The organism is Arthrobacter sp. UYCu511 (genome assembly GCF_040547105.1).
In the GTDB taxonomy this organism is placed as follows: domain Bacteria; phylum Actinomycetota; class Actinomycetes; order Actinomycetales; family Micrococcaceae; genus Specibacter; species Specibacter psychrochitiniphilus.
The window spans coordinates 1-115,343 of sequence record NZ_JBEPPB010000010.1; the positions used below are offsets into that span (position 1 = coordinate 1).

The 115,343-nt window shown below is 61.3% G+C and carries 99 protein-coding genes, 2 tRNA genes and 2 pseudogenes (1 of these 103 running past the window's edge); 63 read left to right on the forward strand and 40 right to left on the reverse strand.

All coding sequences use genetic code 11. From position 1 onward, the window contains the following. The first annotated feature begins 77 nt into the window (after positions 1-77). Positions 78-947: an oxidoreductase gene (locus ABIB48_RS13375; protein WP_354213299.1), complete on the forward strand. Its 870-nt coding sequence runs from the start codon at positions 78-80 to the stop codon at positions 945-947. Between the two features lie 14 nt (positions 948-961). On the opposite strand, the gene ABIB48_RS13380 is transcribed toward ABIB48_RS13375, so the two are convergent. Further along, positions 962-2,344 (reverse strand): glutamyl-tRNA reductase, encoded by a 1,383-nt coding sequence (locus ABIB48_RS13380; protein ID WP_354213300.1) that lies wholly within the window; start codon positions 2,342-2,344, stop codon positions 962-964. A gap of 164 nt (positions 2,345-2,508) precedes the next feature. Here ABIB48_RS13380 and hemE point away from each other — a divergent pair, with 164 nt between their 5' ends. From hemE to ABIB48_RS13430, 10 genes are all read left to right on the forward strand, one after another. After that, entirely contained in the window at positions 2,509-3,564 is a 1,056-nt protein-coding gene (hemE, locus tag ABIB48_RS13385; protein WP_110107023.1) for a uroporphyrinogen decarboxylase, read from the forward strand. A 30-nt stretch (positions 3,565-3,594) separates the two neighbouring features. After that, on the forward strand, positions 3,595-5,130 hold the full coding sequence (gene hemG / locus ABIB48_RS13390) for a protoporphyrinogen oxidase (protein ID WP_354213301.1): 1,536 nt from the start codon (positions 3,595-3,597) through the stop codon (positions 5,128-5,130). A gap of 73 nt (positions 5,131-5,203) precedes the next feature. Next, complete coding sequence (hemQ, locus tag ABIB48_RS13395) at positions 5,204-5,902, forward strand: hydrogen peroxide-dependent heme synthase (protein WP_110107025.1); 699 nt, start codon at positions 5,204-5,206, stop codon at positions 5,900-5,902. Further along, the gene (locus ABIB48_RS13400) at positions 5,899-7,083 is read left to right on the forward strand and encodes a ferrochelatase (protein ID WP_110107026.1); all 1,185 of its coding nucleotides are present in this window, start codon (positions 5,899-5,901) and stop codon (positions 7,081-7,083) included. Before hemQ ends, ABIB48_RS13400 begins: the two co-directional genes overlap by 4 nt. Before the next feature lie 5 nt (positions 7,084-7,088). Next, entirely contained in the window at positions 7,089-8,081 is a 993-nt protein-coding gene (gene hemC, locus ABIB48_RS13405; RefSeq protein WP_354213302.1) for a hydroxymethylbilane synthase, read from the forward strand. Next, on the forward strand, positions 8,081-9,067 hold the full coding sequence (locus tag ABIB48_RS13410; protein WP_354213303.1) for a uroporphyrinogen-III synthase: 987 nt from the start codon (positions 8,081-8,083) through the stop codon (positions 9,065-9,067). Before hemC ends, ABIB48_RS13410 begins: the two co-directional genes overlap by 1 nt. Further along, entirely contained in the window at positions 9,064-10,044 is a 981-nt protein-coding gene (gene hemB / locus ABIB48_RS13415) for a porphobilinogen synthase (RefSeq protein WP_110107029.1), read from the forward strand. The genes ABIB48_RS13410 and hemB overlap by 4 nt, the downstream gene beginning before the upstream one ends. 38 nt (positions 10,045-10,082) lie before the next feature. Continuing rightward, positions 10,083-11,390, forward strand: coding sequence for a glutamate-1-semialdehyde 2,1-aminomutase (hemL, locus tag ABIB48_RS13420; RefSeq protein WP_354213304.1), 1,308 nt, complete (start codon positions 10,083-10,085; stop codon positions 11,388-11,390). Positions 11,391-11,770: 380 nt separating this feature from the next. After that, positions 11,771-12,721 carry a hypothetical protein gene (locus ABIB48_RS13425; RefSeq protein WP_354213305.1) on the forward strand — a complete coding sequence of 317 codons (951 nt, stop codon included), beginning with the start codon at positions 11,771-11,773 and terminating at the stop codon, positions 12,719-12,721. 30 nt (positions 12,722-12,751) lie between these two features. Continuing rightward, on the forward strand, positions 12,752-13,513 hold the full coding sequence (locus ABIB48_RS13430; protein WP_354213306.1) for a glycosyltransferase family A protein: 762 nt from the start codon (positions 12,752-12,754) through the stop codon (positions 13,511-13,513). A gap of 226 nt (positions 13,514-13,739) precedes the next feature. Here the strand turns inward: ABIB48_RS13430 and ABIB48_RS13435 are convergent, their stop codons facing one another. The 6 genes from ABIB48_RS13435 to ABIB48_RS13460 form a co-directional block, all read right to left on the reverse strand. After that, positions 13,740-14,708 (reverse strand): alpha/beta fold hydrolase, encoded by a 969-nt coding sequence (locus ABIB48_RS13435; RefSeq protein WP_354213307.1) that lies wholly within the window; start codon positions 14,706-14,708, stop codon positions 13,740-13,742. Between the two features lie 39 nt (positions 14,709-14,747). Then, positions 14,748-15,782: an alpha/beta hydrolase gene (locus ABIB48_RS13440; RefSeq protein WP_354213308.1), complete on the reverse strand. Its 1,035-nt coding sequence runs from the start codon at positions 15,780-15,782 to the stop codon at positions 14,748-14,750. Positions 15,783-15,990: 208 nt separating this feature from the next. Further along, positions 15,991-16,728, reverse strand: coding sequence for an amino acid ABC transporter ATP-binding protein (locus ABIB48_RS13445; RefSeq protein WP_110107031.1), 738 nt, complete (start codon positions 16,726-16,728; stop codon positions 15,991-15,993). Between the two features lie 3 nt (positions 16,729-16,731). After that, positions 16,732-17,490, reverse strand: a complete 759-nt coding sequence (locus ABIB48_RS13450) for an amino acid ABC transporter permease (RefSeq protein ID WP_179442460.1) — start codon at positions 17,488-17,490, stop codon at positions 16,732-16,734. Between the two features lie 3 nt (positions 17,491-17,493). Further along, entirely contained in the window at positions 17,494-18,429 is a 936-nt protein-coding gene (locus tag ABIB48_RS13455) for an ABC transporter substrate-binding protein (RefSeq protein WP_354213309.1), read from the reverse strand. Positions 18,430-18,774: 345 nt separating this feature from the next. Further along, on the reverse strand, positions 18,775-19,461 hold the full coding sequence (locus ABIB48_RS13460; protein WP_110107032.1) for a 3'-5' exonuclease: 687 nt from the start codon (positions 19,459-19,461) through the stop codon (positions 18,775-18,777). Positions 19,462-19,529: 68 nt separating this feature from the next. Between ABIB48_RS13460 and ABIB48_RS13465 the strand changes: the two genes are divergently transcribed. The 3 genes from ABIB48_RS13465 to ABIB48_RS13475 all read left to right on the forward strand — a co-directional run bounded on the left by ABIB48_RS13465 (position 19,530) and on the right by ABIB48_RS13475 (position 26,875). After that, positions 19,530-19,925, forward strand: coding sequence for an MGMT family protein (locus tag ABIB48_RS13465; protein ID WP_110107033.1), 396 nt, complete (start codon positions 19,530-19,532; stop codon positions 19,923-19,925). Between the two features lie 81 nt (positions 19,926-20,006). Next, entirely contained in the window at positions 20,007-23,369 is a 3,363-nt protein-coding gene (locus ABIB48_RS13470) for an ATP-dependent helicase (RefSeq protein WP_354213310.1), read from the forward strand. Further along, positions 23,366-26,875 carry an ATP-dependent helicase gene (locus ABIB48_RS13475; protein ID WP_354213311.1) on the forward strand — a complete coding sequence of 1,170 codons (3,510 nt, stop codon included), beginning with the start codon at positions 23,366-23,368 and terminating at the stop codon, positions 26,873-26,875. The genes ABIB48_RS13470 and ABIB48_RS13475 overlap by 4 nt, the downstream gene beginning before the upstream one ends. Before the next feature lie 24 nt (positions 26,876-26,899). On the opposite strand, the gene ABIB48_RS13480 is transcribed toward ABIB48_RS13475, so the two are convergent. Further along, positions 26,900-28,195 (reverse strand): phosphotransferase, encoded by a 1,296-nt coding sequence (locus ABIB48_RS13480; protein ID WP_354213312.1) that lies wholly within the window; start codon positions 28,193-28,195, stop codon positions 26,900-26,902. A gap of 174 nt (positions 28,196-28,369) precedes the next feature. Between ABIB48_RS13480 and nudC the strand changes: the two genes are divergently transcribed. Together nudC and ABIB48_RS13490 are read left to right on the forward strand one after the other, a co-directional pair. Next, the gene (gene nudC, locus ABIB48_RS13485) at positions 28,370-29,350 is read left to right on the forward strand and encodes an NAD(+) diphosphatase (protein WP_315912941.1); all 981 of its coding nucleotides are present in this window, start codon (positions 28,370-28,372) and stop codon (positions 29,348-29,350) included. A 32-nt stretch (positions 29,351-29,382) separates the two neighbouring features. Next, positions 29,383-31,494, forward strand: a complete 2,112-nt coding sequence (locus ABIB48_RS13490; RefSeq protein ID WP_354213388.1) for an ATP-dependent DNA helicase UvrD2 — start codon at positions 29,383-29,385, stop codon at positions 31,492-31,494. Here the strand turns inward: ABIB48_RS13490 and ABIB48_RS13495 are convergent. Next, the gene (locus ABIB48_RS13495; RefSeq protein WP_354213313.1) at positions 31,455-32,597 is read right to left on the reverse strand and encodes a ThiF family adenylyltransferase; all 1,143 of its coding nucleotides are present in this window, start codon (positions 32,595-32,597) and stop codon (positions 31,455-31,457) included. The two genes, ABIB48_RS13490 and ABIB48_RS13495, sit on opposite strands and share 40 nt — an antisense overlap. Positions 32,598-32,714: 117 nt before the next feature. Between ABIB48_RS13495 and ABIB48_RS13500 the strand changes: the two genes are divergently transcribed. Beyond that, the gene (locus ABIB48_RS13500) at positions 32,715-33,449 is read left to right on the forward strand and encodes a M48 metallopeptidase family protein (RefSeq protein ID WP_354213314.1); all 735 of its coding nucleotides are present in this window, start codon (positions 32,715-32,717) and stop codon (positions 33,447-33,449) included. Between the two features lie 44 nt (positions 33,450-33,493). On the opposite strand, the gene ABIB48_RS13505 is transcribed toward ABIB48_RS13500, so the two are convergent. Further along, positions 33,494-34,936 (reverse strand): zinc-dependent metalloprotease, encoded by a 1,443-nt coding sequence (locus ABIB48_RS13505; protein ID WP_354213315.1) that lies wholly within the window; start codon positions 34,934-34,936, stop codon positions 33,494-33,496. Positions 34,937-35,261: 325 nt separating this feature from the next. Here ABIB48_RS13505 and ABIB48_RS13510 point away from each other — a divergent pair, with 325 nt between their 5' ends. The 5 genes and pseudogenes from ABIB48_RS13510 (at position 35,262) to cls (ending at position 42,082) form a co-directional block, all read left to right on the forward strand. Beyond that, positions 35,262-36,290 carry a YlbL family protein gene (locus tag ABIB48_RS13510; RefSeq protein ID WP_354213316.1) on the forward strand — a complete coding sequence of 343 codons (1,029 nt, stop codon included), beginning with the start codon at positions 35,262-35,264 and terminating at the stop codon, positions 36,288-36,290. Positions 36,291-36,474: 184 nt separating this feature from the next. After that, positions 36,475-39,402: a UPF0182 family membrane protein gene (locus tag ABIB48_RS13515; RefSeq protein ID WP_110107041.1), complete on the forward strand. Its 2,928-nt coding sequence runs from the start codon at positions 36,475-36,477 to the stop codon at positions 39,400-39,402. Positions 39,403-39,545: 143 nt separating this feature from the next. Beyond that, positions 39,546-39,619, forward strand: a tRNA-Met gene (locus ABIB48_RS13520). A 364-nt stretch (positions 39,620-39,983) separates the two neighbouring features. Then, a pseudogene (locus tag ABIB48_RS13525) lies at positions 39,984-40,283 on the forward strand (transposase); the annotation flags it as partial. A gap of 341 nt (positions 40,284-40,624) precedes the next feature. Next, a complete protein-coding gene (cls, locus tag ABIB48_RS13530) occupies positions 40,625-42,082 on the forward strand; it encodes a cardiolipin synthase (RefSeq protein ID WP_354213317.1) in 1,458 nt (485 codons plus the stop codon). A 68-nt stretch (positions 42,083-42,150) separates the two neighbouring features. On the opposite strand, the gene ABIB48_RS13535 is transcribed toward cls, so the two are convergent. Beyond that, complete coding sequence (locus tag ABIB48_RS13535; protein ID WP_354213318.1) at positions 42,151-42,867, reverse strand: AI-2E family transporter; 717 nt, start codon at positions 42,865-42,867, stop codon at positions 42,151-42,153. A gap of 510 nt (positions 42,868-43,377) precedes the next feature. On the opposite strand from ABIB48_RS13535, the gene ABIB48_RS13540 reads away from it, so the two are divergent. The 3 genes from ABIB48_RS13540 to ABIB48_RS13550 all read left to right on the forward strand — a co-directional run bounded on the left by ABIB48_RS13540 (position 43,378) and on the right by ABIB48_RS13550 (position 45,113). Further along, the gene (locus ABIB48_RS13540) at positions 43,378-43,902 is read left to right on the forward strand and encodes an AMP-binding protein (RefSeq protein ID WP_354213319.1); all 525 of its coding nucleotides are present in this window, start codon (positions 43,378-43,380) and stop codon (positions 43,900-43,902) included. Next, complete coding sequence (locus ABIB48_RS13545) at positions 43,868-44,089, forward strand: AMP-binding enzyme (protein ID WP_354213320.1); 222 nt, start codon at positions 43,868-43,870, stop codon at positions 44,087-44,089. Before ABIB48_RS13540 ends, ABIB48_RS13545 begins: the two co-directional genes overlap by 35 nt. Positions 44,090-44,207: 118 nt before the next feature. Continuing rightward, positions 44,208-45,113 carry an SDR family oxidoreductase gene (locus ABIB48_RS13550; RefSeq protein ID WP_354213321.1) on the forward strand — a complete coding sequence of 302 codons (906 nt, stop codon included), beginning with the start codon at positions 44,208-44,210 and terminating at the stop codon, positions 45,111-45,113. 31 nt (positions 45,114-45,144) lie between these two features. Here ABIB48_RS13550 and ABIB48_RS13555 read toward each other — a convergent pair whose 3' ends face one another. Together ABIB48_RS13555 and ABIB48_RS13560 are read right to left on the reverse strand one after the other, a co-directional pair. After that, on the reverse strand, positions 45,145-45,792 hold the full coding sequence (locus tag ABIB48_RS13555) for a TetR/AcrR family transcriptional regulator (RefSeq protein ID WP_110107046.1): 648 nt from the start codon (positions 45,790-45,792) through the stop codon (positions 45,145-45,147). Beyond that, positions 45,756-46,634 carry an enoyl-CoA hydratase-related protein gene (locus tag ABIB48_RS13560; RefSeq protein WP_354213322.1) on the reverse strand — a complete coding sequence of 293 codons (879 nt, stop codon included), beginning with the start codon at positions 46,632-46,634 and terminating at the stop codon, positions 45,756-45,758. Before ABIB48_RS13560 ends, ABIB48_RS13555 begins: the two co-directional genes overlap by 37 nt. Positions 46,635-46,949: 315 nt before the next feature. On the opposite strand from ABIB48_RS13560, the gene ABIB48_RS13565 reads away from it, so the two are divergent. From ABIB48_RS13565 to ABIB48_RS13585, 5 genes are all read left to right on the forward strand, one after another. After that, on the forward strand, positions 46,950-48,173 hold the full coding sequence (locus ABIB48_RS13565; RefSeq protein WP_354213323.1) for an acetyl-CoA C-acetyltransferase: 1,224 nt from the start codon (positions 46,950-46,952) through the stop codon (positions 48,171-48,173). A gap of 4 nt (positions 48,174-48,177) precedes the next feature. Next, positions 48,178-50,358 carry a 3-hydroxyacyl-CoA dehydrogenase NAD-binding domain-containing protein gene (locus ABIB48_RS13570; RefSeq protein WP_354213324.1) on the forward strand — a complete coding sequence of 727 codons (2,181 nt, stop codon included), beginning with the start codon at positions 48,178-48,180 and terminating at the stop codon, positions 50,356-50,358. Further along, positions 50,358-51,224, forward strand: coding sequence for a crotonase/enoyl-CoA hydratase family protein (locus ABIB48_RS13575; protein WP_354213325.1), 867 nt, complete (start codon positions 50,358-50,360; stop codon positions 51,222-51,224). Before ABIB48_RS13570 ends, ABIB48_RS13575 begins: the two co-directional genes overlap by 1 nt. A 98-nt stretch (positions 51,225-51,322) precedes the next feature. Then, positions 51,323-51,718 carry an AMP-binding enzyme gene (locus tag ABIB48_RS13580; protein WP_354213326.1) on the forward strand — a complete coding sequence of 132 codons (396 nt, stop codon included), beginning with the start codon at positions 51,323-51,325 and terminating at the stop codon, positions 51,716-51,718. After that, the gene (locus ABIB48_RS13585) at positions 51,715-52,776 is read left to right on the forward strand and encodes an MBL fold metallo-hydrolase (RefSeq protein WP_354213327.1); all 1,062 of its coding nucleotides are present in this window, start codon (positions 51,715-51,717) and stop codon (positions 52,774-52,776) included. Before ABIB48_RS13580 ends, ABIB48_RS13585 begins: the two co-directional genes overlap by 4 nt. 149 nt (positions 52,777-52,925) lie before the next feature. Here ABIB48_RS13585 and ABIB48_RS13590 read toward each other — a convergent pair whose 3' ends face one another. Then, positions 52,926-53,462: a MarR family winged helix-turn-helix transcriptional regulator gene (locus tag ABIB48_RS13590; RefSeq protein WP_354213328.1), complete on the reverse strand. Its 537-nt coding sequence runs from the start codon at positions 53,460-53,462 to the stop codon at positions 52,926-52,928. Between the two features lie 402 nt (positions 53,463-53,864). Here ABIB48_RS13590 and ABIB48_RS13595 point away from each other — a divergent pair, with 402 nt between their 5' ends. Further along, positions 53,865-54,818, forward strand: coding sequence for a cytochrome b/b6 domain-containing protein (locus tag ABIB48_RS13595; RefSeq protein WP_354213329.1), 954 nt, complete (start codon positions 53,865-53,867; stop codon positions 54,816-54,818). A gap of 4 nt (positions 54,819-54,822) precedes the next feature. Here ABIB48_RS13595 and ABIB48_RS13600 read toward each other — a convergent pair whose 3' ends face one another. Then, entirely contained in the window at positions 54,823-54,987 is a 165-nt protein-coding gene (locus ABIB48_RS13600) for a hypothetical protein (RefSeq protein ID WP_170120998.1), read from the reverse strand. Between ABIB48_RS13600 and ABIB48_RS13605 the strand changes: the two genes are divergently transcribed. The 6 genes from ABIB48_RS13605 (at position 54,986) to ABIB48_RS13630 (ending at position 59,738) form a co-directional block, all read left to right on the forward strand. Next, positions 54,986-56,122, forward strand: coding sequence for an acyl-CoA dehydrogenase family protein (locus ABIB48_RS13605; RefSeq protein WP_110107052.1), 1,137 nt, complete (start codon positions 54,986-54,988; stop codon positions 56,120-56,122). The genes ABIB48_RS13600 and ABIB48_RS13605 overlap by 2 nt on opposite strands. Before the next feature lie 18 nt (positions 56,123-56,140). After that, positions 56,141-57,202, forward strand: a complete 1,062-nt coding sequence (locus tag ABIB48_RS13610) for an enoyl-CoA hydratase/isomerase family protein (RefSeq protein ID WP_354213330.1) — start codon at positions 56,141-56,143, stop codon at positions 57,200-57,202. Positions 57,203-57,223: 21 nt separating this feature from the next. After that, positions 57,224-58,186 carry a 3-hydroxyisobutyrate dehydrogenase gene (gene mmsB / locus ABIB48_RS13615; RefSeq protein WP_354213331.1) on the forward strand — a complete coding sequence of 321 codons (963 nt, stop codon included), beginning with the start codon at positions 57,224-57,226 and terminating at the stop codon, positions 58,184-58,186. Between the two features lie 53 nt (positions 58,187-58,239). Further along, a complete protein-coding gene (locus ABIB48_RS13620; protein ID WP_354213332.1) occupies positions 58,240-59,016 on the forward strand; it encodes an enoyl-CoA hydratase in 777 nt (258 codons plus the stop codon). Positions 59,017-59,218: 202 nt separating this feature from the next. Beyond that, positions 59,219-59,295, forward strand: a tRNA-Met gene (locus ABIB48_RS13625). Between the two features lie 107 nt (positions 59,296-59,402). Further along, entirely contained in the window at positions 59,403-59,738 is a 336-nt protein-coding gene (locus tag ABIB48_RS13630) for a hypothetical protein (protein WP_354213333.1), read from the forward strand. A gap of 13 nt (positions 59,739-59,751) precedes the next feature. On the opposite strand, the gene ABIB48_RS13635 is transcribed toward ABIB48_RS13630, so the two are convergent. The 4 genes from ABIB48_RS13635 to ABIB48_RS13650 form a co-directional block, all read right to left on the reverse strand. Further along, positions 59,752-60,882 (reverse strand): sulfate/molybdate ABC transporter ATP-binding protein, encoded by a 1,131-nt coding sequence (locus ABIB48_RS13635; protein WP_354213334.1) that lies wholly within the window; start codon positions 60,880-60,882, stop codon positions 59,752-59,754. After that, positions 60,879-61,667 carry an ABC transporter permease gene (locus tag ABIB48_RS13640; protein WP_354213389.1) on the reverse strand — a complete coding sequence of 263 codons (789 nt, stop codon included), beginning with the start codon at positions 61,665-61,667 and terminating at the stop codon, positions 60,879-60,881. Before ABIB48_RS13640 ends, ABIB48_RS13635 begins: the two co-directional genes overlap by 4 nt. A gap of 103 nt (positions 61,668-61,770) precedes the next feature. Continuing rightward, a complete protein-coding gene (gene modA / locus ABIB48_RS13645) occupies positions 61,771-62,601 on the reverse strand; it encodes a molybdate ABC transporter substrate-binding protein (protein ID WP_354213335.1) in 831 nt (276 codons plus the stop codon). 44 nt (positions 62,602-62,645) lie between these two features. Next, positions 62,646-63,056, reverse strand: coding sequence for a TOBE domain-containing protein (locus ABIB48_RS13650; RefSeq protein WP_110107057.1), 411 nt, complete (start codon positions 63,054-63,056; stop codon positions 62,646-62,648). Between the two features lie 151 nt (positions 63,057-63,207). Here ABIB48_RS13650 and ABIB48_RS13655 point away from each other — a divergent pair, with 151 nt between their 5' ends. Then, complete coding sequence (locus ABIB48_RS13655) at positions 63,208-64,065, forward strand: aldo/keto reductase (RefSeq protein WP_354213336.1); 858 nt, start codon at positions 63,208-63,210, stop codon at positions 64,063-64,065. A gap of 117 nt (positions 64,066-64,182) precedes the next feature. On the opposite strand, the gene ABIB48_RS13660 is transcribed toward ABIB48_RS13655, so the two are convergent. Both ABIB48_RS13660 and ABIB48_RS13665 read right to left on the reverse strand, forming a co-directional pair. Then, a complete protein-coding gene (locus ABIB48_RS13660) occupies positions 64,183-64,959 on the reverse strand; it encodes a PspA/IM30 family protein (RefSeq protein ID WP_110107059.1) in 777 nt (258 codons plus the stop codon). 232 nt (positions 64,960-65,191) lie between these two features. Further along, a complete protein-coding gene (locus ABIB48_RS13665) occupies positions 65,192-67,219 on the reverse strand; it encodes a TPM domain-containing protein (protein ID WP_354213337.1) in 2,028 nt (675 codons plus the stop codon). Between the two features lie 276 nt (positions 67,220-67,495). Here ABIB48_RS13665 and ABIB48_RS13670 point away from each other — a divergent pair, with 276 nt between their 5' ends. Continuing rightward, a complete protein-coding gene (locus tag ABIB48_RS13670) occupies positions 67,496-69,301 on the forward strand; it encodes a trypsin-like peptidase domain-containing protein (RefSeq protein WP_110107061.1) in 1,806 nt (601 codons plus the stop codon). 247 nt (positions 69,302-69,548) lie between these two features. Here the strand turns inward: ABIB48_RS13670 and ABIB48_RS13675 are convergent, their stop codons facing one another. Beyond that, the gene (locus tag ABIB48_RS13675; protein ID WP_354213390.1) at positions 69,549-70,886 is read right to left on the reverse strand and encodes a permease; all 1,338 of its coding nucleotides are present in this window, start codon (positions 70,884-70,886) and stop codon (positions 69,549-69,551) included. Positions 70,887-70,891: 5 nt separating this feature from the next. After that, positions 70,892-71,662: an ABC transporter ATP-binding protein gene (locus ABIB48_RS13680; RefSeq protein WP_110107062.1), complete on the reverse strand. Its 771-nt coding sequence runs from the start codon at positions 71,660-71,662 to the stop codon at positions 70,892-70,894. A 258-nt stretch (positions 71,663-71,920) separates the two neighbouring features. Here ABIB48_RS13680 and ABIB48_RS13685 point away from each other — a divergent pair, with 258 nt between their 5' ends. From ABIB48_RS13685 to ABIB48_RS13695, 3 genes are all read left to right on the forward strand, one after another. Then, a complete protein-coding gene (locus ABIB48_RS13685; RefSeq protein ID WP_354213338.1) occupies positions 71,921-72,745 on the forward strand; it encodes an electron transfer flavoprotein subunit beta/FixA family protein in 825 nt (274 codons plus the stop codon). A 12-nt stretch (positions 72,746-72,757) separates the two neighbouring features. After that, entirely contained in the window at positions 72,758-73,726 is a 969-nt protein-coding gene (locus ABIB48_RS13690) for an electron transfer flavoprotein subunit alpha/FixB family protein (RefSeq protein WP_315912971.1), read from the forward strand. Between the two features lie 492 nt (positions 73,727-74,218). Next, positions 74,219-74,695 carry a hypothetical protein gene (locus ABIB48_RS13695; protein ID WP_354213339.1) on the forward strand — a complete coding sequence of 159 codons (477 nt, stop codon included), beginning with the start codon at positions 74,219-74,221 and terminating at the stop codon, positions 74,693-74,695. 13 nt (positions 74,696-74,708) lie between these two features. On the opposite strand, the gene ABIB48_RS13700 is transcribed toward ABIB48_RS13695, so the two are convergent. From ABIB48_RS13700 to ABIB48_RS13710, 3 genes are all read right to left on the reverse strand, one after another. Continuing rightward, positions 74,709-75,515, reverse strand: coding sequence for a class I SAM-dependent methyltransferase (locus tag ABIB48_RS13700; RefSeq protein ID WP_110107065.1), 807 nt, complete (start codon positions 75,513-75,515; stop codon positions 74,709-74,711). Between the two features lie 77 nt (positions 75,516-75,592). Further along, entirely contained in the window at positions 75,593-76,066 is a 474-nt protein-coding gene (locus tag ABIB48_RS13705) for a tRNA (cytidine(34)-2'-O)-methyltransferase (RefSeq protein WP_110107066.1), read from the reverse strand. An 86-nt stretch (positions 76,067-76,152) separates the two neighbouring features. Continuing rightward, on the reverse strand, positions 76,153-77,133 hold the full coding sequence (locus ABIB48_RS13710; RefSeq protein ID WP_354213340.1) for a J domain-containing protein: 981 nt from the start codon (positions 77,131-77,133) through the stop codon (positions 76,153-76,155). 104 nt (positions 77,134-77,237) lie between these two features. Here ABIB48_RS13710 and ABIB48_RS13715 point away from each other — a divergent pair, with 104 nt between their 5' ends. Together ABIB48_RS13715 and ABIB48_RS13720 are read left to right on the forward strand one after the other, a co-directional pair. Continuing rightward, positions 77,238-77,945, forward strand: coding sequence for a hypothetical protein (locus ABIB48_RS13715; RefSeq protein WP_354213341.1), 708 nt, complete (start codon positions 77,238-77,240; stop codon positions 77,943-77,945). A 55-nt stretch (positions 77,946-78,000) separates the two neighbouring features. Next, positions 78,001-79,119, forward strand: coding sequence for a DUF2855 family protein (locus tag ABIB48_RS13720; RefSeq protein WP_354213342.1), 1,119 nt, complete (start codon positions 78,001-78,003; stop codon positions 79,117-79,119). A 51-nt stretch (positions 79,120-79,170) separates the two neighbouring features. On the opposite strand, the gene ABIB48_RS13725 is transcribed toward ABIB48_RS13720, so the two are convergent. From ABIB48_RS13725 to folE, 4 genes are read right to left on the reverse strand one after another with little or no spacing between them, the layout of a single operon-like run. Then, positions 79,171-79,926: a pyrimidine reductase family protein gene (locus tag ABIB48_RS13725; protein WP_354213343.1), complete on the reverse strand. Its 756-nt coding sequence runs from the start codon at positions 79,924-79,926 to the stop codon at positions 79,171-79,173. 59 nt (positions 79,927-79,985) lie between these two features. Beyond that, the gene (gene folP, locus ABIB48_RS13730; RefSeq protein ID WP_354213344.1) at positions 79,986-80,957 is read right to left on the reverse strand and encodes a dihydropteroate synthase; all 972 of its coding nucleotides are present in this window, start codon (positions 80,955-80,957) and stop codon (positions 79,986-79,988) included. A gap of 8 nt (positions 80,958-80,965) precedes the next feature. Then, on the reverse strand, positions 80,966-82,237 hold the full coding sequence (locus ABIB48_RS13735; protein WP_354213345.1) for an NAD(P)/FAD-dependent oxidoreductase: 1,272 nt from the start codon (positions 82,235-82,237) through the stop codon (positions 80,966-80,968). A 57-nt stretch (positions 82,238-82,294) separates the two neighbouring features. After that, positions 82,295-82,900, reverse strand: a complete 606-nt coding sequence (gene folE / locus ABIB48_RS13740; RefSeq protein WP_354213346.1) for a GTP cyclohydrolase I — start codon at positions 82,898-82,900, stop codon at positions 82,295-82,297. A gap of 118 nt (positions 82,901-83,018) precedes the next feature. Between folE and ABIB48_RS13745 the strand changes: the two genes are divergently transcribed. The 11 genes from ABIB48_RS13745 (at position 83,019) to ABIB48_RS13795 (ending at position 95,320) form a co-directional block, all read left to right on the forward strand. Next, the gene (locus tag ABIB48_RS13745; protein WP_354213347.1) at positions 83,019-83,756 is read left to right on the forward strand and encodes a helix-turn-helix transcriptional regulator; all 738 of its coding nucleotides are present in this window, start codon (positions 83,019-83,021) and stop codon (positions 83,754-83,756) included. A gap of 64 nt (positions 83,757-83,820) precedes the next feature. After that, the gene (locus tag ABIB48_RS13750) at positions 83,821-84,573 is read left to right on the forward strand and encodes a hypothetical protein (RefSeq protein WP_354213348.1); all 753 of its coding nucleotides are present in this window, start codon (positions 83,821-83,823) and stop codon (positions 84,571-84,573) included. A 26-nt stretch (positions 84,574-84,599) separates the two neighbouring features. After that, on the forward strand, positions 84,600-85,820 hold the full coding sequence (locus tag ABIB48_RS13755) for a cysteine desulfurase family protein (RefSeq protein WP_354213349.1): 1,221 nt from the start codon (positions 84,600-84,602) through the stop codon (positions 85,818-85,820). A 51-nt stretch (positions 85,821-85,871) separates the two neighbouring features. Next, positions 85,872-87,011, forward strand: coding sequence for a tRNA 2-thiouridine(34) synthase MnmA (gene mnmA / locus ABIB48_RS13760; protein ID WP_354213350.1), 1,140 nt, complete (start codon positions 85,872-85,874; stop codon positions 87,009-87,011). A 180-nt stretch (positions 87,012-87,191) separates the two neighbouring features. Then, complete coding sequence (locus ABIB48_RS13765; RefSeq protein ID WP_110107077.1) at positions 87,192-87,815, forward strand: TIGR03086 family metal-binding protein; 624 nt, start codon at positions 87,192-87,194, stop codon at positions 87,813-87,815. 182 nt (positions 87,816-87,997) lie between these two features. Continuing rightward, positions 87,998-89,632, forward strand: a complete 1,635-nt coding sequence (locus ABIB48_RS13770) for an ABC transporter substrate-binding protein (RefSeq protein ID WP_110107078.1) — start codon at positions 87,998-88,000, stop codon at positions 89,630-89,632. Positions 89,633-89,766: 134 nt separating this feature from the next. Then, positions 89,767-90,858, forward strand: coding sequence for an ABC transporter permease (locus ABIB48_RS13775; protein WP_315912983.1), 1,092 nt, complete (start codon positions 89,767-89,769; stop codon positions 90,856-90,858). 3 nt (positions 90,859-90,861) lie between these two features. Next, the gene (locus tag ABIB48_RS13780) at positions 90,862-91,812 is read left to right on the forward strand and encodes an ABC transporter permease (RefSeq protein WP_110107080.1); all 951 of its coding nucleotides are present in this window, start codon (positions 90,862-90,864) and stop codon (positions 91,810-91,812) included. Further along, on the forward strand, positions 91,809-93,533 hold the full coding sequence (locus tag ABIB48_RS13785) for an ABC transporter ATP-binding protein (protein WP_354213351.1): 1,725 nt from the start codon (positions 91,809-91,811) through the stop codon (positions 93,531-93,533). Before ABIB48_RS13780 ends, ABIB48_RS13785 begins: the two co-directional genes overlap by 4 nt. 78 nt (positions 93,534-93,611) lie before the next feature. After that, on the forward strand, positions 93,612-94,091 hold the full coding sequence (locus ABIB48_RS13790; RefSeq protein WP_110107082.1) for a chorismate mutase: 480 nt from the start codon (positions 93,612-93,614) through the stop codon (positions 94,089-94,091). Continuing rightward, positions 94,088-95,320: a uroporphyrinogen decarboxylase/cobalamine-independent methonine synthase family protein gene (locus ABIB48_RS13795; protein WP_308467747.1), complete on the forward strand. Its 1,233-nt coding sequence runs from the start codon at positions 94,088-94,090 to the stop codon at positions 95,318-95,320. The genes ABIB48_RS13790 and ABIB48_RS13795 overlap by 4 nt, the downstream gene beginning before the upstream one ends. A gap of 28 nt (positions 95,321-95,348) precedes the next feature. Here ABIB48_RS13795 and ABIB48_RS13800 read toward each other — a convergent pair whose 3' ends face one another. Genes ABIB48_RS13800 through ABIB48_RS13820 form a run of 5 tightly spaced genes read right to left on the reverse strand, consistent with a single transcriptional unit; the run spans position 95,349 to position 100,867 of the window. Further along, positions 95,349-96,641 carry a DUF58 domain-containing protein gene (locus ABIB48_RS13800; RefSeq protein WP_110107083.1) on the reverse strand — a complete coding sequence of 431 codons (1,293 nt, stop codon included), beginning with the start codon at positions 96,639-96,641 and terminating at the stop codon, positions 95,349-95,351. A gap of 12 nt (positions 96,642-96,653) precedes the next feature. Next, positions 96,654-97,784, reverse strand: a complete 1,131-nt coding sequence (locus tag ABIB48_RS13805) for an AAA family ATPase (RefSeq protein ID WP_245932259.1) — start codon at positions 97,782-97,784, stop codon at positions 96,654-96,656. Further along, a complete protein-coding gene (locus tag ABIB48_RS13810; protein WP_110107084.1) occupies positions 97,781-99,088 on the reverse strand; it encodes a DUF4350 domain-containing protein in 1,308 nt (435 codons plus the stop codon). Before ABIB48_RS13810 ends, ABIB48_RS13805 begins: the two co-directional genes overlap by 4 nt. Next, a complete protein-coding gene (locus tag ABIB48_RS13815) occupies positions 99,085-99,738 on the reverse strand; it encodes a DUF4129 domain-containing protein (protein WP_354213352.1) in 654 nt (217 codons plus the stop codon). The genes ABIB48_RS13810 and ABIB48_RS13815 overlap by 4 nt, the downstream gene beginning before the upstream one ends. Before the next feature lie 37 nt (positions 99,739-99,775). Further along, entirely contained in the window at positions 99,776-100,867 is a 1,092-nt protein-coding gene (locus tag ABIB48_RS13820) for a DUF7847 domain-containing protein (protein WP_110107086.1), read from the reverse strand. Positions 100,868-100,903: 36 nt separating this feature from the next. Here ABIB48_RS13820 and ABIB48_RS13825 point away from each other — a divergent pair, with 36 nt between their 5' ends. From ABIB48_RS13825 to hpf, 6 genes are all read left to right on the forward strand, one after another. Further along, positions 100,904-101,371 carry a hypothetical protein gene (locus ABIB48_RS13825; RefSeq protein ID WP_354213353.1) on the forward strand — a complete coding sequence of 156 codons (468 nt, stop codon included), beginning with the start codon at positions 100,904-100,906 and terminating at the stop codon, positions 101,369-101,371. 287 nt (positions 101,372-101,658) lie between these two features. After that, positions 101,659-102,333: an MtrAB system response regulator MtrA gene (gene mtrA / locus ABIB48_RS13830; protein WP_110107088.1), complete on the forward strand. Its 675-nt coding sequence runs from the start codon at positions 101,659-101,661 to the stop codon at positions 102,331-102,333. 34 nt (positions 102,334-102,367) lie between these two features. Then, entirely contained in the window at positions 102,368-104,272 is a 1,905-nt protein-coding gene (mtrB, locus tag ABIB48_RS13835) for an MtrAB system histidine kinase MtrB (RefSeq protein ID WP_110107089.1), read from the forward strand. After that, positions 104,272-106,023 (forward strand): LpqB family beta-propeller domain-containing protein, encoded by a 1,752-nt coding sequence (locus tag ABIB48_RS13840; protein ID WP_354213354.1) that lies wholly within the window; start codon positions 104,272-104,274, stop codon positions 106,021-106,023. The genes mtrB and ABIB48_RS13840 overlap by 1 nt, the downstream gene beginning before the upstream one ends. Before the next feature lie 149 nt (positions 106,024-106,172). After that, positions 106,173-107,096 (forward strand): ComF family protein, encoded by a 924-nt coding sequence (locus ABIB48_RS13845; protein ID WP_354213355.1) that lies wholly within the window; start codon positions 106,173-106,175, stop codon positions 107,094-107,096. A 142-nt stretch (positions 107,097-107,238) separates the two neighbouring features. Then, the gene (gene hpf / locus ABIB48_RS13850) at positions 107,239-107,934 is read left to right on the forward strand and encodes a ribosome hibernation-promoting factor, HPF/YfiA family (protein WP_110106530.1); all 696 of its coding nucleotides are present in this window, start codon (positions 107,239-107,241) and stop codon (positions 107,932-107,934) included. A 128-nt stretch (positions 107,935-108,062) separates the two neighbouring features. On the opposite strand, the pseudogene ABIB48_RS13855 reads toward hpf, so the two are convergent. After that, positions 108,063-109,280: pseudogene (locus ABIB48_RS13855) on the reverse strand (MFS transporter). Between the two features lie 122 nt (positions 109,281-109,402). After that, positions 109,403-109,909: a MarR family winged helix-turn-helix transcriptional regulator gene (locus ABIB48_RS13860; RefSeq protein ID WP_354213356.1), complete on the reverse strand. Its 507-nt coding sequence runs from the start codon at positions 109,907-109,909 to the stop codon at positions 109,403-109,405. A 111-nt stretch (positions 109,910-110,020) separates the two neighbouring features. On the opposite strand from ABIB48_RS13860, the gene secA reads away from it, so the two are divergent. After that, positions 110,021-112,795, forward strand: coding sequence for a preprotein translocase subunit SecA (secA, locus tag ABIB48_RS13865; protein WP_110106533.1), 2,775 nt, complete (start codon positions 110,021-110,023; stop codon positions 112,793-112,795). 112 nt (positions 112,796-112,907) lie between these two features. On the opposite strand, the gene ABIB48_RS13870 is transcribed toward secA, so the two are convergent. Beyond that, positions 112,908-113,570, reverse strand: a complete 663-nt coding sequence (locus ABIB48_RS13870) for an Rv3235 family protein (RefSeq protein WP_354213357.1) — start codon at positions 113,568-113,570, stop codon at positions 112,908-112,910. A gap of 28 nt (positions 113,571-113,598) precedes the next feature. Then, positions 113,599-114,369, reverse strand: coding sequence for a LysM peptidoglycan-binding domain-containing protein (locus tag ABIB48_RS13875; protein WP_354213358.1), 771 nt, complete (start codon positions 114,367-114,369; stop codon positions 113,599-113,601). A gap of 155 nt (positions 114,370-114,524) precedes the next feature. Here ABIB48_RS13875 and ABIB48_RS13880 point away from each other — a divergent pair, with 155 nt between their 5' ends. Beyond that, entirely contained in the window at positions 114,525-115,100 is a 576-nt protein-coding gene (locus ABIB48_RS13880) for a hypothetical protein (RefSeq protein ID WP_354213359.1), read from the forward strand. A 68-nt stretch (positions 115,101-115,168) separates the two neighbouring features. Here ABIB48_RS13880 and ABIB48_RS13885 read toward each other — a convergent pair whose 3' ends face one another. After that, on the reverse strand, positions 115,169-115,343 hold the 3' portion of the coding sequence (locus ABIB48_RS13885; RefSeq protein WP_354213360.1) for a helix-turn-helix transcriptional regulator. The gene runs 44 nt beyond the window's last position; the window shows 175 of its 219 coding nt (coding positions 45-219); its start codon lies beyond the right edge, outside the window; the stop codon is at positions 115,169-115,171.

Here is a 115,343-nt window from a genome sequence, read left to right on the forward strand (position 1 = left end):
AAACCCGCTACCCCGGCACCAGCCTGATCCTCAAATACGCAATCAAAACCAAGCCGCCGGCTCTCATCAATTAAATCGTGATATCAGGAGCCCTGGGACTGGGGCTGGAGACCGTCCGGGCCCTAGCCGGGGCAGGGGTTAGCGTGAGTGTTCCGGCCCGCCGCCCCGATCACGCTCGCGGCGTGTTTGCCGCATCTGATCTTGGCGGTGTGGAGGTGTTCGAGCTGGATTTGGGTGACCTCAGCAGTGTCCAGAACTTCACCAACACATACCTGAAATCGGGCGCCGGGTTGGACATCCTCATCAATAACGCGGCTATCATGGCGTGCCCGGAAACACGCGTGGGGCCCGGGTGGGAGGCGCAATTCGCCACGAATCATCTGGGTCACTTTGCCCTTGTCAATGGGCTCTGGCCGCTGCTATCCGATGGTGGGGCGCGGGTGGTGGCGCTGTCCTCCACCGGGCACAAACGCTCCGGCATTCACTTTGAAGATCCCCAATTTACACAGGGGTACGAGAAATGGGAGGCCTACGGAGCGTCCAAAACAGCCAATAGCCTTTTTGCCGTGCAGCTTGACGCGTTCGGGGCGGACCATGGCGTGCGGGCGTTTGCCGTCAATCCCGGAGGGATCATGACGGGGCTCCAACGTCACCTGCGCCAGGAAGAAATGGTGGCGGCCGGGTGGATGGATGAGGCTGGCAAGGTCCGTGCAGGCTTCAAAACTCCTGAGCAGGGCGCCGCAACCTCGGTATGGGCAGCCACGGCGCCAATGCTGGATGGCAAGGGCGGGGTGTACTGCGAGGATTGTGACGTGGCCAGCCCCACCGATCCGCAGTCAGAGTTTGCACGCTTTGCCGGTGTGGACGCTTATGCGGTTGACCCGGAGCAGGCCCGGAGGCTGTGGGAGCTCTCGGCGGAGCTGACAGGCATCAACGCATTCCGGTAAGAGGTGGGGCTACCTTAGGCCGTTTCTTCGCGCAGCGGGAGGACCGGAAAGGACTCTTGTGCCGGGGCAGCTGTTTCCACGGCCTGACCAATATCCTGCGCTGACGGACGCAAACCGTAGAGGGCATCCAATGCTGCCAAATAGCTTTCAGCATCCCCCGCTGCGGCCAATTCCTTGGCGCGGACCGTAGGCACATGCAAGAGCTGCTTGACCATGCGGCGCATGGCAAATTCAACCTCGGCTGTTGCTGCGGTGCAGCCGTGCTGTTTGCGGACCTTGGCCAGCTCGTCATCGAGCACGCCCAAGGTATGCCGGCGCAGCGCAACAATGGCGTGGTCCAGGGATCGCGAATTTTGGGCCTGCGCAAACTTGGTGGTGGCCTCCGCCACCAACGCCGAGGCTTGGGTCAGGGTTGATTCCTGTTCCGCCGGGGCCGCTTGGCGCACTGTTTCAAGAGTGAGCAAGTCCACACCCGGCAGATCAGCCACATCCGGGGTGAAATCGTGACTCAAGGCCAGGTCTATGACGGTCAGCTGCGGGGAATCCGCGGTGCGAAGCTGTGCCAACTCCGCCGTGCTGATTTGCTCCCCGGATCCGCTGCAACCTACCAAGAGGGAAGCGTGCATCAGTGCGTGGGGTAGGGACTGGCTGTCAAGGGCCGTGCCGCCGCGTGAGGCGGTGAATGTCTCGGCCCGGCCGGAGGAGGAGTACACGGAAATGTCAGTGCAGCCACGCTCCAGCAACTGGGCCATGGCGGCTCCGGCATAGGCGCCTGTGCCAAAAAGTACCGCTGAGGAACCGGCAAGGGACCCTGAAGCTGAGGGAGCGTTGGCCAACACGCCGGCCGAAGGTGAGGGAGCGTCTTGTAGTTCGGCGGCCAGATCTAACGCAACAGAAACTACTGACATGCCTCGGCGCCCCAGTGCCGTCTGCGCGCCCACGTCCTTGGCAGTTTTGGCAGCAGCTTGAAAAAGCCTGACTAGCGGCGGCGTGGTGAGCCCCAGATCCTGGGCGGTGCCCAGAGCGCGGCGCACTTGACCGGCAATCTCACGTTCGCCCACTACAGCGGATTCCAGACCCGTACTCACGGCAAAGAGGTGCCGGACCACAGCATCACCTTGCAAGGTGGCCAAAGCCCCCGAGACGTGCACTATTGACAGGCCGCTATGGCGGCTAATAGTTTCAATGGCTGTTCTGCGGGCCGCGTCTACGGCGTCGGAACTGCTTGCCTGAACGTAAAGCTCATACCGGTTGCAGGTGGCCAAAGTGATGAGCCCGGCCACGGCATTGTTGGCTGCGCAGAGCTCAGCGCTGGCCGCCGCGGCCCCGGCGCTGAGGCGGGCAACGGTTTCCAAATCGATGTCTGTGTGCGAAGCAACTAATGAAAAGAGAACCACAATTTCACAATGGTAGACCCCTAAGCTGAGTTTTTATGCACAAGATGCACATAAGCGTCACTAAGAATATGTGAGCCTTGCCACCGGCGGGTCGAGGGGCGGAAACCTCTACGGTGACAGTTTGTGCACAAACTACGCCCAGAATGGCTCGGTAGGGTGGTGCCATGACACTGAGCCCAAGCCACCCCCTGATGGATGGCCGCACCGCAAATTCCCCCTTGATCACGGCTTACCGGGGTGGCACACCTAGCCGCCGTCCCGTTTGGTTTATGCGCCAGGCCGGGCGCTCACTGCCCGAGTACCGGGAGTTGCGGGTGGGTACCACCATGCTGGAATCCTGTCTCAAGCCAGCCATGGCAGCTGAAATTACGTTGCAGCCGGTCCGGCGCCATGACGTGGACGCCGCCATCTTTTTCTCCGACATTGTCATTCCGCTCAAACTGGCCGGAGTGGGTGTTGATATTGTTCCCGGCGTAGGCCCAGTGCTGGAAAAGCCCATCCGCACCGCGGCGGACATTGCGGCACTGCCCGAGCTCACGGATGCGGCGCTGGACCCCATTCGCGAAGCCGTTGCTTTGACGGTGGCAGAGCTGGGTAGCACCCCGCTCATTGGTTTCGCCGGCGCCCCGTTCACTGTGGCCGCCTACATGGTGGAAGGCCGCCCTTCACGGGATCATCTGGGCCCGCGCACCATGATGCACGCCGAGCCCCACCTGTGGGCCGAACTTATGAATTGGGCTGCCGACGCCTCAGGCAAATTCCTGCGTGCGCAAATCGAGGCCGGTGCCAGCGCAGGCCAGCTTTTCGATTCCTGGGCGGGGTCGCTGGGACTGGCCGATTACACCGAACACGTGGCACCGGCGTCGTCCCGGGCCCTGGATCATGTCCGGGACCTAGGTGTGCCGCTGATTCACTTTGGCACAGGAACCAGTGAACTTCTCGGCGCCATGCATGATGTGGGCGTGGATGTCATGGGTGTGGACTACCGGCTGCCACTGGATGAGGCCAACCGCAGACTCGGCGGAAAGGTGCCACTGCAAGGCAACATTGACCCGGCGTTGCTCAGTGCCCCGTGGGAGGTCCTCGAGGCACACGTGCGCGAAGTTGTTGCCGCTGGCGCCCATGCGCCCTCGCATGTGGTGAACTTGGGTCATGGCGTGCCGCCTGAGACGGATCCGGCTGTTCTGAGCCGTCTCGTGGAACTTGTGCACTCTATTTAGCACTGACGTACCAGCAAAAAAGGGGAATCCATGGAAAACCGCAGAATCGCAGCCAAGGCGCATAGGCCCCAGAGCCACCCGGCACCCAATAGGGCTGTGGTGGTAGGTGGCGGTATCTCCGGCTTGTTGGCCGCGAAAGATCTCCAGGCTGCGGGTTTCCAGGTGAGCATTTACGAGGCCGCCACCACATGGGGCGGCTGCGTTGCCTCCCATGAGGTGGCAGGTGTGGTGCTGGATGCGGGGGCGGAATCCTTCGCCACCCGCAACACCGCTGTTGCTGATCTAGCCACCGAATTGGGGCTGGCAGCGCAACTGACCACCCCCAATCCCGCCGGTGCTTGGGTGTGGCTGGCGGAGGGCCCGGTGCCCCTGCCTCGTACGGGCATTCTGGGTATCCCCTCGGATTTGAGCGCCCCGGAGGTGCGTGCTGCCCTGGGCGCCTCCGGTGTTTTACGTGCTGCCTTGGACGCCAAAATGCCCGTCAGCATCGGCACCACGGAAGCGGTCTCCAGTGTGGCCGAGCTGGTGCGGGCGCGCATGGGTAAGCGCGTGCTGGAACGCCTTGTGGCTCCCGTGGTGGCAGGGGTTCACTCCGCCGATCCGGAAGTGCTTGACATTGATGTGGTGGCGCCGGGGCTGCGCGCGGGCATTCGCGAGCACGGCTCCCTCGCGGCGGCCGTGGCGGCCCAGCGCGCTGTTGGAAGCAAGCCCGGCTCCGCCGTGGGCGGGTTGGTGGGCGGCATGCACTCCCTCGTCACCGCGCTTGTGGCGGATTTGCGCAGCTCCGGCGTGTCCATGCATGCCGGGCATCGGATCAACGCCGTCTACCGTGGTGACACCGATCCGGAGCAGACGCCCCCCCAGCGGAAATACGACGGCGGTGCACCCCCGCCCTGGATTGTTGACTGGCAGCATGGCACCGACAGTGGGTTCGAATCGGCGGGGCTGCTAGTCCTCGCCACGGACGGGCCCACCGCCGTGAAGATGCTGGGCGTGGAACTGCCGCACATCTTGGACTTTATGCCAGCCACCGGCCCAGACATCCGCCTGGTCACCCTTGTGGTGGACGTGCCTGAGCTCGACTCGGAGCCGCGCGGTACCGGCGTGCTGGTGGCCCCCGAGGTTGAGGGTATCAAGGCCAAGGCGCTGACCCATGCAACGGCCAAGTGGGACTGGCTGGCTGACTCCACAGGCCCGGGAACGCATGTGTTGCGGCTTTCCTATGGCCGTGCAGGTGTCAAAGCTTCCGATGCTGTTCGCCTCACGCCAAGCACGCCCAAGGAAGAAGATTTGCTGCCCACGGCCCTCGCCGATGCCTCCACCCTGCTCGGTATTGAAATAAGTGAGGCCGATCTGCTGGGCTCAGACGTGGTCCGTTGGCGGGGCGCCTTGCCGTTTGCCGCCGTGGGACATCAGGCAAAGATGGCCCGGATCCATGCCCTGGCCAATGAGGTTCCGGGATTAGTTTTGACGGGTGGATGGATGCACGGGAACGGCTTGGCCGCGGTTGTCAGTGGCACCAGACGCCAGATCCGGGCCGCGGTAGACGCCTCGCGCCGACTGTGATCTTGCACACTTTCTACGCAATGTAGAGAACGCCGTTTTTTGTTTCACGGGAACTAGGTGCAAACTAGAAACCATGACGATAGACACTTACACACAATCTGTCACTAAAACTCCTGCTGAAACGCCGTTTACGCTGTGGACAGTCTTCAAGAGGAGCGGATCTTTCACTGGCGGCGAGGACGCGGTGGCGCAATTTGATGCGTTGATTGCATCCCTCGCCACTGAGAGCATCACCGTGCGAGGCTCCTATGACGTCTCAGCCATGCGCAATGATGCCGACATCATGATCTGGCTGGTGGGGGCTGATGCACAGGGGCTGCAGCGCGCCGTGCGCAGCATTCGCCGGACCGCTTTGTTCCAGGCCACTGAGATTGCCTGGTCGGCCATGGGCGTGCACCGTGAAGCCGAGTTCGCCAAGTCCCACGCACCGAGCTACATGGGCCCGAATGAGCCGAAGGGCTGGGTCTGCGTGTACCCGTTCGTCCGCTCCTACGATTGGTACATCCTGCCCGCCGAAGAGCGCAGCCGCATGCTGCGTGAACACGGCATGCTGGGCCGGGAATTCCCTCAGGTCCTGGCCAACACGGTTTCCGCCTTCGCCTTGGGTGACTGGGAATGGCTGCTGGGTCTGGAAGCTGACGAGCTGACCGATCTCGTGGATATGATGCGCAGCTTGCGTTACTCCGATGCACGCCTGCACGTGCGCGAAGAAGTCCCTTTTTACACCGGACGCCGGATTGAATCCGCCGAGATTGCCGAGGTCCTGCGATGAGCGTTGCACCTAAAACTGAGAATGCCGTGATGGCTCCCGCCGAGTACGACGCCGTCTTGCTGGCCTCCTTCGGTGGGCCTGAGGGCCAAGACGATGTGATCCCGTTCCTGCGCAACGTCACGCGCGGGCGCGGCATCCCTGACGAGCGCCTCGAAGAGGTGAGCCACCACTACCGTGCCAATGGTGGCATCAGTCCCATCAACGCCCAGAACCGCGCACTGAAGGCCGCCCTTGAGGCTGAGCTGGCCGCGCGCAACATTTCTCTGCCGGTACTCTGGGGCAACCGCAATTGGGACCCGTACATCCCCGCAGTTCTGCAGGATGCGTACGATTCCGGTCACCGCCGGATCTTGATGCTCACCACCAGCGTCTACTCCTCCTACTCCAGCTGCCGCCAGTACCGCGAGGACATTGGCATGGCACTGACCGAGACCGGCCTGGACGGGAAACTGGCAGTGGATAAGGTACGCCAGTACTTTGACCACCCGGGCTTTGTTGAGCCCTTCATTGAAGGCACAGCCGCATCACTGGCCACCGTGAAGGCCGCCTTGGCTGCAGCGGGCAAGGACCCGCAGTCCGTCCACGTCATGTTCGCCACACACTCCATCCCCACCAGGGATGCGCAGGCTTCTGGCCGTTCGGAACTGCAAACAATGATCTTTGAACAGGACTCGGCTTACGTGGCCCAGCACCTTGCCAACGCCGAGGCCATCATGGCCAGGGTTGACCCCGCGCAGGAATTCTCGCTGGTGTACCAGTCCCGTTCAGGTGCACCTCACGTGCCGTGGCTGGAACCTGACATCAATGATGCCTTGGCTGACATTGCCGCGGCAGGGACACAGGGCGTTGTGGTGGTTCCGCTGGGTTTCATCAGCGACCACATGGAAGTCCTCTGGGATCTGGACACCGAGGCGAAGGAGACTTGCGCTGAACTTGGCCTGGCCTTTGACCGCGCACCCACCCCGAGCACTCACCAAAAGTTTGTCGAGGGACTGGTGGATTTGATCTGTGAGCGGACCGTGCAGAACAACATTGCAGACCGCCCGGCCATGACCAAGCTGGGGCCCTGGTATGACGTGTGCAATCCAGGGTGCTGCGCCAATTTCCGCGGTGAGAAGCCAGCTATTGCCGAAGTGGGCAGCACAGTGGGACTTCCTGCCGCCGCACAAGGTGGTTCTTAATCTCCATGGCACAAACAGTGGAAAGCGTGAAAATTGGAACCCGCGGAAGCAAACTGGCCCTGAGCCAGACTGGGCAGATCACCGAACAGCTTAGTGTTGTGGGTGGCTTTGACGCCGAGATTATCCCCATCAAGACTGACGGCGATGTCCTGACCGGACCACTGTCCCAAATGGGTGGCACGGGCGTATTCGCCGCAGAACTGCGCTCCGCTGTGCTTGACGGACGGGTGGACGTGGCCGTTCATTCACTCAAGGACCTGCCCACGGCCGCCGTGCCCGGCCTGGCTCTTGCAGCTGTGCCGGCGCGCGCGGATGCACGGGATGCGCTATGCGCCCGCGACGGGCTGAAACTGAGCGAACTTCCGCTGGGGGCCACAGTAGGTACGGGATCCCCGCGCCGGGCAGCACAATTGCTCGCCGCACGGGCCGATCTTCTCATTGTGGACATCCGCGGCAACGTGGAAACCCGGCTGGGCAGGGTGCCTGGTTTGCCGGGAAACCCCGAGGCCGCAGTGGTTCCCGGAAAAGTTGCTGACCTTGACGCCGTGGTGCTTGCCGCGGCCGGACTGGGACGCATTGGCCGGCTCGAAGCCGTCACGGAATTCTTGGAAGCCGATGTGATGCTCCCTGCGCCCGGCCAGGGTGCACTCGCCCTGGAATGCCGCGCCTCTGACACGGATCTGAGCGCCGTTCTGGGCCAGTCACTGGCCGCCATTGATGACACGGATACGCGTTTGGCAATCACGGCAGAACGGGCGCTTTTGGCCCGGTTGGAAGCAGGATGTGCTGCACCGGTGGGAGCCCTCGCACACCGTAAAGGCTCCATGCTGTACCTGGAGACAGTGGTTGTTTCACTGGATGGAAGGCGTTCCTTGCGGCTGAAGAAGGCCACGGACGGGCTCAGTGTTGTGGGGGCCACGCTCCTTGGCATTGAACTGGCCGAGGAACTACTCGCCGGCGGTGCGGCCGATCTGGCGGATTTGGGCGCCAAAGCGTAATGACCGAGTCCGCCCCGCTGGTCCAGCCTGTTGGTGCCGAACCGCTGGCCGGGTTGCGCGTTGCCGTCACCCGGAGTGTGGACAGGGCTGGCGCGCTGCTGGCCGCACTTGCTGCGGCAGGGGCAGAACCGGTTTTGGTGCCGCTCATTGACTTCGAGGTCGCCGAGCAGAACGCGTTGGGTGCTGCAATGCGCAGGCTGGCCGCGGGAGAGTTCCAGTGGGTGGTCATCAGTTCCATCACCACCGTGCGGGCACTAAAGCAATGGTGTGAAGGGGCCGGGACGTCCCTGGCCGCGCTCATTCCGGCAGGCACGTCCGTGGCCACGATCGGCCCAACCTCAGTAGACATCCTCGCCGCCGAAGGCATCTTGGCCGATCTAGCACCCACGGACGTGCAATCGGCCGCCGGGCTTGTTGCCTTGTGGCCCCCATTGGAGAATGACGCGGGCTCCGGCTGCAACCGTGTCCTGCTGCCGTCATCGAACCTGGCCGCACCCACCCTGCGCGACGGGCTCGCGGCCAAGGGCTGGGATGTTGAGGCCGTCACCGCATACAAAACCGTTGACTACCCGGCGTGCACTGAACTAAGACTGACCGCAACGCTGGAATCTAGATCCCCGGAGCCAGGATGGCGTGATTCCCTTCCCTCTCTTCGCAAGCTCAGCGGGGAACCCTTAGTGCTCGCGAGGGAACCTAGATTCCAGCAGCTTTCCCCGGCCCAAGCCGCCGGGGAGATCCAGGCGGGGGCGATCAACGCCGTCGTACTTGCTTCGGGAAGCGCAGCCCGGCGGGTAGCTACAACCCTGACACCGCTACCCAAAGGCTGCCTGGTCGTTGCGATTGGGGAGCCCACACGGGCGGAGTCGGAGCGGTTGGGGATGCCCGTCGCGGCAACCGCGGAGCATCCCACGCCGGAAGGGATCGTGGCCGCATTGGCACGGGCCCGCACAAATTTTCAGAACCACACAGCTATGGAGTCATCATGAGTTTCCCCCAGCACCGCCCACGCCGTCTACGCACCACCGCTGCCATGCGCAAGCTGGTGCGCGAATACGCCGTGGCACCATCGGATCTGATCCTGCCCGTTTTCATCCGCGAGGATCTTAGCGAACCCAAGCCCATCACTTCCATGCCGGGCGTGGTGCAACACAGCACTTCCTCGCTCGTGGCGGCTGCGCGTGAAGCACTGGCCCTGGGGCTCGGCGGCATCATGTTGTTCGGGATTCCTGCGGAACGCGACGCCACGGGAAGTGCCGGGCTGGACCCCTTTGGCGTGCTGAACAAAGCCATCCGCGATGTCCGTGCCGTGGTGGGCGATGAGCTCGTGGTCATGAGTGATCTGTGCCTGGATGAATTCACTGACCACGGACACTGTGGCGTGCTCGATGCCTCCGGGCAGGTGGATAATGACGCCACCCTAGAAATTTACGCCAAGATGGCTGTGGCGCAGGCTGCTGCCGGCGCGCACGTTGTGGCGCCCTCCGGAATGATGGACGGCCAGGTCGCGGTGATTCGGGAGGCCCTGGACGCCGCCGGTTACGCCGATGTTTCCGTACTGGCCTACGCAGCCAAGTACGCCTCAGCGTTCTACGGCCCGTTCCGTGAAGCCGTGGATTCCCAGCTCGACGGCGACCGCCGCACCTACCAAATGGACCCCGGCAACCGTCGCGAAGCCCTTCACGAGGTGGAGCTGGATCTGGCTGAGGGTGCCGACATTGTGATGGTCAAACCGGCCATGAGCTACCTGGACATCCTGGCCGACGTTGCCGCCATGAGCCCCGTCCCCGTTGCCGCATACCAAATCTCGGGGGAGTACGCCATGATCGAGGCCGCAGCCGCCAACGGTTGGATCAACCGCCGCGCCGCCATTGAGGAATCCGTGCTGAGCATTAAACGTGCCGGAGCCACCATGATCCTGACGTACTGGGCGGCCGAATTGGCCGGCTGGCTGCGCGAGAACTAATTCACCCCCTCTCCTAATAACTACGCCAAGGATTTTTCATGACCAGCTCACAAGAACTTTTTGACCGCGCCAAGACCCTCATGCCCGGCGGGGTGAACTCACCCGTGCGTGCCTTCGGCTCCGTGGGCGGAACACCGCGCTTCATGGTCAACGCCAAGGGTGCCTACCTCACCGATGCTGACGGCCGCGACTACGTGGACCTGGTCTGCTCCTGGGGTCCGGCGCTCCTGGGCCACGCCCACCCTGCTGTTCTGGCCGCCGTCCACACAGCCGTTGACCACGGCCTGAGCTTTGGCGCCTCCACCCCGGCCGAAAGTGAACTGGCCGCTCTTGTGCAGGGCCGGGTGTCCGGCGTGGAACGCCTGCGTATGGTCTCCACCGGCACCGAGGCCACCATGACGGCCGTGCGCCTAGCCCGCGGTTTCACGGGCCGCGATCTCATCATCAAGTTTGCCGGCTGCTACCACGGTCACCTCGATTCCCTGCTGGCCGCTGCTGGCTCCGGCCTGGCCACCCTGGCACTGCCCGGATCAGCCGGTGTCACGGCCGCAACTGCAGCCGAAACGCTCGTGTTGCCGTACAACGATCTTGCTGCCGTCGAGGCCGCGTTCACTGAGTACGGGGACCGGATTGCCGCCGTCATCACCGAGGCCGCGCCCGCCAACATGGGTGTTGTCACGCCGGGGGAGGGCTTCAACGCGGGGCTCTCCCGCATCACCGCCGCCCACGGCGCGCTGCTCATTCTGGATGAGGTGCTGACAGGATTCCGTGTTGGCGCCTCCGGATACTGGGGCCTGACCGGCGCTTCAGAGGGGTGGACACCTGACCTGTTCACCTTTGGCAAGGTCATTGGCGGCGGACTTCCCACGGCGGCCTTGGGCGGCCGCGCGGAGGTCATGGACTACCTGGCCCCACTGGGACCGGTGTACCAGGCAGGCACGCTGTCCGGAAACCCGGTAGCTATGGCCGCCGGTGTTGCCACACTGACCGCCGCAACGTCAGCCGTGTATGCCACCGTGGATGCACGCTCGCTGGAACTCTCAACTGCGTTGACCTCTGCCTTGTCCGACGAGGGCGTTGACCACTCCATCCAGCGGGCCGGGAACTTGTTCTCCGTAGCGTTTGGCACCTCCGTTTCCGGCGTGCGCAACTATGCAGATGCGCAGGGCCAGGAAGTGTTCCGCTACGCCCCGTTCTTCCACTCCATGCTCGATTCCGGGGTGTACCTGCCGCCGAGTGTGTTTGAGGCCTGGTTCCTCTCCGCCGCCCATGACGACAACGCCATGAACCGCATCTTTGACGCGCTGCCAGCAGCAGCGAAGGCAGCAGCCGCCGCCTCTGCCTAAGCCGCCGCGACTGACGAGCAGCTTCGGAACAGCTACTGAGCGGCCGCGGGGTTAGCAAACTATGTCACCACTGCGCCCCCGGCCGTTCGCATTGCACTCTTGAGAGCGTGAATCCTCCCTGGGTAGGACGCAATTTTTCTCAGCGCTTGGCAGTCTTGGAGGATGACATCAACATGGGGGATCTCCGTCTCTGGCGTTAGCACCACGATGAGTCGGACGGAGTCAGCTGTTCGCTCCGATGGTGATGTGGCAGCAATCCTGTGATGCGGGCGGTTCGCGTCCTGTGTATGGCCGTGGGTGTGATGTTGGTGGCCACAGGCTGCTCCAAGCCTTTTGTACCAGCGCACCCGTTTGACCATGATCTGAAGGGAGAGAGCTCGGTGGCAGTCCCCGTGCCTGACCGTGGGGATGTTGCACTTGTGGTCTCGACGTTGGAAGACGCGGGGTTCTTTTGTGCCCAAGTACGGGCCAATGATGTGGCTGCCCAAATTTGGTGCCGAGCCTCCGTGGCCCCGGTTGATGATGAGATCGAGAGTTCGGTGACTGTGGTGAACATGGTCTCGAGCCGGGCCGGCGCCATCCAGTATGCGGATATTTCAGCTAGAGGAAGCGGAAGCCAGAGTGACTGGGACAGACTCAGTGACGTGCTGAATGAGTCATTTCTGGCAGTGTGGCCCAGCGACTCATCGAAGGTCCAGGTAGTGATCGCAGGGCTCGAAAGGGGTCCGGGGTTTTTCCCTGACGACCCCCATCCACCCAGAACAAAAACTTTCAGCACCAAAAATGCCGGCTATCTCATTGCTGAAGGCGGCCTTGTCCCCAAGTTTCGTCTCATCACCTCTGCGGTGCAGGATTACAGCTGGCCCTATGACGCCAGCGACTATGCCACCACAATGACGGCGGCGGGTCCAGATCTTGCAGAGGCTGGATATGAGTGTTTTCCCAACTGGACATCACCATGCCGGAGGGGAGTGGAGCAGGGCTCCAACCAAGAGATTAGATATACAACACCGAACCCCAACGTGAGTCTGGACAATCCAGATCAAATACTTTCCCTGGAAATGCTCAATCCTGGAACCAGACGTGACGCCGATCGTGAGAGCTTGCCGTCCCTTGGATTCCCCCGAGGCCTGCCATTTCTTGTCTCTGCTGCCCGTGCACCCGTCGAGGCGCAGATCGTGCAGACGCAACGCACCGGTGAATCCTTCATAGGCATCATTGCAGGGACCATCCTTATTGTTGAGGCACCACACAACAAACCGAAGATCCGGAGTGGACCCCTCCCCGTCAACGTGACTATCGGGGTGCCGCCGATCCGGATCGTCCAATAGTCTCCAGCCGTCCTGTTGTAGTCTGTGCCCATGGGCAGCAAACGCCAATCCAGCGCCAGCATCGCCGTCGTGATTCCCTCCAGGAACGACGCCGAGATGCTGGCCGTGTGTTTGTCCCACCTTGCACTACAGTCACGTCAGGCGGACGAGATTATCGTGGTGGACAACGGAAGCACGGACAACACTGCCGCGGTGTGTGCCACAGCTGGAGTACGGCGGATTTACTGGCCACCACCCGGTGTGGCAGGGGCGTCCGCCCGGGGTTTTGATGCGGCAAGTTCAAGCATTTTGGCTCGGATTGACGCCGATTCTCGTCCCGCACCGGACTGGCTGGTCAGGATCGAGACGGACTTGGCCCACGCCGGGCCTCTGGCCCTGGTTACGGGTCCAGGCGATTTCTACGGTGGCCCCAAGCTGGTGTGCTGGCTGGGCAAGACTTTTTATCTGGGCGGGTATCTCCATGTGGTGGGCTACCTTCTGGGCCACCCGCCGGTGTTCGGCTCCAACTATGCCATGACCGCGGGGGTGTGGGAGCGGATTGGTAAGTCCGTGACCCGTGATGTTCCCGATGTGCACGACGACCTGGAAGTGTCCTACCTGCTGCGACCTGACATGGCCGTGCGGTACGACCCCGAACTTCGCATGCCAGTCTCGGCCCGCCCCTTTGAAACGTGGGGTTCGCTGGGCCGCCGGCTCGTCATGGCGTGGCGAACTTTCGGGCACCTCTTCGCCTCTGAGCGACCCCTGCAACGGCGCCGGAGCCGGATCAAGTGGGTGCGTGCCCAAGAATAGTAGCTCCACCGCCCCGCAGTGTAACCCCACACTACGAAGGTCCCTCTTTCCAAACGCTATCCCACCTATGACGGGTTTTTCGGGAACCCTCTCCGACCCGATGGGATAGCGTTCCCGTTTTGAGCGTCATAGGTGGGATAGGGATGAAAAGGGGAAGGATGGACGTTGGTCCCGCCGTGGGACAGTGGAGTGGAGGGCAGTGCGAGGCAGTGCAGGGCAGTGCGGGCTAGGGCGCGGCTTGATTGAACAGCTTCAACAGGTCCCGGCATAGCTGGTTGGGGGAGGTTTCGCAGGGGCTGTGCCCGGACGGGTAAACCGCCAGTTCAGCACCTAGGGATTGGGCGAAAGCGGCGTGCAGAGGTGTTGGCCAGAGATCGTGCTCGCCCACGGCCACCAACTTAGGAAGCGTTGACAGGGAGAGATCCGGTGCCAGGTCCGGGGTGTGTTTCATCAACGTAACTATGTCCCGGACCGATTGCTTGCAGGTGAGCTTGAACCTGTTCCGGACAAAATGCAGCCGGCCAGCAGGAACCGGGATGGCGTTGCTTCTGATGCCCCACATCATCAAGGAAGCACCCACCCTTCCTGACGCCAGATCCGTGACGGGGCCGATCCTGCTGACACCGTGGAAGCTCTGCCCTGCCAGTGGCGGGGTGCTGAGCAGTGTCAAACTCGCAAAAAGCTCCGGGGCTTTGGTAACGGCAAGCCCCGCGACGGTCCCGGCAAAGGAGTAGCCCACCACATGGGCTGGTGGGTTGAGGGAGTGCAGTATGGACAGGAGGTCCGCGACGAACAAGTCGTAACCGTAGTGTGTTTGCGCAGGGTTGAGATTTTCGGGTCCTGCCCCTGCCGACTCATATTGTCCGGCCATGTCGAAACTGAGGGTGTAGTAGCCGGCAGCGGCCAAGATTGGCATCATCAGCACAAAATCCTCCTTGGAGCCGGTAGCGCCCGGCACCAAAACTACTGGCGCGCCCTGTGGATCGCCGAGGCTGATGACTGAGAGTGGGCCGCTCGGCGCAGAAAACTTGGAGCTGGAAAAATTGGCGGGAACTACGGACCAATCGAAGTCCTGCAGCCGTGCATCGGCAAGCTCCGCAGCGTCAGGGGTGCCAGCCTTCGCGGCACCCGGGTGGGCTTGGGCACCCGGCCAGCTCACGCCGTCGTCCTTCCCCTGATCGGCTACAAACCCCACAACCAACCCTCCGGTTCAGCTCGGAACGGGCCGCAAAGGCTATGCCGGCACGGTCACCCTTGTTATGAATGATTCTAGGCGCCGGTAGACCTCCTGGGACTCGGGATAGCGGAAGTTCTGCTGCCATGTGTGCTCAGTGTTGGAACTGCCCCAGCTGTAGACCATGGAGTCAACCGGGACGCCTTGCTCGCTGAGGGTTTTGATGAAGTTCATGTTGGAGTCATAGAAGAAATCCCGCTCCGAGGTGGTCACGAAAACGGGTGGGCAACGTGAATCGAGCCACTCGATGGGGGACATGTAGTGGGCGGCCTCGCGCAAAAGGTGATGCCGGACGTGGAGGTGCTTGTTTTTACGACGGCTGGCCGCGTCATCGCCCTGGGGCAGGAGCATTCGGATGAAATTCAGGCTCATGACAAAGCCCTTGTCGAAGAACACCGAAAAGTCCACGATGCTGCAGTGCTGCACCAACCCACGCAATTGGTTCGGTTGCAGGGCCGAGTGCAGGTGATAGTGTTCGGCAAGCTCCGAACGGATGGTGGCTGCAGCCATGAGCGCAGAGATTTGTCCACCAGCGGAGTCACCGCCGAGTACGATCCGCTCGCGATCGCCGTTGAAATGGTCAATGTGGTCCTCAACCCAGACCAACGCGGCGTTGGCGTCCTCCAGTACGTGTCCCAGATGGAAATTTGGGGCCATCCGGTAGTTCACGTTGACCACCACCACGCCACTGGCGGCCTGACCTGCACAGTATTTGGTCAGGGACGCCTTGTCCCCGGACGTCCAGCCGCCACCATGGAAATACACGTACACGGGGAGGGGATGCAGGGCTTCTTCGCCGCTGGTGTTGGGAGGGGCCATGACATCGAGCAGGTGCCAATGGATGTGGTCGCCAACAAAGTCAATGTCATGCCAGTACCGCACATCGGTGATGGGCTCAGAATTCAGGGTCCGCACTTCCACTTTGCTGATGGTGTGCATGAACATCCTCCACATCCACACCGGCACACGTGTCAGCATGCTCCTGGCCCTGCGGGCGGGGGCAAACGCGCCTTGGTGCGGCTGCGGTTCGGCCATGCTTCCAGATTACGCCCGCCGTGCTGGGCGGAAGCTGTGAATCCCCCTGTCCTCCCGCTGCTCGTGCCTCGCAGTGGGTCCCTCGGACATGTGGGCCCACCCTGTCCTCCCGCTGCTCGTGCCTCCCGCTGCTCGTCAAACAACGACGGCGGCACTTGCCCAACGCAACAAGCGTGGGGCAAGTGCCGCCGGCGTTAGTTAAAAAGCGTTACAGCACGTCGGAGAGGAAGCCCTTCAGGCGGTCCGTCTTGGGGGCGCTGAACAGTTCCTCGGGGGGACCAGTCTCCACCACAACGCCGGCATCCATGAAAGTGACGGTGTCGGAGACATTGCGGGAAAAACCCATCTCATGCGTGACAACAACCATGGTCATGCCGCCCTTGGACAGGTCGGTCATGAGCGCCAAAACACCCTTGACCAGTTCCGGGTCCAAGGCTGAGGTGGCCTCGTCAAAAAACATGACTTCCGGTTCCATCGCCAAGGCGCGGGCAATGGCCACACGCTGCTGCTGGCCACCGGAAAGGTTACCCGGCCGCGCGTCGGCCTTGTGCTTGAGACCCACAAGATCCAGCTGCTCCAGAGCCTTGGCCCGGGCCTGGTCCCTGGGCATCTTGCGGATCTTGATGAGCGCCAGTGCCACGTTGTCCAACACCGTTTTGTGGGGGAACAAATTGAACTGCTGGAAGACCATGCCAATACGGCGCCGGAGCTCGTCCGGGTTGTCCTTGAGAACGGATCGGCCATCGAGCAGGATGTCGCCCTGTTCCGGCTCGATCAGCCGGTTCATGACGCGCAGCAGCGTGGACTTTCCTGAACCGGAAGGTCCGATCACGGATGCCGTGGTGCCCTGCGGAACGTGCAGGTCAATACCGCGTAGCACCTTGTTGGAGCCGAACGCCAAATGGATGTTAGTGGCGCTCAGGGAGCCTGACTTAAAATCGCTCATGCTCTACGCACCCTTTCCAATAGCTGCGGCCGCTTCATCGGGCTCAATTTTCTGGGCCTTGCCCTCACGCATGCGCTTGTCCATGTAATTCACCAAATGCGTGAGCGGGATAGTCAGGCACAGGTACAGCAATCCGGCGGCAATCAAGGGTGAGAGGTTGCCGGTGTTGGCGGCCGAATCGTTACCGACGCGAAAGATTTCCCGCTGAGAAGGCAGAAGTCCGAGCATGTAGATCAAGGAGGAGTCCTTGATCAGGGAAATTAGTTGGTTCACCAGTGCCGGGAGGACCCGGCGGATGCCCTGAGGAATAACAACTAGGACCATTGCTGATCCGTAGCTGAACCCCAGGGCTCGGGATGCCTCGAGCTGACCCTTTTCAACGCTTTGAATGCCCGAACGGAAAATCTCGCCAATGTAGGCAGCGGCCATGAGGGAGAGCGCCAAAATACCCAAGGGGTAGGGGTTGGTGCTCCCTGTCAAGATCCGGTACACCGGGCCCAGCCCGAGACCAATCAGAAGAATGGTCAAAATGGCTGGCAGTCCGCGGAAAATATCCGTGTAAATCCTGGCGATCCAGCGCGGGAAAGGATTGCGGGAAATTCCCATCACGGCCAAGATCATGCCCAGGACACACCCGAAGAAGGCCGAGGAGACTGCCAAGATGAGGGTGTTGGGCAAACCGACTGTGAGCATTTCGGGGACTACTGCCCCCATGGCCTCCCAGTCAAAAAACGTTTTTGCGAGCTGCTCAAGTACATCCATAAATTAGGCCTTCGGAACCGTTACTGCCTTGGAACCGGGTGTCCAGTCCGCGGGCATGGGGCGGGTGGGGTACCACTCCTTGGTCAGCTTGGACCAGGTGCCATCGGCAATGACCGCATCCAGGGCGGAGTTCAGGGCATCCGTCAGCGCCTTGTTCTGTGAGTTCACAGCGTAGGCGGTGAAGTTTTGGGTGTTGACGATCTCCTCGGCAATGGCGGTGCCGTCGCCGTCCTTGACCTGGCCGGTGGCCTGCTGGGAAGGAGCAACCCAAGCGTCAACCTGGCCGTTCTTCAAGTTCGCGTAGGCCGTGTTGTAATCCGCGAAGCGGACAGCCTGCAAGCCCAAGGTGTTGGTGACGTAGTCATCCTGGACGGTGCCTTGAACAACAGCGATGCGGGTTTTGTCGGTCAGATCCGCAAAGCCCTTGATGGGCGAATCAGTCTTGGCAACAACGGCCATGTAACCGAAATCGTAACCGTTGGTGAAGCCAACATTCTTGCGGCGGGCGTCCGTCGTGGAGATGGAGGAGGAGCCGACGTCGAACTGCTTGTTCTCCACCTGTGCGAGCAAGGCGCTGAAGTCAGTGGACTTGAATTCGACCTTCAGATCCAGTTTGGCAGCCATGGCGCGCAGCAGCTCGTTATCGTAGCCGGTGAAAACACCGTCCTTGAGGAAGATGTTCGGCGGGGCGTCAGAGAGTGTACCCACCGAGATGATGCCGGGGGTGGTCAAGCCAAGCTCGTCCTTCTTGACGGTGTCAAGGGGGATGACATCGGCAGTGGTGTACTTATCCAGCGAAACCTGATCGCTGCCAGCCAAAGCGTCCGTGGACTTTGCGGAGCTGGTGTCACCGGCACCGCCGCCGCAGGCAGCGAGGGAGAAGGCCAGCGTCAAGGCAACCGGGACGGTTGTGAGCCACTTTAGGGCAGATTTCTTCATCAATCGTTCACTTTCTTTACAGGTGCCCAGGCCGAAAAAAGGATCGGAAAGGGGGCGTAAGCATGGTGCGGGGAGTAAAAGAAGAACTCACAGGAGCTTCTTAGCAGGACTCAACCAACAAAACTAAATTATGTCATTCACTCCGAGAATATGGCGGATGTGAACTTATGCGCAGTCAAGTGTGGGAAGAAGGAAAGAATCTTCCGATCATTGGGCTATTTGTGCGGGCAGTGAACTGTGACCGGGGCAACGCAACGCACTACTGACGCGTAAAAAAGTTCCCGCCTTGGTGAATCGCGCCTGTGATTTATGCCATAGCTGGGCGGGATCTTGCTAGCTGGTGGTTCAGGGCAGGACCGGCCAATCACCTTCGATGACTGCGGCAGGATCCTTGACCCGGCGCAAATAGGCCTGGAAATCGGCAGCTTGCTCTCTGGCCCACCCCTCTTGTGCTTTGTGCAGCTCGGTGGTGTCAAGGCGCAACGCGCTGTACTTGGCGGCGAGGGCATCAGCCAGCTTCAGCGTGGCCTCGGCGTCGGCAGCGGAGGTGTGGGCGTCCTCGAGCGTGATGCCGTATTCCTCGCACAAGGCCACCAAGGTTCTGCTGCCTTTGCGGAACCTGTCTAGATGTTTGTTGCAAATAAAGGGGTCAATGACGGGGGTTGCCGTGATTTGGGCCAGTCCATGGCGGTGTGCCTCACGGGCTAGCACCGTGAAGTCATAACTGGCGTTGAAGGCGATCACGGGAATGTTGTTGGCAAACAGGGTGGACAGGACGGCGCCTATCTCGGCCGTGACCACATCCGAGGGCCGCCCGTGTTCCCGGGCATGCTCGGAGGTGATGCCGTGGATGGCGGCGGCTTCCTCTGGAATGTCCATGCCGGGATCGGCCAACCATTCGTGCGTGTCCGCCACGGCTCCGGCCTCATCAAACACCACGATCGAGGCGGTGACGATCCGGGCCGTGCGGGGATCCTTGCCTGTGGTTTCCAAGTCAAAGGCGGCACGGGGATGCATATTCCAGCTAGTCATTCCATAACGCTACCGCCTGCCATGGACATTGAAGCAACGGCAGGCCCGCGGCGAACTAGGCTTGAGCCATGCGTGAGCAGTATATGGAAGCGGTTTTGGCGGTGGCGGCGCTAATCCCGTCGGCCCGGGTCCTCTCTTATGGGGATATTGCATCCCTTCTGGATTGTGGCGGGCCGCGGCAGGTTGGCGCCGTCATGTCAGCTCAAGGCAGCGATGCGCCCTGGTGGCGGGTGATCCGCGCCAGCGGTGCCGCGCCGCTGTGCCACGAAGGCCGAGCCCTGAGGCATTACCGCGAGGAAGGCACCGCTCTGCGCGGGGATGTCGGGGCGGTTGTCCCGGCCGGGAAGGCAGTCCCTTGGCGGGTGGACATGCGGGTTGCCCGCTGGAACCCTGCCGAGGCCGATTTTGACGCCATTGACGCAATTGCCGCCCTCCTGAAAGAAGCCGATGCAGGCACTGATTAAGGACACGTTCGCCTGTCTCACTCACCAGCCTGCCAGCCACCTGAGAACAACAATGTCAGTGCCTCGTGATGGACTGAAAGCATGAGTACGCAAGCACAAGCTTTCTCCCCGGCGCTGACCTTGGTGCCGCCGGCCCACAATGACCGCAGCGCCCCGGCGCTGAGCCCGGATCAGGCGCTTGTGGTTGAGCTGAAGCAGGGCTCTGGCCCCGTGCTCGTTTGGGGTGCGCCCGGAACGGGGAAGTCCACCGTCCTCATTGAATCAGCTGTGCAACGGATGGAGCACTACGGTGTTGATCCCGGCGCTGCCCTCCTGCTGGCCCCGTCCCGGTTGGCTGCCGCTAAGCTTCGCGACGGCTTTAGCGCCCGGCTCACCAAAAGCTTGAGCACCTCCCCGGCCAGGACCTGGTCCTCCTATGCCTTTGACCTGCTGCGCCGTGCCAAGGTTGCCGGCCGCATGCCCCACCTGGACGGTCCGCCACGGCTCATGAGCGGTCCCGAGCAGGACCTCATCATCAGGGACCTGCTCACCGGCCACAAACTAGGCTTGGGCACGGCTCCAAAGTGGCCCGTGGAATTGGCTGATGCGCAAGAAACCCGGGGGTTTCGTCAGGAGATCAGGCAACTCTTTGACCGTGTCATTGAGTACGGACTGATCCCGGAGGAACTTGCTCAACTCGGGACGGCGAACAACCGCCCGGACTGGGTTGCTGCGGCGTCGCTCTACCGCGAATACCGGGACGTGGTGGATTGGGGCAAGTCAGGTTCCTTTGACCCCGCCGGGATTATCACGGCGGCCACTACACTGCTGCAAGTTGATCCGGAATTCTTGGCCCAGGAACGCAACCGGCTGCAGCTGATTGTGGTTGATGACATTCAGGAAGCCAACAATTCCGTCCATGAACTGTTGGCACTGGTGGGCCGAGGCAAGGACATCCTCGTGGCAGCTTCGCCGGACACCGTGGTCCAGGGATTTCGTGGGGCGCGCCCGGACCTGGTTGCCACCTTGGCGGACCGCTTGGCCACAGCCGAGCATCCCCTGCAGCATTTTTCGCTGACCACCTCGCACCGCATGAGCAAGCCGCTGGCCGCGGCGTGGTCGGGGGTGGCGGAGCGCATCTTCCAGATTCGCGGCGGCCGCAAGGCCCGCGAGTTCGCTTGGCCTGAAGCAGCCCAACCCGAATCAGCCCAACCCGAATCAACCCGGCAGGACGGTGGGGACCGTACGGAAGCCGTGGATACGGCGTGGCCCGTGGCGGATGATTCCTTTGTCAGTGCGCATGTGGTGGCGTCCGAGGTGCATGAACTGCGCCTGGTAGCCGAGCGTATTCTGGCGCTACAACACCTGGCCGGACACAGTTTAAGTGAGATTGCTGTCATTGTGCGGACCGGGTCAGCGCTGGCGGCGTTGCAGCGGTACTTGAGTGCGCAGGGCATTGCGGTGAAAGTTCCGGTGGCGGAAAATCCTGTCCGCGACGAGGCTGCGGTGCGTCCCTTGTTGGAAGCTTTTGGTATTGCGCTGTCCCCGGAAACGCTCGACGCCGAGGCTTGCGTTGCGTTATTGACCTCGCGTTTGGGGCGCTCAACGGCACTACACCTGCGCCGTCTGCGCCAGGCGTTGCGGCAGCAGGAACTGCACAGCGGCGGCGGGCGGGCAAGCGATGAGCTGTTGGTGGAGGCGCTGCTGACCCCGGAGAAGCTGTCCCCGTTGGGCTGGGAGGCAGCCAATGCGCGGCGTATTGCGGCCATGCTGGCGGCCGGCAGGGAGGCTGTGGCAGAGCCCGGAGCCAACGCAGAAACTGTACTGTGGGCGTTGTGGGATGCCTGCGATAGTTCCGGAACATGGGAGACGCAGGCGCTGCGCGGCGGGCCCACGGGCATCCGTGCCGATAGGGACCTGGACGCCGTCATGGCGTTGTTCCAGACGGCGGAACGTTATGTTGATCAATTGCCCGGTTCCAGCCCGGAGCAGTTCCTGGATTATTTGATGAGCCAGGAATTGCCCATGGATACCCTCGCCGCCCGTGCCCAGCGTAGCGATGCCGTGGAAATCCTGACTCCGGCCAGCGCGGCCGGACGCGAATGGCCCATTGTTATTGTGGCCGGTCTACAGGAGGGGGTCTGGCCCAATACCAGGCTGCGTGGCGAGCTATTGGGTAGCCAGTTGCTCGTTGACGTGCTGGAAAATGGGGCCGAGGCGGCGCGGCAGATCGATCCTGCCGCCCGGTTGCGGGACATCCGCTACGACGAACTGCGCAGCTTCGCGGCCGCCATTTCACGGGCCAGCCGGAAGCTCATTCTCACGGCTGCCGCAGGCCACGACCTCCAGCCCTCCCAATTCATCGACCTGGCAGCACCCTATATACCCGTGACTGATTCCGGCGGTGAGTCCCAGTACCCGGTGCGGCCGGTTGAGCAGGTGCCCCGGCCCATGACGCTGCGATCGCTCGTGGCGGAGTTGCGCCAAGAATCGGAAATACATGCCGATCCTGAGGCCGCCAGAATGCTCGCCGTGCTCGCCGAACACAACGTGCCCGGCGCGGACCCGGCGCAATGGTGGGGGTTGCTGCCGTTGAGCACGCAGGCGCCAATCGTGGCGCCGGGGGATCCAGTTGTGGTCTCGCCATCCAAGGTTGAGGAAGTTCTCAAATCCCCGCTTAACTGGTTCCTCCGGGCTGCTGGGGGAGAGGCCACCACTGACTTTGCCCGCAGCCTGGGTACGCTCATCCACAGCATCGCCGAGGAAATTCCCCATGGGGCCGGCCACGAATACCTCGCCGAGCTGGACAAGCGCTGGCCATCACTGGGCCTGCCGGATTCGTGGGAAAGCGATCTGGACTACCAGCGCGCCCAAGAGATGCTGGGCAAACTGGCGCAATACGTCATCGAGGCCCGCCAACAGGGCAGGACCCTCCTGGGTGTTGAACAGAATTTCACCGTGGAGGTGGGGGAGGTACCCGCAGAGGTACACGGCGACGGCGCGGCGGAGCCTGCACTCTCACACACCGTGCGCTTGCGTGGGCAGGTGGACAGGCTCGAAGCCGATGCCAACGGAAACCTGGTCATCGTGGATATCAAGACCGGACGCAGCAAACCCACCAAGGATCAAGTGTTAGTTCACCCGCAGCTTGGCGCTTACCAGGTGGCAGTAACAGCAGGTGGTTTCGCCGAACAAGCTGCTGCTGCGGGATTGACCGGCGCAGTTTCCGGAGGTGCCGCGCTGTTGCCGCTGGGGGATGGCACCAAAACCGTCAAGACCCAGGACCAGCCGGCAATGGTTGCCGGTAGTGAGAATGATCCAACCCTCAAGGTCATGGAGGCCGCCCTGCTCATGGCCCAGGCAGCCTTCCCTGCCCGTCACGGTGCAGACTGGTCGGCCCGCAGTGGCTGCCCCCTGCCCACCATCTGCCCGCTGTGCCCGGAAGGGAAACAAATCACCGAATGAGCACTCCAAACACGCTTGAAGAAACCACAGAGCAGGCCCGGCCCGTGTTGAGCCCCTACGAGCTGGCGGACCTCCTGGGTCAATTCCCGCCCACCGCCGAGCAGGCCTCCATCATCTCCTCACCGCTGGAGCCGCTACTGGTCATTGCCGGGGCAGGGTCCGGGAAAACCACCACCATGGCGGACCGTGTGGTGTGGTTGGTTGCCAACGGGCTGGTTCTCCCCGAGGAAATCCTTGGTGTCACGTTCACCCGTAAGGCCGCTGGCGAGCTTGCCTCACGCATTCGCGGGCAGCTGGCCAAGCTCGGCACCTTGGCGCGCTCCGGTGAAGTGGAGTTGGCTCCCGCTGCGGCCGCCAGGGACGCGCTTGAGCCCAAGGTCTCCACCTACCATTCCTACGCCAGCGGAATTGTGACCGACTACGGGCTGCGCTTAGGGATCGAACGGGACGCTGTGGTGATGGGTGCTGCGGACGCCTGGCAGCTGGCCAGTGAGGTAGTGGAGGGTCATGACGGAGCCCACGAACACTTCACGGCCGCCAAGTCCACGCTCATCCAATCCGTCATGGATCTGGCAGGGGAATGCGCCGAACACTTGCAGGACGCAGACCAGGTGGTGGACACCATTTCAGGCTTTCTGAGGAGTTTTGAGGCGCTGCCTTACATTGCCGAGACGGCCAAGCCGCGCACTGCCGTGGTCAATAAGCAGCTCGATGTGCTGCGCACCCGGGCCTCAGTGGCCGCGCTGGTGCAAAAATATGCGGAGGCCAAACGCCGCCGCAATGTCCTTGACTACGGCGACCTTGTGGCCCTTGCAGCACGTATAGCCCGGGATGTCCCGCACGCCGCCACCATGGAGCGCCAACGCTACAAGGTGGTGTTGCTGGATGAATTTCAGGACACTTCCCACGCCCAGCTACAGCTCTTCGCCGATCTCTACGGCGCCGGCCATCCCGTCACGGCCGTAGGTGATCCACACCAGTCCATCTATGGTTTCCGGGGTGCCTCCGCCGGGCAGTTGTTCCGTTTCCCAGAGATTTTTGTCAAGGCCAGCGGTGAGTACGCACCAACTGCCGAACTCACCATTGCGTGGCGTAACTCCGCCCATATTCTCTCCGCTGCGAACGTGATGTCAGCGCAGCTGACACAGGCCCAGACCCGCAAAGCCAACGCGAAACTGGCCGCAGGCTTGACGGAGCAAGAACGGGCGGCGGCCGGCCCGCGCGTGGTGGTGTCGCCGCTGCGTGAAAAGCCGAACGCCCCGGACGGTGAGGTGCGCTTGGCCCGCTACGAGACCGAGTTGGATGAAGCGCAGGCCATTGCGGATCAGATTCTGGACCGCAAGGGAGACTTCACCCACCGCGGTGGCAGTCAAGGTGCCATGACAGTGGCTGTGCTGTGCCGCCGTCGTGCACAATTTGCTCGCTTTCAGTCAGTGTTTGAGGCACGGGGCATCCCCTACGAAATTGTGGGGCTGAGCGGGCTGCTGGGGACACCGGAAATTGTGGATCTGGTGTCAACACTGAGGGTCATTGCCGATCCGGGCCGCTCGGATGCGCTGATGCGGCTGCTGACCGGGGCTCGATGGCGGATTGGGCCTGCAGACCTGATGGCTTTTTCCGATTGGGCGCGGTACCTGGCCCGGCGTCGAGAATGGGCGGCAAAGCACAGGGTGGACTTTGACGGCGCAGTATTGGCGGATGAGGCGCCGGCCGGTGTGGCCGCCGGCGGGCAGGTGGCGGCAGAGCCGGACGCTGTGCTGGTGACGGCTGACCTCGTGGACGCATCATCGCTGATTGAGGCACTGGATTATCTGAGCCCGGATTATTGGCCCGCCGCGGCGCGGCCGCTCAGTGACATTGCGCGAGGACGGCTGTTGGCGCTGCGGGATGAACTGCGCATGCTGCGCGGCTTTGTGGGGGAGGACCTGGTGAATTTGCTGGGGGTCGTGGAGAAGACCATGCTTCTGGACATTGAATTGGCGGCCAAGCCCGGCTCCAGCATTCACCATGCCCGGCGCCACCTGGACGCCTTTGCCGACGCTGCCGCCACCTTCATGGCGGCCGCGCAACGCGTGGACTTGGACGCCTTCCTTGCTTGGCTGGAAACGGCCGAATCGGAAGAGGGTGGGCTGGAAATGACTCCGGTTGAAAGTAACCCGGACGCCGTGGCGCTGTTGACGGTGCACGCCTCAAAGGGGCTGGAATGGGATGTGGTGTTTGTGCCTGGCATGAATGCCGGGGCTTTTCCCAGTAAGCGGGCCGACCGCTGGAGCACAGGGGCGAAATCATTGCCGTGGCCGTTGCGCGGGGACAGGGACGATCTGCCCGCATGGGATTTGAATGTGCCGGATCTAAAAACGTTGATGGAGAACGAGTTGCTCTTTGCCTCCGACGTTCAACTCCATGGGGAAGAGGAGGAACGCCGCCTAGCCTATGTGGCTTTTACCCGGTCACGGGACTTTCTCATGTGCTCAACCACTGTCTGGGGCAGTGGGAAGAAACCGCTTGAGCCCTCACCCTTCCTGACCGAACTGCTGCCATTGACGGAAGGCGCAAGCAAGAGCGCGGCCCTGGGGCAGTGGAGTGAAGACCCGCAAGAGGATGCAGAAAACCCTGTTAGTGCCGGAGCTGAAAGTGCGCAGTGGCCTTATGATCCGCTAAATGGTCCCGAGATTGTAGGGCGGGTGGGAGTAGCCCACAGGGTTGGCCGGCGGGAGAATGTTCAACGCTCTGCGGCAGCGTTCACAGCTGCCGCCACTACCCGGGCGGCTACACTCAGCGCGGCGGAGGCGGCTCTGGCCGGAGTGCAGGCTGGGAGCGAGGAGTTTTTGGCAGCCAATCCGCGCTGGGGTGCCGAGTCCAGTGTCCTGTTGGCGCAGGAACAGCTGGAGTCTGACCAGCTCCGGGTGGAACTGCCACCGCACATTTCTGCCTCGAGGCTCGTAGCCCTAGGTGAGGACCCGGAAAAGGTCACCCGAGCCATGCGCCGGCCAGTGCCCACCAAGCCCGGCATGGCTGCCCGCAAGGGCACCGCATTCCACAGCTGGATTGAGGAATTCTTCGCCACCACCGGCCAATTCGACTTTGACGAGGAGCCCGGAGCTGACGCCTACGTGGATGAGGCCTACGGACTGGCTGACATGCAAGAGACGTTCAAGAACTCGGCTTGGGCTGCCCGCATACCTGCCGACCTTGAGGTGCCCATTGAAACCCGTGTAGCCGATGTTGTGGTGCGTGGCCGTATTGACGCCGTGTTCCGGGACGACGACGGCGGTTGGGACCTGATCGACTGGAAGACCGGCCGAGTTCCTTCCAAGGCACAGCTGGCGGTGCGGGGCGTGCAGCTGGCCGTCTACCGGCTGGCGTGGGCAAGGCTGAAGGAAGTCCCCTTGGAGAAAGTACGTGCGGCGTTTTATTACGTTGGACAGGACAAACTTATCCGGCCAGTCGACCTTGCCGGTCAGGAGGAACTCGAGGCAATCGTCACCAATGCCTACACCGGCTGAACTGCCCCGGTCCAGGTGCCTTGGCTAGTCGGTGCCTTCGGTCTCGTGAGTTACTTTTGAATCTTTGGCTTCTTGGGGGATCTTGACGGCTATGACCTTCAACGCGGTTGTGTCAACGTCTTCCGGGGAGACAACAGCATCAGCGGCGGGGGAATCATCGGCATCCACTGGGGTCTGGGTGCTCTTAGCCTTGGCCGCCGGGGTGGCTGCAGGCTCAGGGACGGCGACAGCTTCCTGCTCCGGATCTGCAGCCGGCTCCACTACTGCCTCCACTACTGGCCTGGCCGGTTCTGCTGGCCGGGCAGGCTGGGTGCGCTTCGGTGCGGGCTGGGCTGGCTGGGCAAGCTGGGTGGGCTGCGGTGCGGGCTGGGCTGGCTGGCTCGCTGCGGGTTCCACACTGATGGGCTGGCCGCCGTGCTCGGCAATATCGGCTTCGAGGGTGCGCAGCATGGATTCGGCATCCTCCACCATGCGGGCACTGTCAGCAGCGTAGCCCTTGACCAGCCACTGTGCCAGGGCAAATTCGGCGCTCAGGGCAGCCCGGCGGAGCAGGTGCGGATCCGGTGTTTCCTGGCGTGCACCGGCGTAGGCCTGCAATACCGTGTCAACAAAGTCCGGATCATCTACAGCAACCAGCCACGCAAAGTCATCAGCGGGGTCGCCCACTCGCAACTCGGTCCAGCCGTTGACAGCCGTGACCTGATCGCCGTCGAGCAAAATATTGTCCTCGTGCAGGTCGCCGTGGACCACACAGGCATTGAAGCGCCAGAGCGCAACATCCTCCATGGCATGTTCCCAACGGCGCAGGAGAGCTGGCGGGATCTTGCCAGTCGTGGCCGACTGATCCAATTCGTTGAGCTTGCGATGACGGAATTCATTGGCCGTATAGCTGGGAAGATCGTAATTGGTGACGAGTTCCTGCGGGAGATCGTGGATGGCGGCAATGGCGGCACCAATTTCCATGGCAAGGGTGGCGCTGCCAGCAGCGAGCTGATCCACCGTGTAAGCCTTCCCCGCAATGTGGGAATACACGAAGGTGATGAGTTCGCCCTGCCGCACTGTCCCCGCAACGGTGGGAAGTAAGAACGGCAATTCCGCCCGAATGGCAGGGGTGAAGGCCCGCAATACTTGGCGTTCTGTTTCCAGGCGGGCGCTCGCTTCGGCGTGCCGAGGCGAACGGACCCGCCAGCGGCGGTTTTCCGAATCCACTAACAACGCGGAGCAGAAATCGACTGCATGGTCAGGTTCGGGCCCAAAAGCGGTGACATTAAGTCCGGGCACGGCGGCGCTGGCAATAGCGGCCAGTTCGATTGCAGTCATTCTTCTCACTCCTCTACCGTAGAACGCCCAGGCGCCAACCCAGCATCCTTGGTGCGGCGAGTCGTGAGAAGTCCTGCACGGATCCCACTGCACGGATCACACAACAGTGCCGTGTTGTCCACAATCACGCCCCGCGGAATGTAAAAAAATGCAGCGCATGCGTACGGTAGAAACATGACTAAACCGAACACCTCTCCCGATGTTGTGCTGGACCGGCAATGCGAGCAACGCAACGAACAGGGGTTTTTGGAGACGGTCATGTCGACGGGCACCTACAGGGCGGTAATTTTCCATAATCGCAAGGCCCTGATTTCTGAGCCCGAGCACAGTCCCGACCACAACTCTCCGGACTACTCTGTGACGTATCTGAGTCCCACACAGCTGCCCCGCGATCTGCCAGCAGGTACGCAAACGGTTTACTTGGGCAAGGTGCTTCCCGGACAGGGCCATCCTTTGGCAGCTGGCACCCCGCTGATCCTCTTCGCTCTCCCGCACGACGCCGGGGAGCTGGGATGGGTGCCAGACGGCAGCTCATTCATGGGGTACCGGGACGTTGGTCAACAATTGCGGGCTGCTGATGCGCAAATTGTGATTCAGGCCCAGGCTGTTGCCAACTGGCACGCCACCCATACTTTCTGCCCCAGGTGTGGGAACCCCATGGAGCCGATGAAAGCGGGCTGGATGAGGCGCTGCGTTCAGGATGGTTCTGAACATTTTCCCCGCACAGACCCCGCAGCGATTGTCGCCATAGTGGGTGCCGACGAACGAATCCTGCTGGCCAACAATTTCCAATGGGATGAGAAGAGATACTCCACCGTGGCAGGTTTTGTGGAGGCAGGCGAGAGTGCTGAGGCAGGCGCGGTGCGCGAAATTGCCGAAGAGGTAGGTGTCCGCCTCCACGCCCTGCACTACGTGGCATCCCAGGCGTGGCCCTTCCCGCGGTCCCTCATGCTGGGTTACATCGGCTACACGAATGACACGGTAGCCACCCCCGACTTAACAGAAGTCAGGGCAGCCAAGTGGTTCAGCCGCGCCGAGCTCCAAGGTGCAGTGTTGAGTGGGGAAGCGGTAATTTCCTCCAGAGCGTCCATTGCACGGGAGCTCATTGAACATTGGTATGGCGGGAAAATTTTGGAACCAGGTGAACAAGCGTGAGTTTTGACCCCAGCAAGCTGGGTCTGCCCGTCATGGACGCACAGACGGCAGAAGAACGGATACTCTCCGGCCTGGACGAGGAACAACGCACCGTGGCCACCACCTTGAGCGGACCCCTGTGCGTGTTGGCCGGTGCTGGCACGGGTAAAACCCGCGCCATCACGCACCGAATTGCTTATGGGGTCCACACCGGGGTGTACAACCCCAACCGTCTCCTGGCCGTGACCTTCACGGCCAGGGCCGCGGCGGAAATGCGGACCCGGCTGCGCGATCTAGGGGTAGGAACGGTCCAAGCCCGCACCTTCCATGCCGCCGCATTGCGGCAGTTGCAATATTTCTGGCCCCACGCCGTCGGAGGTCAATTACCTGGCCTGCTTGAACACAAGGCCCAGATCATTGCGGAAGCGGCTCGCCGGCTGCGTCTGCCCACCGACAGGGCGGCGATCAGGGACCTGGCCGCCGAAATCGAGTGGGCCAAGGTTTCCATGCTCACTCCGGAAACATACCTGACTCAGGCGGAGGATCGCGGGGAGCCCGGAGGCCTGGACAAGGTCACCGTGGGCCGGCTTTTTCAAGGCTATGAAGATGTCAAAGCGGACAGAAACCTCATTGACTTTGAGGATGTTCTGCTCATCACGGTGGGGATCTTGCAGGAGGATCCGCGCGTGGCCGCAACAGTGCGGGATCAATACAGGCACTTTGTTGTGGACGAATACCAGGATGTTTCCCCGCTGCAGCAACGCATGCTTGACCTGTGGCTGGGCGGCCGCGATGAACTGTGCGTAGTGGGCGATGCCAGCCAAACCATTTACTCCTTCACAGGGGCCACACCACGGCACCTCTTGGAATTTCCCAAGCGCTTCCCCGAATCCAGTGTGGTGAAGCTGGTCCGTGACTACCGCTCCACCCCACAGGTGGTCGGCTTGGCCAACAACCTGCTGGCCAACCGGCGCAGCGGGGGCATGGTTGCGGATGCGCTCTGGTCCAAGCCCTTGGAACTAGTGGCACAGCGCCCGGGGGGCCCCGCGCCGGAGTTCATGGAGTGCAGCGACGATGAGGCCGAGGCGGCAGCAGTCTCCGCAAGGATCAAGGTGCTCGTGGAGAACGGCACCCACGCTAGTGAAATTGCCATCCTGTTCAGGACCAACGGCCAGTCTGAAGCCTACGAACAAGCTCTCACATCAGCGGGGATCGGCTATCAGCTCCGAGGCGGGGAACGCTTCTTCGCCCGGAAGGAAGTTCGGGACGCCGTGCTTCAACTTCGTGCATCTTCCCGTGCTGCCGAGGATGAATCCCTGGGCCAGCTCGTCCGGGACGTGCTGGGCAACCTTGGCTACCAGGCACAAGCTCCCACCACCAGCGGCGCCGTCCGGGAACGCTGGGAATCGCTGAGCGCCATTGTGGCACTGGCTGATGAACTTGTGCTCTCCCGGAGCACACCGGAGCACACATTTTCCATCCTGGATTTTGTGGCTGAACTGCAGGAAAGGGCCTCGGCGCAGCACGCACCCACGGTCCAAGGCGTCACACTGGCCTCCTTGCACTCCGCCAAAGGTCTGGAGTGGGATGCTGTTTTCCTCGTGGGACTTAGCGAAGGTCTGATGCCCATCTCCTTCGCTGACACTCCCGAGACCGTGGATGAGGAACGCCGGCTCTTGTACGTGGGGATCACCCGTGCACGGGAGTATCTGAACTTTTCCTGGTCAACGGCCCGCACGCCCGGCGGACGGGCCAACCGCAAGCCCTCTCGCTTCTTGGACGGGTTGCGGCCCAACTCGGTGGGCGGTGCGCCCACCGGCCCGCGGATGGCCACCACCCGCAAATCCCGCAAGGTTACAGGCCCGTCGGTGTGCAGGATCTGTGGGAAGATCCTGAACACCGGGGCCGAGCGCAAGGTTGGGCGCTGCCCTGACTGCCCGCCCGGTTACGACGAAGCAGTGTTTGAACAGCTACGTGAGTGGCGCCTCAAGGAATCGGCGGCGGCTTCGGTACCAGCCTTTGTGGTGTTCACCGACGCCACCTTGATGGCCATTGCCGAGGCTGCACCTCAAGACCTAGATGAATTGGCGGCGCTGCCCGGAGTGGGGCCGGCAAAGTTGGAGCGCTACGGCGAAGCCGTCTTGGACATTGTGGCGACCGGCTGATTCTGCCACTGACACCCGCATTCCGGATGGGGGCCGAATGCCTGCTCCGTCCAGCGGCCAACGTCAGGGTGAAAAGTCATAACTGAAGACCATGAGCTGGGCTGGTTAACGCCATCAAGGAAGATCAGCGCCTGCGTGGCTGCCGTGCCGGCTAGTGCGAGCGAGACCGCGCTGCCCTCCGTGTTCGGGGGATTTGCGGTGACGCCCGGTGGTCTCTGATTGCCCGAAGACAACTCATGGCAGGTCAGCAGCCACTGCGGATCGGCCACGGCGCGGTGCCGTTCCACACAGTCGGTACAGGCAGTTTTCCCGGGAACCACTAGGGGGCCTACTGTGCCGTTTTGTTCGCGGTGCAACACCAGAAGGTGGGCGCGTTCCGTGCCCATGAAACGGGCCATGGTGCCCGCGCTTGCACAGTCATGACCTACCACAACGGCAAGATCAAGGTACTGCAGGCTGGGACCTCCCGCCCCGCCGTCGTGCACCATATGGAGATGCAGGCCAGGGTCCAAGGCAATGAGGTGTCGCCGCAGTGCTAAGGACCGCGGGATCCCGATGTCCGCCACGGTGAACGCACTGGGGCAGACATCGGCGGCAGTGACGGCAGAGTCATCCTCGAGCATGAGCGTGCCCACGCCCGCGTTGGCCAGGACGCCCGCCAACGCGGCCCCGGTGCGCCCCAGCCCCACCAGGTGAACCACGTTCCGGGCACGCGCATCCAAACGGGCCCTGGCGGAGTCACGGTATAGTCCCAGGAGCGCCGTCCTGTCCGGATGGAGCCGTTCTTCTCGGTAGCCCCGGATGGAAAGCTCCGTATCGGAGCACAAAACGGGGGCGAGTAAAGCACATATTTCCTGGGCTCGAGCGGCTGGTATGCCCAGAGATACCGCGCTCTGCACTACTTGGTCATCGGCAATTCCTCGACGCAATTCCTTGATGAATGCCAGATCCGTGCCCTGCAGGCCCTCCAAGATCAGCCCGCCAGGTCCCAACCCGATCTGGACGCTGTGGGTTCCCCGGCTGACCATGCGAAGAGCTGGATTGACAGCCGTCATGATGACCTCCAATGAATCCCTACCGGCAGGTGCCGTAGTTAAAATCATTGCACTTCCGGGGTGCGGCCACCGAGAGTTATCCACAGGACGGTGACCATGGCATCTTATCCACGGACAGCTGTTTCCGGGTACCCGGAAGCGGCGGCTTGGCGGTACGGTCGAAGAATGGCAGCAACACCAAGTACCCCAGCATCAAGTACGCCGGCATCAAGTACGCCAGCGCCGCGGGCCTCCCGACGCCGTGGGCCCATCGGAACGGGAACCAAAGGACCGCTGGGAGACTTCGTCTCCCAGCACCGAACCAGCAGCGGGGACCCCATTGTGGTCAGGCGGACGGCGCGGCGCAAAACCGGGCTGGCCGCGTTTTGGGAGAACGGACAGGCAGTGATCGCCGTTCCGGCGCGGCTGAGTCTAGAAGATGAACAATATTGGGTGCCGTATATGGTGGCCAAGCTAGAACGCAGTCATGCCCAACGCCCTGTACCAGCCAGCGACCACGCCTTGTTACAGCGCAGCTTTGACCTCTCGGAAACCTATTTAGGCTCCCGCGCTAGGCCTGAATCAGTGCGCTGGGTCAAGAATCAAAACGGCCGGTGGGGATCCGCCACCCCGGCGCGCAGGACCATCAGGATTTCCCATCATGTGCAGGGCATGCCCGAGTGGGTGCTGGACTATGTCCTGCTGCATGAATTGGCCCACTTGATCCACCCGAACCACAGCCGGGCATTCTGGGCGGAGCTGGCAAGCTACCCGAAGCTGGAAACCGCCAAGGCGTTCCTGCAAGGTGCCTCATTTGCCGCCTCACGGAACATCGCCGGCATGGCGCAAGGGATGGATGAGGAGCCAGGGGATGAAAATGATGATGCTACCGGGGAGGGGGCTACAGAGATACACAACTGAATAAATCCCTCTAGCCCGCCCCGGTAGCATCCCGGACGGCGTGGTTAGTCTTTGCCGCCGGTGCCGCCGGTGCCCTCGGTGCCGTCGGCACCCGGGCCGGGTTCGCCGTCGTTGGTTTTTGCTTCGCCATCAGTGGTGGAGTCGGTTTGGAAATCCTCAAAACCGCCGTCCAGCAGCTTGGCAAGTGCCGCATCAACATCCAACTCGGAGGCGTCCTCGGCGCTGCGACGTGCGCTGAAACCTGCCGCGTCATCCAGATCAGCTGAGGTAGGCAAAAGATCCGGGTGCGCCCAGATGGCGTCGCGTCCGGCAATGCCGCGCAGATCTTTCAGGGAAGCCCATAAGGCAGCGGCCTCGCGGAGCCTGCGCGGACGCAGTTCCAAACCAACCAGAGAACCAAAAGCGTGCTCAGCAGGGCCACCGGTGGCACGGCGGCGCCGAATAGTTTCACGGAGGGCAGCTGCTGCGGGCAGATTTGCGGCAGCCGCAAAAGTGACTTCGTCAACCCAGCCCTCAACGAGCGCCAACGCAGTTTCAAGCTTGGCTAGGGCAGCATCCTGCTCAGGGGTCCGGGCCGGCATAAAGACGCCCTCGGACAAGGCCGCCTGCATGGCTTCCGGATTGGAGGGGTCCAGGTTTTGTGCCAAATCCTCAATGCGGGACATGTCGATGTGGATGCCTCGCGCGTAGGACTCGATAGCGCCCAGTAAGTGCCCGCGCAGCCACGGAACTTGAACGAAGAGGCGGGCGTGGGCGGCTTCCCGCAGGGCCAAGAAGAGGCGGATCTCCTGCTCGGGAATTTCCAGTCCCTCACCAAACTCCTTAATGTTGGAGGGTAGGAGGGCCATCTGGAGATCGGCCAACGGGATACCAATATCTGTTGAGCCAAGTACTTCCTTGGACAACGCCCCCACGGCCTGACCCAGTTGCAGACCGAACAGCGCACCGCCCATGTTCTGCATCATGGAGGCGGCACCGCCCATCATGGACTTCATCTCTTCAGGGAGGTGATCGTTCATGGCGGTGGAGATGGCGAAAGCAATGCTGTTTGCCACCGGTTCGGTCAGGCGCTTCCACGTTCCGAGGGTTTCCTCCACCCACTCGGCGCGGGACCAAGCCCGGCCAATGATGGCAGTTGCGGCCAAGTCAGTAAAGGGGTCGAGCCACATTTCTGCCAGACGCAAGGCCTCGTCAACTTCGCGTTGCTGGTGGGGCGTCACGGAGGGGTCATCACCTGCGGCGGCCTTCCGGGCAGCATCGTGGGCCAAATCCCAGTTGACGGGGGTGTCTGAGGAACTGTTCATCATGGCTTGTACCTGGGAGAACATTTGTGCAAGCGCATTGGGATCCGAGGGCAGGCCGGCGGCTTTAGCTAGTTCGGCGGGGTCAAAGCCTTCCATGCCCTGTCCGCCCATAAGGTTGGCGAGCATTTCCTGAAGCGGATCCTTCGGGGTTTCGTCGTCGTTGTTGGATGGTGTGGATGACATGATGGCCCGATCGTTGGCGTGGACTCTGAATAACTTCACGTTACCGCCGCCATGGTGCGTTGTCGCCCTGTGCCTACTCACTGTTCGCTCTAGGCAAAGGGTATCTGGGCCTGGGGCTCCGCCACTACTCATTCATGGCCGACTCCCAGCCTCGGCACAAGCACAGCACATCCAGACACAGTAGGCTAGGTGGTTGGTACCCCGTTTTGACTGGCGGTGCCTGCGAGGCCCCAGAGACTTTGGAAAGGTCACAGCTTTGAGCCAGGAGACACCCGAGAAAGCGGCAGCTCCGTCGCGTACGTCCCGCGACAAAAGAATTTCCTTGATGGCAGTTTCAGGTGTGCTGGCGCTTGTGCTGGGTGTGGCCGCGGTGACTATCCCGGTGCCTTATGTTGTTGAATCTCCGGGCCCCGCCATCAACACCATTGGTGAATTGAACGGCAAGCCCATCATCACCATCTCAGGTCACGAGAGTTTTCCGCCCACCTCGGGCACGCTCGATCTGACAACAGTGCATTTGACCGGTGGACTCCCGGATAGCCAGGTTAATTTCTTTGACGTGCTTTCCTCCTGGCTCACACCCTCGCACACCGTGTACCCAGCGGAGCTCATCTACGCTCCCGGTTCCAGCCAAGATGTCATTAACAGTGAGAACTCGGCGGCCATGACCGGTTCACAGGAGAACGCAACAGCCGCAGCCATGACGGCTTTGGGTATTGATTTTCAGACAAATCTCAGCATTGCCGCCATTCCTGCCGAGAGTGCCGCGTCAGGAATTTTGAAGCCCGACGACGTCCTTCTCACCATAGATGGCAAGAAGGTCACAGACCTTGATGTCATTCAGACTGTGCTTGCCGAGGGCAAGGGGGCTCCTGTGGAACTTCAGGTGCGCAGAAATAATGTGGAGCAGAAACTGAGCGTCACCCCCAAACAAGGTAGCGACGGCAAATACCTGCTGGGCGTCCAGATCCAAAACGTCTTCGTCTTTCCGTTCGACGTCACGATCACTTTGAGCAACATTGGCGGCCCCAGTGCGGGAATGATCTTTGCCTTGGGCATCATGGACAGCCTCACTCCCGGGGATCTCACGGGCGGGAAGCGTTTTGCCGGAACAGGAACCATCGATCCTGAAGGCAACGTTGGCGGCATCGGCGGCATTGCCCAAAAGATGATTGGCGCCCGCAGTACCGGTGCTGACTATTTCTTGGCCCCTGGTGCAAATTGCGAAGACGTGGTGGGGCATATTCCTGATGGTCTGCAGGTGATCAAGGTGGATACGCTCAAAGATGCGTACAACGCCGTCACCCTGATCGGCTCCGGCAAGGACGGATCGGGACTGCCCACATGCAAGTAACGATTGAATTTCGGTGCGTAACGATTGCGCATCATACGGAACTGGGCCCACAGCTTGTTCGTGGCACCCTTTGAAAGCACATGCAGTTTTTCTTATCCACCAGTTGAGTTAGAGGTAGAGAGTGACATCCCGCCCATACCCGCCGCCGAGCAAGTCCGTCCGGCCCAAACGTCGCAGCGCATTGATGCCCACCATCATTGTTGTCGCGGTGCTGGTCGTGGCACTGCTCTTTTTCTCCGGGGTATACACCGATCTGCTGTGGTTCAACCAGATAGGTTATTCCGAGGTTTTCTGGACCGAACGCATTGCCAAGATACTGATTTTCTTAGCAGCGTTCCTGATCATGGCCCTGGGGGTGTACTTCTCCATTCGAGCCGCCTACAAGGCGCGGCCCGTTTACGCCCCGGACAGTGAGCACGAGGACAACCTCAACCGCTACCAACTCCAATTGGAACCGATCCGCCGTGTGGTGATGGTTGGTGTGCCCGTGGTCTTTGGCTTGTTTGCCGGCACCGCAGCCATGTCCCAGTGGGAAAAGGTCATGCTGTTCCTGTACCGCGTGCCGTTTGGCACCACGGATCCCGAATTCGGTTTGGACCTCAGCTTCTACACCAACACGCTGCCGTTCCTGGGCTTCCTGGTGGGAATGCTCATAAGTGTCACAGTAATTGCCTTCATTGCCGGCATACTGACCCACTACCTATACGGGGCAATCCGCCTGACAGAGCGTGGCATCTTCGCCTCCCGACAGGCGCAGATCCACATCGCCATTTTGGCTGGGATTTTCCTGCTCCTGCTGGCTGGCAACTTCTGGCTGGGCCGTTACGCCACACTGCAGGACAATGGTGGTTACCGTGCCGGTGCCATGTTTACCGACGTCCATGCGGTCATCCCCACCAAAGCCATTCTTGCTGCCGCCGCCCTCATCGTTGCGGTGCTCTTCATTGTTGCCGCCTTCATGGGCAAGTGGAAACTTCCTCTGATTGGTACCGGCATGCTGGTTGTCACAGCCATCGTGGCCGGCGGCTTGTACCCATGGGCCATTCAGCAGTGGCAGGTGAAACCTTCCGAAGGAAGCGTGGAGTTGCCCTACATTGAACGCAACATCAACATGACCCGTGATGCCTATGGGCTGACTGGTATGGAGGTGACTCCCTATAACGCAACCATCACGGCGGAGGCCGGGGCACTACGCCAGGACGCAGACACCGCGGCCAACATCCGCCTGCTTGACCCGAACCTGATCTCCTCAACGTTTGCGCAGCTGGAACAGTACCGCCCGTATTACAAGTTCCCCAAGACGCTCAACGTTGACAGGTACACCATTGACGGCAAGGTCCAGGACGCCGTAATTGCTGTGCGCGAGCTGAACCCTGCCGGTATCAGCCCGGAACAGCAAAGCTGGTACAACCAGCACCTGGTCTACACTCACGGTTATGGTGTGGTTGCCGCCTACGGCAACACCGTTACTGCCGACGGCAAACCCGAGTTTATGCAGGCCGGCGTCCCCTCCGAAGGTGTGCTGGGCACTGATACTAGCTACCAGCCGCGCATTTACTTCGGACAGTCAACCACCGACTATTCGGTTGTTGGCGCCCCCAGTGGAACCGCCCCCATTGAGCTTGACCGTCCCCAAGGCAATGCCGCAGCAGCCACGGACAATGCCTCGGATGAGACACTGACAACGTTCACGGGCAATGCCGGACCTACCGTGGGTAACTGGTTCAACCGGGCCATGTATGCGTTGAAGTTCCAGTCAACTGATTTGCTACTCACCAACGGTGTCAATGAGAAATCTCAAATCCTCTACGATCGCACCCCTGCAGAACGTGTTGCCAAGGTTGCCCCGTATCTGACGCTGGATGGCAACCCCTACCCGGCTATTGTTGATGGCAAGGTCAAGTGGATTGTGGATGGCTACACCACAAGTTCCTACTACCCTTATTCCCAGCAGCAGCAGTTGCAGGAAGCCACCACTGACTCGTTGACAGTTGCCGGCGGCATTGCGCCCTTGCCAAACGCATCCATCAACTACATCCGCAACTCCGTCAAGGCCACTGTGGATGCCTACGATGGTTCCGTTGAGCTGTTCGCGTGGGATGCGGAAGATCCGATCCTGAAGGCGTGGGAGAAGGTTTTCCCCACCACGGTGAAGCCGTTTACGGAAATGTCGGCAGACGTCATGTCCCATGTGCGCTACCCCGAAGACCTGTTCAAGGTTCAGCGTGAGCTGATGGGCCGTTACCACGTCACTGATCCGACCAACTTCTTCAAGAACACTCTGGCCTGGAGCGTCCCGGACGATCCCACTACCAAGGCCACTGACAAGCAGCCCCCTTACTACCTGTCATTGAAGATGCCTGGCCAGGACAAGACTGCGTTCTCCCTGACTACCGATTTCATACCGCAGGAAGTCAAGAACACCGACTCCCGCAACATTCTGTACGGCTTCATGGCCGCAAATGGTGATGCCGGCAACGTCAAGGGTGTCAAGAGCCCCGATTACGGCAAGTTGCAACTACTGCAGCTGCCGGATGCCACCCAGGTGCCTGGCCCCGGACAGGTGCAAAACACCTTCCAGTCAGACCCCACAGTGTCCGAACAGCTGAACGTGTTGAAACTGGGACAGTCTGACGTCATCAACGGCAACCTGCTCACACTGCCCATGGGTGGTGGCATGCTGTACGTGCAGCCGGTTTATGTCCAGTCAACGGGCTCCACTTCATATCCCACATTGCAGCGTGTGCTGGTGGCCTTCGGCGACAAGATCGGTTACGCCGCCACGTTGAACGAGGCACTGGACAAGCTCTTTGGCGGTGACTCCGGTGCTGTTGCCGGTGATGCCGGTGTGAACAAGGGTGAGGGTACCGGAGGTACTTCTACGGATAAGCCTGGAGTTCCCTCGGGTGGTGAGAATACGGCGCTGGCCAAGGCGCTCAGTGATGCCAATGCGGCCTTGCAAGCCGGGCAGGCCGCTCTCGCGAAGGGCGATTTTGCCGCTTATGGAACCGCGCAGAAGGCCCTGGAAACCGCTATTGCCGCAGCGATTGCTGCTGAAGGCGCGGCGGTAGTGCCGTCCACTCCGGAGGCCACGCCAAGCGCCAAACCCTAGCGCCGTCGTCGTCCTTGAAGAGTAAAAGGCCCGGTCACCTCATGGTGGCCGGGCCTTTTTCTGCCCAATTTCCCCAGGGAGACGAAGGTCACGTGCTCTCAGTTTTACCTGCGGGCGAATGGACGGTAAAGTAATAATCACATCGCGGGGTGGAGCAGTTCGGTAGCTCGCCGGGCTCATAACCCGGAGGTCACAGGTTCAAATCCTGTCCCCGCAACTCCACAAGAAAACCCCTGGTCCTCGGACCGGGGGTTTTCTGTTTTTCACCAGTGTGCTGGAACGCAGGCAGTCTCAGAACGGCACCAGGAACTCCGTTGCCGTATTGCTGATGAGATGTACAAGACCGCGGTGACTAGGAAAATACCCCGTAGCAAAAGGTACGGGCTGCCGTCTCCGGTGAACGTGAGCATCCCATCCGCGATCATCTTGGCTGTGCCGGTCTGGGTGATGAACGCTGAGAGTGGAATCATGCGAACCACCAGAATCAGGGCTTGTCACACCATGGAACGGTGGGCGTGGCCAATCGTGAGAACCCGTGCCAGGACCATGGCCGCCAGCAGCGCTGCAACGGCGGCCTCTGACGCATTCAGCAAGCAACGCGCGCACAGCGCACATGTAGCGGCGACCCACTCTATAAAGCACGGCGAACACTGCTCACCCGTGCCGATCTACTGACTGAGAGGAAAAAAGCACGCTTAGGAGGCTGATTGGCCGCTGAGGTGTTGGCCTACTTCGACCTACCCGGAACGTCCAATGGCTCAACTGAAACGATTAATGAAGGACTGGAACACCTCCGAGGATTCGCCCTCGGCTTCCGCAACCTCACCAACAACGTCGCCAGATCGCTGCTGGAATCACGCGGATTCAGACCGAAAATACACTCTCAATTCCGACGTGCTTGTGTACCTCATCGCCCGAGGCAACAACATGACCAAGCGCAGTCAGCAGGCTGCAGCCTCGGCGCAGCAGCAAGGCGAGGAATACTTGCGCCGCGTGGCCGGAATCCAGAGTCCGGCAGACTAGTAGATTGCGGCAGCTAAGTCGCTACTGGATGCAGGCACCATCACGGAGCCCGAATACGCTCAGCTCAAGATAAAGGCCCTGGCTTAAGCATTCTCGGTTCCACGCAAGGATAAGATCGCACGAAGGCGGCTGCGGACTCTCAACGTACCCACAGCCTCCTTTTCCATGACATAAGGACTTAAGGAAGCGGCGGAACGCAATGTTCAATAATCACGATGCACTGGCCTGGCTGCTGCTGGCAGGACATGTGCTCTTGGGCGCCGTGGCCGTGGCATACATTTCTGCCCGGCGACGGCCAGCCACTGCCATTGCCTGGATGCTCACTATTATCTTCATCCCCTACGTGGGTATCGTGGCATTTTTGCTGGTGGGTTTCACCCGGCTGCCCAAGGCCCGCAGAGACAAGCAACGTCACGTGAACGAGTTGATTCTGGCCCGCACCGAGGGGCTTGACCAGCACAGCCACAGGGAAGACTGGCCCAAGGGCCTTTCCACGCTGGTCACCCTTAACAACAACTTGGGCGCGTTGCCCATGGTGGGCGGCAACAGCGTCGAATTGCTCCCGGACTACCATGGCTCCATTGCCGCCATGGCCCGGGAGATTGATGCGGCACAGCGCTTTGTGCACGTGGAATTTTATATATTGGTCCACGATGCAGCCACCAAGCCCTTCTTTGATGCGTTGGAGCGAGCTTGCCAGCGGGGCGTGACAGTGCGGGTGCTCAGCGACCACCTGGCCTCCTTGATGAACCCTGGCAGGAAGGAAACCTTGTCGCGGCTGGCTGTGATGGGTGCCGAATACCACGCTATGCTGCCCTTGCGTCCGTGGAAAGGGAATTGGCAGCGGGTGGATCTTCGCAACCACCGCAAACTGGTGGTGGTCGACGGGCAGGTGGGCTTTGCTGGATCGCAAAACATGGTTCATGAGAGTTACAACAAGAAAAAAAACATCTCCCGCGGGCTTCGTTGGCACGAATTGATGATGCGGGTCCACGGCCCTGTGGTGCGCGAGCTCGACGCCGTTTTCGTCACCGACTGGTTTAGTGAAACCAATGTCCTGCTGGAACTGGATACCTCACCGGTTGTGCTGGACCAGGCGTCGCACCTGGTGGATGCCCAGGTGGTGCCCAGCGGTCCCAGCTTTGAAAACGACAACAGCCTGAAACTCTTCGTCTCCATGATTCACCAGGCCACCGAGCGGGTCAGCATTACCAGCCCCTACTTCGTACCGGAAGAATCAGTGCTGTTGGCGATCATCAGTGCGGCCGGGCGCGGCCTGTCTGTGGAACTATTCGTTTCCGAGATTGGCGACCAGGCGATGGTTTACCATGCCCAACGCTCCTATTACGAGGCGTTGCTGCGCGCCGGCGTAAAAATCTACCTGTATAAATCCCCGGAAGTGCTGCATTCCAAGCACTTCAGCATCGACTCGGATGTCGCAGTGATCGGCTCGTCAAACATGGACATCCGCTCGTTCTCACTGAACATGGAGATATCGGTATTGATCCACAGTGCCACCTTCGTGACACAGATGCGCGAAGTGGAGGACAGGTACAGGGCCAACAGCAGCGAGCTTGAACTCCATGATTGGATCAAGCGGCCCCGGTGGGAGAAGTTCTGGGACAGCGCGGCCCGGCTGACCTCCAACCTGCAATAGCCTGCCCCCTCCGACGCTATCGCACCAATGGCACGTTTTTTCACAACGCTCTCTCACTAGTGGCAGGTTCAGCCGTGGCCCGGTTTTGCGGTCTTGGGGCCCTTGGTGGCTTGCGGGTGCGCATCAACCAAAACTGCCCGTACAAACAGTGTGAGCGGAACGGCCATGAGAGCACCGCCCAGTCCCAAGAGTGCGGACCAGAAGATGGCTGACAGGAAGGTCAAGGTCATGTTCAAATTGACCGAGCCGGAGACGAACTTGGGCTGGATGACCGACTGGATCAGCGAATTAGTCACACCGTAGAAGGCCACCACGGCGATGAACGTGGGGAGGCCGCCGGCTAAAAGGGCCATGATGGCACCCAGCGCACCCAGCGCAAGCAGCAGGATCAAGTGTAAGACGGCAACAATGGCGCCGAAAATGGTGGTTATGATCATGAATGAGCGGGACAATTTCGCGAGGTTACTCAGGGCCACCACGACCGGGGCACGCTTTTCCTTGACCACAGCAAGGATAGTGGGGAAGTAGTTGGCGTCGATGCCCATGAATATCACCAGCAGCAGCAGGAAAAGTCCGCCCGAGCCAATGCTCATCACACCGCCAAGCAGGTTGGATGCAGTGTTCAGGAGTACGCGAAGGTCAATTGAATCGGCAATTGCACGCACTTGCTTGTCCGCGATGCCAAAGGTGTTGTGCAGGAAGACTCTCAGATCTGCATGGAATTCGGCGACCTGTGGGGTGATTTGCGGCAGAACCCAGCTCAGTTGAACGCCAGAGATCCACAATGAGGCTACAAAATGCCCCGAGCATGGCTTAGACGGACAGGATGTCTGCCATACCAGCTTTAACAGTGGGACACCACGAGCCATGAGATGCTGCTTCACGGGGTAGGCACAAATCGTTAGCACTAATGCCTGAAAGACTGGGCCCAGTCTTGAGGAAATGCGGCCAGTCCCGAGCAGTACAATGACGGCTGCAGCCAAACTGAAAAGGACCTTGGTTCCGGAGGAGCCATGGTTGGGGTCTGGCTCGGTTCCGATCGCTGTACTGTTGCTAGATTCGCGCACACAATGCCATCACACAGCAGTCTGGATCACCCTCCCTCAGCTCACACCGGCACTGGCGCCCACGAAAGGCCTGCCATGACGCTTGGAACCCTCGCTCAGCCAGTGTTTCCACGAGACAGACTCGACCATTGGGCACAGCGCACACCCGACCTTACCGCCGCAGTATTGGGCGAAACCAGCTAAACCTGGGCGCAATGGCGCACCCGAATTCTGCAGCTGACCGACGCGTTGGCGAAAGCCGAAGCCGAAACGCCGCTGCCGCGCATGGTTGCCATCGGTGGCGAGCACTGTGACTACGAGCAGTTCCTGGCAACCGGTGTTGTCGGTGCAACAGTTGCAACCGGATCAAACGGTTCCACAGCGGGGGCTGACTATTCCGGCGTCGGGCCCCAGGATACGGTCCTGCTCATGTATAACTCCGGGACCACCGGCAAACCTAAGGGCATGGAACTGACGCACGCAAGCGTCAACGAGCACAGTGTGGTTGCCAAAGCAGGGTTTGGGATGAAGCCCGGGGAGATGACCATGGTGGGGATGCCCATGTTTCATGTGGGCGGCTCCTGCTACTTCCAGGTCGGCATGTATGCCGGTGCCGAAATTGTCCACCTGCGTGAAACCTCGGCCGCCACTATGATCGGCGCCATGCTCCAGAACGAAGACCATAGGAACCCGCCCCGGTCCGAGGTTCTGCAATCTGCGGGCAAGGCCCCTTCCTGGGGTGGACATTCGGATTGCCGATCCGTTCGGCCATGAGCTCCTGTGCTCCGGCGGCGAGAACATTTACTGCCCCGAAGTTGAGAACGTGCTCATGGCCCATCCCGAAATGGCTGAGCGGATTGTCATAGGCATCCCTGTTCCGCGCTGGGTTCAAACAGTCAACGCTGTTGTAGTGCGTGCCCCCGGCAGTATGGTGAGCGAAGCGGACATCATCGCCTTCTGACGCGAACGTCTAGCCCACAACCAGTGCCCCACCTCGGTGGATTTTGCGGACGAACTGCCCCGCAATGCGACGGGGAAAATTCTCAAGCGCAATCTGCGCGAACCATATTGGAGGGACCATGACCGCAACATCTAGCAGTTCCAATAGTTCAGGCACGACGGCGGACGCGGCCTCGGGTGCCACCGTCCCGCCCGCTGGTGGGAGCCTTGCCGGCAAAACCCTGCTCATGTCTGGAGGGTCCCGCGGCATTGGCTTGGCTATCGCCGTTCGGGCAGCTCAGGATGGCGCCAACGTGGTGCTTCTGGCCAAGACTGACACCCCGGACCCGCGGCTGGCGGGCACAATCCACACCGCCGCTGCATCCATTGAGGCGGCGGGCGGGCAGGTGCTGGCCGTGGCGGGGGACGTGCGCGACGATGACACCATCGCCTCCGCCGTTGCACAGACGGTGGAACGCTTTGGCGGGATAGACATCGTGGTGAACAACGCCAGCGTCATCTCCCTGGACGGGACGCTGACGGTTTCACCGAAGCGGTACGACCTCATGCAAGATGTGAACGTGCGTGGTACCTTCATGCTGTCCAAGGCTGCGCTGCCGCACCTTTTGGAGGCGTCGAACCCGCATATTCTTTCGCTGTGCCCGCCGCTGAACATGTCCCAGAAATGGCTCGGTGCGAACCCGGCCTACACACTGGCCAAGTACGGCATGACGCTGACGGCGATGGGCTTCGCTGCGGAGTTCGCCGAGCAGGGCGTGGCCTCCAATACGCTGTGGCCGCGCACCACGATCGCCACGGCCGCCGTCGCCAACCTTCTCGGCGGGGAGGCGATGATCCGGCGCTCGCGGCATGCCATCATCATGGCCGACGCTGCCCACGCCATCCTCACCACCGACAGCCGCCAGTTGACGGGGCAGAACATCCTTGACGAGGAACTGCTGCGCTCCCGTGGCGAGACTGACTTCTCGTACTATGCCGTGGATCCGGCGGCGGAGCTCATGATCGACCTCTACGTGGACCCGTAATTACTACCTCCGCAGTCATGGCGGAAGCCGGTCAGATGGCGGGAACGGCTTCTGTCACGATGACGCGCAAGGTGCTGGCCAGCAGCGTGTGGACCTGGGGTCGGGTGAGAGTTTTTCGCAGCAGCCACTCGCGGCCACCGCTGCGGACCAGTTGGGTATAAATTCGGAACATGGCCCGAATTTGTTCCCGGTTCTTGGTGCGCTCGGCCAGTCCAGTGGCGTCGATGAGCAGCTCAATTGAGTCATTTTCAGCCGCGATCAAGATTTTTTCCAAATCCGGATCCCGCCCTATACTGCCTGAACCCAGCGCCAGCCAACTGGCACCGGAGGTCTCCAGTGAGTCCAGGAACCACGCCACCGCCACCTCCACACGTTCCTCAAAGGAGCCGTCGGGCAGCTTGGCCACCGCCACCTCTGAGACCGTGGAATTGACCTTGATGACTTCCAGGTACAGCTCGCGCTTGTTGCCGAAATAATGGTTGATGAGCCCACGGGCAACACCTGCAGCAGCGGCAATGTCGGTTGCTGAAACGTCCTCATAGGCTCGTTCATTGAACAGCTTTTGCGCACACTCAAAGATTTGTTGACGGCGTTCATCGGGGCTCAGCCGCTGCCTGCGGGGCTCGGTGCGGTCATCGGGAATCACGGTGTTGGGCCCGTCTGCATCCACGGCAGCCATGCCGGGATACCCTCGGGCACTGTCAAGGGGAAGTGCGGCGGGCGTTTTTCCAGGAACGAGGTGACACCCTCGACGGCGTCACTGTGCCCTGGTGTGCTAGCAATCAGGCGCGAGTCCACTGCGTGGACGGGGAAGGGTGAGTCCAAAGCGCTCAGCCGGTTGAGCATCTGCTTGATGACGGCGGTGGAGACCTCCGAGGTGTTGGCGATGAGGTCCCTGGCCAGTTCGTAGGCGGCCTCCAGTACGTCTTCGGGCTCGTGCACCGAGGTGACGAGTCCGGCGTCGAGCGCTTCCTGCGCCCCGAAAAGCCGGCCCGTCAGCATCCAGTCGCTCGCCTTGGACACTCCCACCAGGCGTGGCAGATACCAAACCGAGGCCCCCTCACGGAAGATGCCGCGGCGGCTGAACGGGAAGGAGAAGCGGGAATCGGTGGAGGCCAGGCGGAAGTCACAGGAGAGCGTGATGGTTATGCCGCCACCCACGGACACCCCGCGCAGGGCGGCGATGACGGGCTTGTTCATGGTGTAGATGGTTTTGGAGCAGCGCCCGGCCGGTTCCTGCCAGTCCTGGGTGGAGCCGGTCATGGTCACATCAAAGCCGCCACCGCTCAGATCAGCACCCACGGAGAAGTCCTTGCCAACGCTGGTGAAAACAACTATCTGGACCTCCGGATCGGCGTCGGCAGCCAGAAAAGCGTGCTCCAGTTCGTTTGCCATGGTCAGCGTGTAGCCGTTGCGTGCCTCGGGGCGGTTCAAGGAAACCGTGGCAATTCGCTCGGCAACGGCGTAGCTGATGGCCGTGTAGGGGAGGGGGACTTCAGCTGTCATGGTCATCGCTTTCATGAATGGAAAGTAAAGACTTGCGCCATCTATTGACACGGTGTCAATAGTCTTGCACTATGGGCATTATGTCAACAACTCGGCTTGTTTCCCGCTGGATCGATGAAGATCTTTGCGACGTTGCATCCCTGGCGAGGGTTTTCTCCACCAAGGAGGCAACCCGCTCGCAGAGAAATTCGGCGGCGCCAATGGGGTCATGAAGGAGCTCATTGCCACCTCCCTCTGACGCAGCACCAACCACCCGTTCCACCAAAAAAAGTTTTGCCAACCGTCCGTCCGCACTGCAGCGAACGAGATGACAATGGAAGGAAAGCTCACGTGAGCGAAGAAGTTGCACCGCAAGCCTATGTATATGACGCCATCCGCACCCCGCGCGGCCGCGGCAAAAAGGGTGCCCTGCACGGGACCAAGCCGATCGACCTCGTGGTGGGTCTGATCAACTCCTTACGGGCTCGCCACCCCGGCCTGGACGAAGACCTTATCGACGATCTGATCCTCGGCGTCGTCTCACCGATCGGTGACCAGGGCGCCGTCATTGCCCGCACCGCCGTCATCGCCGCCGGCCTGCCGGACACGGTGGGCGGGGTGCAGATCAACAGGTTCTGCGCCTCGGGTCTGGAGGCCGTGAACATGGCCGCCCAAAAGGTGCGCTCCGGCTGGGACCAGCTCATCATCGCCGGCGGCGTGGAATCCATGTCCCGCGTTCCCATCGGATCCGACGGCGGCGCCTGGGCCATGGACCCGGCCACCAACTATGACACCTACTTTGTCCCGCAGGGCGTGGGCGCGGACCTCATTGCTACGATGGAGGGCTTTAGCCGGGTGGACGTTGACGCCTACGCTGTGCGCTCGCAGCGCCTCGCTGCCCAGGCCTGGAAAGAGGGCCGCTTCGCCAACTCCGTCATCCCCGTCAAGGACCAAAACGGTCTGGTGGTGCTGGACCATGATGAGCATATGCGTCCCGAATCAACCCCGGAGTCACAGGCTGGTCTGCGGCCAGCCTTTGCGGCGATGGGCGAGGCCGGCGGCTTTGACGCCGTCGCCCTGCAAAAGTTTCATGCCGTGGAAAAGATTGACCACGTCCACACCGCTGCCAACTCTTCCGGAATTGTCGACGGCGCGGCCCTGGTTTTGGTGGGCAGCGCGGAGGTCGGCAAGCAGCTTGGACTGAAGCCGCGGGCCAGGATCGTGGCCACCGCCACCTCCGGCGCCGACCCCACCATCATGCTCACCGGCCCCACCCCGGCCACCAAGAAATTGCTCAAGACGGCCGGGCTGGGCGTTGCGGACATTGACCTGTTCGAGATCAATGAGGCCTTCGCCTCCGTGGTGCTGAAGTACCAGAAGGACCTGGGCATCCCGGACGAGAAACTGAACGTGAACGGGGGCGCCATCGCCATGGGCCACCCGCTCGGCGCCACCGGCGCCATGATTTTGGGCACCGTGCTGGACGAACTCGAACGGACCGATAAGCGCAGGGCCGTGGTGACCTTGTGCATTGGCGGCGGCATGGGCGTGGCAACTTTGATTGAGAGGGTCTAGGACGATGAGCGAGGACAACGTGCAGCACAGCAACACCATCCGCTGGGAACAGGACAGCGACGGCGTGGTCATCCTGACCATGGATGACCCCAACCAGTCGGCCAACACCATGAACGCTGACTACATCGCCTCCATGCAGGCAACCGTGGATCGTCTCGTGGCAGAGAAGGAGAACATCTCCGGCGTCGTACTGACATCTGCGAAGAAGACCTTCTTCGCAGGAGGGGACCTGAAGGATCTTGTCTCTTCCACCCCGGAGGACGCGCAAAGCGTCTTTGACCTAGGCCAGCAGATCAAGGCGCAGCTGCGCACGCTGGAAACCTTCGGTAAGCCCGTGGTCGCCGCCATCAACGGTGCGGCACTGGGTGGCGGGCTGGAAATTGCGCTGGCCACCCACCGCCGTATTGCATCGGACATGCGCGGCTCGGTCATCGGACTACCGGAAGTCACGCTGGGACTGCTGCCCGGTGGCGGCGGCATTGTGCGCACCGTGCGTCTCATGGGTGTTGTTGACGCCACCATGAAGGTGCTGCTGCAGGGACAGAAGTACAAGCCCCGCAAGGCGCTCGAGGTGGGCCTGGTTCACGAGGTTGTGGACACGGTGGAGGAACTCATTCCGGCTGCGAAGGCGTGGATCGCAGCCAACCCGGATGCCATACAGCCCTGGGACGTGCCCAAATACAGGATTCCAGGCGGCACCCCCAGCACGCCAGCCTTCGCCGCGAACCTGCCAGCATTCCCGGCCAACCTGCGCAAGCAGCTCAAAGGCGCCAATTACCCGGCCCCACGCGCCATTCTTGCCGCCGCTGTGGAAAGCACCCAGGTGGATATGGACACGGCCCTGGAGATGGAATCGCGCTACTTCGTTGAAGTGGTGACCGGGGCGGTATCCACCAACATGATCAAGGCCTTCTTCTTCGACATGAGCCACATCAGCGCCGGCGGGTCCCGACCCAAGGGCTTTGAGAAGTACACGGCCAAGAAGGTCGCCGTACTCGGCGCCGGCATGATGGGAGCGGGCATCGCCTATGTGTGTGCTCGCGGCGGCATGGACGTGGTGCTCAAGGACGTCTCCCTTGAAGCGGCGGAACGCGGCAAATCCTACTCCAAGACCCTCACCGACAAAGCCGTCTCACGCGGCCAGCAGAGCCAGGAGGCCGCAGACGCACTGCTGGCAAAGATCACCCCCACCGCAACGGCAGCGGACGTAGCCGGGGCGGACCTGGTCATCGAAGCGGTGTTTGAAAATGTGGCGGTGAAGCAGGCAGCGTTCGCCGAGATCCAGGACTTGCTGGGGGAGGACGCCGTGCTCGGCTCCAACACCTCCACCCTGCCCATCACCACTCTGGCCGAAGGTGTGCGCAGCCAAGGGAACTTCATTGGCCTGCACTTCTTCTCACCCGTGGATAAGATGCCATTGCTGGAGATCATCGCCGGTAAAAACACCTCGGATGAAACACTGGCCAAGGCATTCGATATTGCCCAGCAAATCCGCAAGACCCCCATTGTGGTCAACGATTCCCGCGGTTTCTTCACCTCCCGTGTCATCGGCACGTTCATAAACGAAGCCATTGCCATGCTCGGCGAAGGCATCGCGGCCCCGTCCATCGAACAAGCGGGTTTGCAGGCTGGCTACCCGGCGGCCCCGCTGCAACTGGCAGACGAACTGAACCTGAGCCTCCTTTCCAAGATTCAAAAGGAAACCAAAGCTGGCCTGGACGCAGACAATGGGGTGCAAAAGTACCGCCACCATGCGGGCTACGACGTAGTGGATCAGATGATTGAAACGTTTGAGCGCAAGGGCAAGCTCGCCGGCGCCGGTTTCTACAACTATGCCGACGGTCACCGCACAGGAGTCTGGGAAGGGCTCAAGGAAACCTACGGCGGCACAGCGGAAATCCCGTTCCAGGACATGGTGGAGCGCATGCTTTTCGCCGAGTCCTTGGAAACCGTCAAGTGCCTGGATGAGGGCGTGCTGCGCAGTGTGGAGGACGCTAACATCGGCTCCATCTTGGGCATCGGCTTCCCGGCCTGGACCGGCGGTGTGCTCCAGTACATGAACGGGTACCACGGTGGCCTGGCAGGTTTCGTGGCCCGCTCACGTGAGCTGGCGGCCAAGTATGGCGAACACTTCCTCCCCCCGGCTTCTCTGGTGGCCAAGGCTGAGAAGGGCGAAACTTACTGATGAGCCCTCTTGCCGCGGTCGGTCCCGCTTTCACCCAAGTTTGGACGGCGTTCACTGTTGATACGGCACCCACCCCGGGTGTCGCCGTCGTGAATCTGGTGGGTCCCGGCCGCGGGAACATGATGGGGCGCGCCTTCTGGGCAGAACTGCCGCAGGTCTTTGCCGCGCTCGACGCCGATGAATCCGTCCGGGCCGTGGTGCTCACGGGTGCCGGTAATCACTTCAGTACGGGCCTTGACGTGGCGGAGGTGCTGGGTGGCTGGCTTGGCAAGCTGGGGCCGGGATCCGTGGCCCAAGCAGCCCAGCGAACGGAACTGCTCGGGCTGATCCGGGAAATGCAGGCCGGCATCACCTCCGTTGCCCTGTGCCGCAAACCCGTCATTGCCGCCGTGTCCGGCTGGTGCATTGGCGGCGGGGTAGACCTGATCAGCGCTGCGGATGTACGGCTGGCCTCAGCTGATGCGAAGTTCAGTGTCCGTGAGGCACGGCTGGCGATCGTTGCCGACGTTGGAAGTCTCCAGCGCCTGCGCGGCATCATTGGCGAGGGTGCGCTGCGGGAACTTGCCCTGACAGGCAAGGACATCACGGCGGAGCGGGCCGGCAGGATCGGCCTAGTCAATGACATGTATCCGGACGCGGCGGCACTTCTGGAAGCAGCGCTAGGTATGGCGGGGGAAATCGCCGCCAATTCCCCGCTGGCTGTGGCAGGCACGAAGGCTATTTTGAACGAAGATAGGGAAGAAATTGTGGCCCGCGGGCTGCGCCACGTCTCCCTGTGGAACTCCGCCTTTTTGCACAGTGAGGACCTACTTGAGGCCGTAGCTGCGATGGGGGAGCGCCGTCCGGGAGTGTTCATGGGTCACTAGAGGCTTCAAGGGATTCAAGGGTCATGATGGCATATCCACGATAAAAGTCAGAGTCGTTTTTTACCAAAAGGAGCTTTTCATGTACCTCACTCAAGGACATGATCGTCACCGGTGGGGAGGTTGTGTACTCGGCAGAGGTGGAAAACGCTTTGAGCAAGCACCCGGCGGTGGCCTCCTCGGCCGTCATTGGCGTCCCAGATGAGCACAACGGTGAGCGCGTGCACGCAGTGGTTGTCCTAGCGCCGGGGGCAGCTGCCACTGCCGAAACACTGCGGGACTTTTGCCGTGAACATATTGCCGGGTACAAGATTCTGCCAGCTTTGAATTCCCCGAGACGCTGCCTATCTCCGGCGCAGGGAAAATCCTCAAGCGTGAGCTACGCGAGAGCTACGCCGCGGCGCAGGCTCTCTAAAGCAGCAGCGGCGTCCTTGGCCCGGCAGCCACGCGGAAACACGAATTTTTCAACCATACTGAGCTCTTGGAGGGCATCTTGATCACCGTTACAGCAGAGGAACAATTCCAGGCGTGGAAGGCGAAGGAGCTCCCTGCCGCGGAAGAAGTCCGGCCCGGAGTGTGGTCAATCCCCGTGCCCTTCATTAATAATCCCATGCGCTACACGCTCGCCTACCTGCTGATTGGTGACGGCGAGGCGGCGCTGGTGGATCCCGGTTGGGACTCGGATGTTGGCTGGGAGATGCTCAAGGCAGGACTGGCAATTGCTGGGCTCACACCCGCGTCCATCACCGCTATTGTGGTGACGCACTTCCATCCCGACCACCTGGGCATGGCTGCGCGGTTACGGGAAGCGTCGGGGGCATGGGTTGCGCTCGGTGCCGACGAGCCACTGCCCACGCACTGGCGCGTGGACCCCACACAGTTTGTTGAGGAGGATAGGGCACAATTTATCGCGTGGGGCGTGCCGGCGCAGTACTTGGAGGAAGTGAGTTTTCAAGCGGACACCTGGGCGCAGATGACCGGCGTAGCCGAGCCGCAGAGGCGCCTGGCAGATGGCGAATTGCTGCCCGTTGCTGGGCTTTCGGTACGCGTGTTGGCCACACCCGGGCACACGCCCGGGCACATTTGCCTCATCGACGAGAGGAACTCGCTGATCCTCACGGGCGACCACGTGCTGCCACGCATCACCCCGCACGTCTCGCTCGAAGCTGCCAGTCATGCCAACCCGCTGGGGGATTACCTCGACTCGCTGGAAATTATGGGAGCTGGCGCAGAGATGGAGGTCCTGCCGGCGCACGAATACCGTTTCCGAGGGCTGCTGGCCCGTGCCGCTGAGCTGAAGGAACACACGCTGGAACGCTCCCGCGAGGTCATTGCTGTGCTGGAATCCGGGGCGGCTGCGAGCGTATGGGACGTGTCGAAGGAGTTGACGTGGTCACGCGGCTTTGATTCGCTGCGCGGTTTCACGCTGCGGCTGGCACTTGCCGAAACGGCCAGCCATCTGGTGTACCTGACGGAGCAAGGCCGCAACGTGGGGATCTCAGTATCAAGAGGCACCCCCGCCACCCCCAACCTTCTACCGACGCTATCCCACTAATGGCATGATTTTGCCGGACGCTATCGCAATGATCTCCGTCTCCTTAGCGTGAGTCGTCAATGGTGGGATAGGGATAGGAAAAAGCAGCCACTGGTGGGATAACGTCGCAAAAAAAGTGACCATTAGTGAGATAGCGTCCGGTGGAGGGGCTAGAGGGGGTCCGGGGTGGGGGCTGGGTCGGTGAAATCGCCGCAGTCGCGGCGGAAGCGGGCCAGGATGCTGGTCATGGTGCGCAGTTCCTCGGCCGGGATGCCAGGGCTGGCGAACACCTCTTCGTTCAAGACAGTGGTTGCTTTCTCCACCAACACCCGCCCAAGATCGCTGAGCACCACTAAAGTTGCCCGGCCGTCCGTTGGGTGGGCTTCGCGGCGCACCATGCCGTCTTTTTCTAAGCGATCAACCACGCTTGTCACAGATGTAGGGTGTACCTGCAAGCGTGCGCTGGCACTGGCCATGGGCAACGCACCTCCACGCGTGAAGGACAACAACCTTAATAATTCAAGCCGGGCGTAGGACAGTCCCAGAGGCTTCAACACGGCATCGACCCGGCTATACATGAGTTGATGAGCGCGCATGACGGATGAAAACGCGGCCATGGCATCAGCGCTATCAGCCCAACCGTGGGCGATCCATTGGCGCTTGGCCTCGGCGATGGGGTCCAGAGGAAGCGGTGTGGGGGAAGCCATGGGAGTCCTTTCCTACGGGTTCCTGGGGGCAAATTCCTCGGAGAGAAACTGGCTAGTTCAACAATTTACTTGGTATACCTAGTAAATGCTAGTGGTACCTAGTATTCTGCACTGTGAGGACAGTGCATGACGCTAAAAGCAGTCTCTGATGATGGCTGTTTTGATAAAGCAACACCGCAAAAACGCAGACCATGCGTTCTCGGCATCTTTTAGCGTCAGGATCCTGCTCTCTAGTGCCCGGACCCACTAGGCACGGTACGTGGCAGGCGGGCCTCCATGACGGACAATGGAGGCAAACGCAACAGAGACTGTTAGAAATAGAGATTGTTAGACATAAAGATTGTTGTACAGCGGTGCCGGTGCCGCCCGAGTGAAGCAAGCACATGAAAGAGGATCAAGAGAATGTCGACCCCCAAGAGTAAGCAGGCCGCCGGCATCTTAGAGCGCTGGAATGGTCTAGGCCTGTGGGCTAAAATTGGCGTTTCAGCGGTCGGTTTGATCGTGCTGCTGGGCGTTGCCGTCCTAGTAGTCAGGTGGCTGACCTCTCTGACGGCGATCCAGGACTTCATGACCACCTACCCGGGCGCCTCTGAATTGCCAGCGAACGCCCCCGTGGGGCTGCCCGCCTGGCTTGGGTGGCAACACTTCATCAACACGTTTTTGATCCTGCTCATCATCCGTTCAGGCTGGCAGGTTCGCACCACCAAACGCCCAGCCGCGCACTGGATCCGGAACAACAAGGGCCTGATCAAGACCCCCGGCAATCCCACCAAGATCAGCCTTGACCTGTGGTTTCACCTCACCCTAGACGCCCTCTGGGTCCTCAACGGCGCCATCTTCATTGTGGTCTTATTCTTCACCGGCCAGTGGATGCGCATTGTGCCCACCAGCTGGGATGTATTCCCCAACGCGATTTCCGCAGGACTGCAGTACCTCTCCCTCGATTGGCCCACCGACGACGGCTGGGTCAACTACAACGGCCTGCAGCTGCTGACGTACTTCATCACGGTCTTCATCGCCGCGCCGCTGGCCATCATCACGGGCCTGCGCATGTCCGGCGCCTGGCCCAAAAACGCCACCACGCTGAACAAGATCTACCCCATTCAGGCCGCCCGCGCACTGCACTTCCCGGTCATGCTCTACTTCGTGGGCTTCATCGTCATCCACGTAACCCTGGTCCTGGCCACAGGCGCCCTGCGCAACCTCAACCACATGTACGCCTCCTCCAACGAGGTGAACTGGTGGGGTTTTGGCATCTTCGCCGCATCCCTGGTGGTCATGGCCGCCGCCTGGTTCCTGGCGCAACCGCTCTTCCTGCGCCCCGTGGCCTCCCTGATGGGCAAGGTCACCAAATAGTTCCCTAGAAGTACGACGGCGGCACCCACCACAGTGGGCACGCCAGCCCCGCAGCCACTACCCCCGTCACCACTATCCCCGTCACCACTATCCCCGTCACCACCAGGAGTTGGCGCCGCGCCACCTCCACTACTGAGGCCGCAAAGATGCGGTACGAAGGAGACGCCATGAATGAGTTCAGCCCCGAGCAGCAGGCAGTCGTGGAGATGGTGCGAGACTTTGCCACCACCGAACTTGCCCCCCACACGGCACAATGGGATGAGAGCAAGCATTTTCCGGTGGATGTACTGGCCCAGGCTGGGGCATTGGGCATGGGCGGGATTTACGTCGCGGAGGAATATGGCGGCTCCGGCCTGAGTCGGAGTGACGCGGTGCTGATCTTCGAGGAGCTCTCGGCAGTGGATCCCACCATTGCCGCCTACATTTCCATCCACAATATGGTGGCCTGGATGATCGACGCCTTCGGCAATGAAAAACAGCGTGCCGCATGGCTCCCCGGAATCACAGCCATGACAGAGCTGACCAGCTACTGCCTCTCAGAGCCCGGCGTAGGCTCCGATGCGGCCGCCATCACCAGCCGGGCCGTACGCGACGGCGATGACTACGTGCTCAACGGCACCAAACAATTCATCTCCGGGGCAGGCTCCTCCGCTTGGTATTTGGTGATGGTCCGCACGGCGGACCAGGGCGCAAAGGGGATCACCGCCGTCGTAGTTCCCCATAACGCACCCGGGCTCAGCTTCGGGGCGAATGAGAAGAAGATGGGCTGGCGGGCTCAACCCACACGCCAGGTGGTGTTTGAGAACGTGCGCATCCCTGTGGCGAACCGGCTCGGTGAGGAGGGCGACGGTTTCGGCATCGCCATGAAGGGACTCAACGGTGGGCGCGTGAACATTGGCGCCTGCTCCCTCGGCGGTGGCCGGGCGGCACTGGAAAAGTCCATCGCCTACCTGAAGGAACGGCAAGCATTCGGTGGGCCGCTGATTGAAAAACAGCACCTGCTGTTTCAAATCGCGCAGATGGAGACGGATTTGGAAATCTCCCGGACCATGCTGATGCGCGCCGCGCATGCCCTGGACACCGGCTCCCCGGACACCGTGAAACTGTGTGCCATGGCCAAGCTCGTAGCCACAGATGCCGGGTTCACCGTGGCCAACCAGGCCCTGCAGTTGCACGGCGGGTACGGCTACCTCAGCGAGTACGGGCTGGAAAAACTGGTCCGGGACCTGCGAGTGCACCAAATTCTTGAAGGCAGCAATGAAATTATGCGCTTGATCATTGGCCGTCTGGCCGTGGAGCGTTAAGAAGTGGAGGATGTAACCATGGAACCCAATGAAGTTCTTGTGCAGCGCAGCGGTGGGCTGGGGCACCTGGTCCTGAACCGGCCCAAAGCCATCAACGCGCTGAACCACGGCATGATCCTTTCCATTGCGGCCGCCCTTGACGAGTGGGAAACGGACGACGCCGTGAGTACCGTTCTCATTTCGGGTGCCGGTGAGCGGGGATTGTGTGCCGGCGGGGACATCGTCTCCATTTACCACGATGCCCGGACCGGAGGGGATTCCAGCGAGCAGTTCTGGCGTGACGAGTACCTTCTCAATGCCCGCATCGCCCGCTATGCGAAGCCCATTGTGACGCTCATGGACGGGGTGGTGCTGGGCGGCGGTGTAGGCATTTCTGCGCACGCCTCGCACAGGATTGTCACCGAACGTTCCCGGATCGGCATGCCGGAGACGGGCATCGGCTTCGTCCCTGACGTGGGCGGCACGTTCCTGCTCTCCCGCGCACAGGGGGAGCTGGGCACGCACGCCGGGCTGACAGGGGCCATGGTCAGCGGTGCCGACGCGATCGCCATGGGCCTGGCCACCCACTTTGTTGACTCTGCGGTCCTGCCCACGCTGGTGGCCGAGCTGGCACAGCGGGGGGCAAGCTCCGTCGTCGCCCGTCATGGGCAGGTGCCCCCGGAATCTGCGCTGGCTGCGGCCCGGTGGTGGATTGATGAGTGCTATGCCCCGGACTGCGCCGGCACCATTCTTGAGCGCTTGGCCCGTGTTGAGGATCCGGTGGCCCAGGCGGCGGCGGAGACCATCGCCGCGAAGTCGCCCACGGCCGTGACCGTGACGTTGGCCGCGCTGCGTCGGGCCAAGGCGTTGGGGTCCCTCGAAGAGGTGCTGAACCAGGAGCTGCGGGTGTCCTTGCGGGCACTGGCGTGGCCGGATTTTGCCGAGGGAATCCGGGCGCAGTTGGTGGACAAGGACAGGAACCCGAAGTGGTCACCCACCACGCTGGCGGAGGTGTCCGCCGCTGTGGTGGACGGTGCCTTTGCGGATTTGGGTCCGCGGGAGCTGGGCCTGGTGGCACCAGCCGCCGATGCCGTTTTGTAAGTGGATGAAGGGAGCAGGACCATGAGCGAGGACTCAACAACAGGGGCAGGTGCCAGCGTTGGCACTGATGCGCAGGTGGCTTTCATCGGTCTGGGACACATGGGTGGCCCCATGGCAGCCAACCTGGTGAAGGCGGGCTATTCAGTCACCGGATTTGATGTGGTGCCTGCGGCGCTGGAAGCGGCAGCCGCGGCCGGTGTGGTGGTGGCGGAATCCTCAGCCGCAGCCGCGGATGGCGCTGATGTCATCATCACCATGCTCCCGGCCGGCAAGCACGTGTTTGCCGCGTTCGAGGGCGAAGGTCCCGGTGGCGGGCTGCTGGCCGCAGCTAAACCAGGTGCCCTGTTCCTGGAATGCTCCACCATTTCCGTCGAGGACGCACGGGCCGCACATTGGATGGTGGCTAACTCCGGCCACCGTGGCCTGGATGCTCCCGTGTCCGGCGGTGTCATGGGGGCCGAGGCTGGCACCTTGACGTTTATGGTGGGCGGCTCCGAGGAGGACTTTGCCGCGGGCATGCCGTTGTTTGAGGTGATGGGTAAACGGATTGTGCTCTGTGGTGGCCCCGGCGCCGGGCAGGCCGCCAAGGTGTGCAACAACATGATCTTGGGTGTGTCCATGATCGCCGTCAGCGAGGCGTTTGTGCTGGGTGAAAAGCTGGGGCTGACACACCAGGCGCTGTACGATGTTGCCGCCAATGCGTCCGGACAATGCTGGGCGCTGACCACCAACTGCCCGGTACCGGGGCCCGTTGCCGCCAGCCCCGCCAACCGCGACTACCAACCCGGGTTCGCCGGGGCGCTCATGGCTAAGGACCTGGGGCTGGCCGTGGAGGCCCTGAATGCGACAGGCGTGGACGCCGTGATGGGGCGCTCCGCCGAGGAAATATACCGTGAGTTCGCTCTGGAAGGCGGAGCCGGAACCGACTTCTCCGCCATCATCAACACCATCCGGGCCGCCTCGGACGGTGCGACCTCCGACTAAGCCTGCTCTTTTTCCCAGACACCTCTCCATTTACTGAAACGGAAGACCTTTTCATGACGCAGTATTCCTTGATCCTGACCGAACAACGCGGCCGGGTTGGCCTCATAACGCTCAACCGTCCCGAAGCCTTGAACGCACTCAGTGACACCATGGGCCGTGAAATTCTGGCCGCGGCACGGGCCTTTGATGCCGACCCCGGGGTGGGAGCCATTGTCATCACAGGATCCTCACGGGTCTTCGCCGCAGGTGCGGACATCAAGGAGATGGCGAGTAAATCCTCCGTTGACATGTACCTTGCCGACTGGTTTTCAGCCTGGGATGAGCTGGCCCGGGTCCGGACCCCGCTCATCGCCGCCGTGGCCGGCCATGCCTTGGGTGGTGGGTGCGAGCTGGCCATGATCGCGGACTTCATCATTGCCGCGGAGAACGCAAAGTTTGGCCAGCCGGAGATCAAGTTGGGCGTCATTCCGGGGATGGGCGGCTCGCAGCGGCTGACCCGCGCCATCGGTAAAGCCAAGGCCATGGAAATGGTGCTGACCGGGCGGGTTATGGGCGCGGTTGAGGCCGAGGCGGCCGGGTTGGTGGCCCGGGTGGTTCCTGTTGATGCGCTGTTGGAGGAGGCCATGGAAACCGCTGCCACCATCGCCTCCATGTCCAAGCCCGTGGCCATGATCGCCAAGGAAGCCGTCAACGCGGCCTTTGAGTCCACCCTTGCCGAGGGAGTTCGGCACGAGCGGCGCGGGATCTTCGCCTGTTTCGCCACCGAGGATCAGAAGGAAGGCATGGCAGCCTTCACCGAAAAACGCCCGGCCAATTTCAAACACCGCTAATTTCCTTCCGACGCTCCCTCACCTTTGGCGGCTTTTTGGGAAACCCTCCCTCACAGGGGCGCGAATCCTAGTCCCGATCCGGTTGCCCCATGATGTGGGGCGGCCGGGCGCCCCACGGAACCACCCTCAAAACCGGCGTTTCAGGCCCAACAACCACTCGAGTTGGTGATTGGCGAAAATGCATGTACTGTTGAGGACGCAACGCGGGGTGGAGCAGTTCGGTAGCTCGCCGGGCTCATAACCCGGAGGTCACAGGTTCAAATCCTGTCCCCGCAACCAGATGAGGAAAACCCTCGGTCAGATGACCGGGGGTTTTTCGTTTCCCCGTGCCGTCGCTAGCCGGCTGCGCCGGGTTCGAGAGCCAAAAATTGGGTGAAGGTGTCGTTGTGATTTCCGCGGAAAGTGTGCCGCAGCGTCCAGCGCTGGAGCGTTCCTTGACCGGCACGGAGTTCTCCCGCTGGTACTGGCTGAAAACCGAGCTGGCTGACTTTGCCCGCAGCTACGCCCTTGTCTCTACGGCACTGCAACGCGGCAGCTCAGCGGAGCCGTCACCGCGGACACAAGAGTCCCGGCGGGCCAGCGCTGCAGCCAGCTCCTGCGCGCTTGGTTTGAGGCACAACTGGATGCCGCCTGGCAGGTCTACCGATCCCTGCCGGTGGACCTGCGCCCCTGAATACCCTTGTGGCCCACGTCTGCCTCAGCCGCTGCAGGAGCGTTGGTAGTAGGGCCGGAGGATTAGGCCGGGTAAAGAAGTACTTCTGCTGCCTTGACCACGAAGAACACCTCGGTGCCCGGTGCCAATCCAAGCTCGGCGACGGCGGCGGGGGAGATGTCGGCGGACATCTGCCCGGCCCGGACGCGAATGTGACCGCCGTGGGGCTCCAAGTCGCTCACCCGTACCCTGAAGCAGTTCCGCGGACTTCCCGCCGGCGGGGCCAAGAACACTGACACCGCCGACGGCGGGAACGCGGCTATCGCGGCCACCTCACCACGGGCGCCACCACCGGCGCCGTCACCTTGGGCGCAGACTGCTTGGCCACCGACGGGCTGGCCGGTGACCTGGACGCCGTCGGGCATGGAAAGAATGTTTCCGGAGAGGACTCCGGAGAGGACATTGAGTCCGGCGAGGGAGGCGGCGAAGGCACTACGCGGATGGGACAGCACCGCGGCGGTGGGGCCGGATTCTACGATCCGTCCGTGCGCCATCACAATGATGCGGTCAGCGAGCATGAGGGCGTCGAGGACATCGTGAGTGACGATGATGGCACGGCGCCCGGTCAGCACTCGTTTGAGCAGGCTGCGCAGGAACGGGGTGCTGTTCACATCGAGTGCGGCCATGGGTTCATCGAGGAGCAGCAATTCTGGATCTGTGGCGAGTGCCCGGGCCAGAGCCACCCGTTGTGCCTGCCCGCCGGACAACGCTGCCGGTAGTCGTCGAGCAAGCTCCAGCGCGCCTATCTCATCCAACCAATGGCGGGCTGTTTCGCGGCTTGCCTTCTTCGTGGCTCCTTGGCTTCGCGGGCCAAAGGCCACATTGTCTAGTACATTCAGGTGCGGGAAAAGAAGTGGTTCCTGCGCCAGCAAGCCAATGCCGCGTTCATGCGGGGGCAACCACAGCGAACCGCCGCGGCCCTTGCCGCCGCCCGAGCCAGCGCTGGAGCCGCCGCCGGGGGAGAGCCGGAACAGGGTGCGCCCGTCCAAAGTAGCGAGTCCGGAATCGGGTTTGAGCAGGCCCGCCAGCATATGCACGGCCGTGGACTTGCCCGCTCCGTTGGGGCCCATGATGGCGAGGGTTTCGCCCGGCTGCACATGTAATTCAAAATCTACATTCCGGACGGTGAGGGTTGCTTTCAGTTGCAGGGTCATAAGACATCCGCCCGTCCGGACACAGAAGTGTGTTGCGGTGGCTTCGGCGCCCGGTACGTCAACGCCACTACAAGCACGGCCACAGCAATGAGTAGGAAGGATAGTGCCACGGCGGCCTCAGGGTCCGTTTCACGCTGCAAATAAATTTCCAATGGCAGGGTCCGTGTGACACCCTGCAAGCTACCGGCAAACGTCAGCGTAGCGCCAAATTCACCCAGACTGCGGGCAAAGGAAAGCACAGCCCCGGAGATCAGCCCCGGCAGCACCAGCGGCACGGTCACCCGGCGCAGCACGGTTCCGGGACGGGCTCCCAACGTTGCGGCAACGGCCTCATATTTCTGTCCGGCGGTGCGCAACGTCCCCTCGAGGCTCAGCACCAGGAACGGTAGCGCCACGAAGGTTTGCGCCATGATGACGGCCGTGGTGGAGAACGCAATATTGATGCCCACCAGCTGCAGCGACTTGCCCATCAGTCCGGCTCGGCCAAAGGTGTATAGCAGCGCCAAGCCGCCCACCACTGGAGGCACCACCAGCGGCAGCAGTATCAAAGCGCGTAGAATTCGTTGTCCAAAAAACTGCGTCCGCGCCAGCAGTAACGCCAGCGGTACACCAAAAATGATGCACAGCACGGTACTCGCAGCAGCAGTTCGCAGACTTAGCAAGAGGGCAGCCACGGAGGATTCTGAGCTAATAAGTGGCAGGAACTGCCCCCAGTTGACCTGCGCCACCATACCGGTCAGTGGCAGCAGAATGAACAATGCCCCCAACGCCGCGAGAGCATAAATCCACGCTGGGACCCCTGAGTACTGCCATGGCCGGCGCCAGCCACCACCACGCGCGGCCCCGGCATCTGGGCGGGCTGGGGCGCCGTGGTGGTGGGAGAAGGTCTTAGGGAGCGCCAAATCCAGCGTCCCGGAGAGTCTTTTGGCCCTGTTCCCCGGTCACCAAGGCAATGAAGGCCTGAGCTACCTGAGGGGATTGCGAAGTGTTGACGGCGGCAATGGGGTAGTGGTTGATGGTGGGATTCTTGAGCCCGAGCGGGACGCTCACCACTTTGTCCCCTGCGGTTTTGGCGTCTGTAACGTAGACCAGTCCAGCGTCTGCCTCACCGGAGGTGACTTTACCCAGAACGCTGGTGACGTTCAGTTCCTCGCTTACGGGTTTCAACGTCAGGCCGGCGGACTTGGCGTCTGAGGCGCTGGCGGCGCCACACGGCACCTGGGGTGCGCAAATGACAAGTTTTACGCCTTCCTTGGCGGCATCGGCAAAGGAGGTGATGCTCGCGGGGTTGCCGGGCGGGACCACCAAGGTCAAGAAGTTATTGGCAAACTCAACGGGGGTTCCCTGGACGAGCCCGGCGTCGCTGAGTTTGCTCATGTTGGCTTGGTCCGCGGAGGCGAACACATCCGCTGGGGCACCTTCCTTGATCTGGGTGACCAGTGTGGAGGAGCCGTCAAAGCTGAGTGAGACCTTCACCTTCGGGTGGGCGACTTCAAATTGTGATGCCAACTCGGTGAACGTTTTTTTCAGGGATGCGGCGGCGTAGACATTGAGCGTCCCGGAGAGTTCCGGACTGTCCATGACAGGAGCGGAAGGAGAATTTTGCGGGGCTGGATCCGCGGAGGGAGCGCATGCGGCCAAGCCTAACGCCATCACGGCACCGGCCGCGAGGGCTGTGTACCGGATTCCCCTGTGCCCGGAGCCTAGGCGCCCAGCCATGCTCCGAGATCCAGATGCTTCCCATGACGATCGTGTGAACATTTTCATGCGGTTTTCCCCTTTGCCGGCACTTCGATAATGACGTTGGTTGACTTCACTACTGCTGTGGCCACTGAACCGAGTTCAAGCCCCAAATCACGCACGGCTTCACTGCTCATGAGCGAGACCACACGGAATGGCCCGCACTGCATTTCAACTTGGGCCATGACCCTATCCATCACAATGTTGGTTACAAGGCCCACCATACGGTTGCGTGCGGAGCTGCCAATTCCGGTGGGATCGTCGGGCAGCTGTGATTGCTTCTTCGCCAAGGCAGCCAGCTCAACGCCGTCCACCACCATCCGCCCCTGTTGGTCCTTGCTGCCGTGCAAGGTGCCATTCTCGAGCCAGCGGCGCACGGTGTCGTCACTGACACCAAGGAAACGAGCAGCTTCTGAAACGCGAATAGGTGTCATATGGGCCATTCTATCCGCAAATACGGCATCTAGGACTGTTTGGCGTGCAGTAATCTTCAGGCGCGGACAGCTACTGCGCTGGCGGGCTGGTGGCTCTAAGCTGAAGTGAGTTGCCTTCACGTAGGGGAGGCCCGAAAGGAAAGAGTTGGACATGAATGCACCTATTAATACCGGAGTTGCAGGAGCCGTACCTGTGCTGACTTTGAACAACGGCGTCACCATCCCGCAGTTGGGGTTCGGTGTCTTCCAGATTCCGCCGGAGGAGACCCGCCTCGCCGTGGGCGAGGCACTGGCAGCTGGTTACCGGCATATTGATACAGCCGCCGCCTACCGCAATGAGGCCGGTGTGGGTGCCGCGATTGCGGAATCCGGTATACCGCGGGACGAGATTTTCCTGACCACCAAGCTGCGCAACGGCGAACAAGGCAGCCCCCGGGCAGCGTTTGAGGCAAGCCGCAAGGCCTTGGGCGTGGACACGATCGATCTGTACCTCATCCATTGGCCCGTCCCATCTCAAGGACTCTACGTGCAGGCCTGGCGGGAACTAGAGATCCTCTACGCCGAGGGGCACATCAGGGCCATTGGAGTTTCCAACTTCCTCCCTGAGCACCTTGACGAGTTGCTGGCCAACTCCACAGTGGTGCCGGCAGTCAACCAGATTGAGGTGCACCCTAGTTTCACGCAGGATGCGCTGGCACAAAAGAGTCGCAGTCATGATATTGCGGTTCAGGCTTACAGCCCGCTGGGACAGGGCCGGGATTTGTCCAGCCCCGTTGTGAGCGAATTGGCTGCCAAATATGGGGCGACTGCGGCCCAGATTGTGCTTGCCTGGCATCTGGGGCTGGGGAATATCGTGATCCCTAAGTCAGTAACCCCGCAACGCATCCGAGAGAATTTGGCCGCCACGAGTTTTAGCCTGAGCTCCGAGGAAATAGCAGCTATCTCCGCCTTGGAAACTGGCGAACGGATTGGGGCCGATCCTGCCGTAGCCGCTTTCACCCAGATGTAGGCGCACGGACGGCGCTGGTCCCATGTCTGCTCAATAAGCATGGGTGGTTTCGGAGGAATCCGAAACCACCCATGTGGAGCCACACTTTTGTAGCTGCCCAGTCGCAGCGGCTAGGAATTAGAGCGAATCGAACTCAGCTTCGTCAATGTGATCCGCTGCCGTGATGGCAGCCGGAGCCGGTGATCCGCCAGCCTTCAAAGCAGCCAAACGGGCTTCAACCTCAGTCTGCTCGCCCAAGTCCTCGAGGGAGTTGAACTGGGCATCCAGGCTGGAGGCGGCGAGCTCGTTCTGTCCACGCACCTTAGCTTCTTCGCGGCGGATTTTCTCCTCGAAACGGCTCACCTCACTGGTGGGGTCCATGATGTCGATGCTCTTGAGCGCATCGTGCACCTGACTCTGCGCAGCCGCCGTCTTGGAGCGTGCAATCAGCTCATTGCGCTTGCTGGCCAATTCACTGAGCTTGCCGTTCATCTGCTGCAAACCAGTTTTGAGCTTGTCAACCACATCCGTCTGAGCGGCGATGTTCGGTTGTGCCGCACGGGCCTCATTCTCAGAGGAGATCTGACGCTGCAGCGCCACCTTGGCCAGATTGTCGAACTTCTGAGCGTCGGCAGGATTACCTGCGGAGCGGAATTCATCAGCCTTGCGGCTTGCGGCGAGGGCCTTGGAACCCCAATCCTGGGCGTTCTTTACGTCCTCGTTGTAGTCATCTTCGAGCATGCGCAGGTTGCCGATGGTCTGAGCAACGGCACTTTCAGCCTCGGTGATGTTGGCCTTGTAATCGCGCACCATCTGGTCAAGCATCTTCTGAGGGTCCTCGGCCTGATCCAAAAGCGCATTGATGTTGGCCTTGGCCAACTGTGAGATACGGCCGAAAATTGACTGCTTTGCCATTCTTTACCCCTTATATTTGCTGGTTGCATCAAACAAAAATCTCAATAAGTACGGTGCGAGGCGTCCAATAGTGTTTGAGTCTAAAGGACCTTCCTGAATTCTTGCCCAGCCTACCCGGCGGTGCAATGCCGTGAACGTTCGACGCCGGTTCCTGGGTTGGGTGCCTGCCGTTATGTTGCGCAGTAGCTTCGCAGCCAGAGGAACAAGTGTGGGCGCAGTGCACCCGGCGGAACTAGAAGTTACCGCCGCCACCACCAAAGCCGCCGCCGCCTCCACCGCCTCCACCACCAAAGCCACCGCCGCCTCCGCCACCAAAACCGCCTCCACCAAAGCCTCCGCCTCCACCGCCGGACAGCAGCCCGCCAATGATGCCGCCGAGAATGGCGCCGCCCATTCCTCCGCCCATGGATCCGCGGCCTCCTCCGCCGTACCCTCCGCCTCCGCCGAAGCGATCAACATCGTTCTGCGCGTACTGGATGGCTTGTTGGGCCAGTGCTTGTGCTTGTTGGGCATAAGTTAATGCGTTGCTGGGATCAGAATCGGCAATGCTCACGGCGTAGTCGAAGTTGCGTTCCGCCTCGGAGAGCCGGGTCCTGGCCGCTGATCCAACCCCGCCGCGACGGGCGGCAATGAAGTCCTTGGCGGTGGCGATAGTTGCCTGTGCCCCGGCAAGAGCTTGTTGTAGTGAGGCCTGAGCGCGCAGGGCTTGCTGTTGCTGATCTCGGATGCCCGTCAACAGTTCATCGAGCTGAGTGTGAGCAGTCTGCACAGCGGTAAGCAGCGCAACGGGGTCCGGTTTACCTGCAGCAGCGTTCATGCGCACATCGTCGAGTGAGGTTTCTGCGGCATGGACGGTGGGTGCGTAGCGGGCAAACTGAGCCGATGCCACCATGGACTTAGCTTGTTCAAGATCAGCAACGGCTGCTGGAAGTGCAGCCCGCAACGTGGTGGCCGCGTCATTAATGGCAGCCTCGGTTTTGGTGATGGCTTGTAGCAGCACACTACTTTGTAGCAGGCTTTCCTCGGCGGCCTTGACCGCAACAGCAGCGCCTGCCGTATCCGATCCCGCCAGTTTGGTATCAGCCTCGGCTGCCGCAGTGTCAACAAAATCGAGGCGTTCGGTGGCTTCGGCAACGTTGTCGCGCACCGGTGCCAATGCGGTCTCGGAGTATTGAGCTGTCAACGCCGTCAACTTTTGTTCGGCACCGGCAACTTCCTTCCGAGCTTCGGCGGCCTGGGCCCGAAGGCTGGCCAGCACGGTTGGAGCCGTCCGTTCCAGCTCGCGGAGCTCATCGAAGCCGGCCTTCTCGGCATTCAATGCAGCGTTGGCGTCCTCGCTGCGTTTGATAATTTCTCCGAGCCACGTCCGCTGTTCTTCAATGGTGTCCGGAACTTCGTCGTCGAGTTGTTGTTGGAGCTTGAACGATTCGGACAGGTGCGTCTTGGCGCTGTCCAACGCTGCCTGGAATTGTTTGACGGCCGCATCTCCATAGGATGCCTGGGCGAAACCAATCTCATGCTCACTGGTCTTGATGGCGTCATCGGCGGCGATCAGCAGGGAACCGGCCTTGGAACGCAGCTCCGGGATGGTCATGCCGGCATTGGGGTCCAGGGCTGCCCCGTCGGGTCCGTAACCCTTGGCGGTGGCTTCAGCAGCGTTCTTCTTGCGCTTCCTACGCATGTAGAGGGCTGTACCGGCACCGCCAACCACCACGACGCCTCCCACTCCCAACGCAACGAATCCACCGGTTGGGTCGGGGACCTTGCCCTTACCGCCGCTGGCTGCATCGCCCAGGGCTGCGGCTGCATCGATGGCGGCCTGCGCCCAGTTTCCAGCGGAGAGCTGGGGTTTGATGGCGCTCGATTGAATGGTGGAGCCTTGGGCTGGGGTCAGGAACGTGTTGGTGCCGCCAACGAATCCATACTGTTTTGTTTGAACGGCCACGGCCAGCAGAACATCGAACTGGCCCATGTTTTTCTCGGTGGCAACAGTTTGGGCCCACGCCTCCGGGGCCTGCCCATCAAAGGAGTCGACATAGACCGCGAAGAGCGTCACACCGTGGTCCTTGCTCAATTTCGTGATCGCGTTTTGAACCTCGGCCTTTTGATTGCCAAGAGCATTGGCATTGTCCACAATGTAGGTGCCGCCGGGAATACTCACGGGCGGTTCGGCGTGTGCCAGAGCTGCCGGGAACAACATCAGTGCCACCAATGCCAAGACTGCTAGAACTGGGGGATATACCTTCAACCGTGCAAACATCGCTCACCTTTGGTGTGGGACCACAGCGGGACCACTCTGGGAATCGGGTTTAATACTTCACACGATACTATGGGGCAGTTTTGATTGGCCTGGCTAAGCACAGCAAGTTTTTCGCTGTCCGGATAATGCCACCGCTGCTGGGCAGGGGAGATAATGGGAGCTGATGAACCTTCACAGCTACCTTCCAGCGAACGTTCGTCAAGGCTCCAGCCATGAACGACATGATGAAACTCAAGCAAGGATTCATCACACAGGATTTCAATGAAGGGACAGCTGATGTCTGAGAACAACGGTGAAAACACCACACGCAGCAACGAACAATCCGAGCAGGACCAGCCCACCCCCTCCCAGCACGACGGTGCCGCAACTGCGCCCGAAGCAACTGCGCCCGAAACTTCCCAGCCCGAGGGATCTGCATCGCAGCAGCCCCAGCAGCCGCGATTCGCGCAAGCACCCCATACCGGCGCTACACCTGCCAGCCCCTCCTTTGCGCCACGGCAGGAACAGCAGCCCTGGGCCGCCCCTGTTCAAGCTCCGCAGTCACAGGCTCCCTATACCCAGGCTCCACAGGCTCCCTATACCCAGGCTCCTCAGGCCCAGCCCGTCAGGCCAACTCAGCAGTCGCAAGCCCCCCAGCAGCCCCCAGCCGGAGCTCCGTCCCCCGGATATGCTGCTCCGCCGGCCTACGGGGCCCCATCCCACAGCGCAACGTCCCACAGCGCAACGTCCCAGAACCCCACGGAACCCATCCCGCAGAGCTTTGGTCACCAAGGATTTGGTGAGGGATATGCCGGGCCGGGCTATCCGGCGTCGAACGCTTATCCGCACTCAGTGGCACCGGCCGTTGCACCGCAAAGCCGGCGCAAGGAAGGCAGGAAGGTGGGCATGGGCATGTTCACCTCCGGTGTTTTGGCCGCAGCATTAGTGGGCGGGCTGGTGGGCGGCGGATCCTTGTTCCTGCTCGACCAGCAGAATAACAACACCGCCACCGGTAGCAGCCAGCAGAGTGCCCCCTTGGTGGTCAATAACACCAACTCGGTCAATCAGGTGACGGCGGCCGCTGCCAAGGCCATGCCGTCGGTGGTCACCATTTCGGCCACGAGCGGCACTTCCGGCGGCACAGGTTCAGGGATCATCTTGGACACGGAAGGTCATATCCTGACCAACACGCACGTTGTCACGCTGGACGGGGCGGCCGCGCACGCCACTATTCAGGTCCAGACCAGCAATAACAAGGTTTATGACGCCACGATCGTTGGTACTGACCCGCTCTCAGACCTTGCCATCATCAAAATTGATGCACCCAATCTGGTTCCGGCCACGCTGGGTGACTCCAACAAGATCAATGTCGGTGACACCGTGATCGCGATCGGTTCGCCGCTAGGCCTCAATGCCACAGTCACCGAAGGTATTGTCTCCACGCTGAACCGCACCATCCAAGTGGCGTCCTCTGCTGTTCCGGAAACCCCTGGAGACTCCTCCCCGAATCAAGGCGATGGTGGCAATGGCTTCCAATTCTCGCCTCCGGGCGGTGGGCAATCCAGCACAACGCCTACGGGAACGGTGAATTTGAACGTGATCCAGACCGACGCAGCCATCAACCCCGGCAACTCCGGTGGTGCCCTAGTCAATGCACAAGGCCAGGTCATCGGTGTCAACGTAGCTATCGCCTCAACGGGCAGTTCATCCGGCTCCAGCAGCCAAAGTGGCAACATCGGTGTGGGTTTCTCCATCCCCATGGATCATGCCCAGCGGATTGCTCAGGACATCATCAAAACCGGTAAGGCCACCCACGGCCAGCTAGGTGTCACAGTCGGTGGTACCTCCTCAACGGGGTCAAGTAGTTCCTTCTCAACTGGTGCCACCGTGGCTAAGGTGACGGCAGGAAGCGCCGCTGCGAAAGCAGGCTTGAAGGAGGGCGATGTCATCACTCAAATGGGCAACCGCACCATCTCGGACCCTGCAGATTTGACAGCCGCCGTTCGTGAACAAGCGGGCGGCGCCACCGTCAAGGTGGACTTCACCCGGGCAGGCAAGGCCCAGAGCGTGGACGTCACACTGGATACCATGACAGCTAGCTAGATCGGAGCCCTGCCGGGTCCCTGCAAGTCCGCACTGGACGCGCTGGCACCGGCAGAGTCCATAAGAGAGTCCCCGCAGGGAGCTACCAACTTTTGGAGCTTCCGGCGGGGACTCTTTTCGCTTGCTCCAACCATTGGCGCGCCCGCCCCCCCACATCCGCGCCCGTACAACCGGGCGCGGATGGGGGAGGCGGGCGCGGATGTTGCGCGGTGGTGTGGGGTCCGGGCGCGGATGTTGGGCGCGGTGGCTACTGCGCCAGTACTTTGCCTAGAACCGGGGTGGATGCGGCCAGCCCCAATCTTACGAGTCCAATTCCGCACGCCAGTACCCCTGCGATGACCACGAGCGAGAGTGGCGCAAAAATCAATGCGGCACCGGTCAGCGGGAACAGCAGGATCACAGCCAGCGCGGCGGATCCAACAGTGACCAGCCGAACCGGTGACATCACGGCCCGCTTGCGTGCAGCATCCATGACGGAGCGTGGCATGCCCAGCCGGTCCAGGCTCACATATAGCTCGCGCCGGTCCAGCACAGCAGCGGCCTGGTTGACGCCGGCGCTGGCAGCCACCAGCAGGAATGACGCCACCACCGTAATGAGTACGCCTGTGCGCATGTCGCCGGTCAGGTACATTTCTGCGGGGTTGCTGCTCTCGCCCGCCGCGGAAATCAGCGCCAACCCCGTCCCGGCGATCACGGCGATGAAGCTCGTCATGGATAGCGAGCTAACCTGCCGCCACGCCGCCTTGGGCGATTCCAGCACGGTCCGCGCGGCCAGCAGCTTCACGGGAGTTTGCGCCCTGCGCAGCCCAATTCCTGCCAGCCACTTGAGCACAAACGGTCCCATGAGATTCAGCACCGCCAGCCCGCCGGCAAAACCTCCGCAGACCGAGACCACCACGATGGCCAGCGAGGGGCTGGACATGGCAGTACTCATCACCGCATATAGTACGACGGCGGCCACACCCCCAAGCGCCAACCGGAGCCAGTGCACTGTGGGCGCGTTTTGCCTCGTGCGCACACCCAACGGGGAGAGCACCACTTGGCGCAGCCCCACCGCGGCGCTTACTGCGGCCAACAGGATCAGGGCCGCGGCAGCAATCACCAGCACGTTCGCGGGGAGCCACAGCTTATCTAACCCCAAGGCTTGGCCTTGGAAGGGGATCAGCGCAATGGCGGGCAGGGCGGCAACGTACAGCACAACCCCGGCCAGCACCCCCACACAAGCGATGACGGTGGATTCCACAATTGTCATGACGGATACCAGTGCCGCAGTGGCACCCAGGAGCAGTAGTGTGGAGAGGCGTTCGTCGCGGCGCCGGGCTGAGAGCCGGGCGGCCGAACCGCCCAGCGTGAGGATGGGCAACACCATGAGGGACACTGCCAGCGCGGCCAGCATTTGGTAGGCGCCGGCGGTACCGAACTCATCGTCCTGTGCGGGGTTGGTGAAAAAGCTGAGCCCGCCTGCCAAAACAATCAGCAACAGGGCAGTGACCAGGGCGAATGCGACGGCGGGCAGGGCGATGACGGCCTTGCTGCCGGAGGAGGGGCGGGAGGTCAGCCACAGGATGGAAAACGTTGATTTCATTTTGTTCACGGCTGGCCCGCCCAGTTCTGGTTCTGCATGAACGTGCTGCCATCCTGTGTGGAAACCGGGTGTGCAACAGGTGGGGGAGTGGCATCCGGGTGGGCAGCCGGCGCAAGGGAGATGACGCCGTCGTGCATGTAAAGCGTGCGGGAGCAACGGGCGGCAACGGTGGGATCGTGCGTGACCAGGACCAAGGTATTGCCTCGCCCTGCCGTCGCGGCGAGCAGTGCGCTCATGACGTTGGCGGAAGTGTGCGAGTCGAGGGCGCCGGTGGGTTCGTCGGCAAACACGATCCGGGCACCGGTGACTTGGGCGCGGACAATGGCAACGCGCTGGGCCTGGCCGCCGGAGAGTTCACCGATGCGGCGTGCCTCCATGCCGGCCAAACCCAAGTGGGCCAGCCAACCGGCCGACTGCGCCTCCGCGTCGCGCCGGGGCACGCCATTGAGCATCAGGGCCAGGGCCACGTTTTCAATGGCCGTCAGCTCCGGGATAAGGAGGCCGGCTTGGAACACGAAACCGAACGCCTCACGCCGCAGCTTGGACCGTTGGGTTTCATTCAGGGCGCTCACCTCGGTGCCGGCATAGTTCACGGAGCCGGCGTCGGGGGAGGTGATACCGGCCAGCGTGTGCAGCAAGGTGGTCTTGCCGGAGCCGGACGCGCCCATGATGGCCACGGATTCGCCGGCGGCAATGTCTAGGTCCACGTTGTTCAAGGCAATGCCGTCGCCGTAGCGCTTGGACAGGGAGCGTGCGCTCAAGATTGTTGTGTTCATGCTTCAACTTTGTCGTGGATGCTCGGATGATTCATCGGGCCGTGGTGGGTAAAACGGAAGCGCTCGCTCCACCCATGGTGGGAGTTGCCAGCCCGCACAGCCCACGCAAAGCGGCGCCGGTGTTCGCTGGGAGTAAAGAATCGACCAAGAAAATTCCGTCCCTGCGCTGCCACGAACTAAGCTGATGGGGTAGGCCAAGGACGACGCTGCAGCACCTGCCCCGACTCGGGGCAGTGGTGCCGCGCGAACCATCCGTCCATGACACAAAGGACAGCAGTGGAAAATTCAGCACTGAATATTGTCGTACTGGTCAAATATGTGCCAGATGCGCAATTTGACCGTCAGCTCTCCGGAGCTGCTCACGCGCTAGATCGCAGTGAGAGCATCCTTTCCGAACTCGATGAATATGCCTTGGAAGCAGCGCTTGCGCTGACCGATGCACGGGGTGGAGTTAAGGGTGGAAACACTGTTACGGCGCTCACCGTTGGGCCGGCATCGGCTGCTGTGGCAGTGAAGAAGTCGCTGCAGATCGGGGCAACACAGGGAATGCATGTGTGCGATGATGCACTCGCAGGCTCCGATGCCTGGGCAACCTCCCTGGTTTTGGCGGCCGCCATCAAGTCCTTGGGGCCGGTTGACATGGTCATTACGGGCATGGCGTCCACCGACGGTGAGACCTCCATTGTTCCGGCGCAGCTTTCGGCGCGTCTGGGCCTGCCGCAGATCACCTTCGCTTCGGCGTTGGAGGTTGACGGGAACACTGTCACCGCCCGCCGCGACGGCGATGAATTCTCTGAGGAAATTCAGGCCACCCTCCCGGCGCTGGTTTCGGTGACCGATCAGGCCAACGATCCCCGCTACCCCAACTTCAAGGGCATTCTTGCTGCGAAGAAGAAGAAGGTGACCACGGTGTCCCTGGCGGATCTTGGGATCTCGGCGGACGCCGTTGGACATGCCGGATCTTTGACCAAGGTGACGGCGGCTGCTGAGCGCCCTGCGCGCTCAGCTGGCACCATCATCACCGATGCGGGCGATGCCGGCATCCAGCTCGTTGACTTCCTGGCCGCTGCGAAACTGATCTAAGGAACCCATTTTATGAGTGCAATTGTTGTTTACATTGATCAGCTGGATGCTCCGGGCAAACTTTCCACCACCGTCCGCCAGCTGCTGACCTTGGCCCGCGGCGCCGGCGAGCCGGTGGCCGTGGTGGCCGGGCCTGTCGCTGCCGACGTGCTGGCAGATCTGGGCGTTTATGGCGTGACCCGCGTGCTCCACTCCGAGCAGGCCGAGCTGGGCCAGTACCTGGTGGCGCCCAAGGCCGATCTACTCGCCCAGGCCGCAGCAGCCGTTTCCGCCAGCGCCGTGCTGGTCGACAACGGCGCCGCGGGCAAGGAGATCGCTGCACGCACCGCCGTGGCCCTGAACGCTGGCGTCATCACCGATGCTGTCTCCGTGACGTACGACGGCGGTACCTTGGTTGCGCACAAATCGATCCTTGCCGGGTCCTGGACTGTGCAGGCGCAGGCGGTTTCTGCCGTGTCCGTCATCAGCGTCAAGGCTCACAGTGTTGAGGCTGGCGCTGCGGCTGAGGCAACGTCCCCGGCCGTCGAGGCAGTGGACGTGGCTTTCGCACCGGCAAGTCTGGGTGCGCGTGTTGTTTCACGCACCCCGCGCGCAGCCTCTGGCCGACCCGAGCTGGAGGATGCACGCATCATTGTGGCCGGTGGCCGCGGCGTGGACGGTGACTTTAGCCCGATCGAGGAACTAGCGGATGTGCTGGGCGCAGCCGTGGGCGCCTCACGTGCCGCCACTGACGCGGGCTGGATCTCGCACGCCTCGCAGGTGGGCCAGACCGGGAAGAAGGTGTCCCCGCAGCTGTACATTTCGGTGGGCATTTCCGGAGCCATCCAGCAGAAGGCCGGCATGCAGACCTCGAAGCTGATTGTGGCCGTGAATAAGGACTCCGAGTCGCCGATCTTTGAGATTGCCGACTTCGGCATTGTGGGCGACCTCTTCAAGGTGCTCCCGCAGGCCGTGGAAGAGATCAAGAAGCGCCGCGCCTAGCTGCCGCGTCCCGGGGCGCATGCTCCTTGCCAGCACACCGGGAAATGCCGCCGTTTGACGTAAACGCCAGGGCTCAAACCCTGGCATTTACGTCAAACGGCGGCATTTTTGCTTTCCAAATATGACCTTCTTGGCCAAAACCACCGCAAGTTGGCCACCTGGGAACGGAAGGGGCTGCTGGTTCGAGTGCGGCGGGGAATTTATGTGGATTCCGCACAGTGGGGCACACTATCGGCCAGAGAACGCTACGGGGTCATCAGACACATTGGTTCATGAACGGAAGGCATTTTGCGGTGTGGGCCGTTTCTGGTCACAGACAAGCTCAGCACCACCATGGAGCTCATAGACACCTTGGCCTTTCCCTATGCTGTTGCTGTCTGTGACTCAAGCCTGCATCCTCCCGGTAACTCGTGGAATAGAAACATCTTTCGCACGCCCAATTCGCCGCCCTTTGACCAATGGCCGGCATGGGCTCCGGAGGTGCCCCAAGGAATGCCATTGACAGTGGAGGAATTGCGGACCGCGGCATTCCAGCTGCATAGTAGGGCTGCTCAACAAAGAACATTGAAGGTCATTGAATTTGCTTCGGCCTTATCCGGCTCGGCCGGGGAGTCACTAAGCCGGGTAAAGATGTTCCAACTGGGGTTTCCCATCCCGATTCTGCAGAAGTCGTTTGTGCTCCGAAATGGAAAGAAGGCAAAAGCAGACTTCTGGTTCCAGGAGCAACGGATCGTTGGAGAGTTTGATGGGCGGGGCACGTATCTCCGTGCCAATTGGGGTGGTGGGCTCACCCTGCAGGAGCGAATCATGGCTGAAAAGGTGCGTGAAAACCAGATCCGGTCACAGGGCGTGGGATTCGCCAGATGGGACTGGAAGGAACTCATGAACACGGAGACATTTGCGAGAATTTTGCGCCAGGCAGGGCTGCGCCAGAGCCGGCCCATGACAGGGCCATGGGGCATTTACTGAAATGCTGCGGAAACTAGGTGCGGGGGACCGATGCCGTGGCGATCATGGCGTCCGAATTCATCTCAATTCGAGGGCCCACGGACTTAATGAAGTCGCGCCGGACGCGGGCGATTGCTTCAGGGTCGCGGGGCAGCAAAGTGCGCCATCCACTGCCCATGACAAGGTTCCACGCCATGGCATCGTCCACGGTCAGGGTCAAGGGGTGCAAAGAAACGGAGACGTCTTCAAAGCCCCGCTGATCCAGCCAGGCGGTGAACTTTTCCACTGAGTTAATACGGGCCATGTTCTGATTAGGCAACGGAACCACACCAGCCAAGCGGGGACGTTCCTTGATGGCAGCCTCCAGGATGCGGGCGGCGAATGGTTCCAGCGCTCCCTCGATCCAACTACTCATGACTATGCGACCGCCCGGACGCAGCATGGAGGCCAGGTGTTCCACACCGGCTTCCATATCGGCGAAGAAGAACATGCTGTACGAGCACAGGACGGCGTCGAAGGTGCGGTGCCCGCGCCATTCGGTGACGTCGGCCTCGGTCAAAGTGGTGTTGAGGATGCCGCGTTCGCCCAGATTTGCCGCGGCGATCCGCAGCAGCCCGGTGGAGAGGTCAACGCCGTCGACCGTTCCTGTGGGGCCCACAGCCAAGGCGGCCGGGAGGGTTGCCGCTCCGGTTCCACAACACGCGTCAAGGACCTTCTCACCGGGTGCCAGGACGGCGGCGGCTGCCACATCGCGGCCCATAGGGTCCCAGAGCTTGTCCGCCCAGGCCTCAAATTGCAGGGCTCCGTCGGTGAACGCCAGGCCAGGATCGCGAGCGGACATGCGTACCTCCAGTGGATCGAAAGAATCAGTAAAAGTTCTATGGTGCAGCTGTCGGGGAGTCCGGCAGCGGATCAGGGCTAGGCCTGGATTTGCGCGCCAGCGAATCCGTTTTGGCGCCAGGCTTCAAAGACTGCAATGGAGGCGGCGTTGGCCAAATTCAGGGAGCGCAGGGCCGGCAACATGGGCAAACGGACGCGGGCCGTGATGTGCGGATCGGCCTTGACGTCCTCGGGAAGACCGTCAGATTCGCGACCAAACATCAACACATCTCCCGGCTGGTAGGCGATGTCCGTGTAGCTGGCTTCGCCGTCTGAGGTGAAGGCGAAAACTCGTTCAGGGGCAAGCGCGGTCCACGCTGCTTCGAGGGATGTGTGGACTGTGACAACGGCGAGATCATGGTAATCCAGGCCGGCACGGCGCAATTTGGCGTCGGAAAAGTCGAATCCCAACGGCTCCACTAGGTGCAGTTCGGAGCCGGTAATGGCGGCTAATCGGATGGCATTGCCAGTGTTGCCAGGGATCTCGGGCGTCAGGAAGAGGATGCGAAACACGTATTTCATACTACCGCCCGGGGCCGGCGTGGACTGACCCGCGCACCTAGTTTCACTTGCGGGGTTGGGCCAGCAGGGGCGGGCGGCTAGTACATGCCACCAATGAGCCGGTCCAGAACGTGCAAATCCACCACGTTGGGGGAGGGCCCGGAGCTTAGAAACTGTTTGACCTCGCGCACAAACCGGGCTGCATTGGCAACGTTGAGTGCGTTGGAGCCGTCCGGTTCGGTGCCGCGGGCGTAGTCGATGACAGGCTCAAACAGGTTTCCGGTGTTGCTATGTACACAGACCCAGGCAGTGACGTTGCACTCCGGGAACAGTTCTTGGAACACCCGGGCGGCGGCGATCAGTTGTGGCGGCGAGGCCACTTTGCTGCCGTGGAGCAGCACGTTGCCATCCCAGCGGAACGCCCCTTCCGGCACCAGCATGGAACCAATGATGGCGATCCGGTAGCCGGAGACCAGAACATGATCCAAGTAACCGTTGCTGTGTGGAGCGCTCAAGCCGTTGATGAGCCTGGCGGCCGGAATAGCCGGCTGGATCTGCTGCATGATGAGCTGGGCCGTGCGGGCCTCGCGGGCCAGCCGGGACGCGGCACCGAAAACGCCACGCTTGCGGGGTGCACCATGGACGGGCTGGGCTGCTGTGGGGCGGGGCATGATGGGGGATTCCCCGGGTGCCAGGTCCTCAAATGCCGGAACATATACCGCCGGATCTCCGGCAGTAGTGCGCTGCTTCTGTTGACGCTGCGCCGTGAATCCACTGAATCCGCCAGTGCTCCCAGAAGTTCCCCGGTAGCTCTCGCGTGCTTGTGCGTGGGTGCTGGCTTTAGAGGCAGGCGAGAACGAAGGCCCAGTTGCGCCGTAGGACGTGTCGTACGCACTGCGTTTGTCCGGATTAGCCAAAACTTCATAGGCCTGCGTGATTTGCCGGAACATGGCAGGATCTCCGCCCCGATCAGGATGCGCAATCCGGGCGGCCTTACGGTAGGCGATTTTGATATCGCGTTCAGTGGCAGTGCGCGGCAGTCCAAGGACTTGGTAATGCGTGAGGAACTTCTCGCTCACTGGTGGCCTTTCGCTAGCCCGGTTAAGCCAAAAGAACAGTCTAACTGCCCACACCGGAGGACCAATTTATCTTATATCGGTGCAGTGATCGGTACAGTGGGGTTGTGATTCTTAGAACTCAAAAGTGGGGGACGGTGGCAACCGCTGCCCTGCTGCTCGCTGCCCTGTCCGGTTGCACCATTGCCATTCCAGAGCCGGCGCCCACTGACGTGGAAACCACGGTGGCCCCCACCTACGCCCCGCCCTCCGTGCTGGCAGGCCACGATGCTGGCGCCGTTGCCGCCGCGCCCATGACCTTTGAAGCAGGTAAAACGCTGCAGTTTGGTGAACCGGTGAGCTTCGCCGATGCACTGGGCCAGCCCACCGAAGGTTCTATGAGCACGCCTGGGCCGCCGGAATGGAAACTACTCAAAAACAATGTGGCAGGCCAGAGTCAATACAGCAACGCGGGCGGCTGCTTGCTGGCGTATTGGACCACGAGCAACCAGGGACCGCTCATTGAAGCAGGCGACGACAAAACCTCCACCACCGAGCTCATGAAGTACTTGATCCCGTCCGTGACGGAGTCCTCACTGCATGAAACCACGCTGCCGTGGGCTGGGGAGCCAGGGGCGAAGAACCCGGGCATTTCCTTCCTGGCGTTCAACACTAAGGCCGCGAAGGACGTCATGGCCAGCACTCTCTGGGCGCGGTTGCTCGGTAATGCAGACACCGGTCTGGTGGCCACGCTGGCCTGCCCCACGGACGCGCTGCTCACGGCAACCACCCCGAAAATGATGGCGAAATTGTCGGTGGCTCCGCCGTCGAACTAGGGCGCACCTCGAGGTAAGCATTGCCCTCTACCGCGTTTTCGGCCAGAGTGGGCCCATGACCCAGTTTCAGATCAATAAGACTGATCCGGCACGCACTCGGCTCATCGAGCTGACTCCTGCGGACTATGCGGCAACCATGGGCGAGGGTGATGTTTTGGTGCGGGTGGACCGCTTCGGGCTGTCCTCGAACAACATCACCTACGTGGTACTCGGTGACCGCATGGACTATTGGCAGTTCTTCCCCGCCGCCCCAGAGCCAGGGGACGATGCCGCGGGTGCTGACGGGTGGGGTTTGATGCCGGTGTGGGGCTTTGGGGAGGTAGTGGAGTCCCGGTGCGCCAATCTGGAGGTAGGCGAGCGGCTATTCGGCTACTTCCCTCCGGCCACGCATCTGCTCATGCACCCCGACGCCGCACGCCCTGCAGTGAGCCCGGTTGTTGACGTCTCTGCGCACCGTGCGGAGCTTCCGCCCACCTATAACACGTACCAGCGGGTGTTGCAGGAACCGGACTACGATCCGGCCGATGACGATCTACGAATATTGCTGAACCCGTTGCAGACCACCGCCTGGGCGCTCCGTGAACAACTGCGGGACGCCGCATGGTTCGCGGCGGAGCAGGTGGTCATCGTCTCGGCGTCCTCCAAGACCGGCATAGGCCTGGCCCGGGCGCTGAAACAGGATGAGAGTGCTCCTGCGATCATTGGGATTACAGCACCCAAGAACCGCGACTTCGTCATGGGGCTCGGGCTCTACGACCAGGTTGTGAGCTACGACGAGATCGAGGAATCGCTCTCCCACCGGCCCAGCGCCGTCGTCGACATGGCAGGTAGCGGCGATGTGCTCGGCCGAGTGCATCGCCACCTCGGGGACGCAATGCTCCACTCAATCAACGTGGGCCTGACGCACTGGGACCAGGCCGGTGGTGGGACAGGCATTATTCGTGAACGCAGCGAGATGTTCTTTGCCCCCGGGGTTTTCCAGAAACGGATGAAGCAGTGGGGTGCCGCAGAGTTCAACCGGGTGACCCAGGAGTTCCTGCGCAGTGCCTTTGCCGAGAGCAAGGGCTGGCTCACGATTGAGCCCATGAACGGACTCGTTGGCTTGGACGCGGGGTACGCCCTGGTTCGGGAAGGGCAGCTGGCTCCGGGTAGCGCGATCGTCGTGGCACCCTAAAAACCCCTAAAGCGGCTCTTGGGAACGCGCGAGAAGGTGCAGCCGGGCAGACTAGCCGGCGGGCCTGACGTAGCGCAGGAACAGCATGGAATCGGCCTTCAAGATCCTGGCCAGCTCCATGCTGTGGGCAGCCTCCCCGGCCGCGCCGTGCGCAATTCGGCGGGCCGATCCGCCCACCAGCAGCGGCGAGAGGGTCAAGTTCAGCTCATCCACCCGGTTGGCCGCGGCGAAACTTCCCAACAGTGTGGGCCCACCCTCGGAATGGATGTTCTTGTAACCGCGCTCGTTCAGCTCACCGATGAGCCGGTCCACGTCCAGGGCCTCTTCCCCGACATTGAGAACGTCGGCCACCTCCGTCAATGCCGACCGCCGCTCCTGCGATGCCGATGAGATGGTCAAAACCAGGGGACGCACGGGTGCCTTAGTGAACACTTCTAGGCTGGGATCCAAGTTCAGGGAACCGGAGACAATGGCCAGCGGAGGGTGCGGTGCCAGCCAATTCTGGTGCCGCCATGCCTGGGCCGCCGGACTCAGCAGTTCCCCGCCATAGCCTTCGGCACGGATGGTCTGGGCGCCCACCACAATGACGTCCGCGCTCTGGCGCAGCAGCGAGAACACGCGCTGGTCCCACGCATTTCCGAGCTGGCCCGAGAGCCCCTCCATGGATGCGGCACCGTCAATGCTGGCGATGAAGTTGAAGCTGACCCACGGCCGGTTGCTTTTCCGGTTCTCCGGCGGAGCCGCCAGCAGTTCCGCTTCCAGCGCCGCCGAAGAGAGTACGGCGGGCTCGGGGAAGATCCGTTCCATGGTGGCTGGCTCCTTTAGTTGTTGCGCGTTTAGTTGCTGCGCCTTCAGTTGCTGCGCGTTTAGTTGCTGTGCGGGGTGGTGTGTTCCGCGTGGGCGGGTTCGTTGATCTGGCCCATGTTGTGTTTCAAGTAGGCAGGGGAGCGCCACCCCATGACAGCCTCGGTCATGCGGATGGCGGAACTGGAGGCCGCCACGTTGTGCATGCGCAGAATCCGGGCCCCGCCCAAAATACAGATCACCCCGGAGGCAATGGAACCCTCCAACCGCTCAGACTTGGTCTGGTTGAGTGTCTCGCCAATGAAGTCCTTATTGGACACGGCCGCCAGGGTGGGGAAGCCCAACGCCGCAATTTCATTGAAGCGGCGCGTGATTTCCAGTGTGTGCAGCGTGTTCTTGTTTAGATCGTGGCCGGGGTCGATGATGATTTTCTCCGCCGGAACACCCAGCGACAGCGCCAACTCCACCTTCTCCGAGAGGAACGCCGCAACCTCGGTCACCACGTCATCATAATGCGGACGTGGGTACACGGTGCGCGGGGCGGCGAGCGAATGCGTGATGACCAAATGGGCACCGTACTCAGCCACCACCCTGGCAATGTCCGGGTTGGATAAACCCGTGGTGTCATTGATGACGTTGGCGCCTGCCGCAATGCTGCGCGCAGCAACCTCGGGCAGGAATGTGTCCACCGAGATGATCACGTCGCTGGCTCCAGCAACGGCGGCAATGACCGGCACCACCCTGTCACCCTCTTCCTCGGCACCCAGCGCCGGCCCCGGCGCAAACGGGACACCACCAATGTCAACCCAGTCTGCGCCGTTCTCCACCGCAGCAAGGGACGCCGCAACTGCCGCATCCAGCGCAAACGTGGACCCGCCGTCGTAAAAGGAGTCAGGAGTGCGGTTCACGATCGCCATGAGCGCCACCTGGCGGCTGAAGTCGATGGTGCGCGGGCCAAAGTGGTGGACCGGGTGGAGCAGCGGCGGGGTGTAGAACGGGGCAGCGTTGCCCATGGTGGTGGAAGAGGTCCTCATACCCTCCATCAAATAGCCTCGAGCGGGGTTTGCGGGTCAGCCAGCTTGGCCGTGTCGATGGTGCGGCCGGAGGAGATGAGCGCCTTGATGGCATCTTGGACGTCCCAAATGTTCACGTTCATGCCCGCCACCACACGGCCCTCAAGCACCCAGAACGCAATGAATTCTCGCTTTTCCAGGTCGCCGCGGATCACCACTTCTGCATCTTTGGTCAGTGCCCCGAAGCCGGAGTACTCCATGCCGAGGTCAAATTGGTCGGTGTAGAAGTAGGGGATGTCATCGAGCACGGCGTCCTTGCCCAGCATGGACTTGGCCGCCACCTTGCCGCTGGCAATGGCGTTGGCCCAGTGCTCGGAGCGGGCGTGCATGCCGGTCACCGGGTGCATGGCGTTGGCCACGTCACCGGCTGCGAACACATCCGCCGCCGAGGTGTGCAGGGAGGCGTCCACCTCGATGCCGTTGTTGATGGTGAGCCCGGCGCCCTTGGCCAGGGAGATGTTCGGGACTACCCCCACGGCCACAATGACAATATCGGCAGGCAGGGTGACACCGGTGGTGGTCAGGACGGAGGTGACACGCCCATCGGAGCCCTGAATTTCGGCGGCACTGGCGGGCAGCTCAAACTGCACACCGGCCTCCTTGTGCCGGTTGGTGAACACGGTGCCCAGTTGCGCTCCGATCGCCACGGACAGCGGCACCTCCTCGAGCCCCATGAGCGCCACCTTGTTGCCCAGCTCGGTGGCCGTGGCAGCAATTTCCATGCCAATCCAGCCGGAGCCGATCATGACCACATTCTTGCCACCCCCGGTGAGCAGCTCCTTCATGGCAACGCTGTCTGCCTTGGTCCGGAACGTGTAAACACCCTTAAGTTCGACGCCGGGGAAAGGGATACGGCGCGGGGCGGCACCTGTTGCGATGAGCGCCTTGGCATACGAAAGAACGGTTCCGTCAGCCAGTGTGACGGTGTGGGCGGCCGGGTCCAGCGCAGTGGCGGCAGTGCCGGTGCGTAGGGTGACATTGTTCTCCGGGTACCAGTTCGCAGGCAGCGGCAGCAGGGCGTCTTCGCCCTCCTTGCCGGCCAAAAATCCCTTGGACAGCGGCGGGCGCTGGTACGGGATCTCGGCTTCGTCGGCCACGATGGTGATGGCCCCGTCCCACCCTTCCTTCCGCAGAGACTCCGCAGCGGTGGCGGCTGTGAGTCCGCCGCCAATGATGACCATGCCGGGGGCTGCTGTGTCCTCGGCGCCGTTCGTGGCTGCTGTGCTGGTGCTCTGACTCATGATCGAAACTCTTTCCACTGGAAATTCGGTGTTTCTGTTATTTGGTGAGGAAAAATGTCAGTGCGGGAACTGCCTTTGCAAGGGGCCGTCCTCGTGCAATAGCCCCGTAAAGACCGAGGTGCGGGTCAAGGTGCCAGCGGTCTGTACACCGCGCAATGACATGCACATGTGCTCGGCTTCCATGACCACGCCAACCCCGCGCGGAGCCAAGGTGTCCTCGAGCCAGTCGGCGACTTGCTGGGTGAGGCGCTCCTGGACCTGAAAATCGCGGGAGAAGAGTTCCACGCCGCGGGCCAGTTTGGACAGGCCAAACAGCCGATCGCCGGGCAGGTAACCCACATGGGCCACGCCACGGAAGGGGAGCAGGTGGTGCTGGCACAGTGAATGGAACGGGATGGCTTTGACCAGAACCAGGCCCTGGTAACCATCGTCGTTGGGGAACGTGGTCCAGGACGTCTCGCGGGGTGTGAGCATTTCCGCGTAGGCACCAGCCACCCGGCGGGGAGTGTCAAGCAGGTGCGGGCTGGTCTCGTCCCGGCCCAATGCACGCAGAAATTCGGCAATGGCTGCCTGGGCGCGGGGCAGATCAATTCCGGGTACGGCCAGAATTTCCGTCTCATCCAAGGTAAGAATGTCAGGCAACGCCGTGCTGGTAATCGTCATGTCCAACCCTTTCTAAAGCTTGTATTATTGACTTTAGAAGTGCAGACTCGAAGCGTCAAGTAAACGCGTAATAATCCACACTTAGTGTCAACGGACGGAAAGCGCAAGGCCCCAGGCCATGGAAGAATTTGTACAACCCAACGGCAAGCCGATTATCAGCAAGGAACAGGCAGAGATGACAACCGCCCTGCGCTCCGGACTCAACGACGGCGAACGGCTGCGTGCGGTGGCTGCGCTGGGGGACCCTGTGCGTCGCAAGCTCTTTGAAATGGTGCGCGACGCTTCCGCGCCGCTGAGCCGGGATGACTGTGCCCAGGCGTTGGGCCTGCCCAAGAGCACGGTGCGGCTGCAATTGGACCGGCTCGTGGAGGAAAAGCTGCTCAGCGTTCAGTACCGCAAACTGGGTGCGAAAACGGGGCCGGGATCCGGCCGGCCCAGCAAGCTATATGCCGTGGCACAGGCTGAGATCAGCGCCTCTGTTCCGCCGCGGCATTACGATCTAGCGGCCGCGCTGCTCGCATCCGCCGTGCAACGGGCCATCGATTTCGGCGAGAATGTGGCTGATTCCATGGCCGCCGTGGCGTACGAGGAGGGCCGCCGGCTCGGCATGGAGGGCGGTGACATCCTCCAGTTGCTACTGAATGCCGGCTACAGCCCTGAGCCCGACGGGCAGGGTGGCACCATCATGGCCAATTGCCCCTTCCACCGGCTTTCGCAGGATCACACGGGTGTGGTGTGCTCGCTCAACGGCTCCCTGCTGGCCGGTGCGCTGGAGGGTTGCGCGGACGACCGCCACGCCTTGGCCCCGGACGCCGAAATCTCCCACTGCTGCGCCCGGTTGGTCCTGAAGCATTAGCTTTCCACCATCCCCACTTTCGCTGCCTCGGATTTGACTGCCTAGGCGTTGGTAATGTGGGCCCATGGAACAAGTTGACGGAAGTGATGGGCAGTGGATCGCCGACGCGTTGGAACGCTACCTGAACAAGGAGCTCTGGGATCAATGGATTGGCACGGTTGCCACCACCATTCCGGATAGCTTTCAGGCGTACGCCCGGATCCTGCACCGGGTCAGCGGCAACACCACGCCGGAGGTGCGGTGGACAGATGTCGCCGCGGCGAAAGGGACCACCGTCCACCCCGCCGTCCAGTTCCACCGGCTGGCGCAGACGGAGCTTTACGGCAACGCGGTGCTTGAGGGTGCACCCTACGGGCGGCCGGACCAAGGAGAGCTCGACCAGACCCAACTGGTGGCCTTGGCTGAAATATTGGCCGGGCACACGGCTGCCGGGCAGGACGTTTTCCAAGCCGTATGGGTTGGTTGGGGGAGCTTCGCGCCTGGCGACGGCGGCATTCCGGACGGCGCAGGCGAGCGGCTCAGAGTGGCTGGCGGGTTGCGCGAATACTGGGTTTTCCGCGGCGCCATGGCAGAGCTGGCCTGCCCACCCTGGAGCGAGGAGGAAGGTGGGACGCACCGCGAGACTCCCAATCTGGCTTGGCCGGTTGGCCGGAGCTGGTGCCTGGCCACGGAGATCGACTTTGATTCCACCTTGGTGGGCGGGAGCGCAGAGTTGATTGCCGCCGTCGTCAATTCACCGGTACTGGAGGCGCTCCAGGTGAGCCCCGCCACCAACCTCAGCTCTGAAGGTGACGTGATCAACGCCCCACGCCAGTGAGTGCGTCTGTGCCGTAGAATTATCAAGTGCCCGTGTATCTAGATCACGCGGCGACCACGCCTATTTCGGCCCCGGCCCTCGCCGCACTCACTTCCGTTATTGCCCGTAGCGGCAATCCGTCCTCCCTTCATGGAGCCGGCCGCCGCGCCCGCGCCACTGTGGAAGCCTCCCGCGAAACCATCGCCAAGGCTGCTGGCGCCCACCCCACGGAGGTCATTTTCACCTCCGGTGGGACCGAGGCGGACAACCTCGCTGTGAAGGGCCTATTCTGGGCCCGCAATGCTGCCGAGCCCGCCCGCACCCGCATCCTGGTCTCCGCCATTGAGCACGCCGCCGTGGCGGACACCGTGGAATGGCTGGAAAAGCACGAAGGCGCCGAAGCGATCTGGCTGCCGGTCGATGCCACCGGCACGCTCAGCCTTGCCGCACTGGAAAAAGAATTGTCCGACGGCGGAGCGGACTCGGTCGCGCTGCTGACCTGCATGTGGGCCAACAATGAGGTGGGCACCATCCAGCCCATCGCCGAGGTGGTTGCGCTTGCCGACAAGTACGGCATCCCGGTGCATTCGGACGCCGTCCAGGCGTTCGGCTCCGTGCCCGTGAACTTCCGTAACTCCGGCCTGGCGGCCATGTCCATCAGCGGGCACAAGATTGGCGGCCCCGTGGGTGTTGGCGCCCTGCTGCTGGGCCGGGCCGTAAAGCTCACCCCTGTTTTGCATGGTGGCGGGCAGGAACGTGGCGTCCGCTCCGGCACCCTGGACACGGCCGGGATTGCCGCCTTTGCCGCGGCCGCAGCCGATGTCACCTCCCATCTAGAGTCTGAGAGCGTCCGTATTTCAGAACTCCGGGACGCCATCATCGTCGCAGTCCGTGAAGCCATTCCCGAGGCGGTGCTGCGCGGGATTGACCCGGCCGTGGCGCCGGATAAAAGACTGCCCGGCAACGCCCACTTCACGTTCCCCGGTTGTGAAGGGGACTCCCTGCTGTTCCTGCTGGACATGGCAGGCATTGAATCCTCCACAGGCTCGGCCTGCACCGCAGGAGTCCCCCGCCCCTCGCACGTCTTGTTGGCCATGGGACTAGATGAGGACACCGCACGTGGCGCACAGCGCTTTAGTTTGGGGCATACATCGGCGCCGTCCGACGTTGAGACTTTTGTTGCCGCTCTGCCAGAGGCACATGCGCGCGCAAAAAAAGCAGGTATGGCCGGGCACGCCTCATCCATTCAGACAGCAAGCACCCGCTAAGGGTGCCGGCGCAACAATCTTCAGCGGTACACAGCAAGTGAAAGGCAAGTAATGCGAGTATTGGCAGCCATGAGTGGCGGAGTTGACTCCGCCGTAGCCGCGGCACGTGCAGTAGATGCCGGGCACGACGTCGTCGGCGTGCACCTGGCGCTCTCCCGCATGCCCGGAACCCTACGCACCGGCAGCCGCGGCTGCTGCACCGTGGAGGATTCCAACGATGCCTGGCGGGCCTGCGATCTGCTCGGCATCCCGTACTACGTGTGGGACTTCTCCGAACGTTTCAAGGAGGATGTGGTCCAGGACTTCATCGACGAATACGCCGCCGGACGCACCCCCAATCCCTGCATGCGCTGCAACGAGAGGATCAAATTCGCGGCCCTTCTGGAGAAGGCCATCGCGCTGGGCTTCGATGCTGTCTGCACGGGCCACTACGCCAAGGTCATCACCGATGCAGACGGCAACCCGGAGCTGCACCGTGCTGCTGACTGGGCCAAGGACCAGAGCTATGTACTGGGGGTGTTGACTCATGAGCAGCTCAAGCACTCCATGTTCCCCCTGGCCGATACCCCGTCCAAGGCCGAGGTTCGCGCCGAAGCTGAGGCCCGCGGCCTGTCCGTGGCCAAGAAGCCGGACAGCCACGATATCTGCTTCATCCCGGACGGCGACACCGCCGGCTGGCTGGTTGAGAAGATCGAGATGACCGACGGGGACGTTGTTGACGAAACCGGCGCGAAAGTGGGCGGCCACACCGGCTCCAACCAGTTCACAGTAGGTCAGCGCCGCGGTCTGAAGTTGGGCACGCCTGCCGCCGACGGTAAGCCCCGCTTCGTGTTGGAAATCCGGCCCAAGGAGAACAAGGTTATTGTGGGCCCGCACGCCCTGCTGGCTATTGATTCCATCCAGGGCATCAAGGTTTCCTGGGCCGGGCTGCCCATCGCCGAGGTAGCTACCGGCGAAGAGTTTGATTGCTACGCCCAGGTTCGTGCCCATGGTGACCCCGTGCCGGCCCGCGCCTTTATCACAGAAGAAACGGACGACGGCGGCACCCGCCAGCAGTTGCATGTCACCTTGGTGGAGCCGCTACGCGGGGTGGCGCCGGGGCAGACCATTGTGCTGTACCAGGGATCCCGTGTGCTGGGTCAAGCAACCATCGACACGGCAAGGTCCTTGGCCCGCCCGGACCTCCCCTAAGCCCCCTCCCATCGCGCCCTCACTTTAGGGGGTTTTTGGGCAAACGGTCCCGCACTTTCATAAAAAGCGTTCGCTAAAACACGCCCGAAAGTGAGGGAGCATTTGTAGTGGTGGGAGAGGGGTTGCGGGGCTGGCGTAAGCTTCCTTCTAAGGTGACTTGGCTCACGGAAGGTTGACACGATGCCCCCGCATACAATTCCCAACCCGCTGCAACACTTAGAAGGCGCGCTGAATCAGTGCGCAGAAGTTATCAGCGCCATCTCGGCCAACCAAGCGGACTGGCCCACGCCTTGCGCTGATTGGTCCGTGCAGGATCTCCTGCATCATCTAGTGGTTCAGGATTTGCCTAAATTCACCATTATGGCCCGGGGTACCCACATTGACCCGATGGCCTCAGATGCCACAGTGGGAGCTGATTGGTCCACTCGCTTTAGCGACGGCGCCGTCTTACTCATGCGCGCCTGGGCAACGGCGGATCTCAGCACTCAGGTGGCGCTCCCGGGTGGTGGTGAGGCGCCCCTGCGCAGCCGGATAGGACTGCAGATCACAGAATTCACCGTCCATACCTGGGACTTGCTCAAGGCAACAGGCGTCCCTGTGATTCTGGATCCGGTACTGGCTGAACAATCGCTGGCCTGGTCCCAACGGATGCTCAAGCTTGAGCATCGAGGAACCGACAGGGGCATTGGTGTGGAGGTCCGCGTCCCCATAGCCTCCGATTCCTACACCCAGCTTGCCGGCTGGTTTGGGCGCAGCCCCTACTTCCGGGCGGGCCCGCGCGCAGAATCCTTCAGCCAGCCCTAAGGGCCGGCACATCCATGAGAGTAACAACGTCGTTACTCTTTGGTAACCTTCTGGTTGCAACTGACCTTTCGATGCAAGTCCGCGCGTGCAAATCTGATAAAGATTGACTATCAGGGAAGTGGGCATCGTCACACAACGTAATGTGGCGGCGCCCACCTTATCGCACAAGAGAAAGTTTGCTGATGGCTAAGAATAAATTTGGACTGAGTTCGGTGATTGCCGTTGCTGGCGTCTCCGTTCTCGCCATGACGGCATGCACGGGTCCTTCAGGCGGAAGCGACTCAGGTGGCAACGGTGCCGCCGGAGCCCCCGTTATTGTGGGCACCACGGACAAGATCACCTTTCTGGACCCCGCCGGATCCTATGACAATGGTTCGTTCATGGTCATGAACCAGATTTACCCGTTTGTGTTGAACTCCGAACCGGGCAGCGCCGATCCCAAGCCGGACTTGGCCGAATCAGCCGAGTTCACCTCTCCTACGGAATACACCGTGAAGTTGAAGGCAGGCCTGAAGTGGGCCAACGGAACCGAGCTGGATTCAAAGGACGTTAAGTTCTCCTTTGACCGTCAGATCAAGATCAACGATGTCAACGGCCCGTCCTCGCTCTTGGGTAACTTGGCTAGCGTGGAAGCTCCGGATGCCACCACCGTGGTGTTCAAGCTCAAGGTTGGCAACGATCAGACCTTCCCCCAGGTTTTGACCAGCCCGGCCGGTCCCATTGTTGATGACAGCGTCTTTAGTGCAGATTCCATCACCACCGATGATGACATCATCAAGGGCAAGGCCTTCGCTGGCCAGTTCAGCATCGATTCTTTTAAGAAGAACGAGCTCATCGCCTTCAAGAAGAACCCCGATTACAAGGGCCTGTTGGGCCCGGCCAAGTCTGATTCGGTGACGATGAAGTACTTCGCTGACTCCAACAACATGAAGCTTGAAGTTCAGAAGGGCAGCATTGATGTTGCTTGGCGTTCACTGACGGCAACTGACATTGAGAGCCTCAAGACCGATAAGAACCTCAAGGTTGATATTGGCCCCGGTGGCGAAATTCGCTACATCGTGTTCAACTTCGACACCATGCCCTTCGGTGCCAAGACCCCTGATGCTGATGCAGCGAAGTCCTTGGCCGTGCGCCAGGCCATGGCCGATTCCATTGATCGGGCCAAGATTGCTGACCAGGTTTACAAGGGCACCTACCTGCCCCTGTACTCTCCAGTTCCCGCCGGTTTCACCGGTGCCATCGAGCCCTTGAAGGGCATGTACGGCGACGGAAACGGTGGTCCCGATGTTGCTAAGGCTGCCAAGGCCCTGGCCGACGCCGGTGTCCCGACTCCGGTGACCTTGGATCTGCAGTACAACGGTGACCACTACGGCTCATCCTCAGGAGATGAGTACGCAGCGATCAAGTCACAGCTTGAAAACACCAAGCTGTTCAAGGTCAACCTGCAGCAAACTGAGTGGGTTTCCTACGCCAAACAGCGCACCGAGGATGCCTACCCCATGTACCAGCTGGGTTGGTTCCCTGATTACTCTGATGCTGATAACTACCTCACTCCGTTCTTCGGCGATAACAACTTCCTGTCTAACCACTACGACAACCCCGAAGTGCGCAAGTTGATCACCGAGCAGGTCACCACCAATGATCCCGCCAAGCGGACCAAGATGATCGAAGAGATTCAGACCACGGAATCCAAGGACCTCTCCACTTTGCCGTTGCTGCAGGGTGCTCAGGTTGCGGTTTCCGGTGCAGCTGTCAACGGCACCAAGGACACTCTGGACGCTTCCTTCAAGTTCCGTCTGGGAGTTTTGTCCAAGTAAGGGAGCTTCGGTAATTACCGAAACATCTATCACTGCGCAGTGGGCGGGGCTTTCTGAAAAGGACGCCCCGCCCTTTGTGCGGTTCACGAGAGAAGTGCCCTTGCAGAGCACGGTACCAAAAGAAATAGGCGCACATGACCGCATTGATTGACCTGCCGGCGGATGAACCCGTACGCCAGGCCCCCAAGAGTAAGAAGAAAGCTGGCGGCAGCCTGGGCAAGTACCTCGCCATCCGCTTTGTTCTGATCTTCCCCACCATTTTTATCCTCGTCACCATGGTGTTCTTCCTGATGCGCCTGACCGGCGATCCCATTACGGCAGCCCTGGGCGGACGGCTGCCGGCGGATCAGTTGGCGGCACGTATTCACGAGGCCGGATATGACAGGCCCCTCTTCGTCCAATACATCGAGTACTTGGGACAAATAGCCACAGGCAACTTTGGCCGCACCATCTCTGATAACTTACTGATCTCAGACATGCTGGCCACTTACGGCACGGCAACGTTGGAACTGGCCATCAACTCACTGGTTGTGGCGTTGCTGATCGGCATTCCCCTGGGCATGATTGCCGCTTACAAGCGTGATAAGTGGCAGGATGCCATCTCCCGCGTCCTGGCCATCGCCTTCTACGCCACCCCGGTATTCTTCGCCGGCCTGATCCTGAAGCTGGTCTTCTCCATCTGGCTCGGTTGGTTCCCTGTGGCGGGACGCGGCACCACAAATACGGAAATTTTCATGGCCCAGCTAGAGGCGCCCACGGGCATCTACTGGCTCGATGCCCTGCGCAGCGGCAACATGGACGTGTTTTGGGATGTTGCCCATCACGCCGTACTGCCCGCCGTAGCTTTGGGTCTGCTCACCGCAGGCATCTTCTTGCGGCTGGTGCGCACCAACATGATCGGCACGCTCAACAAGGACTTTGTTGAAGCCGGCCGGTCCAGGGGCGTCAGCGAATACCGCCTCCTTACCAAGCACGCATACAAGCCCGCACTGATTCCCATCATCACCGTTATGGGTCTGCAGATTGCATTGCTGCTTGGCGGCGCGGTCCTGACCGAGACCACTTTCGAATGGAAGGGACTCGGGTTCCAGCTGGCCCACTACCTCACAGCCCGTGACTTCGTAGCTGTTCAGGGCATTGTCGCTTTGCTGGCCGTCATTGTAGCCGTCACCAACTTCATCGTGGATGTTATTGCTGCCTTGATTGACCCGAGGGTGAGGTACTAGGCCGTGGAGAATAAAAAGTCACTTTTTTCCCGCTTACCCGTCATTTCCCAACTCAAAAAGAGTGTGGGACTCCAGCGCGGCATGCTCGTTGCCGGCATTGTTCTGACACTGATCTTCTTGCTGACCGCCGCCTTGGCGCCGTTGATTGCCCCCTACGGTGCAACCCAACGCTTTGATCTGACCCAGGCAGCGCCGTCGTCGGCCCATATTTGGGGCACGACGGCGGGAGGTTACGATGTTTTCTCCCGCACCATTTGGGGGGCCCAGACTGCCTTCATAGTGATTGTTGTTGCCGTTGCGCTCTCTATTTTCATTGGTGTGATTCTGGGTCTGGTCTCCGGCTATATTGGCGGCTGGCTGGACAGGATTCTTGTGGTGGTTGCGGATGCGATTTACGCGTTCCCCACACTGCTGCTGGCCATGGTCATGTCCATTGCGCTGAGCCAGGGCCGTTCGGATATGTGGTCGGGTATTTTTGCGGCCGCCATCTCCATCACGGTGGTGTTCATCCCGCAGTACTTCCGAGTGATCCGCGCCGAGACTATCCGTTTGAAGGCTGAGCCGTTTGTGGAGTCTGCCATTGTGGTGGGCGCCTCCAGCGTGCGCATCATGGCCCGGCACATCTACAAGAACGCCACCAGGACGCTGCCGCTAATTTTCACTTTGAACGCGTCCGAGGCCATTTTGACCCTGGCCGGCTTGGGCTTCCTGGGCTTCGGTATTGAACCATCCGCGGCGGCAGAGTGGGGTTATGACCTCAACCATGCGCAGTCGGACGCCACCGCCGGTATCTGGTGGACGGGTGTGTTCCCGGGTGCCGCCATTGTGCTGACGGTGCTGGGCCTGACGTTGCTGGGTGAATCCATGAATGATCTCAACGATCCGCGACTGCGGGGGCGCAAGAAGGCCAAGAAAAACGGCGCTCAGAAGCAAGAGGAGTTGGTGGAAGCATGAGCCGCTCCACAGAAAAGGCAGCCGTTAGTGGGACACCCTCCGGGGAGAGCACACCGCGGCCGGTCCTGAAGATCGATGATTTGCGTGTCACCTTCGCCACGGACCAAGGGGATGTTCCCGCTGTGAAGGATGTTTCCTTCACCGTGGCCCCGGGGGAGATTGTGGCCATTGTGGGTGAATCGGGCTCCGGTAAGACGGTGACGGCCAAGGCCATTTTGGGTCTGCTGCCAGAGACCGCCCAGGGCAGCGGCGCCGTGATCATCAGCGGTAACGACGTCCTTACGGTCAGCCCGCAACAACTGCGTAAGATCCGTGGACGCGACGTGGCCATGGTGTTCCAGGAACCCTCAACGGCCCTGAACCCGGTCTACACGGTGGGCTGGCAAATTGCTGAGGGGCTGCGCGCCCACCGTCCCGAGGGAAAGCGTGTGGGCAGGAAGGAAGCCCGCAAGTTGGCCATCGAGGCGCTGGGCAAGGTGGGCATTCCGGAGCCGGAGAAGCGTGTGGATTATTATCCTCACCAGTTCTCCGGTGGACAGAAACAGCGTGTTGTCATCGCCGCGGCACTGGCCCTGAACCCGGGCCTGATTGTGGCCGATGAACCCACCACGGCGCTGGATGTCACCGTGCAGGCTGAAATTCTGGAGTTGCTCCGTGATCTGCGGGACCGTTACGGAACTTCCATTGTCCTGATTACCCACAACATGGGGGTGGTGGCTGACCTGGCCGATCGGGTGGTGGTCATGTTCGAAGGTGATGTGGTGGAAGAAGCCAGCGCATCAGCTTTGTTTGCCGCGCCCAAAGAGGCCTACACGCAGAAGCTTCTGGCCGCTGTGCCGCACTTGGGCCGCGATTCTGCCTCTGCCGGTTTCACCGAACGAGCCTTCCAGGATAAGGAAGTTTTGGTCCGGGCCACGGATCTGGAAATTGAGTATCCTGGCCGTCTGGGCAGCCCCGCCTTTAAGGCAGTGGACAAGGTTTCCTTCACTATCAGTGCCGGAGAAGTCTTTGGTCTGGTGGGGGAGTCCGGTTCGGGCAAAACCACCATTGGCCGTGCCATTGCAGGGCTGAACCGCACCACAGGCGGTTCCTTGAACGTGCTCGGCTACGAGATGCTCAACTACAAGGAGCGTTCTTTTAGGCCATTGCGCAAAGACATTGGCTTTGTCTTCCAGGATCCCGCGGCGTCCTTTAACCCGCACCTGACCATTGGCGAATGTGTGGCGGAACCGCTGCTTATTCACACCGATCTGAACAGCCAGGCGGTCTCCAAGAAGGTTGCCGATTTGCTGGAATCGGTGCAGTTGCCGGCGGCCTACGCCAAGCGCTTTCCGCACGAGCTCTCCGGCGGGCAGCGTCAGCGAGCCTCACTGGCCCGCGGCCTGGCGCTCAAGCCCAAGCTGCTCATTGCGGACGAGCCAACCTCTGCCCTGGATGTTTCGGTGCAGGCGAAGGTACTGGAGCTATTCCGCGAAATTCAGACCGAACTGGGCTTTGCGGCACTGTTCATCAGCCACGACCTTGCCGTGGTGGACATCCTGGCCGAGTGGGTTGGGGTGCTTTACAAGGGCAAGATGGTGGAGCAGGGGATCGGGAACCAGATCATGGGCAACCCGCAGGACGCCTACACCAAGCGTCTGATCGCCTCACTGCCCGTGCCCAACCCGGAGGAGCAGGCCAAACGCCGGGCGCTCCACCAAGCATTGCTGGGCGCAAAGTAAACTAGCTGGCACAGTAAGAGGCGGTGCCTGGCATGGACAGTATTTTTGTCCGCGCCGGGCACCGCCTAAACTGTTTTCATGAGCGAATCGAGCCACGCACAACACCTGTCCGTCGACGACTTTGACCCGGCGGCCAGTTCGCTGACCGGAGCCGTGGAACCGGCCGTCATGGCTGAGCTATTGTCCATCCGCTCCAGCATCGATAACTTTGATGCCACCTTGGTGTACCTGCTGGCTGAGCGTTTCAAGGCCACCCAGCGCGTGGGGATTCTCAAGGCCAAGCACAGGCTGCCTGCCGGTGATCCCAACCGTGAGAAGGCGCAGATCCACCGCCTGCGTGCCCTGGCCGAGTCAGCCAATTTGGACCCCGCCTTCGCGGAGAAGTTCCTGAATTTCATCATCAGCGAGGTCATTCACCACCACCAGGCCATTTCGCAAAGCCATTCTGCGGCGGCGGCCACGGGTGGCGTTCCCGTAGTCAGCCTAGATGGGCAGGGGTTTGTGGCGGATCCGCAGACTGCTGCCAGAATGGACGCCAGCGGCACGGCGCCTCAGTGATCCCCTCACCCGAGCACACCCCGGCCCCCTCACAGGAGCAGGCCCCGGCCTTCCCTGAAGCACCCACCGCAACAGCCCTGGGCCCCTGGCCCGGAGTAGATCCGGAGGAGGCCGCCAAGGTTTCCGTGGGCGTATTCCCCGGCCCGCACCTGCCATTCCTTCCCCAGCTGCCAGCCCGTGGCCCGGGTTCGGAACAAGTTGGGCGTACGGCTGTGCTGCTCCAAGAACTGGCCGTGGACACCCAGCCGTATGGTTGGCGCTTTGTTGACAGACCAGGGCTGGACTTTAGGCGTGCTGAATCTGCTCTGTCCACGGATATCAATGTACTCGCTGACGTGGTTGGTGCCGCCGGGCTCTCACCGGAATCGTTGAAGGTCCAGGTGGTGGGCCCGTTCTCGTTGGCGGCAGCCATCCACCTGCATTATGGCGAACGCGCACTGGCGGACTACGGGGCCCGGCGAGATATTGCCCAGTCACTGGCTGCCGGATTAGAGGTCCATGCCCGGAAGGTGCAGGCCGCCGTACCCGGGGCCGCACTGACACTGCAAGTGGATGAGCCGCATATTGGAGCAATCCTGGCCGGCAGTATCCCCACCGCATCGGGATACCGGACATTGCGTTCTGTTGGCCGTGCCGAAGTTCGCCAGTGCTGGAATGATTTGTGCGCAGCGGCGCGGAACGCCGGATTCGAGCAGGTGGCGTTGAATCTGACCCCCGCCGAGACAGGATTGGGCCAGGCCTCGAGTCTGTCTCTGCCAGGTCCTGCCAACGGGGCCAACGGCCAAAAAAGCAGTGGAAACACCAACGGTTTGTCCGCGGAGTCCGAGCAGTGGCGCCGTGGACTGGAAATGGCTCTGGAATGCGGTGTTGATGCAGTGGCGCTGCCACTGCAGCTTCTTGACGCCGGGCACTGGGAGCATCTGGCGGGTGCCATCGAATCGGGCCTGGGTATCTGGGCTGGGACTGTACCCGCGGGGCTGCTGACAGCTGGGACGCTACCCGCTGGGGCTGGGGCGGCCAGTGCCGGGCAGGTTCCGCCGTCGTATGCTGTTTTGGTGGAGCGGATTATGCGCCCGTGGCGGAAGCTGGGGCTGGCCGACTCCGGGCTCAACCAGCTGCGGATCACCCCGGAGGGAAGCCTCGCGGGCGTCTCTCCTCAGGCGGCACGGGCGGTGCTGGGCAGGTCGTTGGAGGTGGCGGCGGCGCTCGGGGATACTCGCAACTCCTAGCGTTTCTCTGCCTTGGAGCTGGCCAGCCCTAGAGCCGGCCGGCCGCCTTGAGCCGGATGTACAGGTCTGCCAGTTTGGGCGGCAGTTCTTGGGGCGCAGCGTCAACCACTTCCACGCCCGCCTGTTTGAGATAGGCCGTGATGGCTTCACGCCGGTTGAGAGCGAATTCGGCGGCGGCGGCCCGGTAGGCAAGGGTGCTGGTGGAGCGGTCCAAGCGCGCCCGCTCCAGCGCGGGATCTCGCACTGAGGCCACAACCACCAGATGCTTCTGTGAGAGCGTGGTGACTAAGGGAATGAGGCCTTCCTCGGCGGCTCCGGCATCGAGGGAAGTCACCAAAACCACCAAGGCGCGGTGTGCAGTGACGTCGCGGACCTGCCCGGCGATGCCTTGGGCGTTGAGCTCAATCAGTTCAGGCTCCAAGGGTGCCAGGCCCTGCACCATGGCATTGAGCATATTGCCCTTGCCGGTGGAGGAAACCTTGGCCCGGACACGCCGGTCGTAGGCCACCAAGCTCACACGGTCCCCGCCCCGCTCGGCCAAGACGGCCAGCAGCAAGGACGCTTCAATGCCTGTGTCGAGGGCGCTCTCATCCTCAATCCGGGTGGCGGAGGTTCTGGAAGTATCCAACACAATGACTACCCTGCGGTCACGTTCCGGGCGCCAAGTGCGCACTACTACGTCCTGGCGCCGGGCAGTGGCGCGCCAATCGATAGAGCGCACATCATCGCCACGGACGTAATCACGCAGCGAATCGAACTCCGTGCCGGCACCGCGGATCTGTACGGCGGCCTTGCCATCGAGCTCACGCAGTTTGCGCAATTTGGAGGGCAGGTGACGTTTGGAGTGAAAGGGCGGCAGCACGCGCAACACTCCAGGTGCCGTAATGGTGTGTTGCCGTGCGGCCATCCCCAGGGGGCCAAAGGAGCGGATAGTGGCGTGGTGGGTTGCTAAATCTCCTCGCCGGGTGGGCAATAAGTCAACGTTGAGCGCTGCTCTTTCGCCGGCCCTGATCCGGACCTGCGCCAGTGCATTGAGAGCACCGGCTGAGGGCTGCCAGCCGTCCTTGACCTGGGCCCGCAACATGACGGATGAGTTGTTGAAGAGCCGCAGCACGGCTGTTGCGGGCTCGCCCAGCCGGACTCCGGAAGGCAGAGTTCGGCGCACGGCAACTTGACGGGGTGAGGCCGCCAGCGCCACATCCACCACAAGGACCAGAAGCAGAACGGATACGGCCAGAACCCACGTCAGTAGACCGGGAAAGGCGACGATAGGGATCAGGGCTGCCAGCGCCAAAAAGAAAAACCTGCCCGAAATAGCCATAGCGTGTGCCGATCAGCGCGGGACCGGCACGGTGGCCAGGATGGAGAGAAGTATCCCGTCTACGGCAACCCCGTCCATCTCGGCTTCGGGGCGCAGGGCAACACGGTGGCGGAGGGTGGGCAGCGCCAGCGCCTTGATGTCATCGGGGGTGACAAAGGCCCGCCCAGAGAGCCAGGCATACGCCCGGGCGGACTTCAAGATGGCTGTGGCCCCACGGGGCGAAACACCCAGTTGGAAAGAAGGCGCCGTGCGGGTAGCCCGCACCAAGTCCACCACATAGGCCAGGATTTCGCCCGCCACAGTGACCTGTGCAACTTCCTCACGAGCCTGCTCCAGCTCGGAGGCACCGGCCACAGGGCGTACTCCGGCGGCGTGCAGATCCTGCGGGTCAAAGCCCAAGCTGTGCCTGCGGATCACTTCAATTTCATCATCCCGGCCCGGCAGATCCATGGTGAGTTTGAGTAGGAAACGGTCCAACTGAGCTTCGGGCAGGGGGTACGTACCCTCGTATTCGACCGGGTTCTGCGTGGCAGCCACCATGAACGGAGCCGGCAGCTTGCGCGAGATCCCATCCACGGACACCTGGTGTTCCTCCATCGCCTCCAACAAGGACGCCTGCGTTTTGGGAGGTGTCCTGTTGATTTCATCGGCCAGCAGGATATTAGTAAACACGGGACCCTCACGGAAGGTGAAGGCAGAGGTGCTGGAATCGTAAATCAGCGAGCCTGTCACATCGCCGGGCATCAAATCCGGGGTGAACTGTACGCGTTTGGTGTCCAAACTTAATGCTGTTGACAGTGTCCGCACCAGCAGTGTCTTAGCCACACCGGGCACGCCTTCAAGGAGCACATGCCCACCGGCCAGCAACGCAATGAGCAGACCGGTCACGGTGTCATCCTGACCCACCACGGCCTTGGCCACCTCGGCACGAACCGCCAACAGGGCCAGAGCCGCCGGGCTGGGCGCGGCTGGAATCTGAGCAGACTCTGAGTACTGTGCTTGCTGCTGTGCTTGGTGTTGAGGGTAGCCGGGCTGCGCCTGAACCTGCGCCTGAGCCGGCTGCTGGTACTGCGGAGCGGCCTGAGCGGGGTAGCCGGGCTGCGGGTAGGATTCCGGGTTCGTCTCCGGGTGGGGCATGGTCATCGACGTGCCACTTCTTCCTCTAATGCCGCAAGTTCGGCGGCGATGGTCAACATGTCTTTTTCAGATGTGGGGGCAGCGCCTAGCAAGATGGCATGCACCTGCGTGCTGGGGCGTCTGCTCGCTATGGCGACGGCTTCTACGACTGCGGCCGGTTCGGCGCCGTGCCCCAACCGGAGGGCGTGTGCCAGCCGGGTCATGGAAGCATGCCGGAGCGTGTTTGTGGCTGTTTCGACGGCACGGGCATCCTGGTAGAGCCGGGCACGGCCAGCCATGGTTTCAGATGCCTTCACAATAACCGGCAGCGGCTCCTGCACCAGCGGCCCATTCCGGCGCCCTCGCCACAGTGCACCCACCACGGCCACCAGCATGAGCCACGCAGCGGCTGGGAACATCCACGTCGGGGTCAGCTCAGCTAGGCTGGGCGGGCTTTGTGCCGGTGGAATGTCATTGAGTGAAGCCGTGTACCAGAGCAGCTCAGGCCTACTGCCCAGCAACCGGAACGTCAGGGCAGCATTTCCTGCCTGGTCCAGGTAGTGGTTATTCACGACGCCGGAAAACCCCAGCGCGAAGATGTCACCGGAGCTGTTACTCGCCAAGAGACCTCCTCCCGCCGGGCTGCTCCCGCTGGCAGGGCTAAAGCAGGTCTGTGCACCCTTGTAGAGCCGCAGGGTTCCCGAGGGTGGGCCCTCATTCAGGGCTGAGGTTGTTCCGCCACCGCTGATGGAGCGAGCGGCTTGGGCGTCGGCATTGGTGCAGCCCGCGTCTACCCGAGAACTGCCGGCTGTGCTGCCGGCTGCGCTGAAGTCCGGGCTGAGGCGCTTCAATGTCAAGGGTCCGGGGGTGATGGCTAGCAGCCGGGAACCATTTTCTTCCACGGAAGCTGCCAGTTCCGAAACCTGGGCTGGGGTGAGAATATTTCTTGGGTCGTAAAACAACACGGTGCTGGCACCGTACGCGTTGTGAGATAGGGCTGCTGTTGTCTTGGCCAGGGAATCCGTGGCCATGACATTGACTCCCTGATTCTCCAGTACTGACGCCGCTGCCTGGGCTCCGGCGGGAGCGGGGTTATTGATAGCCAGAGCGTCAAGACTGCGGTTTCCTGAAGTGGCTGCAAGGAACGTCAGTACTGACAACAGCACAAACACTGCCCCGACAATGAGCCAGAACCGCCAGTGTCGCCACCAGTGGGCCAGCCGCTGCCGTGGGGTGCTGTTCTCGGCCTGGAATACGGGACCGTTGCTACTTTCTGGGACAGCGAGAGCAGATGCGGTTGATTCTATTGCCGCGGGCAGGGGAGCGGTCACGTGGCTACCCCCGCGAAGTTATCTGCGTAGACAGGCGTTGTTTGCGCCATGGCAGTATCAGTGGCCAGTAATTGTTCATACATGGACGCGGTGGGCGGCACTTTTCCATAGCGAACTCCCGCGAAGAGGCTGGCTGAGCGCTGAATTTCGGTGCGCAGACCAGGAAAGGCCAGTCCCAGTTCGGTGGCAATTTCCACTGCGGTGCGGCCAGGGGTTCGGGCCGTGACATCACGTTCTTCACCGGCCCGGGCCAGGGCGCGGAACGCTTCATTGACCGCTGTCTGGAAATCGCCTGCCTGCGCGGCGGTCTTGGCTAGTTGGCGGTGTTGTTGGGCAGAGAGGGTCTGATCGGGGGAAAAGACTGCCTTGGCCTCTGCCTTTTTGCGGTTCAACCGCGGCCGGATGATCAAGATGATGGCCAGCACGGCCAGCAGTACCAGCCCAATGGTGATTGCCAGGCCCAGGTTTCCTGCTGGTGAACCCACTTTTGAAAGGAACTCCCTCAACGCGCGTCCCAAGAGGTCCAGGATTTGCTGTGCCAAACCGGGTTTGGCGTCCTGATAGGCCTGTTTGGCCAGTTCTTCAGCAGCCCAACGGCGTGCTTGGTCAGCCCCCGGGGTGACGGGGACTTCTAGAGGAAGAAGGGTCAATGGCAAGGATAGGGAGACCAAGAGGAGCGCCCGGCGGTCAGTAGTTGCCGGGGTACTGGGAGGGATCCGGTGCGGGCCCGCCCGGGATCAGGCCGGCGGGGACAGGAGAACCGGGGATCCCGCCGTCGTCCTTGCCGCTTTCAGATTCCTTGAGCAAAATGATGTCGAAACCGTCGCGGCGCATGCGCAGATCCACATAGATCAGGGCCATGACACCGGTCTGGAATGCGAGCGTGATGGCTCCGACAAGGGCTCCGATGGCAGCCGAGATGACTTGGGCGATGATGGTCTGCATCAGAGCCTGTTCCGCGGTGGCCTGCACGCTCATCATGCCCATAATGAGGCCCACGATGAAGCTGACAGGGGTCGTGATGACTGCACCAATGATGGAGGCGATGATCGCGGCCAGAATGGCTACCCCAAACGTCCTCCACCAGTTGCGCGAAGTCAACTGCCACGAGCGTTTCACAGCGTCAAATGCGCCAATGTTCTCCACCACTATTGCGGCAGGGGCAACCAGTAACTTGGTACCGATCCAGACCGCCACAGCCACAAACGGCAGGCTGAGCAGGATGGCCAGGCCAACGGCTGCCAAAGCTGCGGAGTCGGAGCCCGTGGAACCCACGGAAATCACCAGAACAACTACTAGGGCGCCATAAATCAGTACGGCCAGCAAGGATGCCGCAGCGTACAGGACCGCCAGTAGTAGCAGGCTGCCAATGCGCGGCTTGGTCAGCTGCCACATCTGCCCAAAAGTGGTTTTCCGGTTGAGCACTGACCGAACCACGGGAACCACCAACGCGCCCTGCAGCACCATTTGCAGCAGGGTGGACAAGAACACCGTCACCACTATGGATATAGAGAATCCCAACAGCGAACTAACAAGGAAATCCATGTCAGCGGGGTTGTTCTCGTCGAAGAACACGGTTCCGTCCATCATGCCGAACACGAACTTGCCTAAAGCCAGGAACATGATCAGAAGCGTGGCTGCCACGGTGATTAGCTGGAAGATCAGGGCCGAGCCGAACATGGCCTTGCCGTTGCGGCGGGCAGCCTGGAAAGCGCCGTCCAGGATCTCACCCAACCCCAAAGGCCGTAGCGGGATGACGCCGGGCTTGGGTGGGGCCAAGTACGTGTTGTATCCGGGCTGGGGCTGGCCCGGGTATTGCGGCTGACCCGGGTACTGGGGCTGACCAGGGTACTGAGGCTGGCCCGGGTATTGGGGGAGGGGCTGCTGGGGCTGGCCGTACTGTCCCCACTGAGGTTGCTGGGGCTGGCCGGGGTATTGCGATGCAGGTTGCTGAGGTTGCTGAGGTTGCTGAGGCTGCTGGGACTGGCCGGCGTATTGTCCCCACTGAGGTTGCTGAGGCTGCTGGGACTGGCCGGCGTATTGTCCCCACTGAGGTTGCTGCGGCTGCTGGTGTTGCTGGGGTTGGCCGGGGTATTGGGATCCAGGGTACTGAGGCGCGGGCTGCTGAGCCGGGCCCGGGTACTGCGGTTGTTGGGCAGGCTGCTGCGGTTGCTGTGCAGGGTACTGCGGTTGCCCACCCTGCCCCGGCTGACCTGGGACGCCACCCTGCCCCGGCTGACCGGCTTGGTCGGCGTGATCTGGCTGCTCTTGTTGTCCCTGTGATTCCTGCGTCATCATGCTCCCTGAAATTTTCCCCGTGAAATTCGTGTACTGCAGTGTTAAACGGCGGGTCTGCGCCGCGAGATCCAACTAAAACCTAAGAGCCGAAAGTGAGGCCAAGAAACCAATCTAGGTGCGCAGCGGAATCAGCCCGTTGCTACGTCCATCATCAAACCCTATCGGGAAGAACCCTCTTTACCCTGTGAATTACAGGGCATGACCGAAACTATTGCAGTGCTCTGTGGAGCGTCGATGGGGTCTTTGGGCCGTTGATAGGCAAATATAGAGGTATGAAGGCACGTATTTTAGTTGTTGACGATGACGAAGCACTGGCCGAGATGATTGGCATTGTTCTGCGCAATGACGGGTTTGACCCGGTTTTTTGTGCCGATGGCGCCAAGGCCCTGGAAATTTTCCAGTCCAGCAAGCCCGATCTGGTCCTGCTGGACTTGATGCTGCCCGGAATTGATGGCATTGAAATTTGCCGCCTGATCCGTGGCGAATCTGATGTGCCCATTGTGATGCTGACGGCTAAATCCGATACCTCGGATGTGGTGCGTGGGCTCGAATCTGGTGCCGATGATTATGTGGCCAAACCCTTTAAGCCCGCAGAGTTGGTAGCCCGTGTCCGTGCCCGGCTGCGTCCCGGCGATGTCAAGGCCCCTGAAACCCTTGTTATCGGCGAGATCAGCATCGATGTGGCCGGGCATTCCGTGCGCCGCGCCGGGGAGCGGATTTCCCTGACCCCGCTGGAGTTTGACCTCCTGGTTGCCCTGGCCCGCAAGCCGTGGCAGGTATTTTCCCGCGAGCTGTTGTTGGAACAGGTGTGGGGTTACCGCCACGCTGCTGACACGCGCCTGGTCAACGTCCACGTTCAGCGTCTGCGCTCCAAGATTGAACGCGATCCCGAGGCTCCCGAAGTGGTTCTGACGGTTCGCGGTGTTGGCTACAAGGCCGGGCAGTAAGCGCTGAATCCCGTGCGCCTCGAGTGAGCAAGCCATGAGTGAAGAGCCGCAGCCGCACGACGTCGGAGATTTGGCTGCCCCGGATTTTGAGGCTGACACTGTGCCCGCCACGGATAACAACGCGCACGGAGTAGTTATCTCACTGCTCGCCAAGGCCCTTGGTCTTCTGGCTGCGGCAGGCCGTTTCGTGGCGCAATTTTTTGCTTGGATTAGGCGCTGGTGGACGCGGCGTTGGCGCGTGTCCTTGCAGTTCCGCACGGTTGCCACCACCTTGATCATTGCCTCCGTGGCTGTGGTGGGTGTTGGCGGCTACCTGGCCGGACAGATTTCCAATGGCCTCTTCCAGGAGCGGCTCACTCAGGCGCAACAAGAATCCGCCCGTGGCGCCACGCAAGTTCAGGAGAGTTTTTCCAACGCGAGTCTGAGCGATCAGCCGCGTGTGTCCACCTATGTGGGGGACACCTTGCGGTTGTTGGAAGTGGGTGGCGCAGACGATAACCGCAAGTACCTGATGGTGAAGATTCCCGGCCAAACTAGCCGCCTTGCCGTCAGCTCCTCGGACTCCGGCGGTGTCACTACTGCCATCATCCCGGACGAGCTCCGTGAGGCAGTCCAAAGCGATCCCGACGGCCAGTTCTGGCAGTCAATAGCGCTGCCCACGGGCGAGTCCGGATTCAGCCCGGCCGTTGTGGTGGGCAGCCAAGTGGAACTGCTGCGCACCCACTACGAGCTGTACATGATCTATGACCTGAACACCGCCCAGATGACGTTGAACTACATTCAGTCAGTGTTGTGGCTGGCCGGTGGGATTCTGTTGCTGCTCATTGGTGTCATCATCTGGTACGTCACACGGACCGTGGTGAAGCCTGTCAGTGAGGCAGCCGCCGTGTCAGAAAAATTGGCGGCCGGTGAGCTTGAAGAACGGATGGCCGTCAGTGGTGAGGATGAAATGGCCCGCTTGGCCACCTCATTCAATAAAATGGCCACCTCCTTGCAGGATCAGATCACCGCACTCGGTGCGCTTTCAGAGATGCAGCAGCGTTTCGTCTCGGACGTCTCCCACGAACTGCGCACACCGCTGACCACAGTGCGCATGGCCGCTGAGGTACTCTTCGATGCCCGCGAGGATTTTGACCCCATCAATAAACGCTCCTCCGAGCTGCTTTTCCACCAGGTGGAGCGTTTTGAGCTGCTACTGGCTGATCTGTTGGAAATTTCCCGTTTTGATGCTGGTGTGGCAGATCTGGATGTGGAGTCGTTGGATATCTTCTCCGTCATCCATTCAGTCATTGACGGGGCTATGCCAGTGGCCGAGGCGAACAAGGCAGAGCTTTCTGTGGTGACCCGCCTGCGCAGCCACAAGTGCGTGGTGGAGATGGATTCGCGCCGGATTGACAGGATTCTACGCAACCTGGTGCTGAATGCGGTGGAGCACAGCGAAGGAAACCCGGTGAAGATTTACGTCTCAGCGGACGAGAGTGCCGTAGCCGTGGCCGTGCGTGACTACGGCATCGGAATGTCTCCGGCGGCTCTTGGCCACGTCTTTGACAGGTTCTGGCGCGCAGATTCGGCCCGCGCCCGCACCACGGGCGGCAGCGGGTTGGGGCTCTCCATCGCGATGGAAGACGCCCGCCTGCATGATGGCTGGCTGGATGCCTGGGGCGTCATTGGAGAAGGTTCCTGTTTCCGCCTCACACTGCCGCGCAAACGTGGCACAGTTCTGACCCATTCACCGGTTCCGCTACCTCCCGACGGTGGCCAGGCCGGCAGTTCCAGTACTTTAAACACCTCCCCAGTTCTGACCCACACCGGTGCGCTGGGGGTTGTGGGAGCCCTGGGCAGTATTAAGTCCGTGCCCGAGGCGGCTAAGAACCAGGAAAAGCGCGGACCCGATCCCGAAGATCCGGGCATCACTAGTTCTGAAAAGGTGAATCGCTGATGGGTATCACGGCAAGAACAGCTCAGCACCCGGCGGCCCACACCAGGCGGAACTGGCCGGTGGCGCTGTGGGCCATGGCCGTCGTCGTACTTCTGGCGGTGAGCGGCTGTGCCACCATCCCCATGCAGGGGCCTGTGGGTAAAAGTGATCCGCTGGCGCCACGGAGCAACTCCGTCAATGTGAGCCTGCAGCAGTTTTCCCCCGTGGATGGAGCCTCGCCGGAGAGCATTATTCGCGGTTTCATTGACTCCGGAACAGGTGTGAGTGACGACTTTCAGGTGGCCCGGCAATATCTGACGCCGGCGCTGGCACAGTCATGGGCGCCGGATAAGCGCACTCTGGTCTATACGAACACCTTTGCCGTGGCGGCCACCTATGAACAGGACACCTTTGAGCTGAAGTTCGATGTGGTCTCCGCGGTGGACGCAACCGGTGTGCTGACCCCGGCCAAACCGGATTCATCGGAACTGTTGCGGATGAAAATGGTGCAAGTGGATGGGCAGTGGAGAATCTCGGAAGCGCCCGACGGCGTGATCCTCACCGAGGCGAACTTCCAAACGCTGTTCGCACCGGTCTCGCTCTACTTCTATGATCCGAGTTTCACCTTTGGGGTCCCCGATGTCAGGTGGCTGGCTGGGCGCTCCTCACGCACGGCCACCTCCATTGTCAAAGCGATGCTCAACGGCCCGGCACCCTATTTGCAAGGCGCCGTGGTGAGTGCATTCCCCAACGGCATTGCCTTGGAGCGCGATTCGGTGCCCGTGATCAATGGGCAGGCCCGGGTGGGGTTGACTGCAGGGCCTCTGTTGGAAACAAGCATCGAGCAGCGCCAGCAAATGAACGCGCAGTTGTTGACCACGTTCCAAAAGAGCCTGAACACCATCACTGAGGTGGCGTTCTTGGCCGATGACAGATCTGTTGACATGGGCAGCACTGATAACGAGGTGAGCCGCATGATCGTGGACAATCCCGTGCGGCCCACCCAGGTGGCGCTATCCAAGAACGAGCTGGTCACCTTCGACGGCGTCAAGAGTGCCCGCATTCCCGGGATGGCATCTGTGGCAGGTCTCGATCCGTCGGCGCCGGCCATTTCCTATTCGGGGAAGGACTTTGCGTTCCTAGCAGGGGTGGGAAACCAAATATATTGGGCAACACCCAATGAGCCACCCGTGCTTGCCTTGTCTGGGGTGGGCCTGACCCCGCCCTCGTTTGCCCCCAACGGCTGGCTGTTCTCTGCTGCTGGGGACGGCTCTGGCCTGGTGTTGGCAATCAATCCGGACGACAACGGCAAGTTGGGCGCACCTGTTCTGCTCAGGGTTCCTTGGTTGGTGGGGCAGGAAGTCAGTACCTTCAGGGTGTCCCGTGATGGCACCAGGGCCTTGGTTATTTCCCAGTCCAACGGCATCAGCAAAGTCAACATGACGGGTATTTTTAAATCCGGTGAGGTCCCCAAGGAACTCACCACGCCCATCAATTTTCTGCATTCCGGGATGCCTACGCTCGGCGTCTGGGTGGGGGGTGCCAGCGTTGCCGTCATGGCCCCCTCTGATACTGACCCGGTGGTCATCGATATTTTGGATCTAGCCGCGCGTCCGTTGGCATTGGATGAGCTCAAGGGTGTGCAATGGATCAGCGCCGGATCCGGTGTCCGGAACATCCATGCTCAGACGGCCACGGAGTTCTTCACCAATGTGGGCAGTTATTGGGAAGTGGCCGCTAAGGAACTCCAACAGTCCTCGTTCGCAGGATAGGCACTGGATAGGCGCCGGCCGTGCGCCACTAGCACGTCCCTTCCCTGCCGCCGGTGCTTGATTCCTGCCCAAGCGTTTAGCCTGCAACCTTCTACACAATGGGTGGCCTGGTACTTCCATAGGCACGGCGGCACAAGCATGCTGGGCAGATGGATACGAGAGCAGGAACTGGCCAGGTAGCCGCCCGGCACAGGGGGCGGGCAGGAACTGTGTGGCTGCGGGCCTGGTTGTGGTGCGAAGCAGCCTGGCGTGACTTCCTGAATTTGGTATTGCCGGCCGACTGCGTGGTCTGTGGCGCGGATGACCACGCTTTGTGTCCAGGCTGCGCAGTTCTCCTGCGCCAGCAAACGGGCGCGCCATTCCGGGCCGAACAGCATGCCGATGCCCTGATGGGTGTTTCCGGGGATCCGTTGCTGACGGTTTTTGCTGCCGGGGAATACCGGGATGCGTTGGCGCAGGCCATCTTGGCGTTCAAGAATCACGGGCGAACCGAACTTGGCCCGCCGTTGGCCCGGGTGTTAGCCCGAACCCTGACGGCGGCTCTCACCGGTCCTGGCCCACCCGACCAACACATGTGCCCCGCGCAAGATATAAACCCGGCCCGGCTCATCCCGCACGGCTTGCTCCTGGTCCCCGTGCCTAGTACTGGCAGTGGTTGGCGGCGCCGCGGATATGATCCCGTTGCTCTGCTGCTACGGGCCCTCATACGTGAGGGCCGGCTGCCTGAAGGGCTGGAGGTGGCGCCCGTCCTGCGCATCAAAACCAAGCTGCCGTGGCACAGGGCGCATCAGAAGGGGTTGGGCAGGGCTGCCCGGCGGCGCAATGTGCGTAACACTATGGCAATCAAGGCAAAAAAAGTGAGAAATTTTCGGCCGACAGCGAAGCCAAGTGGCCAAGAAATAGTTCTCCTTGACGATGTTCTGACCACTGGTTCCACTCTCAGGGAAGCAGCAAAAACACTGGAATTAGCGGGGTTTAATCTCCGTTGCGCAGTGGTTTTGGCAGCTGCGAAAGCCCCGTCAGGTGATGCGGAAACCAGCGGCCGGAGCGGAGGCGCGGAAAACAATTTTTGAGCAAAAGATGAATAAAACCATGAGGTGAACTAACGTGAGTAAACGGGTACCTCTAGCAAGGGGAAACCGCCCGTCGGCGGTCAGGAATACAGCGATAAATGCTAGCCGGCCGCCGTGTCACCTAAGTTATTTGGAGGGCACCATGGAGTTCATGATCACCGGTCGCAATGTGAGTGTTTCGGACCGATTCCGCGAATATGCAGCCGAAAAGCTCACCAAGATCGAGCAGCTGGCCAGCAAGGTTCAGCGTGTCGATGTGAAGGTTTCCAAGGAGAGCAAGGCGCGCGCAGCAGAGGCTCCACTTACGGTTGAGTTGACGGTACTGGGCCGCGGGCCGGTCATCCGCGCGGAAGCTGCCGCACCGGATAAGTTCGTTGCCTTTGATCTGGCCTACGGCAAGCTGCTCGAGCGCCTCCGCCGTGCCAAGGACAAGAAGAAAGTCCACCACGGTCGGCACGCCCCCGTGGCTGTGAACGAGGCCACCGGGGCGTTGATTCCCGTGAGTAGTTCTGAGCCTATCTACGCCCAGAGCACACCGGAAGTTCCCGAAGTTAAGTCCCCGTACGAGATCGAAAATGACATCCCCGCCGGTGATTCACCGGTGTTGATCCGCAGAAAAGTCTTCCCGGCTACTGCACTTTCTCTCGATGACGCCGTGGACAACATGGAAATGGTAGGTCACGATTTCTACCTGTTCATCGACTCATCAACAGGGATCCCCTCAGTTGTTTACCGCCGCAAGGGCTGGACCTACGGGGTCATTTCACTCGATGACAACGCAGAGGTTTCCGAAGAGATTTCCGCTTACCGCTCAGAGGATGTTCCGGCACGTGTCTAGATCCTAGATAGTTGCCAGGCTTTCAAAGAAAGACGCCGGCACCTGGGTGGGGATTTTCCCTCACCTGGGTGCCGGCGTCGTTTGCTTCGTTGGGGTTTGCTTGAATACCGGGTTGCGTGAATGCCGGATTAGACGCCGGCGGGTGCGTGAGCCGTAAGGAACTTGCGCCCACCCACGATGATGGCGGCACTGACCAGCACCATGGCTGCGGCCACAAAGAAGGTTGTGGATGCGCCGCTGTACTCGGCTATTTTGGCTGCCAGAAACGGTGCGAGAGCCCCGCCCATCCAGCGCACAAAGTTATAGCCTGCACTGGCAACAGGACGCGGGGAGTCCGAGACAGCCATGGCCATTTCAGTGAACAGGGTGTTGTTGATACCCAGCAGAGCACCTGAAACCACCGTCAGAACCACAATGGCCGGCACCGAGTGTCCGGCAGCCAAGGCCAGTCCCGCCAAGATGACCACCAAACCCAACAGTGAACCGGTCAGGGCACGGACGGGGCCAAAGCGGCGCTGGACCATGGGTGCGACAAATACAGAGAATACGGCCACTGCCACGCCCCAGCCAAAGAATACTGCGCCTATTCCGTAGGCATCGAAGCCCAGAATGAAGGGCACGAATGCCAGGATGGTGAAGAATCCATAGTTATAGAACAAGGCGCTGCCAGCGGTAGTGCGCAAGCCCTTGTGGCCCAGTGCCAGGAGCGGATCACGCAGTCGGGTCTTGGTGGCCGGCAACGGGGTTTTAGGCAGCAGCACCATCAGGAGGATGAACGCCACTGCCATGGCGGTGGCCGTACCAAAGAAGGGTGCACGCCACTGCCAGGCGCCCAGCATTGCGCCCATGAGCGGGCCGAGTGAGAGGCCCAGCCCCAGTGCTGCCTAGTACAAGATGATGGCCGTAGCCGCCCCACCGGAGGCAACCCCCACCATGACGGCCAGCGCCGTCGCTACGAACAAGGCGTTACCCAAGCCCCAACCGGCTCGGAAACCCACCAGGGCATCGACGCTGCCGGATAGGCCTGAAAGGGTCGCAAAAATAACAATGATGCTTAGGCCCAGCAACAGCGTCCGCTTCCCACCAAGGCGTGAGGAGACAAAACCAGTGACGAGCATGGCGATGGCTGTGACCAGAAAATAGCTGGTGAACAGCAAGGACACCTGGCTGGGGGTGGCACTGAGGTTCTCTGCAATGGCGGGCAGGATGGGATCAACGAGGCCGATTCCCATGAAGGCGAACACCGATGCTCCAGCCACCGCCCACACAGCCTTGGGCTGCTTGAGCATTGATTGCTTTTCTTTTGAGACGGTACTGACTCCGTCGCGGGCAGTTGAATCTGCCATGTTCGCGTGCACTTTTTCTCCTGAGTTGTTGTTGCTGAATGGGCTTGCTTAATGGTGTTGTTTGCGGGTGTTAGTTGGCGGGGGATGACGCCGGTAGGACACGGACGGCGGAAGTGGCAGGGCTAGGGGGAGAGTGCCGCGTTGAGTTTGGCGATGGCGGAAAGTGCGCGGGAGATGCTCTGCTGTTCACGCAGTGAGAGCCCGGAGAGGCCTGCGGCGACTTCCTGGTTGCGGCGCAGATTCGAAGCCTCCAGAGTTGCCCGCCCTTGCTCGGTGAGGAGCACTTCCACTACGCGGGCGTCGTTGGGGTTCTGCAACCGCTTGACCAGGCCCGCTGCTGCGAGCTTGGTGACCTGCTCAGTGGCGCTGGGCAGGCGGATACCGGCATTACGTGCAATATCGCTGATGCGCAGGGGCGCTTTGGTCAACATGTTTAAGGTGCTCACCTGGCTGGAACTGAGTTCGCCGTCAGCGTCAGTGGAACGCACCACATAGACAGCTTGGCGCAGAATTTCACGGTAGCGGCGCGCAGATGGTGCACTGAAATGCTGGGATATTACGTGCCTGAAGGTTCCGCTGCGGGAGAACAATGTGGCGCAATGCAGGCATAAGCAAGCACTTTCGCTCATATCTGGCAGTATTGCCGGGCGCCACACAGCTAGAACTGGCAGTGTGGTGTGCGTCTTCTCACGTAGACTGAACACGCCACTTTTAGGCAGTAATAGATTGGGAGCAATTTCGTGCCATCACTTCTTGAGCGGGTTCTTCGCACAGGCGATCGCAAGACGCTTAAACGACTCAATGTCCTTGCCGACGCCATTGATTCGCTGGAGGACTCTTTCCAGACCTTCACCGATGCTGAGCTCCGCGAGGAAACAGACAAGCTTAAGCTCCGCCATCAAGACGGCGAGACGCTCGATGACCTGTTGCCGGAAGCCTTCGCCGCGGTGCGGGAAGCTTCCTCGCGTACACTCGGTCTTCGCCACTTCCGTGTCCAGCTCATGGGTGGTGCCGCCCTGCACTTGGGCAACATTGCTGAAATGAAGACCGGTGAAGGCAAAACCCTGGTGGCCACGGCCCCGGCATATTTGAACTCGCTGACCGGCAAGGGCGTGCACGTGGTCACGGTCAATGACTACTTGGCGGAATACCAGTCTGATTTGATGGGACGCGTTTTCCGTTTCCTAGGTCAAAGCAGCGGTTGCATCATCGCCAATCAGGATCCTTCGGTGCGCCGCGCCCAATACGCTGCCGACATCACCTATGGCACCAACAACGAATTCGGCTTCGATTACCTGCGCGACAACATGGCCTGGAGCCAGGATGAGCTAGTCCAGCGCGGGCACAACTATGCCATTGTGGATGAAGTTGACTCCATTCTCATCGATGAGGCCCGTACCCCGCTGATCATTTCCGGTCCTGCGTCAGGTGACGCGAACCGTTGGTACGGGGAATTTGCCAAGGTGGTCCTGCGCCTCAAGCCTGAAGATGACTATGAAGTCGATGAGAAAAAGCGCACCGTGGGTGTTCTTGAAGGCGGCATTGAAAAGGTAGAAGACTACCTGGGCATCAGCAACCTGTATGAGTCCGCCAATACGCCCCTGATCGGCTTCCTGAACAACGCCATCAAGGCCAAGGAGCTCTTCAAGCGTGACAAGGACTACGTCATCATGGACGGCGAAGTCCTGATCGTTGACGAGCACACCGGCCGCATCCTTGCTGGCCGCCGCTATAACGAAGGCATGCACCAGGCCATTGAGGCCAAGGAAGGTGTGGAGATCAAGGCTGAGAACCAGACCCTAGCCACGGTGACCTTGCAGAACTACTTCCGCCTGTATGAGAAGCTTTCCGGCATGACAGGTACCGCCGAGACCGAGGCGTCTGAGTTCATGGGCACCTACTCGCTGGGTGTTGTACCGATCCCCACGAACAAGTCCATGCAGCGCGTTGACCAGCCCGACCTCGTGTACAAGAACGAGATTGTGAAGTTCGACGCCGTGGTGAAGGACATTGCCGAGCGTCACGAAACCGGGCAGCCGGTTCTGGTGGGCACAACCAGTGTTGAGAAGAGCGAATACCTCTCCAAGAAACTGGCTGAGGCAGGCGTCAAGCACGAGGTTTTGAACGCTAAGAATCACGCCCGTGAAGCCGCAATTGTGGCCCAAGCCGGCCGCCGTGGGGCCGTCACCGTAGCAACCAATATGGCTGGCCGAGGCACCGATATTATGCTCGGTGGTAACGCCGAGTTCAATGCTGTGAGTGAATTGGCGGCACGCGGACTCGATCCTGAAGAAACCCCGGAGGAGTACGAGGCCGCATGGCTTGACGCCTTTGAGGAAGCAAAACTGGCTGTCAAGGATGAACAAGAGGCCGTTATTGAAGCTGGCGGGCTTTACGTTCTAGGTACCGAACGCCACGAATCACGCCGCATTGACAACCAGTTACGGGGCCGTTCCGGACGTCAGGGAGATCCGGGCGAGTCACGGTTCTACCTGTCATTATCAGATGATCTGATGCGCCTGTTCAACTCCGGTGCCGCTGAAAGGCTCATGTCACGTTCTGCCATGCCTGATGATGTGGCGTTGGAGTCCAAGCTGGTCTCCAAGGCCATTGCCTCGGCCCAGGGCCAGGTTGAAGGCCGCAACGCCGAGCAGCGTAAGAACGTGCTCAAGTATGACGATGTTTTGAATCGCCAGCGTGAAGCCATCTATGGAGACCGCCGCCGGATCCTCGAAGGTGGGGACCTGCATGAAAAGGTCCAGCACTTCTTGGAAGACACCGTCAATGAGATCATCGAGGCTTCCTTGGGCTCCGGTCATGCCGGAGACTATGACTTCAACACGCTGTGGACCAACTTGCGCACCATCTACCCTGTCACTGTCACGGTGGATGAAATCGCTGAAGAAGTGGGCGGCGAAGGCCGCATCACAGCAGAACACCTCAAGACTGAACTGCTCTCGGATGCCCGGGTTGCCTACCAGGAACGCGAAGCCGCACTTGGCTCAGAGAGCATGCGCGAGCTGGAACGCCGTGTGGTCCTCTCCGTTGTAGGGCGCAAGTGGCAAGAGCACCTTTACGAGATGGACTACCTCAAGGAAGGCATCGGTCTGCGGGCCATGGCCCAACGTGATCCCCTCGTGGAGTATCAGCGCGAAGGCTTTGAGATGTTCCAGTCTATGATGGCAGCCATCCGTGAAGAAAGCGTCGGCTTCCTTTTCAACTTGGAAGTTCAGGTTGAGAATGCTCCCGAAGCTACTGTCGGTGTGGTGGAGAACGCCCCGGCTAACCTCATGAAGCGCGTTGAAGGCGGTGCGGCTGCGTCAGAGCATGAGCACGCTGCCCCTCGCATCACGGCCCCTGGTCTTGAAGCTCCGGCCCGGCCCGCCCAGTTGCAGTTCACTGCTCCGGACGCCCAAGGCGATGCGGAGACGCATGTTGAGCGCCGCAGCACAGGCGGCGTCCCGCCGTCGGCCAAGCGCCCGGCTGGCAAGGCCAAGAAGAAGAAAAAGCGCTAAGTTCACGTGAAGAGGGCCGCCGTCCGGAGGAGCTGACACAGCACATCAAGTGCGTCAGTTCCTGCGGATGGCGGCCTTTTTGTTGTGTCTTTCTCTCTAGCCAACACGTTCCCTAGCCAATACGCAGGGCGGTGACCTTCCACAGGCCGTGGCTCAATTCCAGACGCATGGCGATGGCTCTAAATCTGGTCCTGTCAGCCACCACAACCGCCGTTTCAAAGATGCCGGGGCCAACCACATGGCAGTGAACCGACTGTACATGCGGTTGCCGGTGCAGCATCTGGACGTTGTCCGGGTATCCGCCATCATTACTACTACGGCGTTCCTGCTCCCGGTAGGCTTCCGCATAAAGACGTGCCCGGGTGCTCAAAGCGCTCAGGCACCGGGCGTCGAGCCACCTGGCCAACTGCTGCACTGAACGGACGCCATGGAGAATTTCCAAGGCGCTTTGGGCAACCTTGCAGGACATATTGCCCACCACCGCCCGTTCGGCGGATTCCGGGTCGAGCGTCTGCACCGTGCCAACCCCGGCCGCGTTAAGTCCGACCGAGCCAATCTTGGCGGAGGTCTCTTCCGCCGGGGCTGATGCCTCGTCTGCCGTTAAGGCAGTGTTTCTGGATGGGCGTGTTTGAGGAGTGCCAGCAAACAACTCCACAATATATTCCTGGTTCTCTTGCGGAGTCGGTGACGGGGCGGGAGTGCTGGAAGAGGGAAGTGGCCGTACCAACAAGAAAGTGGCTGGTGCGGGGGTTTCAGAGATGGCTGCTGTACTCACGGGGTGCTCCTTTGGGTGGTGCCAAATGTTAGTAATTGCCGGGTGCATGCAGTATTTGTCCCGGAAGAATAAGGTTCGGATCAGCACCAATGGTGCTTCGATTGGTGCCGTACCACTGCGGCCATGCCAAGGCCACCTCGACATCCGTGGAATACGGTCCCAACGCTTCGGCGACGATTCCCCAGAGTGTGTCGCCCTTTTTGACAACCACGTCACCGGAGCGCAGATCACGGGAAGCCGCTGTTGGGTCCTCTTGAAACTCGGGCTGGTCCGCGGGCTCGCGCGGCGAGGTCCTGATCAGTAGATCCGGTGCAATGTCAGGGGTGTGTGGCACCCACAAAGGATCCACTGGCGGTGATGATGGCGAAGGTGTGCTCACTGCTCCTGAGATGGGAGCCGTGGAAACCGTCAGGGTATGCCAGAGTGGGGCAACACCGGCTGCCTGCGCTGCGCCAGCCAACGGTGCGCCGAGGAGATTAATCCCAATAATCGCTGCGACCACTCGGCGCATGAACGCCGGCGACCAGCGTGCTGTGAGCGTTGAAAGCCTGTGGGCTCCGAATCTCTGGGCAAATGCAGATAGGCAAGCGCAGCAGAGGGCAAACAACCACCAGCAGAGCAAGGCAAAGCCGATCCCGGCACCCGCCACGCCCAACAATTCAGGGAACCCAAGTGTCGGAGCCATGGAGCGCCCGCCCCACTGCAGACGCAGCAGTGCAAAACCGCTGAAGACCAGGGCGGCCCCTAGGAAGGCAATGGCTGCGGTCATTGCCAGATCAGCCCGAGTTTGTGGTTTCACGGTTGCTCTCCTTTGAGCATGTTTGACACTGTTTAACATCATTTGAAGGTGATTCATTCATTTTGACCCCAACAGCATGGATATGTCTAGAGGCTGCAGCCAAGCTGTGGAAGGTCAGAGTTGACGGCCCCATGGTTGCCGCTTAGCGTGGGCCCATGCGGTGGGAACTTCTCTTCGGTGATCTGGAAACACAGTGGCATGCCTCAACGCAGCAGGATTTCGAGCGGCACGTCAATGAATTAGCCCGCATTGAGGCGTCCCAGGTGACCCTTGCCGAGGCTTTACGAGGAGCCAGCGGAGAGCAGCTTTCCGTGTTTCTGTGCACGGGCACCGCGTATCACGGGGAAGTGCTCAGGGTGGAAAAGGACTGGGCTTTGCTGCGTGAAGAGAACCGATCCGTCATCGTGCCGCTGACGAAGGTGGTGCGGGTGAACGGGCTGGGATTGGAGCGTCAGCAGAGCCCGAGCCAGGTGGGCTATTCCCTGGCCGCGGCACTGCGGGTGCTGGCCAGGAACCGTTCGGCCGTGGTCCTTGAGCTGGACACCGCCGCGCAGGCGGGCTCCAGTGCGGTGCATGTCAGGGGTGTTCTGGACCAAGTTGGGGCTGACTATGTTCAACTCATGCAATTGGCCGACGGCGTGGGCCGGGACCCCGGAAATCGGCAGGGATCAGTGGTAATTCCGCTGGGACGGTTGGTTTCGATCGCCTCATCACCGGATAACGAATTCTGAACCAGCAAGTTACTGATGTACCTGGACCGTCACTGCTCAGACCAAGAGATGCCAGGGCCCAGAGCTACCTATTCGGCGATGACGGAATTCTCAGTGGCCAGCATGGTTCTGGCTGCTGCGTGTCTGTCATCGATGAACTGCTCAAATTTCGCTTCGTCCACACGCCATTGCCCGCGTCCACCAATTTGGAATGCGGGCAGCTCGCCACTGTGTACTAGGGCATAGCAGGCTGCTGCAGAGATC

What these genes read in the sequence shown, in the direction of transcription:
- hemE (WP_110107023.1), top strand. Translation starts at nt 2,509, where the DNA reads ATGACACTGAGCCCAAGCCACCCCCTGATGGATGGCCGCACCGCAAAT.
- hemG (WP_354213301.1), top strand. Translation starts at nt 3,595, where the DNA reads ATGGAAAACCGCAGAATCGCAGCCAAGGCGCATAGGCCCCAGAGCCAC.
- hemQ (WP_110107025.1), top strand. Translation starts at nt 5,204, where the DNA reads ATGACGATAGACACTTACACACAATCTGTCACTAAAACTCCTGCTGAA.
- ABIB48_RS13400 (WP_110107026.1), top strand. Translation starts at nt 5,899, where the DNA reads ATGAGCGTTGCACCTAAAACTGAGAATGCCGTGATGGCTCCCGCCGAG.
- hemC (WP_354213302.1), top strand. Translation starts at nt 7,089, where the DNA reads ATGGCACAAACAGTGGAAAGCGTGAAAATTGGAACCCGCGGAAGCAAA.
- ABIB48_RS13410 (WP_354213303.1), top strand. Translation starts at nt 8,081, where the DNA reads ATGACCGAGTCCGCCCCGCTGGTCCAGCCTGTTGGTGCCGAACCGCTG.
- hemB (WP_110107029.1), top strand. Translation starts at nt 9,064, where the DNA reads ATGAGTTTCCCCCAGCACCGCCCACGCCGTCTACGCACCACCGCTGCC.
- hemL (WP_354213304.1), top strand. Translation starts at nt 10,083, where the DNA reads ATGACCAGCTCACAAGAACTTTTTGACCGCGCCAAGACCCTCATGCCC.
- ABIB48_RS13430 (WP_354213306.1), top strand. Translation starts at nt 12,752, where the DNA reads ATGGGCAGCAAACGCCAATCCAGCGCCAGCATCGCCGTCGTGATTCCC.
- ABIB48_RS13440 (WP_354213308.1), bottom strand. Translation starts at nt 15,782, where the DNA reads ATGGCCGAACCGCAGCCGCACCAAGGCGCGTTTGCCCCCGCCCGCAGG.
- ABIB48_RS13445 (WP_110107031.1), bottom strand. Translation starts at nt 16,728, where the DNA reads ATGAGCGATTTTAAGTCAGGCTCCCTGAGCGCCACTAACATCCATTTG.
- ABIB48_RS13450 (WP_179442460.1), bottom strand. Translation starts at nt 17,490, where the DNA reads ATGGATGTACTTGAGCAGCTCGCAAAAACGTTTTTTGACTGGGAGGCC.
- ABIB48_RS13455 (WP_354213309.1), bottom strand. Translation starts at nt 18,429, where the DNA reads ATGAAGAAATCTGCCCTAAAGTGGCTCACAACCGTCCCGGTTGCCTTG.
- ABIB48_RS13460 (WP_110107032.1), bottom strand. Translation starts at nt 19,461, where the DNA reads ATGACTAGCTGGAATATGCATCCCCGTGCCGCCTTTGACTTGGAAACC.
- ABIB48_RS13465 (WP_110107033.1), top strand. Translation starts at nt 19,530, where the DNA reads ATGCGTGAGCAGTATATGGAAGCGGTTTTGGCGGTGGCGGCGCTAATC.
- ABIB48_RS13470 (WP_354213310.1), top strand. Translation starts at nt 20,007, where the DNA reads ATGAGTACGCAAGCACAAGCTTTCTCCCCGGCGCTGACCTTGGTGCCG.
- ABIB48_RS13475 (WP_354213311.1), top strand. Translation starts at nt 23,366, where the DNA reads ATGAGCACTCCAAACACGCTTGAAGAAACCACAGAGCAGGCCCGGCCC.
- ABIB48_RS13480 (WP_354213312.1), bottom strand. Translation starts at nt 28,195, where the DNA reads ATGACTGCAATCGAACTGGCCGCTATTGCCAGCGCCGCCGTGCCCGGA.
- nudC (WP_315912941.1), top strand. Translation starts at nt 28,370, where the DNA reads ATGACTAAACCGAACACCTCTCCCGATGTTGTGCTGGACCGGCAATGC.
- ABIB48_RS13490 (WP_354213388.1), top strand. Translation starts at nt 29,383, where the DNA reads ATGGACGCACAGACGGCAGAAGAACGGATACTCTCCGGCCTGGACGAG.
- ABIB48_RS13495 (WP_354213313.1), bottom strand. Translation starts at nt 32,597, where the DNA reads ATGATTTTAACTACGGCACCTGCCGGTAGGGATTCATTGGAGGTCATC.
- ABIB48_RS13500 (WP_354213314.1), top strand. Translation starts at nt 32,715, where the DNA reads ATGGCAGCAACACCAAGTACCCCAGCATCAAGTACGCCGGCATCAAGT.
- ABIB48_RS13505 (WP_354213315.1), bottom strand. Translation starts at nt 34,936, where the DNA reads ATGTCATCCACACCATCCAACAACGACGACGAAACCCCGAAGGATCCG.
- ABIB48_RS13510 (WP_354213316.1), top strand. Translation starts at nt 35,262, where the DNA reads ATGGCAGTTTCAGGTGTGCTGGCGCTTGTGCTGGGTGTGGCCGCGGTG.
- ABIB48_RS13515 (WP_110107041.1), top strand. Translation starts at nt 36,475, where the DNA reads ATGCCCACCATCATTGTTGTCGCGGTGCTGGTCGTGGCACTGCTCTTT.
- cls (WP_354213317.1), top strand. Translation starts at nt 40,625, where the DNA reads ATGTTCAATAATCACGATGCACTGGCCTGGCTGCTGCTGGCAGGACAT.
- ABIB48_RS13550 (WP_354213321.1), top strand. Translation starts at nt 44,208, where the DNA reads ATGACCGCAACATCTAGCAGTTCCAATAGTTCAGGCACGACGGCGGAC.
- ABIB48_RS13555 (WP_110107046.1), bottom strand. Translation starts at nt 45,792, where the DNA reads ATGGCTGCCGTGGATGCAGACGGGCCCAACACCGTGATTCCCGATGAC.
- ABIB48_RS13560 (WP_354213322.1), bottom strand. Translation starts at nt 46,634, where the DNA reads ATGAAAGCGATGACCATGACAGCTGAAGTCCCCCTCCCCTACACGGCC.
- ABIB48_RS13570 (WP_354213324.1), top strand. Translation starts at nt 48,178, where the DNA reads ATGAGCGAGGACAACGTGCAGCACAGCAACACCATCCGCTGGGAACAG.
- ABIB48_RS13575 (WP_354213325.1), top strand. Translation starts at nt 50,358, where the DNA reads ATGAGCCCTCTTGCCGCGGTCGGTCCCGCTTTCACCCAAGTTTGGACG.
- ABIB48_RS13580 (WP_354213326.1), top strand. Translation starts at nt 51,323, where the DNA reads ATGATCGTCACCGGTGGGGAGGTTGTGTACTCGGCAGAGGTGGAAAAC.
- ABIB48_RS13590 (WP_354213328.1), bottom strand. Translation starts at nt 53,462, where the DNA reads ATGGCTTCCCCCACACCGCTTCCTCTGGACCCCATCGCCGAGGCCAAG.
- ABIB48_RS13595 (WP_354213329.1), top strand. Translation starts at nt 53,865, where the DNA reads ATGTCGACCCCCAAGAGTAAGCAGGCCGCCGGCATCTTAGAGCGCTGG.
- ABIB48_RS13605 (WP_110107052.1), top strand. Translation starts at nt 54,986, where the DNA reads ATGAATGAGTTCAGCCCCGAGCAGCAGGCAGTCGTGGAGATGGTGCGA.
- ABIB48_RS13600 (WP_170120998.1), bottom strand. Translation starts at nt 54,987, where the DNA reads ATGGCGTCTCCTTCGTACCGCATCTTTGCGGCCTCAGTAGTGGAGGTG.
- ABIB48_RS13610 (WP_354213330.1), top strand. Translation starts at nt 56,141, where the DNA reads ATGGAACCCAATGAAGTTCTTGTGCAGCGCAGCGGTGGGCTGGGGCAC.
- mmsB (WP_354213331.1), top strand. Translation starts at nt 57,224, where the DNA reads ATGAGCGAGGACTCAACAACAGGGGCAGGTGCCAGCGTTGGCACTGAT.
- ABIB48_RS13620 (WP_354213332.1), top strand. Translation starts at nt 58,240, where the DNA reads ATGACGCAGTATTCCTTGATCCTGACCGAACAACGCGGCCGGGTTGGC.
- ABIB48_RS13635 (WP_354213334.1), bottom strand. Translation starts at nt 60,882, where the DNA reads ATGACCCTGCAACTGAAAGCAACCCTCACCGTCCGGAATGTAGATTTT.
- modA (WP_354213335.1), bottom strand. Translation starts at nt 62,601, where the DNA reads ATGGCTGGGCGCCTAGGCTCCGGGCACAGGGGAATCCGGTACACAGCC.
- ABIB48_RS13650 (WP_110107057.1), bottom strand. Translation starts at nt 63,056, where the DNA reads ATGACACCTATTCGCGTTTCAGAAGCTGCTCGTTTCCTTGGTGTCAGT.
- ABIB48_RS13655 (WP_354213336.1), top strand. Translation starts at nt 63,208, where the DNA reads ATGAATGCACCTATTAATACCGGAGTTGCAGGAGCCGTACCTGTGCTG.
- ABIB48_RS13660 (WP_110107059.1), bottom strand. Translation starts at nt 64,959, where the DNA reads ATGGCAAAGCAGTCAATTTTCGGCCGTATCTCACAGTTGGCCAAGGCC.
- ABIB48_RS13665 (WP_354213337.1), bottom strand. Translation starts at nt 67,219, where the DNA reads ATGTTTGCACGGTTGAAGGTATATCCCCCAGTTCTAGCAGTCTTGGCA.
- ABIB48_RS13670 (WP_110107061.1), top strand. Translation starts at nt 67,496, where the DNA reads ATGTCTGAGAACAACGGTGAAAACACCACACGCAGCAACGAACAATCC.
- ABIB48_RS13675 (WP_354213390.1), bottom strand. Translation starts at nt 70,886, where the DNA reads ATGAAATCAACGTTTTCCATCCTGTGGCTGACCTCCCGCCCCTCCTCC.
- ABIB48_RS13680 (WP_110107062.1), bottom strand. Translation starts at nt 71,662, where the DNA reads ATGAACACAACAATCTTGAGCGCACGCTCCCTGTCCAAGCGCTACGGC.
- ABIB48_RS13685 (WP_354213338.1), top strand. Translation starts at nt 71,921, where the DNA reads ATGACACAAAGGACAGCAGTGGAAAATTCAGCACTGAATATTGTCGTA.
- ABIB48_RS13690 (WP_315912971.1), top strand. Translation starts at nt 72,758, where the DNA reads ATGAGTGCAATTGTTGTTTACATTGATCAGCTGGATGCTCCGGGCAAA.
- ABIB48_RS13695 (WP_354213339.1), top strand. Translation starts at nt 74,219, where the DNA reads ATGCCATTGACAGTGGAGGAATTGCGGACCGCGGCATTCCAGCTGCAT.
- ABIB48_RS13700 (WP_110107065.1), bottom strand. Translation starts at nt 75,515, where the DNA reads ATGTCCGCTCGCGATCCTGGCCTGGCGTTCACCGACGGAGCCCTGCAA.
- ABIB48_RS13720 (WP_354213342.1), top strand. Translation starts at nt 78,001, where the DNA reads ATGACCCAGTTTCAGATCAATAAGACTGATCCGGCACGCACTCGGCTC.
- ABIB48_RS13725 (WP_354213343.1), bottom strand. Translation starts at nt 79,926, where the DNA reads ATGGAACGGATCTTCCCCGAGCCCGCCGTACTCTCTTCGGCGGCGCTG.
- folP (WP_354213344.1), bottom strand. Translation starts at nt 80,957, where the DNA reads ATGAGGACCTCTTCCACCACCATGGGCAACGCTGCCCCGTTCTACACC.
- ABIB48_RS13735 (WP_354213345.1), bottom strand. Translation starts at nt 82,237, where the DNA reads ATGAGTCAGAGCACCAGCACAGCAGCCACGAACGGCGCCGAGGACACA.
- folE (WP_354213346.1), bottom strand. Translation starts at nt 82,900, where the DNA reads ATGACGATTACCAGCACGGCGTTGCCTGACATTCTTACCTTGGATGAG.
- ABIB48_RS13745 (WP_354213347.1), top strand. Translation starts at nt 83,019, where the DNA reads ATGGAAGAATTTGTACAACCCAACGGCAAGCCGATTATCAGCAAGGAA.
- ABIB48_RS13750 (WP_354213348.1), top strand. Translation starts at nt 83,821, where the DNA reads ATGGAACAAGTTGACGGAAGTGATGGGCAGTGGATCGCCGACGCGTTG.
- mnmA (WP_354213350.1), top strand. Translation starts at nt 85,872, where the DNA reads ATGCGAGTATTGGCAGCCATGAGTGGCGGAGTTGACTCCGCCGTAGCC.
- ABIB48_RS13765 (WP_110107077.1), top strand. Translation starts at nt 87,192, where the DNA reads ATGCCCCCGCATACAATTCCCAACCCGCTGCAACACTTAGAAGGCGCG.
- ABIB48_RS13770 (WP_110107078.1), top strand. Translation starts at nt 87,998, where the DNA reads ATGGCTAAGAATAAATTTGGACTGAGTTCGGTGATTGCCGTTGCTGGC.
- ABIB48_RS13775 (WP_315912983.1), top strand. Translation starts at nt 89,767, where the DNA reads ATGACCGCATTGATTGACCTGCCGGCGGATGAACCCGTACGCCAGGCC.
- ABIB48_RS13785 (WP_354213351.1), top strand. Translation starts at nt 91,809, where the DNA reads ATGAGCCGCTCCACAGAAAAGGCAGCCGTTAGTGGGACACCCTCCGGG.
- ABIB48_RS13790 (WP_110107082.1), top strand. Translation starts at nt 93,612, where the DNA reads ATGAGCGAATCGAGCCACGCACAACACCTGTCCGTCGACGACTTTGAC.
- ABIB48_RS13800 (WP_110107083.1), bottom strand. Translation starts at nt 96,641, where the DNA reads ATGGCTATTTCGGGCAGGTTTTTCTTTTTGGCGCTGGCAGCCCTGATC.
- ABIB48_RS13805 (WP_245932259.1), bottom strand. Translation starts at nt 97,784, where the DNA reads ATGACCATGCCCCACCCGGAGACGAACCCGGAATCCTACCCGCAGCCC.
- mtrA (WP_110107088.1), top strand. Translation starts at nt 101,659, where the DNA reads ATGAAGGCACGTATTTTAGTTGTTGACGATGACGAAGCACTGGCCGAG.
- mtrB (WP_110107089.1), top strand. Translation starts at nt 102,368, where the DNA reads ATGAGTGAAGAGCCGCAGCCGCACGACGTCGGAGATTTGGCTGCCCCG.
- ABIB48_RS13840 (WP_354213354.1), top strand. Translation starts at nt 104,272, where the DNA reads ATGGGTATCACGGCAAGAACAGCTCAGCACCCGGCGGCCCACACCAGG.
- ABIB48_RS13845 (WP_354213355.1), top strand. Translation starts at nt 106,173, where the DNA reads ATGGATACGAGAGCAGGAACTGGCCAGGTAGCCGCCCGGCACAGGGGG.
- hpf (WP_110106530.1), top strand. Translation starts at nt 107,239, where the DNA reads ATGGAGTTCATGATCACCGGTCGCAATGTGAGTGTTTCGGACCGATTC.
- ABIB48_RS13860 (WP_354213356.1), bottom strand. Translation starts at nt 109,909, where the DNA reads ATGAGCGAAAGTGCTTGCTTATGCCTGCATTGCGCCACATTGTTCTCC.
- ABIB48_RS13880 (WP_354213359.1), top strand. Translation starts at nt 114,525, where the DNA reads ATGCGGTGGGAACTTCTCTTCGGTGATCTGGAAACACAGTGGCATGCC.